At 57.1% G+C, this 114078-nt stretch carries 109 protein-coding genes (2 of these 109 only partly in view); 76 read left to right on the plus strand and 33 right to left on the minus strand.

From position 1 onward, the window contains the following. From JYG33_RS13360 to JYG33_RS13415, 12 genes are all read left to right on the plus strand, one after another. Window positions 1–187, plus strand: partial view of a tripartite tricarboxylate transporter substrate-binding protein gene (locus tag JYG33_RS13360; RefSeq protein WP_207872666.1) — the final stretch only. The gene continues 785 nt to the left of window position 1, outside the view; the window shows 187 of its 972 coding nt (coding positions 786–972); its start codon lies beyond the left edge, outside the window; its stop codon occupies window positions 185–187. Between the two features lie 658 nt (window positions 188–845). Beyond that, a complete protein-coding gene (locus JYG33_RS13365; protein WP_243430180.1) occupies window positions 846–1943 on the plus strand; it encodes an ABC transporter substrate-binding protein in 1098 nt (365 codons plus the stop codon). Window positions 1944–1987: 44 nt separating this feature from the next. After that, window positions 1988–2863, plus strand: a complete 876-nt coding sequence (locus tag JYG33_RS13370; RefSeq protein ID WP_207872667.1) for a branched-chain amino acid ABC transporter permease — start codon at window positions 1988–1990, stop codon at window positions 2861–2863. Further along, window positions 2864–3823 carry a branched-chain amino acid ABC transporter permease gene (locus JYG33_RS13375; RefSeq protein WP_207872668.1) on the plus strand — a complete coding sequence of 320 codons (960 nt, stop codon included), beginning with the start codon at window positions 2864–2866 and terminating at the stop codon, window positions 3821–3823. After that, window positions 3816–4574 (plus strand): ABC transporter ATP-binding protein, encoded by a 759-nt coding sequence (locus JYG33_RS13380; protein WP_207872669.1) that lies wholly within the window; start codon window positions 3816–3818, stop codon window positions 4572–4574. The genes JYG33_RS13375 and JYG33_RS13380 overlap by 8 nt, the downstream gene beginning before the upstream one ends. Then, a complete protein-coding gene (locus JYG33_RS13385) occupies window positions 4571–5299 on the plus strand; it encodes an ABC transporter ATP-binding protein (RefSeq protein WP_207872670.1) in 729 nt (242 codons plus the stop codon). The genes JYG33_RS13380 and JYG33_RS13385 overlap by 4 nt, the downstream gene beginning before the upstream one ends. Continuing rightward, window positions 5299–6135 (plus strand): alpha/beta hydrolase, encoded by an 837-nt coding sequence (locus tag JYG33_RS13390; protein WP_279382241.1) that lies wholly within the window; start codon window positions 5299–5301, stop codon window positions 6133–6135. Before JYG33_RS13385 ends, JYG33_RS13390 begins: the two co-directional genes overlap by 1 nt. A 19-nt stretch (window positions 6136–6154) precedes the next feature. After that, complete coding sequence (locus JYG33_RS13395) at window positions 6155–7195, plus strand: 2,5-dihydroxypyridine 5,6-dioxygenase (RefSeq protein ID WP_207872671.1); 1041 nt, start codon at window positions 6155–6157, stop codon at window positions 7193–7195. Continuing rightward, the gene (locus tag JYG33_RS13400) at window positions 7192–7809 is read left to right on the plus strand and encodes an isochorismatase family protein (protein ID WP_207872672.1); all 618 of its coding nucleotides are present in this window, start codon (window positions 7192–7194) and stop codon (window positions 7807–7809) included. Before JYG33_RS13395 ends, JYG33_RS13400 begins: the two co-directional genes overlap by 4 nt. 93 nt (window positions 7810–7902) lie before the next feature. Next, window positions 7903–9111 carry an FAD-dependent monooxygenase gene (locus tag JYG33_RS13405; protein ID WP_207872673.1) on the plus strand — a complete coding sequence of 403 codons (1209 nt, stop codon included), beginning with the start codon at window positions 7903–7905 and terminating at the stop codon, window positions 9109–9111. Window positions 9112–9133: 22 nt separating this feature from the next. Further along, on the plus strand, window positions 9134–10009 hold the full coding sequence (locus tag JYG33_RS13410) for an oxygenase MpaB family protein (protein WP_207872674.1): 876 nt from the start codon (window positions 9134–9136) through the stop codon (window positions 10007–10009). A 36-nt stretch (window positions 10010–10045) separates the two neighbouring features. Beyond that, window positions 10046–10753, plus strand: coding sequence for a TetR/AcrR family transcriptional regulator (locus JYG33_RS13415; RefSeq protein ID WP_207872675.1), 708 nt, complete (start codon window positions 10046–10048; stop codon window positions 10751–10753). Window positions 10754–10882: 129 nt separating this feature from the next. Here the strand turns inward: JYG33_RS13415 and JYG33_RS13420 are convergent, their stop codons facing one another. Next, window positions 10883–11434 carry a TetR/AcrR family transcriptional regulator gene (locus JYG33_RS13420; protein ID WP_207872676.1) on the minus strand — a complete coding sequence of 184 codons (552 nt, stop codon included), beginning with the start codon at window positions 11432–11434 and terminating at the stop codon, window positions 10883–10885. Window positions 11435–11546: 112 nt separating this feature from the next. On the opposite strand from JYG33_RS13420, the gene JYG33_RS13425 reads away from it, so the two are divergent. Further along, the gene (locus tag JYG33_RS13425) at window positions 11547–12059 is read left to right on the plus strand and encodes an HPP family protein (protein ID WP_207872677.1); all 513 of its coding nucleotides are present in this window, start codon (window positions 11547–11549) and stop codon (window positions 12057–12059) included. Between the two features lie 121 nt (window positions 12060–12180). Here JYG33_RS13425 and JYG33_RS13430 read toward each other — a convergent pair whose 3' ends face one another. Together JYG33_RS13430 and JYG33_RS13435 are read right to left on the minus strand one after the other, a co-directional pair. After that, window positions 12181–12570, minus strand: a complete 390-nt coding sequence (locus JYG33_RS13430) for a VOC family protein (protein ID WP_207872678.1) — start codon at window positions 12568–12570, stop codon at window positions 12181–12183. Between the two features lie 104 nt (window positions 12571–12674). Next, on the minus strand, window positions 12675–14117 hold the full coding sequence (locus tag JYG33_RS13435) for a catalase (RefSeq protein ID WP_207872679.1): 1443 nt from the start codon (window positions 14115–14117) through the stop codon (window positions 12675–12677). 399 nt (window positions 14118–14516) lie between these two features. On the opposite strand from JYG33_RS13435, the gene JYG33_RS13440 reads away from it, so the two are divergent. The 10 genes from JYG33_RS13440 (at window position 14517) to JYG33_RS13485 (ending at window position 23079) form a co-directional block, all read left to right on the plus strand. Then, window positions 14517–15287, plus strand: a complete 771-nt coding sequence (locus JYG33_RS13440; RefSeq protein WP_207872680.1) for a response regulator — start codon at window positions 14517–14519, stop codon at window positions 15285–15287. After that, window positions 15272–16432, plus strand: a complete 1161-nt coding sequence (locus JYG33_RS13445; RefSeq protein WP_207872681.1) for an ATP-binding protein — start codon at window positions 15272–15274, stop codon at window positions 16430–16432. Before JYG33_RS13440 ends, JYG33_RS13445 begins: the two co-directional genes overlap by 16 nt. A gap of 108 nt (window positions 16433–16540) precedes the next feature. Beyond that, the gene (locus JYG33_RS13450; RefSeq protein WP_207872682.1) at window positions 16541–17914 is read left to right on the plus strand and encodes an efflux transporter outer membrane subunit; all 1374 of its coding nucleotides are present in this window, start codon (window positions 16541–16543) and stop codon (window positions 17912–17914) included. Further along, entirely contained in the window at window positions 17911–19044 is a 1134-nt protein-coding gene (locus tag JYG33_RS13455) for an ABC transporter permease (RefSeq protein WP_207872683.1), read from the plus strand. The genes JYG33_RS13450 and JYG33_RS13455 overlap by 4 nt, the downstream gene beginning before the upstream one ends. A gap of 15 nt (window positions 19045–19059) precedes the next feature. After that, a complete protein-coding gene (locus JYG33_RS13460) occupies window positions 19060–19788 on the plus strand; it encodes an ABC transporter ATP-binding protein (RefSeq protein ID WP_207872684.1) in 729 nt (242 codons plus the stop codon). A gap of 4 nt (window positions 19789–19792) precedes the next feature. Next, complete coding sequence (locus JYG33_RS13465) at window positions 19793–20698, plus strand: HlyD family efflux transporter periplasmic adaptor subunit (protein ID WP_207872685.1); 906 nt, start codon at window positions 19793–19795, stop codon at window positions 20696–20698. Further along, window positions 20691–21398 carry an MtnX-like HAD-IB family phosphatase gene (locus JYG33_RS13470; RefSeq protein ID WP_207872686.1) on the plus strand — a complete coding sequence of 236 codons (708 nt, stop codon included), beginning with the start codon at window positions 20691–20693 and terminating at the stop codon, window positions 21396–21398. Before JYG33_RS13465 ends, JYG33_RS13470 begins: the two co-directional genes overlap by 8 nt. Continuing rightward, entirely contained in the window at window positions 21395–22321 is a 927-nt protein-coding gene (locus tag JYG33_RS13475) for an alpha/beta fold hydrolase (protein ID WP_207872688.1), read from the plus strand. Before JYG33_RS13470 ends, JYG33_RS13475 begins: the two co-directional genes overlap by 4 nt. Further along, on the plus strand, window positions 22318–22677 hold the full coding sequence (locus tag JYG33_RS13480) for an EamA family transporter (RefSeq protein ID WP_207872689.1): 360 nt from the start codon (window positions 22318–22320) through the stop codon (window positions 22675–22677). Before JYG33_RS13475 ends, JYG33_RS13480 begins: the two co-directional genes overlap by 4 nt. A gap of 9 nt (window positions 22678–22686) precedes the next feature. Then, window positions 22687–23079 carry an EamA family transporter gene (locus JYG33_RS13485; protein WP_207872691.1) on the plus strand — a complete coding sequence of 131 codons (393 nt, stop codon included), beginning with the start codon at window positions 22687–22689 and terminating at the stop codon, window positions 23077–23079. An 82-nt stretch (window positions 23080–23161) separates the two neighbouring features. Here JYG33_RS13485 and JYG33_RS13490 read toward each other — a convergent pair whose 3' ends face one another. The 7 genes from JYG33_RS13490 to rpmH form a co-directional block, all read right to left on the minus strand. Then, entirely contained in the window at window positions 23162–24064 is a 903-nt protein-coding gene (locus tag JYG33_RS13490; protein WP_207872693.1) for an arginase family protein, read from the minus strand. After that, window positions 24046–25107, minus strand: a complete 1062-nt coding sequence (locus JYG33_RS13495; RefSeq protein WP_207872694.1) for a GNAT family N-acetyltransferase — start codon at window positions 25105–25107, stop codon at window positions 24046–24048. Before JYG33_RS13495 ends, JYG33_RS13490 begins: the two co-directional genes overlap by 19 nt. Then, window positions 25104–26483: an aminotransferase class III-fold pyridoxal phosphate-dependent enzyme gene (locus tag JYG33_RS13500; protein ID WP_207872695.1), complete on the minus strand. Its 1380-nt coding sequence runs from the start codon at window positions 26481–26483 to the stop codon at window positions 25104–25106. Before JYG33_RS13500 ends, JYG33_RS13495 begins: the two co-directional genes overlap by 4 nt. Before the next feature lie 214 nt (window positions 26484–26697). Beyond that, window positions 26698–28365 carry a membrane protein insertase YidC gene (gene yidC / locus JYG33_RS13505; protein ID WP_207872696.1) on the minus strand — a complete coding sequence of 556 codons (1668 nt, stop codon included), beginning with the start codon at window positions 28363–28365 and terminating at the stop codon, window positions 26698–26700. A gap of 107 nt (window positions 28366–28472) precedes the next feature. Next, a complete protein-coding gene (gene yidD / locus JYG33_RS13510) occupies window positions 28473–28715 on the minus strand; it encodes a membrane protein insertion efficiency factor YidD (RefSeq protein WP_035269485.1) in 243 nt (80 codons plus the stop codon). Next, on the minus strand, window positions 28712–29080 hold the full coding sequence (rnpA, locus tag JYG33_RS13515) for a ribonuclease P protein component (RefSeq protein ID WP_207875862.1): 369 nt from the start codon (window positions 29078–29080) through the stop codon (window positions 28712–28714). Before rnpA ends, yidD begins: the two co-directional genes overlap by 4 nt. A 64-nt stretch (window positions 29081–29144) precedes the next feature. Continuing rightward, window positions 29145–29279, minus strand: coding sequence for a 50S ribosomal protein L34 (gene rpmH, locus JYG33_RS13520; protein WP_003800771.1), 135 nt, complete (start codon window positions 29277–29279; stop codon window positions 29145–29147). 224 nt (window positions 29280–29503) lie between these two features. On the opposite strand from rpmH, the gene dnaA reads away from it, so the two are divergent. The 4 genes from dnaA (at window position 29504) to JYG33_RS13540 (ending at window position 35490) form a co-directional block, all read left to right on the plus strand. Beyond that, on the plus strand, window positions 29504–30901 hold the full coding sequence (gene dnaA / locus JYG33_RS13525; RefSeq protein ID WP_207872697.1) for a chromosomal replication initiator protein DnaA: 1398 nt from the start codon (window positions 29504–29506) through the stop codon (window positions 30899–30901). Window positions 30902–30903: 2 nt separating this feature from the next. Continuing rightward, window positions 30904–32013: a DNA polymerase III subunit beta gene (gene dnaN, locus JYG33_RS13530; RefSeq protein ID WP_207872698.1), complete on the plus strand. Its 1110-nt coding sequence runs from the start codon at window positions 30904–30906 to the stop codon at window positions 32011–32013. A 76-nt stretch (window positions 32014–32089) separates the two neighbouring features. Then, complete coding sequence (gene gyrB / locus JYG33_RS13535) at window positions 32090–34543, plus strand: DNA topoisomerase (ATP-hydrolyzing) subunit B (protein ID WP_207872699.1); 2454 nt, start codon at window positions 32090–32092, stop codon at window positions 34541–34543. 245 nt (window positions 34544–34788) lie between these two features. Then, window positions 34789–35490 (plus strand): pseudouridine synthase, encoded by a 702-nt coding sequence (locus JYG33_RS13540; RefSeq protein ID WP_207872700.1) that lies wholly within the window; start codon window positions 34789–34791, stop codon window positions 35488–35490. Between the two features lie 155 nt (window positions 35491–35645). Here JYG33_RS13540 and JYG33_RS13545 read toward each other — a convergent pair whose 3' ends face one another. Next, window positions 35646–36113 (minus strand): GNAT family N-acetyltransferase, encoded by a 468-nt coding sequence (locus tag JYG33_RS13545; protein ID WP_207872701.1) that lies wholly within the window; start codon window positions 36111–36113, stop codon window positions 35646–35648. 467 nt (window positions 36114–36580) lie between these two features. Here JYG33_RS13545 and JYG33_RS13550 point away from each other — a divergent pair, with 467 nt between their 5' ends. From JYG33_RS13550 to JYG33_RS13575, 6 genes are all read left to right on the plus strand, one after another. Then, window positions 36581–37063 carry a TRAP transporter small permease gene (locus tag JYG33_RS13550; RefSeq protein WP_207872702.1) on the plus strand — a complete coding sequence of 161 codons (483 nt, stop codon included), beginning with the start codon at window positions 36581–36583 and terminating at the stop codon, window positions 37061–37063. After that, window positions 37063–38352, plus strand: coding sequence for a TRAP transporter large permease (locus JYG33_RS13555; RefSeq protein WP_207872703.1), 1290 nt, complete (start codon window positions 37063–37065; stop codon window positions 38350–38352). Before JYG33_RS13550 ends, JYG33_RS13555 begins: the two co-directional genes overlap by 1 nt. Before the next feature lie 40 nt (window positions 38353–38392). Further along, the gene (locus JYG33_RS13560) at window positions 38393–39427 is read left to right on the plus strand and encodes a TRAP transporter substrate-binding protein (protein ID WP_207872704.1); all 1035 of its coding nucleotides are present in this window, start codon (window positions 38393–38395) and stop codon (window positions 39425–39427) included. Between the two features lie 7 nt (window positions 39428–39434). Continuing rightward, window positions 39435–40265: an alpha/beta hydrolase gene (locus JYG33_RS13565; protein ID WP_207872705.1), complete on the plus strand. Its 831-nt coding sequence runs from the start codon at window positions 39435–39437 to the stop codon at window positions 40263–40265. A 171-nt stretch (window positions 40266–40436) separates the two neighbouring features. Continuing rightward, window positions 40437–40727, plus strand: coding sequence for an addiction module antidote protein (locus tag JYG33_RS13570; RefSeq protein WP_207872706.1), 291 nt, complete (start codon window positions 40437–40439; stop codon window positions 40725–40727). Between the two features lie 67 nt (window positions 40728–40794). Next, entirely contained in the window at window positions 40795–41250 is a 456-nt protein-coding gene (locus tag JYG33_RS13575; RefSeq protein ID WP_207872707.1) for a GFA family protein, read from the plus strand. A 179-nt stretch (window positions 41251–41429) separates the two neighbouring features. Here the strand turns inward: JYG33_RS13575 and JYG33_RS13580 are convergent, their stop codons facing one another. From JYG33_RS13580 to JYG33_RS18680, 3 genes are all read right to left on the minus strand, one after another. Then, window positions 41430–42614: a porin gene (locus JYG33_RS13580; protein WP_207872708.1), complete on the minus strand. Its 1185-nt coding sequence runs from the start codon at window positions 42612–42614 to the stop codon at window positions 41430–41432. A gap of 169 nt (window positions 42615–42783) precedes the next feature. Continuing rightward, window positions 42784–43707 carry a dihydrodipicolinate synthase family protein gene (locus tag JYG33_RS13585; protein WP_207872709.1) on the minus strand — a complete coding sequence of 308 codons (924 nt, stop codon included), beginning with the start codon at window positions 43705–43707 and terminating at the stop codon, window positions 42784–42786. A gap of 39 nt (window positions 43708–43746) precedes the next feature. Further along, window positions 43747–44661 (minus strand): Rid family hydrolase, encoded by a 915-nt coding sequence (locus JYG33_RS18680; RefSeq protein WP_243430181.1) that lies wholly within the window; start codon window positions 44659–44661, stop codon window positions 43747–43749. A gap of 360 nt (window positions 44662–45021) precedes the next feature. Between JYG33_RS18680 and JYG33_RS13600 the strand changes: the two genes are divergently transcribed. From JYG33_RS13600 to JYG33_RS13615, 4 genes are read left to right on the plus strand one after another with little or no spacing between them, the layout of a single operon-like run. Then, complete coding sequence (locus JYG33_RS13600; RefSeq protein ID WP_207872710.1) at window positions 45022–45558, plus strand: XRE family transcriptional regulator; 537 nt, start codon at window positions 45022–45024, stop codon at window positions 45556–45558. 43 nt (window positions 45559–45601) lie between these two features. Then, window positions 45602–46831, plus strand: coding sequence for an FAD-binding oxidoreductase (locus JYG33_RS13605; RefSeq protein ID WP_207872711.1), 1230 nt, complete (start codon window positions 45602–45604; stop codon window positions 46829–46831). After that, complete coding sequence (locus tag JYG33_RS13610) at window positions 46824–47114, plus strand: (2Fe-2S)-binding protein (RefSeq protein WP_207872712.1); 291 nt, start codon at window positions 46824–46826, stop codon at window positions 47112–47114. Before JYG33_RS13605 ends, JYG33_RS13610 begins: the two co-directional genes overlap by 8 nt. Continuing rightward, a complete protein-coding gene (locus JYG33_RS13615; protein ID WP_207872713.1) occupies window positions 47107–48540 on the plus strand; it encodes an NAD(P)/FAD-dependent oxidoreductase in 1434 nt (477 codons plus the stop codon). Before JYG33_RS13610 ends, JYG33_RS13615 begins: the two co-directional genes overlap by 8 nt. Before the next feature lie 95 nt (window positions 48541–48635). Here JYG33_RS13615 and JYG33_RS13620 read toward each other — a convergent pair whose 3' ends face one another. From JYG33_RS13620 to JYG33_RS13650, 7 genes are all read right to left on the minus strand, one after another. Then, window positions 48636–49310: a GntR family transcriptional regulator gene (locus tag JYG33_RS13620; RefSeq protein ID WP_207872714.1), complete on the minus strand. Its 675-nt coding sequence runs from the start codon at window positions 49308–49310 to the stop codon at window positions 48636–48638. 68 nt (window positions 49311–49378) lie between these two features. Next, window positions 49379–51151: a TRAP transporter large permease subunit gene (locus JYG33_RS13625; protein ID WP_207872715.1), complete on the minus strand. Its 1773-nt coding sequence runs from the start codon at window positions 51149–51151 to the stop codon at window positions 49379–49381. Then, window positions 51148–51747 (minus strand): TRAP transporter small permease subunit, encoded by a 600-nt coding sequence (locus JYG33_RS13630; RefSeq protein WP_207872716.1) that lies wholly within the window; start codon window positions 51745–51747, stop codon window positions 51148–51150. The genes JYG33_RS13625 and JYG33_RS13630 overlap by 4 nt, the downstream gene beginning before the upstream one ends. Before the next feature lie 147 nt (window positions 51748–51894). Next, a complete protein-coding gene (locus tag JYG33_RS13635; RefSeq protein ID WP_207872717.1) occupies window positions 51895–52905 on the minus strand; it encodes a PDR/VanB family oxidoreductase in 1011 nt (336 codons plus the stop codon). A gap of 58 nt (window positions 52906–52963) precedes the next feature. Further along, complete coding sequence (locus JYG33_RS13640) at window positions 52964–54463, minus strand: Rieske 2Fe-2S domain-containing protein (RefSeq protein ID WP_207872718.1); 1500 nt, start codon at window positions 54461–54463, stop codon at window positions 52964–52966. A 35-nt stretch (window positions 54464–54498) separates the two neighbouring features. Then, window positions 54499–55515, minus strand: a complete 1017-nt coding sequence (gene ilvC, locus JYG33_RS13645; RefSeq protein ID WP_207872719.1) for a ketol-acid reductoisomerase — start codon at window positions 55513–55515, stop codon at window positions 54499–54501. A gap of 119 nt (window positions 55516–55634) precedes the next feature. After that, on the minus strand, window positions 55635–56540 hold the full coding sequence (locus JYG33_RS13650; protein WP_207872720.1) for a LysR substrate-binding domain-containing protein: 906 nt from the start codon (window positions 56538–56540) through the stop codon (window positions 55635–55637). A 170-nt stretch (window positions 56541–56710) separates the two neighbouring features. Here JYG33_RS13650 and JYG33_RS13655 point away from each other — a divergent pair, with 170 nt between their 5' ends. After that, a complete protein-coding gene (locus JYG33_RS13655; protein ID WP_207872721.1) occupies window positions 56711–57550 on the plus strand; it encodes a class II aldolase/adducin family protein in 840 nt (279 codons plus the stop codon). Between the two features lie 73 nt (window positions 57551–57623). Then, window positions 57624–58706, plus strand: coding sequence for a TRAP transporter substrate-binding protein DctP (dctP, locus tag JYG33_RS13660; RefSeq protein ID WP_207872722.1), 1083 nt, complete (start codon window positions 57624–57626; stop codon window positions 58704–58706). Here the strand turns inward: dctP and JYG33_RS13665 are convergent. The 3 genes from JYG33_RS13665 to JYG33_RS13675 form a co-directional block, all read right to left on the minus strand. Then, window positions 58701–59402, minus strand: a complete 702-nt coding sequence (locus JYG33_RS13665) for a GntR family transcriptional regulator (RefSeq protein WP_207872723.1) — start codon at window positions 59400–59402, stop codon at window positions 58701–58703. The two genes, dctP and JYG33_RS13665, sit on opposite strands and share 6 nt — an antisense overlap. Window positions 59403–59527: 125 nt before the next feature. After that, window positions 59528–60625 (minus strand): porin, encoded by a 1098-nt coding sequence (locus tag JYG33_RS13670; protein WP_207872724.1) that lies wholly within the window; start codon window positions 60623–60625, stop codon window positions 59528–59530. Continuing rightward, a complete protein-coding gene (locus tag JYG33_RS13675) occupies window positions 60622–61980 on the minus strand; it encodes an MFS transporter (protein WP_207872725.1) in 1359 nt (452 codons plus the stop codon). The genes JYG33_RS13670 and JYG33_RS13675 overlap by 4 nt, the downstream gene beginning before the upstream one ends. A 257-nt stretch (window positions 61981–62237) precedes the next feature. On the opposite strand from JYG33_RS13675, the gene argE reads away from it, so the two are divergent. The 11 genes from argE to JYG33_RS13730 all read left to right on the plus strand — a co-directional run bounded on the left by argE (window position 62238) and on the right by JYG33_RS13730 (window position 73972). Beyond that, complete coding sequence (argE, locus tag JYG33_RS13680; protein ID WP_207872726.1) at window positions 62238–63407, plus strand: acetylornithine deacetylase; 1170 nt, start codon at window positions 62238–62240, stop codon at window positions 63405–63407. Window positions 63408–63465: 58 nt separating this feature from the next. Continuing rightward, window positions 63466–64659: a pyridoxal phosphate-dependent aminotransferase gene (locus JYG33_RS13685; RefSeq protein ID WP_207872727.1), complete on the plus strand. Its 1194-nt coding sequence runs from the start codon at window positions 63466–63468 to the stop codon at window positions 64657–64659. A 327-nt stretch (window positions 64660–64986) separates the two neighbouring features. Continuing rightward, complete coding sequence (locus tag JYG33_RS13690; protein WP_207872728.1) at window positions 64987–66144, plus strand: ABC transporter substrate-binding protein; 1158 nt, start codon at window positions 64987–64989, stop codon at window positions 66142–66144. Between the two features lie 79 nt (window positions 66145–66223). Then, complete coding sequence (locus tag JYG33_RS13695) at window positions 66224–67069, plus strand: branched-chain amino acid ABC transporter permease (RefSeq protein ID WP_229841432.1); 846 nt, start codon at window positions 66224–66226, stop codon at window positions 67067–67069. After that, the gene (locus JYG33_RS13700) at window positions 67066–68046 is read left to right on the plus strand and encodes a branched-chain amino acid ABC transporter permease (RefSeq protein ID WP_207872729.1); all 981 of its coding nucleotides are present in this window, start codon (window positions 67066–67068) and stop codon (window positions 68044–68046) included. Before JYG33_RS13695 ends, JYG33_RS13700 begins: the two co-directional genes overlap by 4 nt. Beyond that, window positions 68043–69650 (plus strand): ATP-binding cassette domain-containing protein, encoded by a 1608-nt coding sequence (locus JYG33_RS13705; protein WP_207872730.1) that lies wholly within the window; start codon window positions 68043–68045, stop codon window positions 69648–69650. The genes JYG33_RS13700 and JYG33_RS13705 overlap by 4 nt, the downstream gene beginning before the upstream one ends. Further along, complete coding sequence (locus JYG33_RS13710) at window positions 69643–71160, plus strand: class I adenylate-forming enzyme family protein (RefSeq protein ID WP_207872731.1); 1518 nt, start codon at window positions 69643–69645, stop codon at window positions 71158–71160. The genes JYG33_RS13705 and JYG33_RS13710 overlap by 8 nt, the downstream gene beginning before the upstream one ends. Continuing rightward, on the plus strand, window positions 71160–71531 hold the full coding sequence (locus tag JYG33_RS13715) for a hypothetical protein (protein WP_207872732.1): 372 nt from the start codon (window positions 71160–71162) through the stop codon (window positions 71529–71531). Before JYG33_RS13710 ends, JYG33_RS13715 begins: the two co-directional genes overlap by 1 nt. 2 nt (window positions 71532–71533) lie before the next feature. Continuing rightward, on the plus strand, window positions 71534–72334 hold the full coding sequence (locus JYG33_RS13720) for an alpha/beta hydrolase (RefSeq protein WP_207872733.1): 801 nt from the start codon (window positions 71534–71536) through the stop codon (window positions 72332–72334). A gap of 12 nt (window positions 72335–72346) precedes the next feature. Next, a complete protein-coding gene (locus JYG33_RS13725) occupies window positions 72347–73114 on the plus strand; it encodes a GntR family transcriptional regulator (protein WP_207872734.1) in 768 nt (255 codons plus the stop codon). Window positions 73115–73141: 27 nt separating this feature from the next. Further along, entirely contained in the window at window positions 73142–73972 is an 831-nt protein-coding gene (locus JYG33_RS13730) for an enoyl-CoA hydratase/isomerase family protein (RefSeq protein ID WP_207872735.1), read from the plus strand. Between the two features lie 52 nt (window positions 73973–74024). Here JYG33_RS13730 and JYG33_RS13735 read toward each other — a convergent pair whose 3' ends face one another. From JYG33_RS13735 to JYG33_RS13745, 3 genes are read right to left on the minus strand one after another with little or no spacing between them, the layout of a single operon-like run. Further along, entirely contained in the window at window positions 74025–74780 is a 756-nt protein-coding gene (locus JYG33_RS13735) for an arylmalonate decarboxylase (protein WP_207872736.1), read from the minus strand. A gap of 17 nt (window positions 74781–74797) precedes the next feature. Beyond that, window positions 74798–75766 carry a tripartite tricarboxylate transporter substrate binding protein gene (locus JYG33_RS13740; protein ID WP_207872737.1) on the minus strand — a complete coding sequence of 323 codons (969 nt, stop codon included), beginning with the start codon at window positions 75764–75766 and terminating at the stop codon, window positions 74798–74800. A gap of 48 nt (window positions 75767–75814) precedes the next feature. Next, on the minus strand, window positions 75815–76543 hold the full coding sequence (locus JYG33_RS13745; protein WP_207872738.1) for a GntR family transcriptional regulator: 729 nt from the start codon (window positions 76541–76543) through the stop codon (window positions 75815–75817). A gap of 205 nt (window positions 76544–76748) precedes the next feature. Between JYG33_RS13745 and JYG33_RS13750 the strand changes: the two genes are divergently transcribed. Beyond that, window positions 76749–77675, plus strand: a complete 927-nt coding sequence (locus tag JYG33_RS13750; RefSeq protein WP_207872739.1) for a DMT family transporter — start codon at window positions 76749–76751, stop codon at window positions 77673–77675. Between the two features lie 28 nt (window positions 77676–77703). Here JYG33_RS13750 and JYG33_RS13755 read toward each other — a convergent pair whose 3' ends face one another. Beyond that, on the minus strand, window positions 77704–78585 hold the full coding sequence (locus JYG33_RS13755; RefSeq protein WP_207872740.1) for a LysR family transcriptional regulator: 882 nt from the start codon (window positions 78583–78585) through the stop codon (window positions 77704–77706). Between the two features lie 120 nt (window positions 78586–78705). Here JYG33_RS13755 and JYG33_RS13760 point away from each other — a divergent pair, with 120 nt between their 5' ends. The 6 genes from JYG33_RS13760 to JYG33_RS13785 are packed head-to-tail and all read left to right on the plus strand — an operon-like array spanning window position 78706 to window position 85921. After that, entirely contained in the window at window positions 78706–79689 is a 984-nt protein-coding gene (locus JYG33_RS13760) for an ABC transporter substrate-binding protein (protein ID WP_207872741.1), read from the plus strand. 11 nt (window positions 79690–79700) lie between these two features. After that, on the plus strand, window positions 79701–80765 hold the full coding sequence (locus tag JYG33_RS13765; protein ID WP_207872742.1) for an ABC transporter ATP-binding protein: 1065 nt from the start codon (window positions 79701–79703) through the stop codon (window positions 80763–80765). After that, window positions 80762–82420 carry an iron ABC transporter permease gene (locus JYG33_RS13770; protein WP_207872743.1) on the plus strand — a complete coding sequence of 553 codons (1659 nt, stop codon included), beginning with the start codon at window positions 80762–80764 and terminating at the stop codon, window positions 82418–82420. Before JYG33_RS13765 ends, JYG33_RS13770 begins: the two co-directional genes overlap by 4 nt. Further along, window positions 82417–83643, plus strand: coding sequence for a pyridoxal phosphate-dependent aminotransferase (locus JYG33_RS13775; RefSeq protein ID WP_207872744.1), 1227 nt, complete (start codon window positions 82417–82419; stop codon window positions 83641–83643). The genes JYG33_RS13770 and JYG33_RS13775 overlap by 4 nt, the downstream gene beginning before the upstream one ends. Before the next feature lie 20 nt (window positions 83644–83663). Continuing rightward, window positions 83664–84542: a phosphonopyruvate hydrolase gene (locus JYG33_RS13780; RefSeq protein WP_207872745.1), complete on the plus strand. Its 879-nt coding sequence runs from the start codon at window positions 83664–83666 to the stop codon at window positions 84540–84542. Between the two features lie 59 nt (window positions 84543–84601). Then, window positions 84602–85921 carry a CobW family GTP-binding protein gene (locus JYG33_RS13785; RefSeq protein WP_207872746.1) on the plus strand — a complete coding sequence of 440 codons (1320 nt, stop codon included), beginning with the start codon at window positions 84602–84604 and terminating at the stop codon, window positions 85919–85921. 212 nt (window positions 85922–86133) lie between these two features. On the opposite strand, the gene JYG33_RS13790 is transcribed toward JYG33_RS13785, so the two are convergent. The 3 genes from JYG33_RS13790 to JYG33_RS13800 all read right to left on the minus strand — a co-directional run bounded on the left by JYG33_RS13790 (window position 86134) and on the right by JYG33_RS13800 (window position 89642). Then, complete coding sequence (locus tag JYG33_RS13790) at window positions 86134–87111, minus strand: tripartite tricarboxylate transporter substrate binding protein BugD (protein WP_207872747.1); 978 nt, start codon at window positions 87109–87111, stop codon at window positions 86134–86136. A 221-nt stretch (window positions 87112–87332) separates the two neighbouring features. Continuing rightward, window positions 87333–88856, minus strand: coding sequence for an MFS transporter (locus JYG33_RS13795; RefSeq protein ID WP_207872748.1), 1524 nt, complete (start codon window positions 88854–88856; stop codon window positions 87333–87335). Between the two features lie 84 nt (window positions 88857–88940). After that, window positions 88941–89642, minus strand: a complete 702-nt coding sequence (locus JYG33_RS13800) for a glutathione S-transferase family protein (protein ID WP_207872749.1) — start codon at window positions 89640–89642, stop codon at window positions 88941–88943. Between the two features lie 123 nt (window positions 89643–89765). On the opposite strand from JYG33_RS13800, the gene JYG33_RS13805 reads away from it, so the two are divergent. Further along, window positions 89766–90761, plus strand: coding sequence for a 5'-nucleotidase (locus JYG33_RS13805; protein WP_207872750.1), 996 nt, complete (start codon window positions 89766–89768; stop codon window positions 90759–90761). Window positions 90762–90895: 134 nt separating this feature from the next. Here JYG33_RS13805 and JYG33_RS13810 read toward each other — a convergent pair whose 3' ends face one another. Further along, window positions 90896–91636, minus strand: coding sequence for an IclR family transcriptional regulator (locus JYG33_RS13810; RefSeq protein WP_207872751.1), 741 nt, complete (start codon window positions 91634–91636; stop codon window positions 90896–90898). 251 nt (window positions 91637–91887) lie between these two features. On the opposite strand from JYG33_RS13810, the gene JYG33_RS13815 reads away from it, so the two are divergent. Both JYG33_RS13815 and JYG33_RS13820 read left to right on the plus strand, forming a co-directional pair. Continuing rightward, window positions 91888–93486, plus strand: a complete 1599-nt coding sequence (locus JYG33_RS13815) for a sulfatase-like hydrolase/transferase (RefSeq protein ID WP_207875864.1) — start codon at window positions 91888–91890, stop codon at window positions 93484–93486. 63 nt (window positions 93487–93549) lie between these two features. After that, complete coding sequence (locus JYG33_RS13820) at window positions 93550–94533, plus strand: tripartite tricarboxylate transporter substrate binding protein (RefSeq protein ID WP_207872752.1); 984 nt, start codon at window positions 93550–93552, stop codon at window positions 94531–94533. A gap of 131 nt (window positions 94534–94664) precedes the next feature. On the opposite strand, the gene JYG33_RS13825 is transcribed toward JYG33_RS13820, so the two are convergent. Beyond that, window positions 94665–95123: a MarR family transcriptional regulator gene (locus JYG33_RS13825; RefSeq protein ID WP_189393678.1), complete on the minus strand. Its 459-nt coding sequence runs from the start codon at window positions 95121–95123 to the stop codon at window positions 94665–94667. A 199-nt stretch (window positions 95124–95322) separates the two neighbouring features. Here JYG33_RS13825 and JYG33_RS13830 point away from each other — a divergent pair, with 199 nt between their 5' ends. The 16 genes from JYG33_RS13830 to JYG33_RS13905 all read left to right on the plus strand — a co-directional run. Then, the gene (locus JYG33_RS13830) at window positions 95323–97533 is read left to right on the plus strand and encodes an indolepyruvate ferredoxin oxidoreductase subunit alpha (RefSeq protein ID WP_207872753.1); all 2211 of its coding nucleotides are present in this window, start codon (window positions 95323–95325) and stop codon (window positions 97531–97533) included. A gap of 23 nt (window positions 97534–97556) precedes the next feature. Further along, the gene (locus tag JYG33_RS13835; protein ID WP_207872754.1) at window positions 97557–99062 is read left to right on the plus strand and encodes an indolepyruvate oxidoreductase subunit beta family protein; all 1506 of its coding nucleotides are present in this window, start codon (window positions 97557–97559) and stop codon (window positions 99060–99062) included. A gap of 232 nt (window positions 99063–99294) precedes the next feature. Beyond that, entirely contained in the window at window positions 99295–99810 is a 516-nt protein-coding gene (locus tag JYG33_RS13840; protein WP_009463824.1) for a MarR family transcriptional regulator, read from the plus strand. Between the two features lie 95 nt (window positions 99811–99905). Next, a complete protein-coding gene (locus tag JYG33_RS13845) occupies window positions 99906–100349 on the plus strand; it encodes a thioesterase family protein (RefSeq protein ID WP_207872755.1) in 444 nt (147 codons plus the stop codon). Between the two features lie 130 nt (window positions 100350–100479). Continuing rightward, entirely contained in the window at window positions 100480–102816 is a 2337-nt protein-coding gene (locus tag JYG33_RS13850; RefSeq protein ID WP_207872756.1) for a bifunctional salicylyl-CoA 5-hydroxylase/oxidoreductase, read from the plus strand. 21 nt (window positions 102817–102837) lie between these two features. Beyond that, entirely contained in the window at window positions 102838–103962 is a 1125-nt protein-coding gene (locus JYG33_RS13855) for a cupin domain-containing protein (RefSeq protein ID WP_026483932.1), read from the plus strand. Between the two features lie 94 nt (window positions 103963–104056). Continuing rightward, window positions 104057–104980 (plus strand): fumarylacetoacetate hydrolase family protein, encoded by a 924-nt coding sequence (locus tag JYG33_RS13860; RefSeq protein WP_153228670.1) that lies wholly within the window; start codon window positions 104057–104059, stop codon window positions 104978–104980. Window positions 104981–104995: 15 nt separating this feature from the next. After that, complete coding sequence (locus JYG33_RS13865; protein WP_207875865.1) at window positions 104996–106024, plus strand: carbon-nitrogen hydrolase family protein; 1029 nt, start codon at window positions 104996–104998, stop codon at window positions 106022–106024. 251 nt (window positions 106025–106275) lie between these two features. After that, window positions 106276–107064 carry a cyclase family protein gene (locus JYG33_RS13870; RefSeq protein ID WP_207872757.1) on the plus strand — a complete coding sequence of 263 codons (789 nt, stop codon included), beginning with the start codon at window positions 106276–106278 and terminating at the stop codon, window positions 107062–107064. A 330-nt stretch (window positions 107065–107394) separates the two neighbouring features. Further along, window positions 107395–108363, plus strand: a complete 969-nt coding sequence (locus tag JYG33_RS13875; protein ID WP_207875866.1) for a PDR/VanB family oxidoreductase — start codon at window positions 107395–107397, stop codon at window positions 108361–108363. A gap of 24 nt (window positions 108364–108387) precedes the next feature. Next, on the plus strand, window positions 108388–109722 hold the full coding sequence (locus JYG33_RS13880; protein ID WP_045930501.1) for an aromatic ring-hydroxylating dioxygenase subunit alpha: 1335 nt from the start codon (window positions 108388–108390) through the stop codon (window positions 109720–109722). Window positions 109723–109724: 2 nt separating this feature from the next. Continuing rightward, the gene (locus JYG33_RS13885) at window positions 109725–110207 is read left to right on the plus strand and encodes an aromatic-ring-hydroxylating dioxygenase subunit beta (protein WP_094195171.1); all 483 of its coding nucleotides are present in this window, start codon (window positions 109725–109727) and stop codon (window positions 110205–110207) included. A 19-nt stretch (window positions 110208–110226) separates the two neighbouring features. Further along, window positions 110227–111858 carry an AMP-binding protein gene (locus JYG33_RS13890; protein WP_207872758.1) on the plus strand — a complete coding sequence of 544 codons (1632 nt, stop codon included), beginning with the start codon at window positions 110227–110229 and terminating at the stop codon, window positions 111856–111858. Between the two features lie 4 nt (window positions 111859–111862). After that, window positions 111863–113044, plus strand: coding sequence for a thiolase family protein (locus tag JYG33_RS13895; RefSeq protein ID WP_207872759.1), 1182 nt, complete (start codon window positions 111863–111865; stop codon window positions 113042–113044). Next, on the plus strand, window positions 113044–113445 hold the full coding sequence (locus JYG33_RS13900; protein ID WP_108727031.1) for a zinc ribbon domain-containing protein: 402 nt from the start codon (window positions 113044–113046) through the stop codon (window positions 113443–113445). The genes JYG33_RS13895 and JYG33_RS13900 overlap by 1 nt, the downstream gene beginning before the upstream one ends. A 21-nt stretch (window positions 113446–113466) precedes the next feature. After that, window positions 113467–114078, plus strand: the 5' portion of a protein-coding gene (locus tag JYG33_RS13905; RefSeq protein ID WP_207872760.1) for an SDR family oxidoreductase. The gene runs 120 nt beyond the window's last position; only the first 612 of its 732 coding nucleotides appear in the window; its start codon is at window positions 113467–113469; its stop codon lies beyond the right edge, outside the window.

The raw sequence follows: 114078 nt of genomic DNA on the forward strand, positions 1-114078 counted from the left end.
GGAGATGGTCAAACAGTTCCAGGATGCCTTCAATGAAGTGGCCAAGCTGCCACGCATTGAAAGCGCGATTGTGCCAATTGGCTTCCGGCCTGAATCGGGTAGTGCTCAGGAGTTGTCCCGTATTGTTCAGGATGACCTGGATACCTGGGGGCCCATCATCAAGGAATCGGGGTATTTGCAGCAGTAAAACTCAGGGTGTTGATGTAGACGTCTGCTGGTGATGGGCGGTGTTCATCAAGCCCGATGCGTACTGGCTAGCGTTTCAGCTCAGTTCTTATGGAACAGGGGGAGAAATTGCTAGTAGTAGCTAACTGCGCAAAACTTGTTAGCGCAGAAAAGCTGGAATGCGGGCCTGATGCCAAATCAGGTCCGTTTTTTTATGGCGATTTCAAAAAGGGAACCGGCTCCTTCCCAGCCTGTTGGCTGTGCCTCGTGTGAGGCCAGCTTTTGGGCTGCATTTCATCATCAGAAAGTGGCTTCGTGGCCCGAAAAGGGAGCTGATTATCTATGTGCTGAAGCATCGGGTTTTCGCTTCGTAGGCAGCCTAGGAGTAGCCGAAATACCTCTGGCTCACCCCTTCAATGAGCACTTGAAAGTTGTCCCAAAGATTGGGCCTGCAAGCAGGCTTCGACTGGCCTCAATGATCTGTTGAAGCTGCTTTAAGTCCATTAAGTATCTGATAGATAACAACAAAAAACTATTTTAAGTTTGTAGGGAATTCCCTATATTTTATTTATTGGCTAGTCAGTTAATAATATTTCAAAATAGAAATAATCAATCAGTTAATTAAAAACCAAGGAAAGGAGATACAGGTGCGCAAGACGATATTGACGATGGGGTTGCTCATGACGCTTGGTGCTGTGGGGGCCGTGCAAGCGCAAACCATCAAGATTGGTGTGATTCAGCCTTTGACCGGGTCGGTGGCCTACAACGGGGAGGCCGATGTGAATGGCTCCAAGTTGGCTGTCAAAGAGCGAAATGCTCGTGGTGGGGTCCTGGGCAAACAGGTGGAACTGGCTATTGAGGATGGAGAATGCCAGCCCTCCAAAACCGTGAACGCGGCTGAAAAACTGATTCAGAAAGACAAGGTGCCGATTATTTCTGGCGCCTTTTGCAGCTCCGCCACCATAGCGGCCATGAGCGTGGCGCAAAAGTACAAAGTGCCCCTGCTCTCGGGCGTGTCGTCAAAAAGTGATTTGACCGAGCGTGGCAACGAGTGGTTCTTCCGGACTGCAGAAACCGATGGTTTGCTGGCCCATGCCTTCGCAACGATCTTGGTCGAGCAGCTCAAGCTGAAAAAGATCGCCTATATCGGGGTGAATGATGACTGGGGCCGGGGCGGCATGGAGGAGTTCTCCAGCCAGATCGAAGCCTTGGGCGGTGAAACCGTGCAAAAGCTGTATTTCGACCATGGCACCACAGACTTCTACACGCTGTTGACGCGGGTACGGGCCGCCAAACCGGATGGTGTTTTTGTGGCAGCCGAAACTCAGGACGGCTCGATCCTTGTCAAACAGATGAAGGAAGTGGGACTGGAGAGTCTGATTTTTGGCGTGGGTAGCTGGGCGACGGCTGACTTCGTGAATCTGGCAGGCTCTGCATCAGAAGGCATTCATGCGGCGGTTCCTTACGCGCACACTTTGCAGCGTCCCGAAAATATGGAGTTCGTGCAGTCCTATCAGAAAGAGTATGGCGAGTTGCCCGGCAAGTACTCGGTAGCTGGCTATAACGCGATGAACATCATCATGGATGCGATTGAACGCGCTGGGGAAGCTGACCCGGACAAGATCCGCCTGGCGCTGCCAGCGACGGATTACAACGGCCCCAATGGCAACTTTAAATTCAATGAAAAACGCCAGGGCTATGGCTTTGATGCCGTGTTGGTGAAGCTTCAAGGCGGGCAGCCGGAAATTGTTGCTCAGGCAAAAGTAACGGCGGACTAAGAGCACGGTGATCTGCGGATTTTATCGTTTGATGAGGGGGCATTGTGTTTGATTTATTGCTGCAGTTCATTGCCAATGGACTGGTTAACGGGACGTTCTACGCGCTATCGGCCTTGGGTCTGACCTTGATTTTTGGCCTGATGCGATTGGTGAACTTTGCCCATGGCGAGTTCTACATGATCGGCGGTTTGCTGGGCTGGCTGGTGACCCAGCAACTGGAGCTGAACTTCTTTGTGGGCTTGGCGCTGGTTGTGGTGATCGTCGCTTTGTTTGGATGGTTGCTGGATCGCTTCCTGATTGCCCGTATCCGTGACAAGGGACCGGAGCCCGGCATTTTGCTGACTATCGGTTTGTCGATTTTCCTGACGAATACTGCCTTGATGATCGTGGGCACGGCGCCTCTGAAAGTGGTCGCGCCGGTGCCCAATACGCCGATGTTTCTTGGGCCGATATTCATCACCGAGGTGCGGATTTTTGCGATCGGGATGTCTATTGCGGCCATCGTTGGTGCGCGTTTGCTGATCCAGAAAACCCGCCTGGGTAAAGCCATGCGGGCCACCTTTCAGGACTCCACGGCAGCCAGTCTGGTCGGTATCAACACCGCCACTATTTATGCCTCCACCTTCGCATTGGGTGTGGTTCTGGCGGCAACCTCGGGCATGTTGCTCAGCTCCATCTATGTCGCGCAGGCTTCGATCGGTGGCCTGATCAGTTTGAAGGCCTTTGTGGTGGTCATTCTGGGCGGGATGGGCAATTTCGGTGGTGCCATTCTGGGCGGCTTGATCCTGGGCGTGGCAGAAGCGCTTTGGGGAGGTTATGTGCAAACGGGGACAGCGGACATGGTGGGCTTTGCCCTGGTTATCTTGATTCTGTTCTTCCGCCCCTATGGTTTGTTTTCGGTTCGAGCGGAGCGCGCGTAAATGAAAATAGAACGTCACTTTATGGTGGGCTTCCTGGCCTTGTCGGCGTTGCTCGCTTGTTTCGTGCAGAACGATTATTTGCTGCACATCTTGGTACTGGTGCTGATGTATAGCGTACTGGCCAGCAGCCTGAACTTGATCATTGGTTATGTGGGGGAGTTCCCGCTGGGTCACGTGGCATTTTTTGGCCTGGGCGCGTATTCGGTCGCCATTCTGAGCTCGCCCGCAGTGGGCTGGCCCGTCACCTTGACGATTGCAGCGGCAGCCGTGATTGCGGCTGCGGCGGGTTATGTGATTGGGCGCGTGACTTTGCGTCTGAATGGCCCCTTCTTTGTCATTGTGACTTTGGCCTTTGCAGAGGTCCTGCGCCTGCTGGCCAATAACTGGGTGGACCTGACCAATGGGCCGATGGGCATCTCGGGTGTGGCTCATCCCGCCCTGCTGGACATGTCTCCTTGGCTGGCTGGAAAGCGGGGTTTTGTGGTGATGGGCATTGTGTTGGCCGCCATCACTTTCTACATCTGCTACCGCCTGGTGCATTCCAGTGCAGGCCGTGCTGCCGTCACCTTGCGAGAGAACAACTATGTTGCTCAATCGGTCGGTATTGATCCCTTTCGCTACTCGCAGTTTGTCTTTGTTGTGGCCGCCTTTCTGGCGGGGATTGCCGGGGCGTACTACGCCAGCTACATCAGTTTTGTAGGGCCTGAAGTCTTCGGTTTCCCGTTTACAGCGACCATGATCATCATCGTTTTGCTGGGTGGTAAAGGCACTTTGCTGGGTCCGATTGCCGGGGCCATTGTGGTGGCCTTGCTGGAAGAGTACTTACGCGAATTCAAGGAACTGCGCCTGTCCCTGTTTGGATTGATCGTCATGGCCTCGGTGCTGTTTGCACCGGATGGAATCATGGGATTTGTGCAGCAGCGTTTTCATCATCTATTTGGGAGGACGCGTCATGCTTGAAGTAAGCGGTCTCAGCAAATCCTTTGGCGGTATTCATGCGGTCCAGGATATTGATTTCACAGTTCCTGCCGGACAAATCGTCAGCTTGATCGGGCCTAATGGCGCTGGCAAAACAACGTGCTTCAACCTTATCACCGGCTTCTATCAGCCTACTCGTGGGCGGGTGTTGTGGGATGGCAAAGAGGTTACGGCCAGCAAGCCTTATCGCATGGCACAGCAGGGCGTCATTCGTACTTTTCAAAAGACTAATGTGCTGCGGGCTTTGAGTGTTTTCGACAATCTGGTTCATGCCCATTATTTGGTCGATCGGGCACCCTTGTGGCGCACTTTCTGGCCCAGCAAGGAGCAGGCAAAAACCGAGCAGGAAATCATCGTCTCGGCCCGCCGTATTCTCGATCAGATTGGCTTGGCCAAGCGTGCTGATGTATTGGCCAGCTCCTTGTCGTGCGGCGAGCTTCGGCTGCTGGAAGTGGGTGTCGCCCTTAGCGCCAAACCCAGATTGCTGATGCTGGATGAACCAGCGGCAGGACTCAACACCCACGAGGCAGAAGGCTTGGCCGACTTGCTCAAACAACTACCAGGGCAGTGGGTGGAGTCCATTTTGCTGGTAGAGCACAACATGGGCTTGATCATGCGTGTGTCTGACCAGATCGTCGTCATGAACTTTGGCAAAAAACTGGCGACGGGTACACCTGCGCAGATTCAGGCTAATGAACAAGTGTTGGAAGCCTATATGGGGAAAGCGGCATGAGTAAACAGGACATTGAACCTTTATTGGCTTTGCAGGATGTGGTGGCGGGTTATGGCAATTTGACGGCCCTGCATGGCGTCAGCTTGCATGTGCAGCCTGGTGAAGTCGTGGCCATTCTGGGGGCGAATGGTGCGGGGAAATCCACTACGCTGCGCGCAATCTCCGGCCTGATCCGCCCTACTTCTGGCCAGATCACCTGGAAGGGACAGGTGATCAGTGGTCGTAGCCCTGAACATATTCTGAAGCTGGGTTTGGCGCACTGCCCTGAAGAGCGGCATGTGTGGCCTGAAATGACCGTTGAGGACAACCTGGATCTGGGCGCTTATCTGATCAAGTCCAAGACTGAAGTGGAGCGGCGTAAAGGCATCGCGTTTCATCGCTTCCCGCGTCTTAAAGAGCGATACAAGCAACTGGCAGGCACGCTTAGCGGCGGTGAGCAGCAAATGCTGGCGATTGCCCGGGCATTGATGTCAGAACCGGAACTGTTGATTCTGGATGAACCCTCCTTGGGACTCAGTCCCAAGATGGCTCTGGAGGTCTTTCAAGTAGTGCGGGACATCAGTGAGCATGGAGTGTCCATTCTGGTGGTGGAACAGAACGTGCATAACGCGCTGAACGTAGCCAGTCGAGCCTATGTGCTGGAAACAGGGCGCGTTATTGCAGAGAAAGACAGCGTCAGCATGTTGAAAGATCCTGAGCTCTTGAGCGCTTACCTGGGAGGCTGATGATGAGCATGAACAAGACGGTAGAACTCCCATCGCGCCTCAGCTACGGCGCCCATGTTCACGCCAACGGCATACGGCAGCACTACTTGCGCTATGCCGGTCCCGGACCTGCCTTGGTACTGGTGCCGGGGATCACCAGCCCTGCCCCTACTTGGGGATTTGTGGCAGAGCGTCTGGCCCTGCATTTTGATGTGTATGTGCTTGATGTACGTGGTCGTGGCCTGTCCCAATCGGGCGCAGATCTGGATTATGGCGTGAATGCGTGCGCGGATGATCTGTGCGAGTTCGTCCGGGAGCTGGCGCTTGAATCCCCCATTTATGTGGGGCACTCCATGGGGGCGCGCATTCTGTTGCGTGCCGCCAGTCGAGGGCTGACCAAGGGAGCGGCCATGGTGCTCGTGGACCCACCGGTATCCGGCCCTGGGCGACGCCCCTACCCGTCGAATATCGCTTGGTACACCGATTCGATTGCACAAGCTCAAAAGGGCATGAACGCCGAACAGATGCGGCAGTTTTGCCCGACCTGGACTCCCGAGCAGCTTGCCTTGCGCGCCCAGTGGCTGCACACCTGCGATGTGCGTGCGGTGACGGACAGCTACGAGTGGTTCCACACCGACGATGCGTTCCCGGACTTCAGTCAGCTCAATGACTGGAAGGTGGCCCTGATGGTGGCGGGCAAGGGGGATGTCATTCGCGATGAGGATAGTAAAGAGGCGCAGTCCTTGAAGCCCGACTTGCAGGTCTTACGTGTGCCAGGCGCTGGACACATGATTCCCTGGGATGACGAGGAAGGCTTTTATCGCGCATTGGGCACCTTTCTGGGCCTTACCTTTTAACAAGAAACAGGAGTGGAAGATGGCTGTATCTGATCATCAAATGGTTCAGGCCTGGAACGAGGTGCTGAGTCTTTCTGGAGTGAAGGCGGGACAGATGGTCACCATTCTGACGAGCCTGAATACGCATCCCCAAACCTTGGCTACGGCCAAGCTGGCCGTGGCGGCTTTGGGCGCGACCCAGATGCAGGTGGATTTGTTGCCGGTGAATGCCGAAAAGGCCTTGAGCCGTGATCTTTTGGCTTATCTGGGTACGACTCCGCTGACGGATAACCCGGCAGCGATTGCCGCCCTTAAAGCCAGCGACTTGGTGCTGGATTTGATGACCCTGCTGTTCTCTCCTGAACAGCACGAGATTCTTAAATCCGGTACCAAAATTCTCCTGGCAGCCGAGCCGCCCGAGGTGCTGGTGCGTATGGTGCCGTCCCTAAAGGACAAGGAGCGTGTGGAGCGTTCGGCGCAGGTGTTGCAGGGGGCTCGTGAAATGCGAGCGACATCCAAGGCTGGAACTGATCTGGTGATGCCGTTGGGTGAGTATCCGATCATGAAGGAATATGGCTTTGTGGATGAGCCTGGGCGCTGGGATCACTGGCCCAGCGGCTTCATCCTGACCTGGCCAAACGAGGGGCAGGTACAGGGTCGCATCGTGATTGATCGGGGCGACATTTTATTGCCCATGAAGTCCTATGTGGCCGACCCCATCACCATGATGGTCGAGAACGGCGTGGTGACCTCGATTGAGGGCGGGCTGGATGCCGAGCTGCTGCGTGAATATATGGCCTCGTTCAACGATCCTGAAGCCTACGCCATGTCCCACATAGGCTGGGGTCTGCAGCCCCGTGCTCACTGGTCCACGCTGGGCCTTTACGACAAGGAGCAAACCCTGGGCATGGATGCCCGTGCCTACGCAGGCAATTTCTTGTTCTCCTTTGGTCCCAATAATGAAGTCGGGGGCGATCGCACAACGGCTTGCCACATCGATATTCCGCTGCGTGCCTGCACCGTGACCGTCGATGGTCGCGAGACTGTGCGGGAGGGCAAAGTGGTGGAGGCGTTGGCATGAGCAGCCAGAGTGTTTACGAGCGACAGGGGTTTGGGCAAGGGCTGGAGCTTGAAGGCCATGTAGGGCTGTTAATTGTGGATTTCGTTAACGGTTTTGCAGATCCCCAGGCATTTGGTGGTGGAAATATTCTGGAAGCCATTGAGCAAACGCGCACGGTTCTGGCGGATGCACGGGCACAGAACTGGCCGGTGGCGCACAGCCGTATCGTCTTTGCAGATGACAGTGCGGACCGCAATGTATTCGGTCTTAAAGTCCCCGGTTTGGTGCAGCTTCGAGAGCACAACCCAGCCAGTGCCATTGTCGATGCCTTGAAGCCTGCACCGGGTGAGCTGGTCGTGCGTAAAACGGTTCCGTCAGCTTTTTTTGGGACGGCTCTGGCTGCCTGGTTGGCGGAGCGGGCTGTGCAGACCTTGCTGATTGCTGGCGCAACCACCAGCGGGTGTGTCCGTGCCTCCGTTGTTGATGCCATGTCCTGCGGTTTGCGCCCTTTTGTATTGGCAGATTGCGTTGGTGATCGAGCCAAGGAGCCTCACGACGCGAGCCTGTTTGATATTCAACAGAAGTACGGCGAGGTTCGCCCGTATGCGGACTTGCGTCCTTTGCTGTTGGTTTAGGGCTATCGGTTTTTTGGCTTATTTATTATTTATTTGTTTAATTAATTTGGGGGATTTGGGCTGCCTAAGGCCCAAACACCGAGGATGTACAGCATGAAAAAAACATTGAAAGTGGGTGTGATAGGCGGTGGTATTGGTGGCGTAACCTTGGCAGCAGCCCTGGAGCAGCGCGGCATGGAAGTGCATTTGTTTGAACGAGCCGCCGCCTTTGGCGAGGTCGGTGCCGGGATCCAGATGACTCCGAATGCCGTCAAGGTGCTCAAGGCATTAGGTGCACACGATGCGCTGGCCAAGGTCGGGTTTTTGCCGGAGGCTCTGGTGGGGCGGGATTGGTCCAGTGGAGAGGAAAGCTTCCGTATTCCTTTAAAGAGCGATTGCCCACAGTTGTATGGTGCGGAATTTTTCCACGTGCATCGCGCGGATCTGCATCATTTGCTGACCGAGCTTCTGGACACGACGACGGTCACCTTTAATGCCCAGTGCACGGGTGTGTCGCAACAAGAAGGCAAGGCTGTGGCGCATTTTGCTGACGGCTCCAGTTTCGAGGCCGATCTGATCGTGGGTGCTGATGGCGTGCGTTCGGAAGTACGTCGCTCCATTTTCGGGGAGGAAGAGCCTAAATTCACCGGCAATATGTGCTATCGGGCAGTGGTGCCTTTTGATGAAATGCCCGATTTCGTGGCACCCGAATCCTCCTTCTGGCTGGGCCCTAAAAGTCATGTGGTGACCTACTACGTGAATGGCGGCAAGGCTGTGAATATTGTGGCGGTTAATGAAACGGCCAGTTGGGTGGAAGAGTCCTGGAATGCACGCAGTACTCAGCAGGAAATGATGCAGGACTTCAAGGATTGGCACCCCAATATCGTCAAGCTTTTCGAGCGTGTAACGGATGTTTATCGCTGGGGGCTGTTTGATCGCGACCCTATGAGCAAATGGTCGGCAGGCCGTGTGACCTTGCTGGGTGATGCGGCACATCCGATGCTGCCCTTCCTGTCTCAGGGTGCGGCAATGGCCATCGAGGACGCCTATGTATTGGCTGTTGCGCTAGCTGCTTTGCCGGATGATCTGGATACGGCCTTGTCGCTTTACGAAGCGGAGCGTTTGCCACGTACCAGCCGGGTGCAACTGGAAGCGCGTGAGCGCGGCCGTACCTATCACTTGTCTGATAGCGAAGCCAAGGCCAAGCGTGATGCGGAATACCGTGAGCAGCAGAAGAAGAATCCGCACGCGGGCGGCATCAAGACGGACTGGGTTTATTCATATAATGCTACTGATTTTCAGCCGAAAGCATTACAGGTTTAACGAGTAGGCCGGGGGAAGCGTTTTGCTGTCGATACGTCAGTATGTTGAGAACCAGATTCACATCATTACCGGCCTGCAAGGCAGCCCGGTAGACTTTACGACGCCTGCGGGTGACCCCGGTTTGTTTGGTCCACAGTCCGCTGTGTGGGAAGTGCATGCAGATTTCACCTCCATGATGTTGGGGGGGATTTCTGCATTGTGCTTGCAGATGCTGGACCCGAAGGTATTGGCCGGGGTCTGGGATCACTCCCGCTTTCGCCAGGATATGCAGGGGCGCCTGAGCCGAACGGCACAGTTCATCTCGGCAGTCAGTTATGCAGGCACAGAGCAGGCCGAGCGTTGCATTGATCAGGTGCGGCGGGTGCACGAGCACATACATGGGCAATTGCCGGATGGCACGCCTTACGATGCTAATGATCCCGAATTGCTGCGCTGGGTACATCACACGCAGGTGTACTGTTTTCTGCAATCTCATCTGCGTTGGCGTAATGCCAAACTGGCGCCGGAGCAGCAGGATCGCTACGTCGCGCAATACTCGAAAGTGGCAGTGTTATTGGGTGCAGATGGACTGGTGATGGATGCAGAGAGCCTGAGGGCTTTGTTTGCAGAACCGAGCAAGACATTACGCGTTGATGCGCGAACCCAGGAAGTGGCTACAATTTTAATGTCTTCACATACCCTGTTTAAGGGGCCTAAGGCTTGGGTTGCCAGGGTATTTCTGTTAGCGGCGCTGGATATGCTGCCAGAGTGGGCTCAACGCTGTTTTGAGCATCGCCCCAGCACGGCATCCATGTGGTGGCGGCGCAAGGTGGTGAACAGCGTTGCTGGCGTCTTGCGTTGGGCCACACGTAATGGCTCTGTGCATCGGGCACGGCGTCGCGTCGCAAATCTGGCTTAGCTTGTAGATAAGAATGAATCAAATTTTGAGGCAAATATGGGCCGTGTAACTTTGTCGTCGGATAGCTCCTGGGTCAAGCGGGATAAGCCCGGACGCCCGGAAGGGGTGGGTGACAACACGTCAGAGCGGATCTTGGACGCCGCCGAGGAAGAGTTTTCCGAGACTGGCTATGCCGGAACCACCTTGCGCGTTATCGCTCAGAAAGCGGCGGTGACTCAAGCCCTGATCAACTACTACTTTGGTTCCAAATACGGCCTGTTTGAGGCCGTGTTCATCCGCCGAGGCAAAACCATTTCCGATGAGCGTCTGCGGCGCTTGCATGCCTTGCGCGACCAAGATGGAAAGGTCCTGGTCGATGATGTGGTGCGTGCTTTCCTGGCACCCACCATTGCCTTGCGAGAGACGCCCGGAGGCAGGCGGTTTTTACGGTTGCAAGCACGTTTGCACACAGAGCCAGCCGAGATTTCCTACAAGCTGCGTAACGAAGCCTATGACGGCTCAACACGTGCGTATGTACAGATTCTGGAAGAAATACTGCCAGAGCTGCAGGCTAAGGACGTGTACTGGCGTGTGGTCCTGATGATCGGGGCCTATATGTATGCCTTCTCCGATACACACCGACTGGAAGAGCTGGCGCCAGGAATTTGTGACCCCAACAATACCGACGAGATTCTTGAGCAGATCATTGCCTTTGTCTCCGCCGGTTTGTTGGCTGCGCCGGTTGTCTTGCAGGGCAAGGCTTGATTTAAGCAGCTGTACTTTCTCGGTGTGCGGGTCTTCAGGAACTCCATCGAGTTCTCTGCTTTGCGATGATTTTTGCCCCATTCTGCAATCAGGGTCGACGCCAGCAGTTTTTGCTGTGTGGTGCCCTGCTCAGCGCGCCAGCAAAGGCTGTAAAGCCTTGAAAATCTCTTGAGTCAGATCCTTGCCAGGGAACATATTGGCGTGGACGATCAGGCCTTCCAGGCAGATGAAAACCAGCAAAGCTTGCTGGTGGGCTTGGTCACCAAAAGGCTCCTGCAAAATCGCTTCTATCAGCGCCAGGATAGCTAGCTTGTGCTCTTGTGCAATCACGCAAGGCTGAGGGTTCACCGCCCCGAATTCTTCCGATGCCTTGATGAACATGCAGCCATGAAAATCCGGTGACTGGAACCAGTTTTGATGCCACTGGAACAGCGCCTGAATCTTGTCCTGAGAGCGTTCATGCGGCTCCAGATACTGGAGTAAATCTTCCATGAAGTTCCGATGTCGCAGGTGCAAGGTTTCCTTGATCAGGCCATCTTTGGTGCCAAATTGCTTGTAAACCGTCATGCGGGCTACATCGGACTCGGAGATGATGCGCTCAATCCCGACATTGCCGTAGCCATACTGGCTGAAAAGGCGCAACGCCGTTTCCAAAATCGTATCGCGTTTGGTGTTTTTCATCGTTTTTGACTCAACAGTTTGACCCTGGGAAAGTTTGACAGCGTCAGGCAGAGTAATTATTGTACACGCCAGTAGATAGACCGATCGGTCTATTTTGTTTTTGGAGCCCAGGATGCGCTTTATTTTTTCTCGAATTCAAGGGGGCGGTGTACTGCCGCCACGGCCGCAAAGCAGGCAGGTTTTGCTCAGTTTTCTGGGGGGAACTATAGGCATCATGGTGATTGCCTATTTAACGCAGCAGTTTGGCTTGCCCTTGATGATGGCACCCTTCGGAGCGACATGTGCCTTGTTGTTCGCCGCAGCGGATTCGCCCTTGGCGCAGCCACGCAGCGTGATCGGCGGGCATTTTATTGCCAGTCTGGTGGGAGTAGTGATTGCGAAATATGTAGGTGCAGGGCCCTTGGAAATGGGCCTGGCGGTGGGCTTGGCCATCGCCTTGATGCACGCCAGTCGTACTTTGCATGCGCCTGCCGGAGCGGATCCTTTGGTGATCCTGCTGGCAGGCGAGGCTTCCTGGTCTTACTTGTTTGTACCCTCTTTGCTGGGCTCTATTGTGCTGGTGGTGATCGCTCTGGTGATCAACAACTTGGGGCATAAGCAAGCCTGGCCCAAGTACTGGTACTAAGGGAACTGTTTCGTGAAGGCGATGACGGGTTTTGAGGCTGGTAGGGATGTTCTCATCGGGAAGCTGCCTGTTTGATGTCGGCTACGGTGCATATAGGCATTGGCCGTCAAACCCGTCGATCTTATTTAACCGGCGTACACAACTCCACCACAACACGCTCTGGCGTCTGCACATAAGACACCACCTGCCCCCAAGGCTTATCCTGCGGCGGCGCCAGTTCTGTACCCCCTTCTGCCAGCGCTTTGGCATGAGCTGCAGGCACATCATCGCAGACCAGGGCAACTTCGATACCCAGCGGCACTTCTGACGCGTGCGGTGACAAATGACCTTTTGGGTAATTCATGTAGGCCAGCATTTCCGCTGCAAAGGCCAAGGTGGTTTGGCCGGTTTCCAGTTCGCCATACAGCCCGGTTTCATGCAGCATTTTGGTGGACAAACCAAAAGCGCGGTTGAAGTAGTCCAGTGCCTGGCTGACATCGGGAACGTAGATAATCGTGTAGCCAAATTTCATAGTGGGGCTCGGTAGGAAAACGCAGGGCCAGTGCAAAAAAAATCGGCTCCCCGATTGTAGATGGGGAGCCGATTCTTTGATGGCTTAAACAGCCCGGTCAGGGTTTAAAGCTGACCGCGTTTTGTCAGTTCTGCTTTCACACCGGCACCGTAAGCAGGGTCGGCTTTCGTGAAGTGGCCCAATTGACGTTCGATGGTTTCCTTGGGAACACCGGCCATGGCGTCGGCAATATTGCTGAACAGACGCTGTTTTTCCTCATCGTTGAACAGGCGGAACAGATTGCCGGGTTGCGAGTAGTAATCATCGTCCACGCGGTGATCCCAGTGATCCGCAGGCTGGCCGTCCAGCGCCAGAGGTGGTTCGCTGCGGGGTGCCTGTTGCCATTCACCCTGGCTGTTTGGCTCGTAGTTCAGCGTGCCGCCGTTATTGTCGCCAGTACGCATGGCGCCATCGCGGTGGTAGCTGTGGAACGGGCAACGCGGTGCGTTTACCGGCAGCAGGCCGTGGTTCACGCCCAGACGGTAGCGCTGGGTGTCGCCGTAGGAAAAGATACGGCCTTGCAGCATGCGGTCGGGCGAGTGGCCAATACCGGGCACCAGGTTGGCAGGCGTAAAGGCGGCTTGCTCCACTTGGGCGAAGTAGTTGGTGGGGTTCTCGTTCAGTTCCAGCATGCCCACGTCGATCAGTGGGAAATCGCCATGTGGCCAGACCTTGGTCACATCAAAGGGGTTGATGTGGTAGGTGCGAGCCTGCTCTTCGGTCATGATCTGAATGCGCAGCGCCCAGCGTGGGAAGTTGCCCTTTTCAATGTTCTCGTACAGATCGCGCTGCGAGCTCTCGCGGTCTTGTCCGACGACTTTGGCGGCTTCTTCGTTGGTGTAGTTGGCAATGCCTTGCTGGGATTTGAAGTGGAACTTCACCCAGTGACGCTGGCCCTTGTCGTTGATCAGGCTGTAGGTGTGCGAACCAAAGCCGTGTTGCTGACGCAGGTTACAGGGCAAACCGCGGTCGCTCATCAGGATGGTGACCTGGTGCAGGGATTCGGGCGACAGAGACCAGAAATCCCAGGCGGCGCTCATGTTGCGCAGGTGGCTGCGAGGGTCGCGTTTCTGTGTGTGGATGAAGTCGGGGAACTTCAGTGGATCCCGTATAAAGAAGACAGGAGTGTTATTGCCCACGAGGTCCCAGTTTCCGTCTTCTGTATAGAATTTGAGGGCAAATCCTCGAACGTCGCGTTCTGCATCGGCGGCTCCTGCTTCACCAGCTACGGTGGAAAAACGTAAGAAAACGGGGGTTTTGCTGCCTGGCTTGAAGACCTTGGCCATGCTGTACTGGCTGATGTCGTGCGTCACGGTAAAGGTACCGAAAGCGCCCGAGCCCTTGGCGTGCACGACGCGCTCCGGGATACGTTCACGGTCAAAGTGAGCCAGCTTCTCCAGTAACCAATAATCCTGCATCAGGACGGGACCACGAGGTCCGGCTGTCATGGAGTTCTGATTCTCCTCAACAGGGCGGCCGGCGGCGGTCGTCAGGGTTTTGTTGCTCATTGTGATTCTCCGTTGAAGCTGACCCGAACCGAGGGGGGCGGGTCGTTTTAAGAAGTTAGGATCAGTCTACTTGCCTTGGTCGAAATAGTTAAATCAAATGATTTTAGTGAATGAATAGCTTTTTACTATTGATGGGGCATTCCTCCTGATCATAGCGGTAAGTAGAAACGCTGCGGATGAAAATTCTGCGATCGGGCCGCAGAAAAAAGTTAATAAATGTTTTTAAATACGGGCCTTTAGCGCTGTTGGACAGAGTATTTCGGGCAGGTGTATCATCCACCCAGCCGTCTGCGGCGTACTGCGGTGTACTAAATGGGCTGTGTTGGGATCGGCCTTTTCACGCACCTTTTGCCCCTGTTCCGGGGCACCGCCTAGCAGGGATTAGGACACAGAGACTTTATGAGTTTGCCCCCCAAAGCCAGTGGCCATTCTTTTGGCGACTCCCCCTTACACGCAGCTTCCACACGCGATAACACCCTGCAAAAACTGGTGCTGGTGGTTGAAGATGAACCCGATATTGCCAGCGTGCTGGATGCTTATTTGCGCCGCGATGGCTTGCGTACCGCCATTGCGGGTGACGGGTTTCAGGCTCTGCAATTGTTTCGGGATCTGCGCCCGGATATGGTCCTGCTGGATATTCATTTGCCCGGTGTGGATGGGCTGGACGTACTGCGCGCTATTCGTAATGCCGGTCAAACCCCAGTCATTTTGGTGACGGCTCTGGCGGACGATGTGGACAAGCTTCTGGGCCTGCGTCTGGGGGCGGATGATTACGTCATCAAACCCTTTAACCCAGCAGAAGTGGTGGCCCGCGTCCGCGCCGTGCTGCGTCGCACAGGGGCTGTTGCGCCCAGCACCCGGATTCGTGTTGGCAGTCTGGAAATTGATGAGCAGGACCATGTGGCCCTGGTGCATGTGGAGGGCGACCGTGTCGTGCCTTTGCCGCTGACGGTAACGGAATTCCGCTTGCTGGCTTGCCTGGCCGCCCAACCACGCCGCTGCTTTTCCCGTAATTATCTGATTGAACAATGCCTGCCCGAGAGCAATGCCATGGAGCGCGTCATTGACTCCCACATCTCCAAACTGAGACGCAAATTGCAGGTTGTGGGCCAGGGTGAACTGGTTGAGGCGGTACGTGGAGTGGGCTATCGCTTATGGCGCGAGTACTAGACCGAATTTGGGTGCGTTTTGGCCTGGCAGTCGCCATTGCCATTGTCGTGACCCTGGCTGTGCTGGCCATCACCCAACTGCTTTTCTGGCGGTATGAGGAAGACCGCTTTTACCGCTCTCTGCCTACGGATATCCGCCTGGAGTACGACCAGCTTGTGGTGCAGGGTTTGGAAGAAGGCCCGCGCGCCATGCAGATTTATGGCGAGTACTGGCAGGGAGACCCGTGGACCCGCGAATACCTGACGCTGCTCTTTACCTTGTTGGTGGGCCTGCCCTTTGGTTTGGGGTCGGGATTCTGGGTATCGCGCCGGGTGATGCAGCCCTTGGAGTCCATGGCAGAAGCGGCCAACCGGGTGGCGGTAGGTGACTTTACTGTGCGTGCGCATGAAGGTCAGGCTCGCGGTGAAATGGCCGAAATGGTGCGCGACTTCAATCACATGATTGATTCGCTGGAGGCCTTGGACCGCGAACGACGCATGACGGTAGCCTCCTTGTCGCATGAGCTGCGCACTCCCCTGGCCGTGTTAAGCGCCCGTCTGCATGCGATTGTGGACGGCGTTATTCCCAGCAGCGATCAGGAGATGCACGGTTTGTTGCAGCAGTCTTTGCACCTGGGCCGTCTGGTCAGTGACCTGCATACGATTTCGCTGGCATCTGCCGGGCGCTTGTCCCTGTATTGCGAGCAGTTGGATCTGGTGCCCTTGGTAGCCGAAGAGCTGGCTCGTTTCGATGCCCGTCTGGAAGAAAAAGGCTTCGAGCTGGAGGCCGATTTACCTGATGGACCTGCTTGCGTGCTGGTGGACCCGGATCGCCTGCGGCAGATTATTGGCAATTTGCTGGAAAACTGCCTGCGTTACGCAGCGCAAGGGCGTTGGGTAGGTATCTCGCTGGAAATCAGCGAGGGGCATGCCACTCTGGCTATTAGCGATGCAGGCCCGGGCTTGCCTGAATCCATGCGTGACCGCCCTTTCGAGCGCTTTGCGCAGGAACCCGGCACCAAGCGCCATGCCTCGGGTTTGGGGCTGTCGATAGTGCAGGCACTGGTTGAACAGCAAGGTGGCAGTGTCCTTGTAGGCACCTCTACCCGAGGCGGTGCCAGCGTTCAAATGCGCTTTCCGCTGGTCAATCGCAACGCGACGAACTAAGCCGCTTCTTCATCTCCATCATTCCTCCATCATTTATGCACGGCTACGCAATGTGGCCCGTGCATGCTGTAGCCATCTCTTATTTCGTGCTTGGGAGTGGCTACTCTGTTGTCCATTCTTCGTCTTGTTTCGGCGCTATTGTGTGCCGCCTTACTGTCGGCTTGCTTCGCGCCGCTTGTCCCTGAACTGCCGCGTACCAGCGAGATGGAGTGGGATAGCCAGATTGCCAATAAAGGGCCGGTGGTCGAGCTGCGTGCCTGGTGGCATGTGCTGGGCGACCCTCAGCTCGATGCCCTGGTGCAGGAAGCCTTGGCCCAAAATCTGGATTTGGCTCAAATGGTCAGCCGCGTCCAGGGTGAGCGCCAGATTACCGAACGCTGGAGCAGCAAGTTTCTGCCCGCCCTGAATGCCGATGCCCATCCTGTGCAGGACGTATCGGCGCAGGATGCGTATTTTCATGCCAGCCTGGATATGGTGTGGGAGCTGGGCTTGTTCGGTGCCATGGAAAATGCCCGGCTGAAAGCCATGGCGGATTTGGGCTATGCCCAGGCTGATCTGCAAAGCATGCGTGTGGCGGTGGTGGCTGCCGTCGTACGCAACTATATGGATTTGGCCCAGGCTCGCCGCCAACAGGCTTTGCTGGAAGAAACAACCAGGCTGGATGAGCAGGCCTTGTCCTTGGCGCAAGTGCGTTTGCAGACACATTTGGGATCTTACGAGGCGGTAGAGCAAGCCCAACTGATCCGGACTCAGACCCAAGACCAGTACTTGAACATGCAAGAGCGTGCGGATCGGGCTGCCCGTGCCTTGGCTCTGCTGCTGGGACGCTCTCAACCCGATTTCTTGTGGGGCATGAGTGCCCAGGCGCGTTTGCCGCAAACCTTTACCTTGAGCCAAGTACCCGCTGATCTGGTGCGTATACGCCCGGATATCAGCATGGCGCAGGCGGAAGTGCTGCAGGCTGCTGCGCAGGTAGGGGTAGCGCGTTCGGCCTTGTATCCACGCCTGCGTTTGGGTGGCTCCATCCTGTATTCCTACAACATCACCCAAAACATGCGTACCAGCACGGACTCGGTGCCCTCGATTGGCCCCATGCTGGATATTCCGCTGTGGGATTGGGGCGCCCGCCGTGCCCGTGTGCGGGCCAGTGAACGGGAGCTGGATGCGGCCTTGCTGGGTTATCGCAAAGCGGTGGTGACTGCGGTGTCGGAAGTGGAGCAATCCTTGGCGGCGCTGGTGAATCAGCAAAGTCGTATTCAGGCCCTGCAACAGGCCAATGGAGTTCTGGAACAGAGCCAGACACGTCAAAAAACCTTGCTGGGTTTGGGCCTGTCCAGCGAGGCGGATTTATTGCAGGCACGCCGTGCCCGTTTGAAGGCGCAGGCTGACCTGGAACTGGCGCAAGACAGCCGTGTGTTGGCCTTTGTGGCTTTGTACAAAGCACTGGGCGGTGCGCCTTTGCCTGACGAGCAAGAACCATGATTGCACTGGCACGTAAAACGCTGATTTATGAATGGCGGCGCTTTGTTCCCGTCGTATTGGCCGTGGGGTTTTCCGGGCTGATGCTGGTCGCCCAGGCCGCCTTGGTGTTGGGGATTTTTGGGACGGCGGCCATCTACGTCAAAGCCTCTTCAGCGGATTTGTGGGTGGGCTATCCAGGCACGCAAAGCGTGAATTTCGGGCAGTCCATTGATCCCGATGTGGCGATGCGCTTGCTGATGGACCCGGCTGTGGTCGAGGTCGAACCTTATGAATGGGTGGATGGTGATTGGCGTGCCCAGGCCAGTGATAGCGGCAGTGTCTCGGTGTACTTGTCCGGCGTGTCGGTCAGCGAGGGGGCCATGATGTTTGACCAGTTGCTGAGTCCAGCCATGCGTGCCCGTTTGCGTGAGCCGGGTGCGGTCATTGTGGACGAGGCCGATCTGCAAACCCTGGGTTTGAATCGTGATGTCAGCCGCGCCTGGATCAATGGCAAGCCGGTTCGTGTCGTTGGTTTGCTGCGTGGTTTGCGGGGGCTGGGAGGGGTGAATGTACTGGCCTCTGTGGATACGGCTCGAGAGGTCAAGGGTGACTCCGAGCTGCGTGGTAGCACGTATTACGTCGCTCACACCCGCATCGCCCCCGAGCTGGTGAAGGCTCGCCTGAACGATGGCACCACTGCCTTTGGCCCTTATGAAGTCTGGACGGCCGATCAGTTTGCCTCGCGCTCACAACGCTACTGGTTGCTGGATACCGGCGCAGGGATGGCCGTGTTGTTCATGGCCTTGATTGTGTGCCTGGTCGGTGCCGTGATTACCAATCAGTCCTTTGCCGCGGTGGTGGGCGGTTCGGCGCGGGAGTACGCCACCTTGAATGCCTTGGGAGCCAGTCGTGCCGCCCTGGCCCGAGTGGTAATCGAGCAGTCTTGCATGGTGGGTGGAATGGGCATGGTGCTGGCCGCGGTGATCAGTTCCGCGCTATTGGCTCTGGCGGCTTTCTATCACGTCCCGGTGGCCATGACGCCGCTGGTGGCTTTGGCCTGCGCGGTGCTGGTGGGCCTGATGTCTCTGCTCTCCAGTGTGATGGCGGTACGCGCTTTATGGCGCACCGATCCGTCCCTGCTCTTGCGTTGATTCAGGAGAAAAGTCATGAGTGTGTCCTTAGCTTCGGCAAGACAACCCAGCCTGAATGCCGTTGCTTTAGGCAAATCCTTTTTGACCGGCGTGGTGCAGTTGCGTGTGCTTAATCGCCTGTCTTTGGCGGTGCATGCGGGTGAGCTGACCTTGGTGTCCGGCCCGTCTGGCTGTGGCAAAAGCACCCTGCTGGCCTTGTTGTCGGGGTTGCAGCAGCCCGATGAAGGCCAGGCTTTTGCCTTGGGCCAGAACCTGGCTGAAATGAGCCGTAGCGAGCGTGACGAGTTCCGTTTGCAGCACACCGGTTTCGTCTTTCAGGGCTTTAACTTGTTCCCTGCCTTGACGGCACAGGAGCAGGTTCAACTGCCTTTGGGTTATCTGGGCATGAACGCCCGTACCAGCGCAGAACTGGCGCATCAGGCCTTGGAAGAGGTGGGTTTGCTGCACCGTGCTCATATGCGGCCCGCACAGTTGTCAGGCGGAGAAAAGCAGCGAGTGGCGATTGCCCGTGCCATCGCCAAAGCGCCGCAGTTGTTGTTTGCCGATGAGCCCACCAGCGCTCTGGATGCTGAAAACGGCCAGCGTGTCGTGGATATTTTGCATCGCTTCGCACGGAAAAACCGCGCCACGGTGCTGTGTGTCAGCCATGACCCGCGTGTGGTTCGCCATGCGGACCGGGTGGTGGGCATGGAAGATGGAGCTATCCGCAGTGATCGGCGTAGCCCGGAAAATAGACAGGAGTGAAACGATGATGAATGCGTCACCAGGACGCTGGAGCTGGGCCATGATAGCTGCCGTTGTGCTGTTGGCCGCCTGCTCCAAACGCCCCCCGGAGCCGCCTGTGCAACAGGCCTCGGGCCTGCGTGATATTGCAGTCGCACGCGGCAAGGTCGAGGTGGAGGGTGGCTTGCTGAAACTTGCCATGCCAGTAGCCGGGGTGGTGTCCGAACAGTCCGTGCGCGAGGGCGATACGGTGCAAGTCGGTCAACCCTTGTTTGGTCTGCGTAATGGAGTGGAGTTGGCCCAGGCAGAGACCGCCCAGGCTCGTCTGGCGGTGGCACAGGCACGTTTGCGTGCCGCCCAGGCCGCTTTGCCTGCCGTGCAGCAAGCGGCGCAGCGTTATGCCACAGCAGCGCGGGCTGGTGCGGCCCAGCCCCAGCAGGCAGATGACGCCCAGCAACGCTTGCGGCAGGCCCGTACCGAAGTCGAGATTGCCCAAGCAGACCTTGAGCTTGCTCGCGCCCAGGGCAAGCAACAAAAAGCCCAATTGGCGCAGTTTGCGCTAACCGCGCCTGAGGCCGGTGAAATCGTCAGCTTAAGCGCTCGTCCGGGCAGTTTTGTGCAGGCGGGCGAGGCGATGGCAACACTTTTACCCGCCCGTCCGCTGCAATTACGGGTCGAGCTCAATGCTGCCTATGTGGAGAAGGTCAAAGTGGGGATGAAAGCCCGCGTGGTTTTTGATACCGAAGGCAGTGGCCAAGCCACCACCTTGCCCTCTGCCCATGTATTGCATATCAGCCCGGTTTACGGCGAAGGCCGTTTGCAAGATGACTCCCAACGCGGCCCGGTGCGCGTGGTGGAGTGCGTCTTGGCCTTTGATGAGCCTGCCCAGGCTCGGGTAGGACAAAACGTCAGGGTGATTTTTCATGAATGAAACGCTTATGAACTACAAACCGGCTGTGCAGGCGGGGCAGTGGCGGATTCAGTGTGACTTCGATGGCACGATCAGCCTGCAGGACGTGGCCGATACTTTGTTGACCCGGCATGGCATGCCCGGATGGCAGGAATTGGAAGAGGCCTGGGAGCGTGGCGAGATTGGTTCACACGATTGCATGTGTGGTCAGGTGGCTTTGCTGGATATGAGCGTGGCCCAACTGCATGACTGTCTGGATGAGGTCGGGATCGATCCTTTTTTTGCACAGTTTGTGGCTGTGACCAAACGCCTGGGCGTGCCTTTGCAAATTGTCAGTGATGGCCTGGATTACGCCATTCATTACCTGCTGGGCCGTGAAGGCCTGCGTGGCTTGCCGGTGCTGGCAAATTGCCTGGAAGTGCAGGGACCACGTCGCTGGCGTCTGGATACGCCGTGGCATCGTTTGGACTGTGCCAGTGCCAACTGCAAGTGTGGTCACCTGTCCCAGGCACACGCCCAGACGCAGCGCGTGCTTTATATAGGCGATGGCAGTTCGGACTTTTGTGTGGCGGGCAAAGCCGATTTTGTACTGGCAAAAGGTCGCTTGCGGGACTACTGCCAGGAACAAGGCATTGCCCACGCCGCCTTTGAGGATTTCAGCCAGGCGATCGCCCTGCTACCTAGTTTGCTGCACATGCCGGACTTAAGGTCAGTGGTATGAGTGACGCCGCTTTACACACCTCTTTCTTCAGCTTGCCGGACTTGGCCGAGCATGGCTTGACGACGCAGCCGGAGGAGTTGCTATCACACGAATATTTGCTGCATGGCCACGGTGCTCACGCCCGTACCGGGGTGCTCCTGATTCATGGTTTGACGGGTACACCCAATGAAATGCGTGTGCTGGCCCGAGGGCTGAGTCGCCAGGGATTTACGGTCTATGCCGTGCAACTGGCAGGGCATTGCGGGGCGATGGATCAGCTAGTGGCGACCCGCTGGCAGAGTTGGCTGGGCAGTGTCTGCCGTGGGGCGGATATGTTGGCGCGTTATGTCGATCGGGTAGTGGTGGGTGGCTTATCCATGGGGGCGGTCCTGGCCTTGGGGCTGGCGCAATTACGCCCCGAGCAGATTGCTGGAGTGGTGGCCTTGTCTCCCACCTTCCGTTACGACGGCTGGAGCATGCCCGCCTACACCAAGCTGTCCTTCATCCTGCCTGTGCTGCGTGCTTTGGGCATTGGCCGACGTAGTGTGTTCATGGAGCAGCCGCCTTACGGCATCAAGGATGAAGCCCTTAGGGCGCGTATTGTCAGCCAGATGAATAGTGGTGATAGCGCAGCGGCGGGCTTGCCCGGTAACCCCTGGTGGGCGGTGATCGAGATGCAGGCGTTGTCCGCACGGGTGCGCAAGAATCTGGACAAGGTACGTGCGCCCTGCCTGGTCATGCATGCCCAGCACGATGATATTGCCGCTGTGGGAAATGCCTATGAAATCGTCCATGGCGTGCGCCATGCGCCGGTGGACTTGTGCCTGCTGCAAGACAGCTATCACATGATCACGATAGACCGCGAACGCAGGCAGGTCATTGCGCGTGTTGTGGATTTTGTGACGGCAATTGATGTTGCTGGGCGTGGGGCTGTCGTCTCATGAGCCCGTTGGTGATTGCTTTGTGGATCTGCAATGTGCTGGTCGATAGCGGTGGGCAACTTGCCTTCAAAGCCGCCGCCGCAGATCCGGGAGACAGGCAAGGGCTGGATCGTTGGCAGCGCATGTTCAGCCGACCCTGGTTATGGGTGGGGATCGCCTGCTACATCGTCGAGTTTGTGGTGTGGCTGGCCTTCTTGTCCCTGGTGCCCTTGTCCGATGGCGTTCTGATGGGCTCCATCAGCATTGTGATTGTGATGCTGTTTGGCCGAATCCTGTTTGGAGAAAGTCTGACGCCTTTGCGGGTACTGGGGATTTTGCTGGTCTCGGTGGGGGTCGGTATTGTGGGTTTGAAAGGCTAGGAGGCCCGTATGCGGCGTTTTTATATCATCGGCTTTCTGGTCCTGCTGGCTTTTGACACTCTGGCGCAGATCAGTTTCAAGCTGGCCGGAGAGCATGCCCTGCCCTTGCAGGCCTCATGGGAATGGCTGGGGCGTGTCTTTAGCCAGCCCTGGATTTATGGGGCTTTCATTGGCTATATAGGTACGTTTTTCTGCTGGCTGTCCTTGCTTAAAAAAGCACCGATAGGCCCGGCGTTTGCTGCTTCACATCTGGAGATTGTGGCGGTGCTGGCGGTGTCCGCATTCTTGTTCAATGAGCAAGTGGGCTGGCCGCAGATTTTAGGAACCGTATTTATCTTGAGCGGGATTGTGTGTCTGGCATTGAGCGAGTCCAGGCAGGCACAGCAGCACGAGGCGGCTTAAAGCATTTCGGATAGAAAACCGCCCTGCTTCGTCGGAGCGTATCGGGCGGTTTGTGGGGCCTTGGAGTGGTGTTGGATGGGCTTTAGCGTAGCTCGTGCAGCCAGCGGTTCAGTTGCAGATTGAACTGATGCTGACGAGCCTGCCATTGCGTTAAATCGGCTTGCTCGCCTGCGGTGTTCTGGCCATCTGCTGAACTTAACCAGCGCTTCCAGGCACTGCGGTACTGCCAGGTCGAAACGTCGCCAGTCACATCACTCCCAAGAATGCGTCCGCGCACCGCTTTAAGCAGACTGCGCAGATGTGGCTCCTGCATGTTCCCCTGATCCCAATTGGTGCGCAGGACTTCGGGGGCGAATACATCTTTATCAATACTCAGATATACCGGCCGTGGCGAGTGAGCCAGATGCTCGCTGGCCGCCAGCGTGAGTGTGTCCAGATCCGGGAAGCGACGAAAGCAGGAAGCCAGACCCAGGCGGCTGGCCCACTTCACATTCACCCCACTGCTCCAGTACGTTACCTTGCGGGCATAGAGTGCGCCCAGGTGATGCTCCCACACATGGCCAAAGCCGATATCCCCGGAGGTAATCCCGATGACATGCACCTGCGCTACCTGGGGCAGCTTGGCTACTTCATGCACCCAGGAGCCGCAATGGATACCCCAGGGAAAGCGCATATTGTCGGGGTGGTTATCCAGCACGACCACATCAACACGTTGTTCTTGCTTGCTCAGGCAGCGCAGAATCAGCGGCCAGCTCAAGTGATGAAAATCCCCGCTGCCTATAAAGACAGGCCCATGTGCCCAAGGCTCGGGCATGGCTGGTGTTAGCTGGGCCATGCCCTCAAAAAGCGTCTGCCGCCTGCACCCAAAGCGCAGCGCCTCGCGCCAATCTTTGTTGAGCGCGAGGCGGATTTCACCGGGCAAGGGGCCAACCGAGCTGTCCGTGTCCAGTACGACCGGGGGCCGGATCAGGTCTGTTTCAACCATGATTTATCCATTTCAAAATGCCCCAGGAAGCGGCGGGCCACGGCACGCAACAAGGGGTTGCGCACATAGATCAGATGCCGCGTGGGGGTAAAGTCAGCGCCCAGCAGCGCTTTTACGGTGGGGTCCGTCCAGCCTGCGATGTAGTAGCTCAGACCCTGTGCCAAGGCGTATTCCAGATTCACCATCCAACTGACGAAATACAGACTGAGCTCCCGTGAATCCGGGTAGGACAGACCAATGTATTTGTCGACCAGGCGGCCTTCATGTTCAAAGCACAGGTTCCAGCCGATCAGTTCCTTGGAGTCGGCGCGGTAGTACTCGAATATCAAGCCAGGCGAAGACTCATCACGCAGGACGGAGGCCAGGAAATCCCGGCTTAGCAGATCAAAGTGAATCTCGCTTTGTGCATACACGCTGCGATACAGCGCGTAGTACTGATCCACCTTGGCCTCACTGGCAAAGGCCTTCCCGGTTTTGACTTGGCTAATGCTTAACTGATCGCGCTTGCGCAATTTGCGAGTCAGGTAACGACGCGCATCTTTGGGCAGGCGGGACAGGTAGGTTTCGGTATCAGGGAAATCAATTGGCACGTAGGCCAGCGCCTGACCTTGCAGCGGAATAAACCCTTGTTCCACGCAGGCGCTGACCAGTGCATTGGTCTGGGCATTGGCGTGTGCACTTAATAAGGGGGAATCCTCTGGCAAGTCCTTGATGATGGTCAGTGCATAGCGCCGACCCAGCTTTGTGCGCACAGTCCTGGCCAAGCCCTGCACATCCGGTTCGGAGGGAAGCCAGGCGTATTCGCTGACGGTGGTGCCCACAAAAGCGGTACGTACCGTCAGGAAACGCTGCCACCACGACTGCCCCGGCAGGCGGCGCAGTCGTTCCTTAAGCTCGTCATCGGCCGTGGTTAGCAGATCGAACGGTGCCTGGAAGGCGGGCATGGGCAGATCGTCCAATGCCGCAAACCCCTGTGGGGGATGCGACAGGAAACGCTGCACCAGTCCCGCTGGTTCCAGTGCATTCAACAAGCGTGTTTTCATTGAGACTGCTTGGCGCGGTTAAGCAATTGTTCAAGCAGAACCATGGCTTCGTCGATCTCGCTGCGCGTGATGTTCAGCGATGGGGCGAAGGTGATCACGTTCTTGTAGTAACCGCCCACGTCCAGCACCAGGCCACGCTTCTCGCCCTGATAATCCAGATCGCCTGCCAGACCAATATCCACCATTCGATCCAGTAATGCCTTGTTGGGTGTAAAGCCATCCGTCGTGCAGATTTCAGCGCGCAGGGCCAGACCCAGGCCGTCTACATCACCAATTTCGGGGTGACGTTTTTGCAGGTCGCGCAGGCCGTCCAGGAAATAGGCGCCGGACTCACGGACCTGACGACCAAAATCTACTTCGTGTGTCATCTTCATTACTTCCAGACCAACGGCCGTACCCAGCGGGTTGGAGGCAAAGGTGGAGTGCGTCGAGCCGGGCGGGAACACGGTGGGGTTGATCAGTTCGTCGCGGGCCCAGATGCCGGACAGTGGGTTCAGGCCGTTAGTCAGCGCTTTGCCAAAGACCAGGACGTCGGGCGTGATGCCAAAGTTTTCAATCGACCACAGCTTGCCGGTACGCCAGAAACCCATCTGGATTTCATCGACCACCATCAGGATGCCGTGCTGGTCCAGAACCTGTTTCAGACCTTTGAAGAAATTGGCCGGGGGGACCACGTAACCGCCTGTGCCCTGAATGGGTTCCACGTAAAACGCGGCGTATTCGCACTGGTTGGTTTTAGGATCCCAGATGGCGTGGTATTCGTTCTCGAACTTGCGGGCAAAGTCGCGCACGATGGAGTCTGCATACTCTTCCGAGGTCATGCCCTTGGGGCGGCGGAAAGGGTATGGGAACGGAATGAATTGGGCACGATCACCAAAGTGGCCGTAACGGCGACGGTAACGGTAGCTGGAGGTAATGCCCGAAGCGCCCAGGGTACGACCGTGGTAACCGCCTTCAAAGGCGAACATCAGGCTTTTGCCCTGGGAGGCATTACGCACCAGTTTCAGCGAGTCTTCCACGGCTTGGGCTCCGCCCACGTTGAAGTGCACACGGCCAGCCTGGCCCCATTTCTGCTCGGCGTCCTGGGCAATAAAGCGGGCCAGCTCGATCTTGGTGGGGTGCAGGTATTGGCTGGCAACTTGCGGCAAGGTGTTCAGTTGGTGGCGCAAGGCATCGTCCAGACGCTGGTTGCGGTAGCCAAAGTTCACGGCCGAATACCACATCTGCAAGTCCAGATAGGATTTGCCGTCATCGTCAAACAGGTAGCTGCCTTCGCAACCCGTAAAGATTTTGGGTGGGTCTACGTAGTGAACGGTGTCGCCAAATGAGCAGTAACGGGCTTCGTCGGCCAGCAGGTTTTTGATGTCGAGGGACATTGAGAGAGTGCTCCTGAAAAGAGTGCCACCTCAATGTACGAAGGCAAGTTGGACTGACCGTTGATGGATGATGGACGTAGTGTGGAGACGGACAAAGAAAGTGGATTTTTCTCTGTGCGTGGGCGCTGCGTTTATTAGCTGTGCCGCGTATGCTGGGGTAACAGGCATAAAAAAACCCCGCTAAACGTAGCGGGGTTTTTCGTGTCAGAGCGAATTAGCTGTTGGCTGCTTTCGCGCTGTTCTTTTCGATCTGCACCATGATGTAGCGCTGCTGGGCAATGGACAGGATGTTGTTCACGCACCAGTACAGAACCAGACCGGCGGGGAAGAAGAACATCATGCCACCAAAGACCAGAGGCATCAGCATCATGACCTTGGCTTGCATTGGATCAGGTGGCGTTGGGTTCAGCTTGATCTGCAGGAACATGGTACCCATCATGATGGCGGGCAGAATCATCCATGGGTCGCGTGCGGCCAAGTCGTGAATCCACAGAATCCAGGGCGCACCGCGCATCTCGACGCTGCCCAGCAGCACCCAGTACAGCGCAATGAACACAGGAATCTGAACCAGCATGGGCAAACAACCACCCAGCGGGTTGATCTTCTCGGTGCGGTACATCTCCATCATGGCGGCGTTCAGCTTGGCCTTGTCGTCACCGAACTTCTCGCGCAGGGCTTGCATGCGTGGCGCAAATTGCTTCATCTTGGCCATGGAGCGGTAGCTGGCAGCCGACAGCGGGAAGAACACCAGCTTGATCAGCACGGTCAGGGCCACAATGGACCAACCCCAGTTACCCAGCAGGGAATGCAGCCAGGTCAGCAGCTTGAACAGTGGCTTGGAGATGATGGTCAACCAGCCGTAGTCCACAACCAGATCCAGGCCGGTAGCCAGTTGCGACATGGCTTTCTGGTCTTGCGGGCCTACCCACAGGGAGGCGTCCACAGCCTTGTTCTGGCCAGCGGCGATCGAACCGACCGATTCCAGCGTGCGCACGGCGTACAGATTGTTGCCCAACTTCAGGATTTCGTTGGTGCGTTGCAGCTCCTGGGCAGGAACCCAGGCGGTTGCAAAGTAGTGCTGCACCATGCCGATCCAGCCGTTATCCACATTGCGGGCGTAGGTGGCCTTGTTCTTGTCGATGTCCGAGAAGGTGATCTTCTGGAACTTGTCGCCACTGGAATAGACCACAGGACCGGTAAAGGTGCTGTACAGACGCGAGGAATCAGCAGGGTTGTTGCCGTCACGGGTCAGTTGCAGATACAGGCGGGGATCGATAGTTGCGCCGGTATTGTTCTGGATGTCGTGACGAACCTGGATGTCGTAGCGGCCTTTGTGCAGCGTGTAGGTCTTGGTGACTTTCACGTCGTCCGAGGTGGCTTCAAACACCACGTCCAGCGTATCGCCCGTCATGGCGCGCTGGCTCGATACCAGGGCAAACGGGGTCAGGTGGTTGGGCAGGTTCTGGCCAGCGGCACCCACAATACCGGACTGAGCCAGGTAGGTAGAGGCAGGCGAGTTGTCCAGCAGCACCATCGGTTGTTCCGGATTTTCGGGCGAACCGTACTTCAACAGCTCGGACTTGATCAGTTGGGCACCCTCGGTGCTGAAGCTGAGCTTGTAGACGTCTGTTGTAATGTCGATGGTTTGCGCTGTGGCAGACACCGCGCTGTTGCTCGAAGGCAAGGCAGCAGACGCAGTTGGCTCTTGAGCAGCGGGAACACCACCATTTGCGGCAGGTTCGTCGGAGGCTGCTGGAGCTTGCGTGGTGGCTGGGGTGGAAGCGAACAGCGATGGCTTGCCGTTATATTCCTGCCAGTTGTTCCACAGCAGCAGCAGTGCAAAGGAGAAGATCATCCATAGGATGGTGCGTCGGATATCCATAGCGCCTGTATCACATTTATAAAGCTGAGCAAAAGCTTAGCAGTTTAACGTAGCTGGTCAGCAAACAGGGGGTTGCCTTGAAAAACAAGGCGCAGACCAGGACGGTTTTAGAAAGTGTTGCGGTCTTCGGGCGTGCGAGCGGGCACAGGATCATGCCCCCCCTTGCACCAGGGATTGCAGCGGCAGATGCGTACACCACCCAGCCATAGCCCTTTGAGCGGGCCATGAATATCAATGGCCTGCAAGGCATAGTTGGAACAACTGGGGGTAAAGCGACAGTTTCTACCGATCCAGGGACTCAGAAAAAACTGGTAAAAGCGGATCGGTGCCGAAGCCAGTTTGCGCATCATGGCCGTACCTTGGAGAACAAGGTTTCGGCCTCGGTGCGAACCAGTTGCTTTAAGGCGGTCAGCGACACCAGGGGTACTTTGCTGTGCAGCCTAAAGACATAGGCAGCATTGGGCAAGCCTTCGCGTTTGTGGCGGAAGGTTTCGCGCAAAATACGTTTGATGGTGTTGCGGGTGACGGCGCGGTTGGCAAAGCGCTTGGGGACGATCAGTCCCAAACGGGCGCCTTCGGTCTGTTGCGGGTCCTCGCCTCGGGAACGAGTGACCACGAACAAAGCCCCGCGACCTACGCGTTGTCCTTTTAATGACTGCGCGTATTCGGTGGGGCTATGTAAGCGAGCCGTAGCTGGAAAGGAGGCACGCATGATGCGTAACGTGGGAATCGGGCTTTGGACTGGATCCATCACCCTAGGCCACGCATCCCGACATGGCTTATACAGCCAGACGTTTGCGACCTTTGGCGCGACGTGCGTTCAAAACAGCGCGGCCACCGCGAGTTTTCATGCGAACGCGAAAACCGTGGGTGCGCTTGCGACGGGTAACGGAGGGTTGGTAGGTGCGTTTCATGGTGTATCCAAAAAAATGAGCCGCCAGAAATCGCAGAAAAGCTCCACCCCGACAGCGCAAAGGCTTGGGATCTGGCAACAGAAAATCGTGTTAAGCCCGTCATTTCAGCAAATTCTTTCTGTTGTGTCAATTATTTAGCCCGATATTGCGCAACTAAATTTGTTAGCCTGTGGATAACTTGGCACAGCTCAGGGTAGAATCGAGGTTTACAGAAGTGATGACCGATGAATGAATTCTGGCAGTCCTGCGTTCAGAAATTGGAGCAGGAGCTTCCCCCCCAACAAATAAGTGCGTGGATACGTCCACTGGTTCCCCTGGACTTCGATAGCGAAGCCGGGGTGTTGCGCGTTTCTGCTCCTAATCGTTTCAAACTGGATTGGGTCCGCAAGAATTTCGCCACTCGTATCGAGGAACTGGCTTCGGATTTCTACGAATGTCCCGTCACGGTTCAGTTCGAGCTGCCTTCGGCCAGCGCGGCGCCTCGTCGCGCCCTGGCCGATCGTGCGGCTCCGGCGCCTGCAGGTAGCCCGGCCGGTGAAAACCTGGCCCCGCCTGCCTCCAGCCCGGCGGCAAGCGCCGTCGTGGATGCGGTGCAGGATCGCTCTCGCCTGAATGCTGAACTGACCTTCGATAATTTCGTAACGGGTAAAGCCAACCAACTGGCACGTGCAGCGGCCTTGCAGGTGGCTGAAAACCCCGGTGTCTCCTATAACCCACTCTTTCTGTATGGCGGTGTGGGTTTGGGCAAGACCCACCTGATTCACGCGATTGGCAATGCGCTGGTCGCTAATGGCAATGGTGTGCGGGTTCGCTACGTCCATGCCGACCAGTACGTGTCGGACGTGGTCAAGGCTTACCAGCGCAAGGCGTTTGACGAGTTCAAGCGCTACTACCATTCGCTGGACTTGCTGCTGATTGACGATATTCAGTTTTTCGCTGGCAAGAACCGTACGCAGGAAGAGTTTTTCTACGCCTTTGAAGCGATGGTGGCCCAGCGCAAGCAGATCATCATCACCTCGGATACCTATCCTAAAGAGCTGGCTAATATTGATAGCCGACTGATCTCGCGCTTTGACTCCGGCCTGACCGTGGCGATTGAACCGCCCGAGCTGGAAATGCGTGTGGCGATCTTGTTGCGTAAAGCCCAGGCCGAAGGCATTGCGATGCCTGAAGAAGTGGCCTTCTTTATTGCCAAGCATTTGCGCAGCAACGTGCGCGAGCTGGAAGGGGCACTGCGCAAGGTTTCGGCCTACGCGCGTTTCCATGGCCGCGACGTTCTGACGGTGGAAGTGTGCAAGGATGCACTGAAGGATTTGCTGTCGGTCTCCAATGGGCAGATCACAGTGGAAAATATTCAGAAAACCGTGGCCGATTTTTATAAAATCAAGGTCGCGGATATGTACTCCAAGCGCCGCCCCGCCAATATTGCCATGCCGCGCCAGGTGGCTATGTATCTGGCCAAGGAACTGACCCAAAAGAGTTTGCCGGAAATTGGCGATCTTTTCGGTGGCAGGGACCACACTACGGTGCTGCACGCGGTGCGCAAAATCTCGGATGCACGCACCAAGCAAGCCGAACTGAATCACGCATTACACGTACTGGAACAAACTCTCAAAGGATGACCATGCAACTCGTTCAAGCGACCCGCGACGCATTGCTAAAGCCCTTATCCACAGTAGTTGGCATTGTGGAGCGCCGCCATACTTTGCCGATTCTGGCCAACATCCTGCTGCGTAAAAACGGCTCTGATGTCTCTTTCCTGGCAACCGACCTGGAAGTGCAGATCACCACCAACGCCGATTTTGGCGTCAGTGACGATAATGCGGCCACGACAGTCGCGGCCCGCAAGCTGCTCGACATTCTGAAAGCCCTGCCTGACTTTGGCGATGTGCGTCTGGGTCTGGACAGCGGCAAGCTGACGATTCAGTCCGGCAAGAGCCGTTTTCAGTTGCAGACTCTGGAAGCCGCTGACTTCCCCGTGCTGAACATGCCCGAACAGTGGGACGTGTCCTTGAGCCTGCCTCAGCGCACTCTCAAGCACCTGTTCAACACGGTGCACTTTGCCATGGCCCAGCAAGACATTCGCTACTACCTGAACGGTATGTTGCTGGTGTTTGAGCCCGGCCTGGTACGTACGGTTACCACCGACGGTCACCGCCTGGCGCATAATGCCACCGCGATTGAAGGTGTGCAGGAACGTCACGACATCATCGTGCCCCGCAAGACCGTGCTGGAAATGCAGCGCCTGCTGGGTGATACCGACGATCTGGTCAATATTGATGTGTCCAGCCGTCAAATCCGTTTCCGCTTTGGCGATGTGGAGCTGGTCTCCAAACTGGTGGAAGGCAAGTTCCCGGACTTTGCCCGTGTGATTCCTTCCAACTACACGCGCCACTTTGATGTCAGCCGCGAAGTGCTGCAAGGCAGCTTGCAACGTGCTGCCATTCTGACCACCGACAAACTGCGTGGCGTGCGACTGCAACTGTCGCAAAACCAGCTCAAGATTTCAGCCTCCAATGCGGAGCAGGAAGAAGCCGTTGAAGAGCTGGATATTGATTATGAACACGAAAGTCTGGACGTTGGTTTTAACGTCAGCTACTTGCTGGATGTGTTGGCCAGTATCAAGGACGAAACCGTCCGCTGGTCTGTGCAGCCCGACGCCAACGCCTCTGTGTTGATGACGCTGCCCGAGCAAGAAGAGTTCAAGTACGTGGTCATGCCGATGCGCATTTAATGCGGCATGTTCGACAGGTATGGCCCGCCGGGCCATGCCCGCTTGAAGCAGACAGGCTATTACAAGGTTTTATGCTATGACCGATCAAACCACGACCACCCAGCCAGCCGATTACGGCGCTGATTCCATCAAAATGCTCAAAGGCCTGGAGGCCGTGCGCAAGCGTCCAGGCATGTACATCGGGGACACCTCCGATGGCACCGGCCTGCACCACATGGTTTTCGAGGTGGTGGATAACGCGATTGATGAGGCGCTGGCCGGTCATTGCGACGATATCGTCGTCACCATCCACTCCGATAACAGTATCTCGGTGTGCGATAACGGCCGCGGTATTCCAACCGATATTCACAAAGATGACGAACACCAGCGCAGCGCTGCTGAAATCGTCATGACCGAACTGCATGCGGGCGGTAAGTTCGACCAGAACTCCTACAAGGTGTCTGGCGGCCTGCACGGTGTGGGTGTGTCTTGTGTGAATGCCCTGTCCGAATGGCTGTTGCTGACCATCTGGCGCAATGGCAACGAACACCAGGTCGAGTTCCGCCGTGGCGAGCGCACAGCGCCCCTGGCCGTGACTGGCAAGGCAGAAGGTCGCACCGGCACCTGCGTGCGTTACCTGGCTGACCTGGAGATTTTCAATAATATTGAATATCACCACGAAATCCTGGCCAAGCGCCTGCGCGAGCTGTCCTTCCTGAACAACGGCGTGAAGATCCGCCTGGTTGACGAAATTCAGGGCAAGGAAGAAGACTTTGCTTTCCTGGGTGGCGTCAAAGGCTTTGTGGATTTCATCAACCGCAACAAGACTCCGCTGCACCCTAACGTGTTTAGTGTGGCGACCGAGTCCAGTGCCGGTGGCACCTCCGTGTCGGTTGAAGTGGCCATGCAGTGGAACGACAGCTACGCCGAAACCGTGCTGTGTTTCACCAACAATATTCCCCAGCGTGACGGTGGCTCCCACCTGACTGGTCTGCGTGCGGCCATGACCCGCGTGCTGAACAAGTACATCGCCGACAACGAACTAGCCAAAAAAGCCAAAGTCGATACGTCCGGTGATGACATGCGCGAAGGTTTGGTCTGCGTCTTGTCGGTCAAGGTGCCTGAGCCCAAGTTCAGCAGCCAGACTAAAGACAAGCTGGTTTCCAGCGAAGTGCGTCCTGCGGTTGAAGACGCCGTCGCCCGTACGCTGGAAAGCTGGTTGCTGGAGAACCCGAACGACGCCAAAGCGCTGTGCGGCAAGATCGTGGAAGCAGCCCGTGCCCGTGAAGCGGCTCGTAAAGCCCGCGAAATGACGCGTCGCAAGAGCGTGCTGGAAGGCGCTGGCTTGCCCGGCAAGCTGGCCGACTGCCAGGAAAAAGATCCCGCCCTGTGCGAACTGTACATTGTGGAGGGTGACTCCGCAGGCGGCTCGGCCAAGCAAGGCCGAGACCGTAAGTTCCAGGCCATCTTGCCGCTGCGCGGCAAGGTGCTGAACGTAGAAAAAGCCCGTTTCGACCGTCTGATTTCCAGCGAGCAGATCACTACCCTGATCACTGCCTTGGGCACCAGCATCGGCCCGGACTTCGATATCGACAAACTGCGCTACCACCGCATCATCATCATGACTGACGCGGACGTGGACGGTGCTCACATTCGTACCCTGCTGCTGACACTGCTGTACCGTCAGATGCCCGAGCTGATCGAGCGTGGCTATGTGTACATCGCGCAGCCGCCTTTGTTCAAGGTAAAGGTTGGGCGTGAAGAGATGTACCTGAAGGACGAGGCCGAGGAAGCGGAATTCATGTTGAAGCTGGCATTGCGCGATGCAGTGCTGACGCCATCCGAAGGCGCCGCTCCTATCACAGGCGAAGCTTTGTCCGACTACGCTCATCGCTACGTGAAAGCCAAGGGTGTGATTGAGCGCCTGTCGCGTCACATGGATGGTGACGCCTTGTCGGCTTTGGCCGAAGGCGTGAAGCTGAACCTGGATACCCAGGAAGCTGCTGAACAAAGTGCACAGGAGCTGGAGAAAGTCCTGTTCGACGAAGCGACCCCTAACGTGGTTAAAGTCTTTGCCGCCTTTGACGAAGCCAGCGAATCCTGGCGCGTGGTGGTGCAACGTCTGCATCACGGCAATATCCGCGTAACCGTGTTCGATCGCAACTTCATGCGTGGTGGCGATCACCAAACCCTGGCCCGCGCTGGCGAGACCTTTGCCGGTCTGATCGGTGATGGCGCCATGGTGGCCCGCGGTGAAGGTGAGAAGCGTCGTGAAACCGCTGTGGATGACTTCCGTGAAGTCATGCAATGGCTGTTAACCGAAGCCGAACGCGGGCTTAGCAAGCAGCGCTACAAAGGTCTGGGTGAGATGAACCCCAGCCAGTTGTGGGAAACCACCATGGATCCCACTGTCCGTCGCCTGCTGCGCGTTCAGATCGCTGATGCTATCGATGCGGATCAGATCTTCACCACGCTGATGGGTGATCACGTTGAGCCTCGTCGTGCCTTTATCGAATCCCATGCCTTGCAGGCTGGGAACCTGGATATTTAAGGCTGGCGGTGCTCATAATTCCTGAAAGCTGTTCGGCTTGATGAAAACCGATTTCAGGAATTCGTGAAAAACCCTGCAGTGATGCGGATGAATAAAATGGGCTCCGGCGTTCCTGCTGGGGCTCATTTTTTTGGTGATGACTGATGAGCCTTGAGGCCAGAGGATCAGGCGTCGGCCTTGCAAGGCCCCTTGATCGCTCGTAAAGACGCTGTCAATTATTCAATAACTCTTTGTTTGGAAATGAAATGCGACTGGACAAGTTTCTTGGTGAGAGTACGGATCTGAGTCGCTCAGACGCACGTAAAGTCCTTAAAAGTGGGGAAATCACGGTTAACGGCGAGGTGGTGACCAAGGGCACCCACGTTATACAAGAGGGCGACGTAGTGCTCTGGGACGACGAGCCGCTTGCCCTGATTGGTCTGCGTTACATCATGCTCAATAAGCCCGCTGGTTACGAGTGCAGCCTTAAAAATAGCGCTTACCCGTCCGTGATGATGCTGATTGATGTGGACAAGCGTGAGCGTTTGCACACCGTTGGTCGATTGGATGTGGATACCACCGGCCTGATTTTGATTACGGATGACGGCCAGTGGACGCATCGTATTATCTCGCCCCGCCATCAGTGCGATAAGGTCTACGTGGCTACCTTGGCAGAGCCTTTGCCTGACAATGCAGAAGAACTGTTCAAGGCCGGTATCTTGTTGAATGGCGAGGACAAGCCGACGCTGCCAGCCGTGCTGGAACGCATTGATGAACGCACCGCAAGGCTGACCATTCAGGAAGGGAAATACCATCAGGTGAAGCGTATGTTTGCTTCTTTGGGGAACTTGGTTCAGACCCTGCATCGGGAGCGCATTGGCTCTCTGTCTTTGGACGCAAGTCTGGAGCCAGGAGAGTCGCGTTATTTGACCCCTGCCGAGGTGCAGCAGTTTGTCGAAGAAGGTTAAACCGTTTACCTGGCCTTGGATTCTTGCTGTGGCAAGCTAAAGGCGCATCAAACCCAGGGCTTGGGTGTCCGAGTTCTGGGGGACATCCAGTCATAAAAAAAGCGCTCAAACATATCTTGTTTGAGCGCTTTTTTATATCAGAGTCAGGCCACGCCTTATTTAAGCGCCTTGCGCATGATGCTGGTGTTGTGTTGATAGCCTAGCTGCTCATACAGAGCGATAGGGCCCAGATTATTGCTCAAGACCCCTAGCTCGATATAGTCCAACCCTCGCACTTGCGCCCACTCCTGGGCGGCCTGCATAAGCAGCTTGCCCATCCCCATTCCCCGCGCAGCCTCCGTCACGACAAGATCAATCACGTAAGCAAAGTCATGTGGTGCGATGCAGTTGTACGGCGGGGTTTTCTGCTGCTGAACAATGATAAAACCCAGTACTTGATTATCCTTCTCGGCCACAAACAAGACTGCCTGATCCGATTCAATCATGGATTTGATAAAGCTCTCGTCCTGCCGTGCTTGCAGGTAGTAGTGCGGCTGCAAATGATGCATATGGGCGAATAGCTCGGCGTACATATCTCCAATTGTGCCAATGTCAGCAAGTTGGGCGGGACGTATGGTGGGCATGGTTCGGGCTCTTGGTAAGTAATAAAAACAGAAGCGTCTTGATGGTAGGCCGGGCAGGGAGAGGTAGCAAATCTTCTGTGCAAAATACCCCTTTCAGGACAATGGGTAATTCCGTTCTATGCCAGTCCAACGCCCTTCCCAGGTCCCCTCCTCTGTGCACCTATTCCCCCTGAAAACTGCTTTTGTACATTTACCTCTATTTTTGTAAAGTATTTGTGCACGTAGTTTACGACCGTCCTTATCCTGCAAGCTTCCCTGTCATCACTCCATGTGATGTCGTCAAACCCTTGTGTTTTCTAGTGTTAAATGGATATTTAGTGGAAAACCCCAAGCTAAATTTTTTCAAAAAACTAGAGGTTTAAAGTAATATCACACTGTTTTTGAGCAAATTTTGTGTACATTTAATGCACGAAGTTTACACGGAGCACTTGAATTTACATGCAGTGCCTATAGAGGGGAGGAGTTTGATGCAGACCCGTTTCTTGCGTCATGTTTGCAGTTTTATGTTCGGGCTGGCCGCACTGGCCATCCTGGCGCTGATGATGGTGGCTTTTGCCGACGTCATGATGCGCAGCTTTGTTCGACCATTGTCTGGCGCATTTGAATTAACCGAGGTGCTGGTCGGGGTCATGGTCTTTGCCGCCCTGCCCTTTGTCACCTTGAGCGGCAAGCACGTCAAGGTGTCCTTGTTGCGTTCTTTGGTGGGGCAAAAGCCACTGGTGCAAGGCTTGTTGCGCTGGTGTAGCCGCGTGGCGACAGGTGTGTTGATGGCCTTTCTGGCGTACCACCTGTGGGCTCTGGGTGTTCAGTTTGCGCAGACCAATTCCCGCGCTGTATTTGCAGATCTGCCATTGGCGCCGTTTGCGTACTTTGCGGCGGTGATGTGCGCCTTATCCACGCTGGCCGCACTGTTCAGTGCAGACGGTGACGAGCTCGCTGAGGAAAAATAATGACTGTCGTTGTCACTGGCATGATCATCCTGATCGTGCTCATGGTCCTGGAAGTACCCATCGCGGTGGCGATGGCTTTGGTAGGTATTGGCGGCTTTGCCTATGTGGTCGATTGGGGCCCGGCAGCCTATATGGCAGCGGAAACTTCGTATCGCCTGGTTCATAACTACAACCTGTCTGTTATCCCCTTGTTCATTCTGATGGGCAATCTGGTGACGCGGGCGGATGTCTCTAAAGATCTGTTTGATCTGGCCTATCGCTTTGTGGGCCATCGTCGCGGTGGTCTGGCGATTGCAACGGTGCTGTCGGGCGGGATGTTCTCGGCCGTGTGTGGTTCCAGTTTCGCCACAACGGCGACGATGGCCCGGGTCGCTTACCCCTCCATGAAGCGTTACGGCTACGCCGATTCGCTGGCGGGTGGTGCGATTGCCTCGGCAGGGACCTTGGGCGCCATGATTCCGCCCAGCGTGCCCTTGATTGTCTATGGTGTGCTGACCAGCAATGACATCGGCAAGCTGTTTATCGCCGCGGTGTTGCCCGGTATTTTGGGCATGGTGCTGTACATAGGCGCGGTCATGGTGGCCACTCGCATGACACCCGGTCTGGCCGGTGCGGGCGAGCGCAGCTCCTGGATGGAACGACTCCGTGGCCTGAAGAGTGTCGGCTCGGTCTTGCTGCTGTTTCTGCTGGTAATTGGCGGGATTTACGGCAACTTGTTCACGCCTACCGAAGCGGCCGGTATCGGTGCAGTGGGTGCCCTGCTCATCATGATCTGGCGTCGCAAGTTCTCCTGGCAGAGCTTGATGGCTGCCTTGCGTGAAACCGCCATGACCAGTGCCGCCATCTTCGTGATTATGGTGGGCGCACAAATCTTCACCACCTTTGTGAACGTGGCTGGTTTTACCGCCCTGTTGTCTGATGCGGTGCAGCAATGGGACTTGCCGGGTTGGGGCATTTTGCTGGGCATCGTGGTGCTGTATCTGGTCTTGGGTTGCATGCTGGAAGGCATGTCCATGCTCCTGCTGACTCTGCCCATTGTTTACCCGTTGATTATCAACCTGGGCCTGGACCCGATCTGGTTCGGCATTCTGGTGGTGACCCTGATCGAAGTGGGCCTGATTACACCGCCCTTGGGGATGAACGTGTTTGTGCTCAATTCCGTGGTGCCATCCATGTCGCTCAGCACGATTTACCGGGGCGTTATCTATTTTGTATTGGCTGATCTGCTGCGCCTGGCGCTCCTGATTGGCATACCTGGCATTGCTTTGTTTCTGCCCTCATTGATGTAAGCCATTTTTTATTGAATCTGATTTTCTCGAAGGAATATGCATGATTAAGCAAGTTAGCAAATGGGTGGGGGTAGCTGCAGTCGCCCTGGCAGCCAGCACCAGCGTACAGGCACAGAACATTACGCTGCGTTTTTCCAACTGGTTGCCTCCTACCCACCCTATGGTTACCGAGATGCTCAACCCTTGGGCCAAGGATGTGGAGAAGGCAACAGAAGGCCGAGTGAAAATTCAGGTGTTGCCGCCCTTGGGCACCCCTGCCTCGCACTACGATCTGGTACGTAATGGTGTGGCGGACATGACGATTGGCGTGCACTCCTACACACCCGAGCGCTTCAAGCTGACGGAAATGGTGGAACTGCCCATGACTGCCGAGAACGCTCAGGTGAATTCGCTGGCGTACTGGCGCACGTACCAGAAGTACTTCATGGGCAAGAACGAGCACGCAGGCACCAAGCTTCTGGGCGCGTGGGTGCCCGGTTCGTATCAGTTGTGGACGGCCGCCAAGGTAGACAGTCTGGACAAGCTGGACGGCACCAAGATCCGTATTCCCGGTGTGCTGGTGGAACGTATTGCCAAGCTGCTGGGGCTGGTGTCGATCTCTTCGACCCTGACCGAAGCCTACGACCAGATCTCGCGCGGCATTATTGATGGCATGTTCCAGAACTACACCACGGTCATCGACTTCAATTTGTCCCGCTTCATGCCGAATCTGTTCCTCTTGCCCGGTGGTTTCTCGGCCTCCAGCCAATTCATGGTGGTGAACGAGCGTAGCTGGCAGCGTATCAGCGAGGCTGACCGTGCCGCGATTGATGCCTTGTCGGGCGAAGCGATGGTCAAGCGTTTTTCCGGCATCTGGCAAAAGAACAATGTGGCTGCGTTTGATCGCCTGACTGCCGAGGGCATTAAAGTCCATCGCATTGAAGGCGAACAGTTGGAAGCCATGAAGACCAAGCTGGCGGTGATTGAGCAGCAATGGTTAAGCGAAGCCAAGGGTGTCGAGGCCCAGGAAGCGCTGAATTTCTACCGCGCCGAGCTGGATCGCGTGGCGGCTGAGCTGGGTGTTTCCAAGGACTAAGCCCCTCATGTCACAGCATCTGGAAAGTGAATACAACGCCAGTTGGCATGTGCCCGACCATAAGGAGATTGTTGCCTCGTGGTCGGGGCTGGCCGAGCAGTTTCGGGCCGGTTCGTGCCATGAAGCCAATCAGCCCTATGGCCCGGAAACGCGCAATGTCATGGACATTCACTTTCCGGCTGTGGAGCGCCCGGATGCGGCGGTGCTGATGTTCATTCACGGCGGTTACTGGCAGTCCATGGATCAGCGTCGTTTCAGCCATCTGGCACAAGGCAGTGTGGATAACGGTCTGATTACGGTGTTGCCAACGTATACCCTGTGCCCACAGGCCAGTGTGGCGCAGATTATTGACGAGCTGCGCATGGCTTGCGCGGTGATCTGGCGAAGGTTCCAGCGACCTATTGTGGTGGCTGGGCATTCAGCCGGGGGCCACCTGGCTGCGTGTTTGCTGGCAACAGATTGGCCTGCTTTTGCCCCTGATTTGCCCCACGATATATTGCGTGCAGGTCTGGGCTTGTCGGGGCTCTACGATCTGGAGCCGCTGACACATATCGGTATCAATGATGCCTTGCAGTTGAATGCCGAAACCGCACGTGCTTGCAGCCCCTTGTTCTGGCCCGCGCCCATTGCTGGGCAGTCTTTTGAGGCTTGGGTGGGTGGGGATGAAACGTCGGAGTTTCATCGTCAAAGTCAGGAGCTGGCCCAGTCCTGGTCTGGCCAGGGTTTGGAGGTGGTTTACCGGGCCTTGCCGGGGACCAATCATTACAACGTGATCGCGGCTTTGGCCGATAAGGAGTCTGTCGTGTCAGAGCGTTTGCTAGCACTGGCGACAAACTGAGTTATCTCTGTCTTTGAGTAGACAAACCACTTTTTCCGGGCCTTTGGCCCGGTTTTTTTGTGCTCGCTTGATTCCCTTTAACTTTGTTCATTGTTAAGTATTCGTCTTTAAACGAAAATGAAAGAGCAAGACCGTAGCAGGTTGTATTTGACTGGCAAGAGAGAAAAGATCATGAAAAGCAGATCACATGATGAGGCGATGGCCGAGTTGTATCGCGGTGATCCGGCCTTGGCATTAGAGACCATTAATCAGATTCTGGAGGACGGGGATCAAGCGGAGCTGCTGATCGTACTACGCCAATTAGCACAGGCTTTTGGCGGGGTGCAGGCGGTTGCCGAGCAGGCGCAGTTAAATCCGACGCAGCTCTACAGGACGCTATCTCCCAAGGGGAATCCGGCGTTGAGCAGTTTGACGGCCATTTTGAAGGCAATGGGTCTGCGTCTGGCGGTACAGCCTTTGTAGTCATCCAGATGACCGTGGTTTAGCATGGCACTTCTAGCCTACGGGCTTACTTTATTTGAACGCATCCATGACTGAAAATACCCCCGATACATGCCCTGTTTACAAGGCAGCCTGTCATTGTGGAACCGTGCGTTTTACGGTAAAGCTGACTGATGGCCTGCGTTCGGCGCGCCGTTGCAATTGCTCGTATTGCCGTATGCGTGGCGCTGTGGCGGTCTCGGCTGATCTGGCTGATATTCAGGTTGAGCATGGCCAGGATGCGTTGGCGCTTTATCAATTCAACACCGGGCAGGCCAAGCATTATTTCTGTTCGCGCTGCGGTATCTACACTTTCCATCAACGTCGCTCCAAGCCGGAGCAGTATGGCGTGAATGTGGCCTGCATTGAGGGCATGAGCCCCTTCGACTTCGCGGAGGTGCCGGTTAATGAAGGTGGCAGTCATCCCAAGGATCGTCCCGGTGGTGCCAGCCTGATCGCCGGTTGGTTGCGTTATCAGGCCAATCCTGAGATGCAGGACGACTGATCGTTCTTGTGTCCCCGTGTGGATGCCACCCGTAAAAAAACGCCCCTTACGACAAGTGTAGAGGGGCGTATAAAAAGAGATAACGCGGAACAGAATCGCGCATCTACGGAAAAACAATGCAGGCTGTCACGGGGATTCCCCGTGACTTCAAGCGACGCCCCCGCAGGGGCAGACTTTGCTTAGAACTTGTGGTTAAAGGCTACGTACAACTGTGTGGCGCGCGCGTCTGGCAGGAAGGTCAGGTTCTGTGCATAACCGCCGTACACGTACACCATGGTGCGCTTGGACAGGTCGTATTGATAACCCACCGAGTACACGTGCTGACGCTTGGTTTGCGCATTGGGACCGGTAATGCTTTCGGGCAGGGAGCGTGGATCAGCCATGTTCCAGCCCAGCGAGAAGCGGCCTCCGGCCAATGGGGTGGTTACCCCAAAGGAGTAGGAGTTGATGCGCAGACCCGGTACGGCGGCAAAGGACGGCAGTGGGTTGGTGACGTTGCTCAGGCCAAAGACCTGGGTGGCAAACAGACCATCACGAGTCTGACCGATACCGGCAAACACTTTGACGACTTCAAAGTCATAGCTGGCGGCACCCGCCCAGGCGCTGACGCGAGTGGAGTCGGCGGCAGGACGTGCACCGCTGGCAGACTGCTTGCTGATGTGCAATTGGTCGTAAACCAGGGCTGCACTCAAGGGGCCGTTGTTGTAGCGCAAGCCCGTGGTGACGGCGCGGATATTGCTGTCCTTGGTGTTGGTGCCGTCAGGGCGTTCGCTATCCCACTGCTGTTTGCCGTTGATATTGAAGGAATAGCCAATACCAAACTGGAAACCGTTCAGTGTGGGGGACTGGTACTGGATCTGGTTGTCGTAGCGCACTGTGTTGGCCACGCTAAAGGTCGAACCAAAGCCTACAATCCCGCCGCCGCCGCCCAAGGGGTGCGCCATGCTGAAGTATTCGGTAGGCATATTGTTCTTCAGACCGAAGTCGATCTGGCCCCAATCATCGCCTGCCAAGCCCAGTGTGGCCTGACGTCCAAACAGACGGCCGCCTTGAATGGATTGACCAGTGGGTACGTCAAAGCCACTTTCCAGCACAAACTTGGCATGCAGGCCGTTGCCCAGATCTTCGGAGCCACGGATACCCCAGCGGCTACCAAAGTGCACACCGCTATTGGGTCCCAGACGCGAGGTCTTGAACTCGGTGGCATCGGTTCGGTCACGGCTGTAGCTGCTATTGCCTTTGTTCATGTCGTAGCCAACGCCGGTGTCCAGAATCCCGTACAGGGTGACGGATGCGTGGGCGGCCGAGCTGGCCATCAGCAAAAACAGGGCCGTGCTGACAGCGGTTTTATTTCTTGTTTTCAATTCCTCTTCTCCTTCGTGGTAGATAAAAAAAGCGTGCAGCAATCCCCCTACCGCCGGTGATGCAGTAAGAAACGGGCGCAACAAAGCAGGCAGGGCGATAAAGCCTGCGTGGTGTGTGCCAGCGAAGGGGGTAAGGGGGCGAGTGCCAGGGGCACCCGCAATAGGGGTCTTAGATCAGTTCAAGATCGACCAGGGTTTGGCGTATCAGTTCTATCTCGCTGTCCTCGACCTCCAGAATGGGGCGGCGTACGTAGGGCTGCACGGGTACGCCGCGCATCTTGAATGCAACTTTCAGCACCGAGGGTGAAGAGCCGTAGCGGCCGATCAGCTCGGGGGTGTACCAACGCTGCAAAATTTGTATGTCTTTCTGGCCGCAGGCGCGGGCAGCGTCTATATCGCCGCGCCAGATGTGGTTGTAGAAGTCCGGCTGATAGCGGCCCAGCACGCCACCGGCACCAATCGTGCCGTCGCCATCCACACTTTGCAGCAGGGACAGGCCGTGCTCATCCATACGGAAGCCGTACACACGTACTTTGTCTTTCAGGCGGAACAGTGTCTTGATGAACTGTTCAATGCTTGGGCTGGATTGCTTGATGCCGACGACACCATCGATATCCGTCAACTGTTCCAGCAAATCTACAGACAGGTCGATCCCGGTCCCGGCAGGCCAGTTGTAAATGACGATAGGCAGGGTGATTTCTTTGGCGATCTGCTGGTAAAAGGCCAGAATTTCCTTGTCGTTGGGGCGTACATACGGGGGCGGTGCAATCACGACCCCTTCATAACCCAGTGCCTGGGCCTGCTGAGCAAGGGCGACAACTTCAGCGGGCGTGTAGCCGGTACAACCTGCCAACAACGGTAGCTTGCCGCGCATGGCATCGGCACTGGCGCGGAACAGGTCGACCCGCTCCTGGTTGGACAGGCTGGTCCATTCGCTAGTGGTGCCGCCTACAAACAAACCGTGCATGCCCTCGGCATGTAGCCATTCCAGCATGCTGTGCAATGCCGGTACATCCAACTGTCGTGCTTGATCAAAAGGAGTGATGGTGGTCGGGATATAGCCCTTCCAGTTCACCCTGTGTTTCTTACTCATGTGTGTCACTTGTATGGATTAAAGAAAGGGGGCTGTGGTTCAAGGCAGACGCGCTGTGGCTTCGATCTCGACCAGCATGTCTGGCAAGGCCAGATTGGCGACCCCCAGCAAGGTGTTGGCAGCCGGTTCGGCGCCTTCATAGAACTCGTTGATCAGTGCGCAGATCGGACCCAATTCTTCAGGCGTGTGGCCGACCAGATAGGTGCGCAAACGCACGACATCGCGTGGGCTGGCACCGGCCTCTTTCAGAACGGTTTTCAGGTTCTGCAAAGCCTGACGGGTTTGTGCGATGCGATCGCCTGCGCCCACTAACTGCCCTTCACCATTCCAGGCGACTTGCCCGGCCAGATGCACGGTGTGGCTGTTGTCCTGCACGACAGCGTGCGAGAAGCCAAAGTTGGTGCTGTTGTAGAGCGACGCCGGATTTACGCATTCACGGCCCTGGGGGGCGTTCAAGGCTTGGCTGCGTTGAACCAGCTCGAAAATATTGCCCCAGGGGTCAGTGAAGTACTGGAATTGGGCGCCAGCGGTCGGGCCGGAATCAAAAGCGATACGGTCCAATACTGTGCAGCCATGCTGTTCAAGCTGTGCAACAGCCTGATCCAGATCGGCCACCAGGAAACCCAGGTGGTGTGCACCCACATGGTTGGATTTCAAGGCGCGTTGGGTGTCGCTGGCAGGCTGGTCGTAGGCAAACAGTTCAATGTGAAAGCCGTTGGGCAGCACCATGAAGGCCAGTTCCAGCTTGGCATCAGGCACATCCAGGTGCGCATGGGTCCAGTCTTTGCCTTGGGCGGAGCGGGGCAGATCCGCGCTATTGATAGGCCCTAGACGGTAGAGCTGGCGCGCTCCGAACAGGCGCTCATAAAAGGCGATGGCGGCATCCAGGTCCGGTACTGTCCAGGCGGCGTGATCAATTTGTTCAATAGCCAATGGCAAAACAGGCGATGTCATGGAGTCTCCGTTTATGCCCTTGCAGGGGCTGTATACAAGATTGTGCAATAATACTGCACATAATTTACGGATCAATAATACTTTAGGCCTGTAGTTTTTTGTTGAAAAACCAGACTACGTATTTTCCCTAGGTAAATTATTGTTTATAAACAATAGCTTGTGATTTGTATTTACGGAGTGGATATCGATGCGGCGTGTAAAGTGCTTGTGCACACGTGTAAAGTCTGGAAAAATTCAGCACTGAAACTGCACGGTTTGTGCAGTTTCAGAACATGCATTTGCACACCATTAGGCTGCCTCTCTTACCCTATAATTCGTGAAGTTCGGCTACACATAACTACACGAACATAGGACTTCAGAATGATAGGCAAACGACTTCATGAGCTGCGCGTAGCTAAGGGCCTGTCCCTGCGTGAATTGGGGCAAATGGTCAAGCTCTCGCCCACGCTGCTCAGCCAGGTAGAACGCGGTGTCACCACACCCAGTTTGACGACCCTGCGCAAGCTCAGCGGGATCTTTGGGGAATCCATGTCTTCCTTGTTCATGGACTCCAGCAAAGGTCCCTCTGTGTGGATCAGCCGCCCGGGCGAGCGCATGTTGTTGCGCGGCCCACGTGGCGGTGTCGTCTATGAGAGGCTGACGCGTGGCAATGGCGAGATGGAAGTGTTCCGGGCTGTTTACGAAGTGGGTCAACAGTCCATGGACGATATGTCGCACCCGTCCCTGGAGAGCGTGTACGTAGTCCGGGGTGTCATTACTGCAGAGATTGATAAGGTAAGTTTTGACGTCAAAGCTGGCGAAAACATCAGCTTTGATGCACGCCAAAGCCACCGTTACCTGAACCGGGGGACGGAGGAGGCTGAAATCATCATGTCGATTACCCCGCCTGTCCCCTAAATTGTCTTGATCCGGGGTGAAGGGTGTACCGCATTCCTACACTATGAGCCCCAACCCAGATCCTCTTCTTCCCCCTTTCGCTTGCCCCTCTGGCACCCTGCCCGCCCGGACCGATGTCCTGATTGTTGGCGGTGGGCTGCTGGGCTGTGCCGCCGCGTATTACTTGAGCCTGGCGGGCGTGTCCGTCACCCTGGTCGAACAAGGCGAGTTAAGCCTGCAAGCCTCCAGCCAGAACGCGGGCAGCCTGCATTTCCAGATGGAATACCGCATGATCGAGGCGGGACTGGAAGCCAGCACACGTGCCTTGCAAGCCATGCCCTTGCATGTGGATGCCATTGCCCGCTGGCGCGCTCTGGAAGATCAACTGGGAATGTCGGTAGGGGTACGCCAGAAAGGCGGCTTCATGCTGGCGGAAACGGCACAGCAAGCCCAGGTTCTGGAACAGAAAAGCCGCCTGGAGAATCAGGCTGGCCTGACGGTCGAGCTACTGGACCGCTCCGCCTTGCAAGCGAAAGCGCCCTATTTGTCAGATTCCGTATTGATGGCGGCATTTTGTGCTGATGAAGGTAAGGCCGACCCGCGTCGCGCCAGCCTGGCCTTGGCTGCTGCCGCCCGTGCGCGGGGTGCCCGCATTGTCAGTCAATGCCCCGTGGTGGATTTGAAGCGTGTGGGCTCGGACTGGCAGGCGGAGGTCGCAGGTGGTGCTCAATGTCGTAGCGCACAAGTGCTGATTGCTGCTGGTGTCTGGTCTGGACGCATCGCCCAAATGACAGGTGCACAACTGCCTGTCAGCCCTATTGCCTTGACCATGACCGCCACGGCGCGCACAGCGCCCTTCATGGACTATCTGTTCCAGCATGTCGGTCGGCGGCTGTCCTTGAAACAAACGGCTGAAGGGACGGTCTTGATTGGTGGCGGCTGGCCCTCGAAATTGCATCATCACAAGGGCATTGCGGATCTGGAACGCAAGCCCAGCATCTGCCTGGAATCACTTCAGCGCAGCGTCCAAACCGCTTATAGCGTGGTGCCCAAACTGGCTACCCTTCCCGTGCTGCGCACCTGGACGGGGGTGACGGCCCTGGTTGCGGACCAATTGCCTTTGCTGGGCCAGGTGCCGCATCGGCCCGGCTTGTTCATTGCCACTGGCGGCGCCGCTTTTACCTTGGGTTTGACCTACGCCCATCTGTTGGTGGCCCAGATGCTGGGCCAAGCGACCAGCCTGGATATTTCGGCTTACGACCCTGACCGTTTTAGGAGTTTGACCTTTGCCTGATGCACAACGCTTGCTGCAAAAACGGCAGCGCTTCGAGCCTGCTGTGGTGATTATCAATGGTCAGGAGACCCCCTGCTATGCGGGTGAAACCGTGGCGACCGTCTTGCTGGCGGCCGGGGTGGGCGCCTTTCGTCGCACCGCCGGTGGCGCACCGCGCCGCCCGGTCTGCAATATGGGTGTGTGCTTTGACTGCATTGTGACGATTGATGGCATGCAGGGATTGCGTAGCTGCATGACGACGGTGCGTAGTGGCATGCAGATCGAGGTGGCTGACCATGTCTGATGTTCTGGATTTGCTGATTGTCGGGGCAGGCCCGGCCGGATTGTCGGCGGCCCGTATCGCCAGTGAGCAGGGCTTGACCGTGGCCGTGGTGGACGAGCAGCCCCGTTTTGGCGGACAGGTGTTCCGGCAGGCTCCCGAGGAGTTTGCGGCAGCGGACCCGGATTCCATGCACACCTATCCCTTCTCGCAGGGGCTGTTTCAGTGGGCGCGTCGCACTAGCGCCGTGCAGTGGCACTTCAGCACCCTGGTCTGGGGGATTTTTGACGATACGCAGGACGAGCACCAGCGTCAGGTTGGGATAGCCGGTCCGAATGGTGCCAGCTTGTTGAAGGCTCGCCGGGTCCTGATTGCGGCAGGCGCCTATGATTTACCCGTGGCCTTTCCGGGCTGGACCTTGCCGGGCGTGCTGAGCGCCGGTGGGGTGCAAACCATGATCAAGAGCCAAAGCCTGATGCCGGGCCAGCGTTTCCTGCTGGTGGGCGGCCATCCCTTGCTGCTTTTGGTCGCTGAATTATTGCTTGATGCGGGTGCACAGATTGCTGAAGTGGCCATCGCCCGCAGCTTGCCCTCCATGAAGGAAATGCTGCGGGCAACCCAGGCATTGCCAGGGCAATCCAGGCTTGTTAAACAACTGCTCGCCATTTTGCTGAAACTGCGCCGTCACGGTGTGCCTTTGCGCTTTGGGGCAGGCCTTGAGTGCGTGCACGGCGAGGAGTCCGTGCAGGCAGCAACCTTGTGCAAGCTGGATCAGAACTGGAAGGCCATTCCCGAGACGCAACGGCGTGTGGAAGTGGATACGGTGGTGGTGGGGTATGGCTTGCTGGCCAGCACCGAGCTGGCGCGTCAGGCAGGCTGTGCCGTGCAGTGGGACAGCGCCGCCGGGGGCTGGTTGGTCAAGCACGATGACAGACTGCACAGTTCTCAGCCCGGTGTGATGGTGGCTGGGGAGCAGACCGGGATTGCGGGCGCATTCAATGCCCATCTACAAGGCGAGCTGGCCGCTTGGCAGTGCGTGCTGGAGCTGACTGAACAGGCTTGTGAACCTATCGAGCAAACCCTGTCGGGTTTGATGGCACGTTTGAAGCGCAACCGCCGGTTTACGGATACGGTCATCGCGCTGTCTGCTCCCAAGCTGGACGCGCTGGCCCAACGCATTACGCCGGAGACGGTGGTGTGTCGCTGCGAAGAAGTGACGGCTCAGGAAGTGAACCAGTTTCTGGATGCGCATCCTTACGTGACGGATATCAACAGCATCAAACTGGCGTGCCGTACAGGCATGGGAATGTGCCAGGGACGCTATTGTCAGCACACGGTGGCGCAAATGCTGGCTAGCCGCTTGGGCTGTGGGGTGGATCAGGTGGGTATTTATAAAGCCCAGGCACCGGTCAAGCCTGTGCCGGTGATTGCCTTGGCGAATATGGAGTGAAACCGTCGCTTGAGGGGGTATAGATTAGCTGCAAAGCTTGCACTAGCTAAAACGCCCCTTGTGAGGGGCGTTTTATTTCTGTTTTTTGATTGGCTCTATAAGGGCTGTTCCAGGATCTCCTGCAATCGGCTTAGCAATTTGTCGCTGGCATTGTTCATGTGCCGCTCACATATGGCAACGGCCCCGGCTTGGTCACCAGAGGCAATGGCGGCGGCCAGTTCTTCATGCTCGTCCCAGATGGACATGCGCTGTTCGGCCGATTGCAATACTGCGCCCATCACGCGTCGCAGGTGAACCCAGTGTACCTGGGCGCTTTCGGCAATCATGGGATTGCCGGATGCTTCATAGATGGCTTTGTGAAAAGCTTCATCAGCCTCGATCATGGCGCGGACATCGTGTCCACGCGCCACTTTTCTACCCATTCGGATCAGATCCGGGTCCAGCGTGGCGCTTTGCTGGGCAGCCAACTTGGTCGCCAGGGCTTCCAGTGCACCGCGTACTTGGTACAGATGGCCGATGTGTTCCAGATCCAAGGGGGCTACCATGACGCCCCGCCCTTCAGCGTCTTGTAATAGACCGTCTTTCTTCAATAACTGAATGGCCTGTAGCACGGGTGAGCGTGACACCTTGAGTTGTTCCGCGATGTCTTCTTGAGTAATCCGTGAACCGGGGGCCAGGGAACCGTCGCTGATGGCATCGAGCAGGATGCGGTAGACCTCGTCCACATAATGGGGACGGGCCTGCAACTTACCGGAAAGCTTGGCATGCATGAGGGCTGGAACTCCGATACAAACTAAAAACAGGTTGGGGCCGCGGCATCGCCGCGGCGATGTTCACATTACGGGCTGGATCGCATGGTTTGCAGTAAAGCGGCCATAGGGTCCTGGTCCGACGTTGCTTGTGTTTCAAAGGGATTGCTCAAGGGGTCGTTTGCCAGCGTCGCGTCCGGGTTGTCCAGGCTGGCTGCCGGACGGTTCAACTGGAGCAGGATTTCTTCGTCACTCAGACTGACGGTCTTGTGCAAGCCTCCCGTGACCAGTTGCGGATACGCAATGACAATACCCACCACCAGCAATTGTAGTACGACGAAGTAGGCTGAACCCTTCCAGATCTGCTGGGTACGAACCCTTGGAATAGTTTGCTGGCTAACTGGATCGGTGTAGTCCGAGCGCGGGGCGACGCTGCGCAAGTAGAGTAAGGCAAAACCGAATGGTGGAGTCAAAAAGGAGGTTTGCAGTACCAAGGCAATCACAATGCCAAACCAGACCAGATCAATCCCCAGACTGTTGGCCACGGGGGCGAGCAAGGGCACCACAATAAAGGCGATCTCGAAAAAATCCAGGAACATGCCCAGTACAAAAATGATGGCACTGACGGCAATGACAAAGCCCAACTCCCCGCCAGGAATGGCATCAAACAGATGCTCAACCCATAAGTGGCCATCCGCCGCACTGAAGGTAAAACTAAAGACGGTGGAGCCAATCAGGATAAACATCACGAAAATAGCCAGTTTGGCGGTGTTCTCCAAGGCCTGATTCAGCAGCTTCCAGCTCAGGCGTTTACGTATCATGGCCAGCACCAGTGCCCCAATGGCGCCCATGGCTCCGCCTTCGGTGGGGGTGGCAATACCTAAAAAGATAGTGCCCAGGACTAGAAAAATAAGAATGACAGGTGGGATCAGAGCAAAGACAAAGCGCTCGGCCAAGTGAGATAGCAAGCCCCAGCCCGTGACACGGTTGGCCGAGGCAAAGAGCAGCGCGCTCATGGAGGCCACAATCAGGGCGGTAATGGCGACCTGGTCGCTGGGGGCCTGGGCAGGTTTGGAAAATACTTGCGCCATGACTTCGTTGTGCAGGCCAGCCCAGGTAAAGCCGATGAACGTACAGGCCAGCAAGAGCATGCCCAACGAACGTCGCCCGCTGGCTCCCGTTGCGGTGACTTGGCTACGAGCCTGTTCGGGCAAGGCTGGCATCCACGAGGGGCGCAGCAGGGCCAGAACGATAATGAAGGTGATGTAGATCACGAGCAACAAAAGGCCGGGGCCCAGTGCTGCTGCATACATATCTCCGACCGAGCGTCCTAATTGGTCGGCCATCACAATCAGTACGAGCGATGGTGGCAGTGCCTGAACCAGCGCACCAGAGGCGGTGATGACGCCTGTGGCGATTTCCCGTTTATAGCCGTACCGCAGCATGACAGGCAGAGAAATCAGCCCCATGGAGATCACTACTGCCGAGGTTACCCCGGTGGAGGCAGCCAGCAGTGCGCCTACCAGGACAACAGAGACTGCCAGGCCACCGCGCACAGCACCAAAGAGCTGGCCCATGGTCTCAAGCAGATCCTCGGCCATTCCGGAGCGCTCCAGAATAATGCCCATCAAGGTGAAAAAGGGAATGGCCAACATGGTTTCGTTTTGCATGATGCCAAAGATGCGCAGTGGCAAAACCTGAAACAAATTGGTCGGAAACAGTTCGAGGGCGATACCCAGCACACCGAATACCAAACCTGTTGCCGCCAGGCCAAAGGCGACAGGGAAGCCGGTCAGCAAGAGCACAATCAGGCTGAGGAACATGATGGGGACGAAGTAGTCCGTAATGAAAGTGGCAATCATCGCGATACCTCTTTGGTGCTAGTGTCGGATAGAGCCTCAGTCGGTACTTCGATGGGCGTGTCCTGTGCATCGTCCTCTGCAATGCAATCGGCGCCCTTGCCTGTCAGGAACAGAACTCGCTTAACCAGCTCGGCCAGGGCTTGTAGCAGCAGCAAGCTAAAGCCGGCAGGAATCAGCAGATACGCTGGCCAGCGCACCAGGCCTCCGGCATTGCCCGACATCTCGCCTGAATGCCAGGCAGAGGTAAAAAAGCCCCAGCTCAAATGGATGACGAACAGACAGAAGGGAATCAGCACCAGCAGGATGCCCCCCACATCGACCAGATTGCGGCCGCGTGCCCCCAGACGTGTGGATATAAAGTCAATTCGTACGTGGCTATTGCTCAGGAAACAGTAGCCGCCCCCGAGCAGAAATACAGCAGCGTACAGATACCATTGAGCCTCCAGCATGCCGTTGGAGCTGAGGTCAAAGGCTTTGCGAGTGATGGCGTTGCTGGCGCTCAGGATGGTAGTGGCCAGCAGCAACCATTTGATGATGAAACCGATTCCTCGGTTCAGGTGGTCTATTCCCCCCACCATAGTGTTCAATGCTGTCATGTTGTCTCCGCGAATATTGTTTTGATCGTCGTCGTGTTGCAGCGTGAATGGCGGCACTGTGGCCGCAGGCAGATAGCGTGTTGCTCCTTGGGTAAACGGATGGCGTGCGAGGCGTATGTCCTGGCTGAGCCAGGACTGGCAAGATGCCTAGAGGTCCAGGACCAGGACACCCGAACGTGCCCGAGAGACGCAGGCGGTCAGGCAGCGGGTCTGTTCGTCAGGGCTGAGGATGTAATCCTGGTGGTCGACATCCCCTTGCAAATAATTGACTCGGCAAGTGCCGCACAGCCCTGATACGCAGGAGGTGGCAATGGGGACGCCTGCCTGGTTCAAGGCATCGCTCAAGGTTTGCTCCGGAGCGACATCAATTCGTTGTCCGGTGCTGGCGATCTGGGCGATAAAGGCACCTGCAGGCAGGCTGGGCGTGTCGCCAGCCGGTTCGGGGGCTTTGAAGTGTTCGCAATGCACTGATCCGCTGGGCCAGTGGGCGCTTGCCTTTGCACAGGCCTGCATGAAACCGGCGGGACCACAGTAATAGACATGGGTGCCTTCCGGAGCCTGTGCCAGCAGCTCGTCGAGATTGAGCCCTTGTTCGGGATTGCCGTTGTCCAGATGCAGGTGCAGGCGGCCCTGCTCATGCCAGGTAGCCATCTCTATGCCGAAGGCAGCCGTGTTTGCGTTGCGGGTGCAGTAGTGCAGTTCAAAGGGCTGACCCTGGGACTCCAGCCAGTGAGCCATCGCCTTGATAGGCGTGATTCCTATGCCCCCGGCCAGCAGTATGGAGCGCTGGGCGTGGGGTGCCAGTTGAAAATGATTGCGCGGGGGGCTGATAGTAATTTGCTGCTGCACATGGAGCGAGTCGTGCAGGGTGCGCGAGCCGCCACGTCCATTAGCATCACGTAGTACCGCGATGACATAGCGATGACGTTCATGTGGGGGGTTGCATAGCGAATATTGGCGTATCAGCCCAGGCTGAATGTGTACATCTATATGGGCTCCAGCCTCAAAGGCTGGCAAGTCGCCACCATGGGGACAACTCAGTTCATACGAATTAATGCCTTGTGCTTCGTAGCGAATCTGCCTGATTCGCAGCGATAGCAATCCGTCCTGATTAATAGCCGCCTGGACGGGAGTAGCGGGTTCTGCAATGGCGTTCATGGCGCTCTCCGTGGGGCACACCCGCCTGCTGGCAGGCAGGTGCGACTGGCGATCAGGACTAGGCAGCGATGCTGCTTAGCGACTGTTGCAGCTCCTGCATGCTTTGTTTGACGAAGGCCTCGCGCTCGGCTCCTTTCAGACTGTCGGCGGAGGTCAGGATGCGTACGATTTCGCGTGTGGCGTGTCGACGGCGTGCCACCTCCTGGGCCAGGTCTTCAGATTCAGGGATTTCCAGCACGTTGCCCGAGCAGTAGCTATTAGGTGCACCTGCGCAGTCTCGCAGCCATTGGGCAAAGCCTTCCGGTGTTGCTGCCGGATTGGTGCCACGCAGACCATCGCGCAGCATTTTGCGGAACATATACAGCCCGGCATCGAATTTGGTGGGGTTCTCCAGCGCATGGACGGCAATGGGGCGCTGGCTGATGATGGCCTCGTAGTCTCCGGGTGCCTGCTGGCATTCCTTGTAGTTGTGGCGGGCGCGGTGATCGTCCGGGATGGGGGGGAAATCTTCCAGTTTGTAGTCACCAAAGCGCTCGGGACGACGCATGGCAACTTGCCCTTCCAAAAAGTCGATGGTCTCGTAGCCCACCATGTCCTTGTTGCCGACGCCACGCGTATCAATGCCCGGACCCATGACGCGCCAGCCAATCATCTTGCTGTTCTGGTCATCAACCGGCACGGTCCAGCGCACGATATGAAAGCGACTGAAGAATTTTTGTTGCGAGCCATCTTCCGAGGTGTAGGCGTGCAGGCTCAGATTGGGCAGAACCTGATGTTGAACCCGGATGAACAGATTGTCCTTGCTGGCCCGTCGTGCCCCGGCGCAGGCCAGACTACGACCATTGTGAACGGGGATGAACTGCATGTCCGGGGCGACTTCCATGGAGGCAGCGCCTACTTCGTCAAAGGTGGTCCCTTGATAGTTGCCGCCTACTACGTTCTTGGCGGCGTGCAGTGCCGTAGGGTGAAAGTTGTCGGCTGCATTGTCCTGCACCTGGAGCCAGTTGCAGTGCTGGAAGTTGCTAAAGGCCACCAGCTCATCACCGGGCATGACGGTGAAGTTCTCTTCCCATTCAGGGAAAGGGGGTTCGGCATCGGGTGGGCCCATATAGGCGAAGATCAGGCCATGACGTTCAAACGCTTTATAGGCACCCTGACGAATGGAGCAGGCGTATTTTTCGCCTTCAGCTTCTTCACCTTTGGGATACGGAACGTGCAGACAGGTGCCATCCACATCGAACACCATGCCGTGATAGCAGCACATGATGCCTTTTTCTTGAATGGCACCGTATTCCAGAGAAGCGCCGCGATGGGCGCAGTGAGCATGCAGCAGGCCAATCTGACCACTTTTATCGCGAAAAGCGACCAGTTCTTCACCCAGGATTTTCAGAAAGCGGGGGGTGTCGGTCAGCTCGGCAGCCATGCAAACAGGGTGCCAGAAACGACGCATGTATTCACCCATGGGAGTGCCTGGGCCGACCTCAGTCAGTTCGGGGTCGTGCTCGGGAATGCGGTTGGTGTAGTAGCCGCCAAAGGGAATCAGTTTTTTCTCAATCATGTCGTCCTCGTGTGCAGATCAATGGTGAAAAGGAGTCAGGCAACTTTGCGGTCAACCAGGGCTTGGGCGCTGATCCAGGGCATCATGGCGCGCAGTTGCTCGCCAACTATTTCAAGGCGATGGCGCTGGTTCAGGCGGCGATGGGCATTCAGGCTGGGTTGGCCTGCCCGGCTTTCCAGAATGAAGTTCTTGGCATAGGTGCCGTCCTGGATGTCGCGCAGCAGTGCTTTCATGGCCTGACGAGTGTCGTCGGTGACAATGCGCGGGCCTGCCTGGTATTCGCCAAATTCGGCATTGTTGGAAATGCTGTAGTTCAGGTTGGCAATACCGCCTTCGTAGAGCAGGTCTACGATCAGCTTGAGTTCGTGCAGGCATTCAAAGTAGGCCATCTCCTCGGCATAGCCTGCTTCGACCAGGGTTTCAAAGCCGCACTTGACCAGATCAACCATGCCGCCGCATAGCACCGCCTGTTCGCCAAACAGATCAGTTTCTGTTTCTTCACGAAAATCGGTCTCGATGACTCCTGAACGCCCGCCTCCGTTGGCGATGGCGTAGGACAGAGCCAGATCACGGGCATGGCCGGAACGGTCTGCATGAATGGCAATCAGGTGGGGAACACCGCCACCTTCCACATAGGTGGAGCGCACGGTATGGCCGGGCGCCTTGGGGGCAACCATGATCACATCCAGGTCTTCGCGAGGCTGTACCTGGCCGTAATGAATATTGAAGCCGTGAGCGAAACCCAGAGTGGCACCCTGCCGCAGATGAGGGGCAACTTCTTGCTCGTAGACACGGGCAATGTCCTCGTCGGGCAGGAGCAACATCACGATGTCGGCCTGTTGTACCGCGGCAGGAATATCAGCCACCGCCAGTCTAGCCATCGCGGCTTTGGGGCGAGAGGGGCTGTTAGGACGCAGGCCCACAACCACCTCGACGCCCGAGTCACGCAGATTCAGAGCATGGGCGTGGCCTTGGGAGCCGTAGCCGATGATGGCAACCCGGCGTTGCTGCACCAGGGCCAGATCGCCGTCCTTGTCATAAAACACCTTCATACTGCCTCCTTTTTGAGTTCTGTGTTCTGTATACAGAGTTCAGTATTGTGGGGTGTTATTCGAGGTGTCAAGTAAAAATCCGGAGAGCGGGGGAAATCCCTAGGAGTGGGTGCAGCCGCTTAACGCAGTGATGTCAGGCTGGCTTCGCGCAGCAGCCAATCGCGCAGATGTTCAACGCGTTTCAAGGTATCGCGCTGGTTGCGATAGTAGAAGAAATGCATCTCGCGCTGCAGGGTTCGGCTATTGGGGGCTGGCAGGACAAGCAACTCGCGGCTGGCTAATTCACGCTCGGCAAAGCGTACGGTTTCCAGTGTGACACCTAGCTGATCAACGGCTGCGGCCACGGCCATGGCGCCGCGGTCAAAGGACAAGCGTGGCCCCAGTGGGGGCGCCATGCCATTGCTGCCGAACCAGTCGGCCCAACTGACCGGACTGATGGTTGAATCGATCAGGGGTAAATGCAGATACCAGGGCTGGTGCAAAGCCAGGCTGGCAAAAAGTTTGGGGGAGCACAAAGGCAGTAGTGGTTCTGGGTGCAGGGACTCCACAACGAGACGTGGGTCATGGCGCGGGGCATGACCATAGCTGATCACGCAGTCTATGTCTGTGGCCTGATGCAAGTCGGGCGGGGTGGCATCGGTGCGCAGATGAATGGATAGATCTGGGTATTCGCGCATGAAGGCGTGTAGCCGTGGGCCCAACCATTTCACTGCCAGGCTGGGGGCACAGTGCACCGTCAAGGCTGGCGTTGCGCTGGACTGCCCTTGGGTTTCTTCGCATAGATGAGCCAATTGGTTCAGTAAAGGCACCAATTCGCGATAGAACTCTTGACCGTGCTTGTTCAGGCTGACACGCCGGTTATGGCGCACAAACAGACTGCGGCCCAAATGGGTTTCCAGGCTTTTGACCTGATGGCTGATTGCAGAAGGAGTCAGGTGTAGCTCGTCGGCGGCCAGACTGAAATTCTCCAGCCTTGCGGCGGATTCAAAGGCGCGTAACCAGGCGAAATTAGGAATGGAGCGCATGAGAGAAAATCCAATCAGATGAATATTTTTAACCAATAGCTGAAAAACCTTCGTTTGTCATTCATGGTTTTCGACCTCTACCATGAATTCACGTTTCACCCGTACGCTGCGCTGGATGGGCTGGCGTGCGGGCAACGCAATACATTGCCGAACCCGAAGGAGAGCTTCCCATGAACGCAAAACCCAGCATCAACGAAGTACTGGCCATGACGGGCCGAAAATCGATTTATCAGCCTGAACAACAAGGTCTGATCTACCCTGACGAGCCTCAATTCGATTCTTTTGAAGAGGCTCGCACTCACCTGAAACAACGCCTGGTTGCCGCTTGCCGCGCCTTTGCTCTGCACGGTTTGGATTACGGCTTTGCGGGCCACCTGACTGTGCGCGATCCCGAACATCCTGGTCTGTACTGGACCAATCCCATGGCCGTCCACTTTGCCGATGTGAAGGTGTCCAACCTGATTTTGGCGGACCACGAAGGGAAGGTCATCGAGGGGGACTACGCCATTAACCGTGCTGGTTTTGTGCTGCATGCCGCCGTGCATGAAGAGCACCCAGATATTGTGGCCATGTGCCATGCACATACGGTTTATGGCACGGCGTTCGCCTCCCTGGGCCAGGAAATTTTGCCTATCACCCAAGATGCCGCCGCCTTTTTTGAAGACCATGTCGTGATTCGTGAAGAGGCAGGTCAAGTCGCGGTGGAAACCAAGGCAGGTCATAAAGTGGCCAATGCTTTTGCGGGGGTGAAAGCGGCCATTCACCAGAACCATGGTCTGCTGACAGCCAGTCGCCACAGTATTGAAGCAGCGGCTTTCTGGTTTATTGCTCTGGAACGCTGTTGCCAGCAGCAATTGATGGTGGCTGCTACCGGCATCACACCTACCCTGGTAACGCCTGAGCGCGCCCGTTACAGCCGAGAACATGTGGGTAGTGAGTACATAGGTTGGCTCCATTTCCAGCCTATCTGGGAGAACTTGCTGCGCACCCAGCCCGATATGTTTGATTAATACGTCGCACTAGCAGCCTGATCCGTTGGGGGGCGGGCTGCTGATACCCATAATCAGAACGAGGAGACATAAGGTGGAACGACGAGCACTATTAAAACTGACCGGCCTGGCCGGGATTGTGGCCAGTGGTATGGCCCCTGCCGTGGTCAAGGCACAAGAAAACCTGCGTTGGCGTCTGGCATCCAGCTTTCCCAAGCACTTGGACACGATCTATGGCGGTGGAGAGGTTTTCGCCCAGAAAGTGCGTGAATTGAGCGACGGAAAGTTCAATATCTCTGTGCATGCGGGTGGTGAGCTGATGCCTGCCATGGGGGTGGTGGATGCACTTGAACAAAATTCGGTGGAAGCGGCGCATACCGCACCCTATTACTTCTTTGGCAAAAATGAAGCCTTTGCATTGAGCTGTGCCATTCCTTTCGGGATGAACTCTCGTCAACTGACTGCCTGGATGTACCACGGTAATGGTCTGAAGCTGACACGAGATTTTTATGCCAACTACAACATCGTCAACTTCCCCTGTGGGAACAGTGGCGTACAGATGGGGGGCTGGTTTCGCAAGCAGATCAATACGCCTGAAGATATACGTGGGTTGAAAATTCGTATCGGTGGCTTGCCTGGCAAGGTGATTGAGAAGCTGGGTGGCATTCCTCAGAATATCGCTGGTGGCGAGGTCTATCAGGCGCTGGAAAAAGGTGTGATTGATGCGGCCGAGTGGGTGGGACCGTATGACGACCTGCGTCTGGGCTTTCATAAAGTGGCGCCCTACTACTATTACCCTGGCTGGTGGGAAGGCTCGGTAGGCCTGGATCTGCTGCTTAACAAGAAAGCGTATGACGGCTTGTCGCAGCACTACAAAGATATCGTCTCAGCGGCCAGCACCTACGCGCATCTGGACATGCAGGCTAAATACGATGCCCGCAACCCGGGTGCCTTGAAGGAGCTGGTGGGTCAGGGAGCCAAAGTGCTGCCTTTTTCCAAGGAAGTGCTGGATGCCTCATTCAAAGCCAGTCAGGAGCTGTATGCGGAGCTGAATGAAAGCAATCCGCAGTGGCGCACTATTTATGCTGATTACCGTGCTTTCCAAAAAGATGAACTACTCTGGTTCCGCTTTGCAGAAGCTCGTTTCGACCAATATATGCAGACTGTTTCTTTATGATCCGAAGGCGGGGGCCGTATCGATTTGCTGCCTACGCAAAAAATACGAAGCCTCCGCCAACTTCAGGAAATCCACCATTTCACTACGTGCACGCTCTGGATCACCACTGGTCAGGGCCTTGCCCAGTTTCTCCAGCGCTTCCACCGTGATGTGATAGCTGTTGGTATCCGTCGTATTGGCAAAGCGCACCTGATTGGCGTGGTCTGCGGACATGGCGATGGCGTCCAGCAGGCGCTCGTTGTGTACGCATTGCAGCCAGGCCTGGCGAAAGCTGGCGTTGGCGCTGAACATCAGGGCGGCGTCTTTGTGCACCATGGCGACTGTAGCCAGATCAATGGCTTTGCTCAGGCCTGCGTGTAACTGGTCGCGGTCGGCGATGTTGACGGCCAGTGCAGCAGCAGCCGGTTCCAGAATGCGGCGCAGTTCAAAGATGTCGCGCACCATGGCATCGGTCAGCACGGGGACCTGAAATCCCCGTGTGGTGCTGTTCAGGAGACCTTCGTTAACCAGTCGCAGCAAGGCCTGGCGCACGGGCATGCGGGTGCAGCCAAAGCGCTCGGCCAGCTCGTAATCCAGCAGGCGGTCGCCGGGGTGCCAGTCGCCCGCGTTCAAACGCTTGCGGGTGTCCCGGTAAATGGTGTCTACCAGCGTTTCTGCCTTGCTTGCCTGTGTGGATTTACCAGTCGAAGTCGCCATACGAAACCGATCAGAAAAGAATGGATGATTGTATCGTACAGACCTCGCTGCGCTGACCGGGTTTGTGCGTAGAGCATGAGCCCGGCCTGTGCTCTGCAGGTGTCCTGCTTGCGCCTGGTTTATATCTAGAACTTGGTCCGTATCCCCACCCTTAACAAGGTCTGATTGCGGCCTGTGGAGCTGGGCATGCTGATTACGTTGGCGGTTGCGCCCTCGCCTTGTGCGTGCTGGATAATCGCCTGGGTATAGATATCCGTGCGCTTGGACAGGAAATAGTCTGCCGTCAGGTTTAGCTGATGGTATTTGTTCGAGCCCAGCGTGGTCAGCCCATAGCCCGGTCCCAATACCAGATTGGGCGCTGCGCGCCAGGCGAAGCCCAGTTGGTAGTTGCGGAAGGTATGGTTCTTTTGCTGGCCATCGGGGGCGACATACAGAGCCTGTGAAAACACGCCGTAGACGGTGACTTTATCGAAGGCATAGTTCGCCCCTATGCCCCAGTCGCGCAGGTAACGGCCACCGACCCGATTGGGTGCGCCACCGCCTGTCAAAGGGCTGATATCCAGACTGGCTTCTTTCACTTCGGTGTAGGCCGCGCCTGTCGAAAAGTTGCCGTTTTTATAGTTGGCCGTAAAGCTGATGGTGCGTCCGGTTTGGGCCTGGCCCTCACGACGTTCGGGGAAGCCATACATGGCACCCAGCTCTACACCACCAAAGGAAGGCGTCACGTATTTAACGGATTGATTGACCCGTTGGCCGCTCATCCGGTCGTTATCCAAGGGGCTGTTGGAGTAGCCGCCTGCGGACCAGGTGGGGGTGTAAAAGGCCTGCAGGGTATCGGTGAAGAAGTCGTACTGACGGCCCAGTTTCAGGCTGCCCGCGTAGTCGGACTTCAGGCCCAGCCAGGCTTGTCGACCCCATAGCGCCCCGCCCTGGCCCATTTCGCCTGTTGCCATGGAAAAACCGTTTTCCAATTGGAAGATGGCGGTCAAGCCATTGCCCAGGGACTCGGAGCCACGCAGGCCCAGGCGGTTGCCCTGCATCACACCGGTATCCAGCGTGGTTTTGGAGGGGCCGTTGGCATTGCTGATCCAGGTCAGGCCTGCGTCCAGAATCCCGTACAGGGTGACATTGTTGCTGGTTTGCGCGGTGGCGCTAGCGCTGGCGATCAGGGTAGTCAGCCCAAGGTAGCCAGCTAAAGCCAGTTTCAGGTGGGGACGCATCATTGGGCACCGCCTTTGCTGGGCACGGCGTTCAATTTAGCGGCTTGATCCAGCGCGTTTTGTTGGCGGGGCGATGGCAGTGCAAAGACGCACAAACCACCCAGCACGGCCAGACCGGCAATCGTCAGCACGGCGCTGCTGGTGTTGCCGCTCATCTCTTGAGCCAGTCCCATGGCGTAGGGGCCAAACAAGCCGCCTAATGCAGCAACCGCATTGATCAGCGCATAGCCGGTTGCGGCAGCGCGGCCACTCATGAAGTTACCACCCAAGGCCCAGACCAATGGCGTGCCGCCAATAAACATGGCGGTGGCGATGATGACGCCAATAATGCGCACGGTGGGATGGGGTGCCAAGGCCGTCATCAGCAGGCCGATGGCGCCGCCTGCGCAGGCAATGGCCAGATGCCAGCGTCGCTCGCCAAAGTAGTCGGAGGAGCGGCCCAGAATCAGCATGGCCAGGGCCGAGGCGGCATACGGCAAGGCGGCGATATAGCCAATGTGGGTCAGGTTCTTGATACCCGCTTCCTGGATGATGGTGGGTGTCCAGAAGATCACTGCGTAAATGCCCAGATTCAGGGACAGCAGCACACAAGCCAGCCACCACACATTGGGTTTGCCCAGCACTTCAGCGATTTTGTCCTTGCGGGGCAGTTCACGTTGCGCGTCCTGATTCAGGGTGTGCAGCAAGGTTTTTTCTTCCTGGCTGAGCCATTTGGCGTCTTCAGGACGGTTGGGCAAGGTGGCCCACAGCAAGGCGGCAACAAAGACGGCGGGCAGGCCCTGCAAGAGGAACAGCCACTGCCAGTTATGCAGGTGTGCCGAGTCGGAGAATACATCCATGATCCAGCCCGACAGTGGGCCTACGATCATGCCGCCTGCGGCTGCTGCGGTAACCAATGTCGCCATGACACGGCCTTGGCGCTGCGGTGGAAACCATTGCGCCAGGTAATACACCACGCCAGGCAGAAAGCCGGCTTCTGCCACGCCCAGCAAGAAGCGGACGATGTAGAACTGGGTGGGAGTGGTGACGAACATGGTCAGCACGGACAGGATGCCCCAGGTGACCATGATGCGTGTCAGCCAGGCGCGGGCACCAAAGCGGTACAGCAAGAGGTTGCTGGGGATCTCGAACAACAAAAAGCCCACAAAGAAGATGCCCGAACCCAGGCCATAGACCTCGGCTGAAAAATTCAGATCTTCCAGCATTTGCAGCTTGGCAAAGCCCACATTGACACGGTCGATGTAGGCAACGATGTAGCTGATGAACAAGATGGGCATCAGCCGCCAGAGAATTTTGCCGAACAGCAGATCCTCGGCCTTGGAGGGGGCCGGGTCTGCGGGGCGCGATTGTTGTCTCATAGTAGTCCTTATTGGTAATCGCAGTAAGTGAATTCAGTTGAACTCATTTTTTGAGAATATATTCATTTTCGTACTTGATGGTCAATAAGTGCTATAGGTATAAAACAACTTTATGAATTACTAGTTAATTGAATTTAAATGATTTTATAAAATTGAAAAGCTCAATTTCTAGTACAAACACCTAGACTCGTTGACAGCAATATACCTGCTCTATAAACTGAATTCAGTTTTAAATAATAGCAATAAGGAGCAGGCATATGAGCAGTCAGGTGGCCCCCTCGGCCCAGGTGATTGAGCACGTTTCGTCCCTGATTGGCTTTGATACGGTCAGCAGGAACTCCAATCTGGCATTGATTGAGTGGGCCGCCAACCGGCTTGAATCGGCCGGAGCCCACGTGCGTTTTGATTACAACGAATCGCGGTCCAAAGCCAATCTTCTGGCGACTTTTGGGCAGGGACCCGGAGGGGTGGTGTTGTCTGGCCATACGGACGTAGTGCCGGTGGATGGACAGGCATGGTCCAGCGATCCTTTCCAGGCCCAGATTCGGGATGGACGGCTTTTTGGCCGTGGCGCTTGTGACATGAAGGGTTTTATTGGTGTGGCCATGGCGCAGGCGCAAGCCCTGGGCGCCATGACCTTGCGCGAGCCCGTGCATCTGGCCTTGAGCTACGACGAAGAAGTGGGCTGTCTGGGCATTCCCGGCTTGATTGAAGAGATGCGTAAAGCAGGCATTCAGCCCAGTGGTTGCATTGTGGGCGAGCCCACCAGCATGCGGGTAGTCGCAGCCCATAAGGGTGGCCGCATTTACCGTTGCCGCGTCAAAGGCTGCGCCGCCCATTCCTCTTTGACACCGCATGGTTTGAATGCCATTGAGTACGCCGCCAATCTGGTGTCGCACATTCAGCATCTGGCTGATCAGGAAGCCGATAGTGGCAAGCGCATCGAAGGTTTTGATGTGCCCTTTTCCACCATTTCCACCAACACGATTTCGGGTGGCAATGGCATGAATATCATCCCGGCCCATTGCGAGTTCTCCTTTGAGTATCGCTACCTGCCGGGGGTGGACCCGGACGGCTTCATCAGCAATTTGCGCCGCTTTGCCTTCGAGCAAGTCTTGCCGCGCATGAAGGCACGCCATGGCGATGCCGCGATTGAGTTCGAGTGTCTGGGCAGCATTCCTGCCCTGGATGATGAGGACAGCCAGGAACTGAAAAAGATGGCGTTGGCCCTGTTGGGCGAATCGGCCGCACAGCGCGTGGCGTATGGCACGGAAGCGTCCTTTTTCCAGGAAGCAGGTGTGCCCAGCATTGTGTGTGGGCCAGGCTCCATCACCGTGGCGCACAAGGCGGATGAGTACGTCAGCCTGGAGCAGTTGGCCGCCTGCGAGTCCTTTTTGGGCAAAGTGATCCAGTCCTTGGCTGCTTAGGGCGGGATGTTTTCCGGCAGGCGAACGGGCCTGCCTTATTCTGAAGGAACAATTTTTCATGAAGCTAGCAAAACGCATTACCGGCACCTCCCTGAAATCTTTTGGCATGTACGAGCAGGCTGCGCGCTTGCAGGGTGACACCTCGGATCTGATTCATCTGGAAGTGGGCCGCCCGCACGCGGATACGCCCGTGGCGATCAAGCAGGCGGCTGCCGATGCCTTGATGAGCGGCGATGTGCATTACAGCGATCTGCGCGGCGTGCCTGCCTTGCGCGAAGCCTTGGCGGCCAAGCTGCGCACGCAAAACAAACTGGATGTAGGCCCGGATGATGTGCTGGTCACCAACGGGCTGACGCATGCCTCCTTTGCCGCCTTTTTTGCCATTCTGGACGAGGGTGACGAGGTGATTCTGCTCTCGCCGCACTACCCGCAGCATATTGGCAAAATCGAGTTGGCCGGGGCAAAGCCTGTCCTGGTGCCCTTGAACCGCGAGCAGGACTTTGCCATTGATCCGGCCGCCATCGAAGCCGCTATTACTCCCCAAACCCGTATGGTGGTGCTGGTGAATCCGGCCAATCCTACGGGCCGTGTGTATCGCCGCAGCGAGCTGGAAGCGCTGGCGCAATTGGCCATCAAGCATGACCTGATCGTGGTGTCGGACGAGGTTTACGAGGACATTACCTACGACGGTGCCGAGCACATCAGCATTGCCTCCCTGCCCGGCATGCAAGAGCGCAGCGTGTCCATGTTTGCCTTCACCAAGTCTTACGCCATGGACGGCTGGCGTATTGGTTATCTGGCCGCGCCCGCCTGGTTGATGCCCGGTTTGTTGAAGATCACTGCTAACGATGTCACCCATGTGAATACCTTTATTCAGGCGGGCGCGCTGGAGGCTGTGGTGGGCCAGCAAGCCGCCCTGCGAGAGATGATTGCCGAAGATGACAGCAAGCGCCGCATGATGCTGCAACGCTTGAATGCCATGCCCAATGTCAGTTGCGCCAATGTGGAAGGCACGATTTATGCCTTTGCCGATGTACGTGCTACGGGCGTGCCTTCACAGGAACTGGCCGAGCGGCTGCTGAACAAAGCCCGTGTGGTGGTCGAGGCGGGCAGCTTCTATGGTCCGCAGGGTGAAGGCTTCTTGCGCCTGTGTTTTGGTTCCGCCTCTTATGAGCAGATCGAGCAGGCTATGGACCGCTTGCAGGTCTTTTTTGCTCAACTGGAAACACAGGTCAGCCAAACCGCCGCCTGATTGCCTGAATCGTCATGATCACAAGGCCGCTTTCTGTCATGGAAAGCGGCCTTTCTTTATGTCCGGTGTTTACGGGAAGCCGCAGTCCACGGCAATCTAAATGCAGGCTCCGGCCATGACTTTTTTATATAAACATATAGGCTAAGGTCCGTACAAATAAACCGACAGCGGTTCTCGGTGTTTTCCCTTAAATTTCGATAAATCTCCCTGTAGATCAGAGTTATAAGGTCATTATTAATCCATATTTCCGTAGACAAGTATTGCCTCCTTATTATATTGTTCGTATCAAACAACAATTATGTCCGGTCAATTAATAGGAGCAGGTCCATGAAAAACGGGATTCGGGGTGTACTGGCAGCAGCAGGGATGGTGGCCGCGCTGGGCGCGCAGGCTGAAACGCTCAAGCTGGGTGTAGTGGGAGGCATGACAGGTCCAGGTGCGCCCTGGGGTCTGGCTATTGATGGTGGCGTGAAAATCGCCGTGGATGAAATCAATCAGGCCGGTGGCCTGCCCGTGGGCGACAAAAAGTACAAGGTCGAAGTGCTGACCTACGACGACCACTACAAGGCAGCGGATGCAGTTACCGCCACCAATCGCCTGATCGACCAGGACGAAGTGAAATACATCATCGGGCCGATTGGCTCGGCCTCGGTCATGGCTATGAAGCCGATTACCGAGCGCAACCAGGTCATCATGCTGTCCAACAGCTATTCGACCGAAGTGCTGGATGCGAATACAAAATATATGTTCCGCGTGCTGCCGACTCAGTACGAATACAACCGCCAGTTGATCGGCTGGTTGAAGCAGGAACGCCCCGAGCTGAAACGTCTGGCGATTCTGTCGCCTAACGACGCCACCGGCTGGAGCACGCAAAAGATCCAGACCGCCGCTTACAAGGACGCCGGTTACGACGTGGCTGAAACCAAGTTCTTCGAGCGCTCGCAAAATGACTTCCGCACCTTGCTGACCAGCATTCTGGCCAAGAACGTGGACTTCATTGAACTGGATACGGTGCCACCCGGCCCGGCCGGTATTGTGATTCGTCAGGCACGTGAGATGGGCTTCAAAGGCCAGTTCACCAAGTTTGGCGGCAATAACGTGGCGGAAACGGTGAAGTCTGCCGGTGCAGAAAATGCCCAGGGCACCCTGGTGTATCTGTCGGCCGATCCGTCCAGCGAGCCTTACCAGAAGTTGAGCCAGGCCTACGCCAAGATCCACAGCAACAGCATGGATGACTTCGTTTTCTACTTCTACGACGCCACGCATCTGTTGTTCAAGGCGATCCAGGAAGCTGGCACGGTGGACGATACCGACGCTGTTCGTGCTCGTATCGAAGCCAACAGCAGCTTTGACGGTGTTCAGGGCGCCATTGTCTGGGGTGGCAAGGACGTGTACGGCGTCAACCACCAGATCGCGACACCGGCCTATCTGGGCGTGATCGAGGACGGCAAGGCCAAGGTCATCAACAAGTTCGACGCCCGCTAATTACCGGTTTTGTTTCAGTACGCACTCCGCCACGGCGGTGGAGTGCACCTTAATACGGTTAGCAATTATGCAGATCGCAATGCAAATCGCCATCATCGCCCTGATGTCCACTTTCGTGTACGCCCTGGTAGCCCTGGGTTTTACGCTGGTGTTCGGCATCTTGCGGGTGGTGAACTTCGCTCACGGCGAGTTCTACATGCTGGGCGCTTACGCCATGTATGTGTTTTATGGTCAGTTTGGCTGGCCCTACCTGCCCTCTATCGCGGCCGCTGCCGTGCTGGTGGGATTCCTGGGTTTACTGGCTGAACGTGGCTTGTTTCGTCGCTTTGTGGGCGACGAGATGGGCGGCATGATCATGTCCCTGGCATTGGCCATTACCTTGCAGGCTGGGATTTCGCTGCTGTTCTCAGTGGATGAGCAATCGGTGCGGCGTCCGGTGGAAGGTGCCTGGCAGATCGGCCAAGCCTTTTTCGCCAAGGATCAATTGCTGATCGTGGGCATGAGTGTGCTGGCCTTGGCAGGTTTTTATTTCCTGATCGAACGTACTCGTGTCGGCATGACGATTCGTGCTGTGGCACAGGACCGGGAAGTGGCACGTCTGCAAGGCGTCAGCTCCTGGAAGATCATGGCCCTGACCTTTGCGCTGAGCTGCGGTCTGGCCGGTTTGTCCGGCGCCTTGATGGCTCCGGTCTACACCGTGCACCCCTATATGGGCGAAGCCGTTGTGGTTAAAGCTTTCATTATTGTGGTTCTGGGTGGTCTGGGCAGCTTGCCCGGTGCGGTCATTGCCGCCCTGATTCTGAGTGTCACCGAGGCTGTGGCGTCCACCTTCTATAACGCGACCGTGGCCACCATGTTGTCCTTCCTGATCGTGATGGCCGTGTTGCTGGTCAAGCCTAGTGGCCTGATGGGGAAATCGTCATGAGCGCGATCAAAACTGCTGCTTTCTATCCACGCGACGGTGCCTTGCAATGGGCCTGGCACCTTGTCCTGATCGTGGTCTTGTTGGGCTGGCCTGTCTGGGCTGGGCAACCCCGTTTCTTTCTGCATCTGGCCATCATGGTGTCCTTGTACGCCTGCCTGGCCATGAGCATGAATCTGGTTTTGCGCATTGGACAGCTTTCGCTGGCCCATGGCGCCTTGTTTGGGCTGGGCGCGTATGCCTCCGCCATTCTTAGTCGAGATTATGGCTGGTCCTTTCCAGCCGCGTTTTTGGGCGCCGGGGTACTGACGGCAGCATTAGCTGTGATCACCGGTCCTATTTTTATGCGTATCAAGGGTGTGCATTTCGCACTCTTGACCTTCGCCCTGGGCGAAGCCGTGGTGCTGTGCTTTATCGAGTTCCACGAACTGTTTGGCGGCAATAACGGTTTTGGTCAGATTCCGCCTTTGCAAGCCAGTTTGCCGATTCCTGAGGGGCGTTACGGCGTTTATCTGGTGACGGTCAGCTTTGCCTTGCTGGTGTATTTCGTGCTGCGGGCTTTGTATCGCCGCGAATGGGGCATGGTGGCGGACTCTTTGCATCAGAACGAACAACTGGTGCGCTCGGGCGGGCTGAATGTGCTGCGTTTTCGGGTCAGCGTATTTGTGCTCAGCGCCCTGATTGCCGGTTGGACAGGCAGCTTGTACGCCCATTACCAGGGCTATATCTCGCCCGATTCCTTTGGTTTCTGGACTGCCGTGAATGCCGTCATCATGAATGTGCTGGGTGGTGTGGGTGCCTTGGCCGGTGCCGTGGTGGGAGCCGCTATTTTGATCCCTCTGCCTGAGTTGCTGCGCGATCTGCAGCAGTACCAGCGCCTGATCTACGGCCTGACTTTGATTCTGTTGCTCTTGTTCATGCCGCAAGGTTTGGCTGGGCTGTGGCGTAAGTGGCGCGGCGCGCGCAAGGAGGCAGCATGAGCGTGCAATTGAATGTCCAAGGCTTGAGCCGACATTTCGGTGGTATCCGTGCGGTGGACGAGGTGTCCTTCAGCACGGCACCGGGTCAGATTACGGGTGTGATTGGCCCCAACGGTGCCGGTAAAACTACGCTGTTCAATCTGATTGCCGGTACGACCAAGCCCAGCGCGGGTGCTGTCACCATGGATGGCACTGCCATTACAGGTCGGCCCTCTGCCCAGTTGGCTCGCCAGGGTTTGGTGCGTACCTTTCAGATGACGCATGTATTTGCGGGCCACACGGTATTTGAAAACCTGTACCGTGCCGCCCTGTTCCGCCAGTTTCCCTCGCCCTGGTCGCTGTTCAACCCCTGGGGTGTACGCCGTGGTCGCGAGGAAGCGGCGCGACAGGCAGAACAAGCTTTGGCCTTGATTGGCCTGGAGTCTGTAGCCGATGAGCAGGCCGATTCGCTGGCCTACGGTTTACAGAAGATTTTGGGTGTGGGAATGGCCTTAACCGCCATGCCCCGCCTGCTTTTAATGGATGAGCCCGCTGCCGGTTTGAATCCGGTGGAAACCGTGGCGATGGCTGACCTGATTGAACGCATTCATGCCAGTGGCATTGATGTGGTGGTGGTCGAGCACGATATGGGCCTGGTGATGCGCTTGTGCCAGAAGCTGGTGGTGCTGGTTAATGGTCGTTTGCTGGCCGAGGGCCCGACGGCCCAAGTGCGCCAGGACCCGCGGGTGATTGAAGCTTATCTGGGTGCAGATCTGGACAAGGAGCCGGGGCTGGAACCGCCTGTGGATGCTCGCGCATCGCAAAATGGCATGGGACGCCCGGCCTCGGTCTCTACCGCTGGTCAGGGAGCATCCAAGGCCAGCAAGCCTGCTCCCATGCTGGAAATCAAGGATTTGAGCGTGTCCTATGGCGCGGTACGGGCTTTGGACAAGGTCAGCTTTGCGGTGGAAGAAGCCAGCGTGTGCGCCGTGATCGGTGCCAACGGCGCAGGCAAATCCACCTTGATGAAAGCCATCAGTGGGCTGGTGCCGGTTGTTGGTGGCGAAATCCTGATGGAAGGCCAGCCTATCCAGAATTTGAGTGCTGAACGACGGGTGAATCTGGGCATTGCTTTATCGCCAGAAGGACGCCGTCTGTTCCCGGAACTGACCGTGCGCGAGAACCTCTTGATGGGCGCGTATCTGCGCCGCGATCAGGCCGATATCACGGTGGATCTGGAACGTATTTACGCCTATTTCCCGCGCCTGCTGGAACGTGAGCAAAGCCAGGGTCGTCACCTCTCGGGTGGCGAACAGCAAATGTGCGCGATTGGCCGTGCCTTGATGTCTCGCCCTCGTCTGCTTTTGCTGGATGAACCCTCTTTGGGTCTGGCCCCGGCGGTCACGTTGGAAGTGGCCCGCGCAATTCGCCAGATCAGCCAGGATGGCACCACGATTGTGCTGGTGGAGCAAAACGCTCGTCTGGCCTTGAAGCTGTCCAACCATGCCGTTGTGCTGGAAACCGGGCGCTTGAGCCTGGCGGGCGACAGCAAAGACATCATGAATAACCCACAGATTGCGGCGGCCTATCTGGGCCACGCCGCAGAGGCTTCGCATCATGCCTAATATTTACCAGGTCGCCATGTTTAATGCCGAGCGCTACCCCGACAAGGTCGCGGTCTCGGACGAGCGGCAGGCGCTGTCCTTTGGCCAGTTTTGTGCGCGTACGCGTGCCTTGTCGGCCTATTTGAAGGGCTTGGGCGTGAAGCCAGGGGATCGGGTAGCCATCATGACGCCCAACTCCATCGACTATCTGGCCTTGCTGCATGCAACGGCCGTGGGCGGTTTTTCTCTGGTGCCGGTCAATACCCGTTACGGTGCGGCCGAGCTGCGCTACTTGCTGAACGATGCCCAGCCCACGGTGTGTATTGTTGACCCGGCCTACCGCCCGTTGCGCGAGCAGATTGAGTCTGAAGGCGGCTTGAACAGCGCTGTGCAGTGGCTGGAACACTTGCCCGAATCCTTGCCAGACCATAGGGCGGATGATCCGGTGCAGCATCGCTTTGGCCGTGTGGGCGATGAGGACGTGGCCATCATCATGTACACCTCGGGCACGACCTCGGCCCCAAAGGGTGCCATGCTGACGCACGGCAATTTGTCGGCCAATGCCGTGAACTACATCATGGAGCTGGGTATTGATGCCAATAGCCGCTCCTTGCTGGCGACGCCGCTGTTCCATATTGGTGGTTTTGGGGTGGTGAATGGCCCCATCCTGTATGCCGGTGGCAGCTTGCATGTAGTGCCGCGTTTCGAGGCCGATGCGGTAATGGACGCGTTGCGTCTGTATCAGCCCACGCACGTATTTTTGTTGTCGGCCATGTGGGTGGGTTTGACGGATCATCCTGAGTTTAAAGAGCTGTCCCTGCCCGGTGCCCAGTTTGTGCAAACGGCGGCTGCGCCCTTGGGCCAGTGGCGTCAGGATTTGATTCGCACGGTGTTCCCCAATGCTGAATTTAGCTGGGGCTTTGGCATGACAGAAAGCTGTGTCACCACCATCAAGAATCGCTATACCCAAGAGATCCTGGAGCATCCCGGCTCTATCGGTTATCTGTGGCGCCATGTGCAGTACCGCTTGGTGGATGCGGATGGCAAGGTGATGCCCGATCAGCGCGGGCCGGGCGAAATGCAGGTGCGTGGCCCGACCGTATTCAAAGGCTATTGGCGTCAGCCTGAGCTGACCGCCCAGGTGCTGGATGTAGAGGGGTGGCTGCACACGGGCGATTTGATTCGTGTGGACGATGAAGGCTTTGCCTATTTCATGGGCCGCAGCAAAGACATGATCAAGACCGGCGGGGAAAACGTGGCCGCGCTGGAGGTGGAAAACTGTCTGGCCAGCCATACCGATGTGCGCGAGGCCGCTGCCTTTGGCCTGCCCCACGAATATTGGGGCGAAGAGTTGGTCGCCGCGATTGTGCCCGCCAATGGCCGCGAGCCGGATGTGGAATCGTTGCGCGAGTTTTGCCGCCAAAAACTGTCTGGCTTTAAAGTACCTAAACGAATCTTTATTGTGGATTCCCTGCCCCAGTCCTCTTCGGGCAAAGTGCAGAAGTTCCTTCTTCGACAAAGGTATGTCTGATGCTGACTTCTTTATCTCTGTTTGATCCTGCTGTGCTGACTGCCTGGGCACGACGTGCCAGCGCGGACGATTTTGTACGGCAGCACAGTGTGCTGGCCGATGTGTGTGTGGCCCTGCGCAATACCGAAACAGGCGAGCATATCTGGCTGGCCGTGTCCGAGCAGGGTGTGCAGGCCGGTCCCGGCCCGCGCGAGGTGCCGTTCTGGCTGGAAGGCGATAGTGCCGCCTTTGCGGATCTGGCCCAGGGTTTTCCTTTTAATCGCCTGGTGCGTCAGCATCGCTTGGTGGTGGGAGGCGATCTGCGTGCTTGCGTGCAGAACTGGATGTTGTTGTACGCCCTGACCCGTCTGACGGGCGAGCTGGAGGTCTGATCATGCCTTATGTGACAACTGCGGACGGTATCCGCGCTTATTACGATCTGGCCGGTTCTGGTCCGGCCTTGGTGATGGTGCACGGCGCCAGTCAGGACAGCCTGTCCTGGCAATATGTGCTGGACCACTTTGCACCCTTTTACACGGTGTATGCACTGGATTTGCCCGGCCACGGCAAGAGCGGCATGCCGGTGGGCGGCCCTCATACCGTCACCTCGCAAAACGCCCAGTATCTGCTGCAATTTCTGGACGCAGCGAGTATTAAGGACCCGGTCCTGATGGGCCATTCCATGGGCGGAGGCGTTGTCGCCCAGGCCGCTGCCATGGCACCCGAGCGTATTCGTGGCCTGGTGCTGGTCGATGGTGCTTCGGTGAATGTGGTGAAGTCCTCCGGCTATAACCCGCGCATTCTGGAGATGGCGCGCATCAATCCGGGCGACTGGTTTGAAGTAACTTTCCGTACCTTGATGGGCACCTTGTCCGACCCGGCCCGTGCGCTGGAAGTGGTGACCGATGCCCGACGTTGCAATCCGGCGGTGGCTTTTGCGGATATCTGCGCGTTTGGCGGCTTTCGCATGGAACAGATTCTTGAGGACATCCGTTGCCCGGTGGTGATTGTGGAGGGTGGCGAGGACTGGTCTGTGCCGCCAGAGTCCGCCAGAGAGGTCGAACGCTTGCTGCGAGAGGGCAAAGTTCCGGTGGAATATATAGAATGGCCGGGCATCGGGCATTTTCCCCAAAGTGAATGTCCTGAGCAGTTCACCCGCGACACCCTGGCAGCAATGCGCCGCCTGTCTCTTTAAGCTGAAAACCGTATGGCAAACAACGAATCCCAGTCCAGCGCCAAGCCAACCCTGTATCAGAACATGAGCGATCGCTTGTTGGAGCTGATCCGTTCGGGCCATTACCCCGTCGGTTCCAAGCTGCCCACCGAGATGGAGCTGTGCGAGATGTACGGGGTCGGTCGGCATACGGCGCGTGAAGCCATACGCAAGCTGACCGATCTGGGCTTGATCGAGCGGCGTCGGCGTGCCGGTACGACCGTCATTCGCCAGCATCCCAAACCGCAGTTTGGTCTGGCGCTGGATACCACGGACCAGTTGCAACGCTATCTGGAGTTCACCGATCTGCACGTGCACAAGAAGGCGGCCCGTGTGGACAAGCAGCCGCCTGAAACGGCACTGGACGGTGAGCCTGATGATTGGGTGAAGGTGGAAACCTACCGCAGTGTGCCGGGCAGCAAGCGCGGCATTTCCTGGACAGATATTTATCTGCGCAAGGAATACCAGGCGGTGGCGGAGTTGATTTCGACTCAGCCCGGCGGTGTCTATCCGCTGCTGGAAGAGCATTGCGGCGAAGTGGTGGAGACCATCGAAATGGAAATTTCTGCCTCGCGTTTTCCGCCGCATGTCGCCCGCTTTCTGGGTTACGAGGACTCCGATCCTGCTTTGCTGATTATCCGTACCTTCCGCAATCTGGCGGGCAAGGTCATGGAAGTGGCGGTCAGCTTTTACCCACCTTATGAATTCCGCTACGTTACGCGCCTGTCGCGCAGTGATGGGAGCCACCGCTCGCAGAGCTGATTTTTCCGAACCTTTGGGGAGACATTCATGAAACGCAAATATGGCCGCAGTGTGACGGTCAAGGTGACGGGCGACCATGCGCTGGTGCGCTTTGATCGCGGCGTCAACCGTAATGCTATTGATCAGGACACCTTGCTGGCCCTGACGCAGGTGGCGCAGGATCTGGCCTTGTCGCTGGAGATTCACACCGTGGTGCTGACCGGTGCCAAGGATATTTTCTCGGCCGGGATTGATCTGAAAGACCCGCAAAAGTGGAACGACGAACAGGCCGGTTTGCTGGAGCGCCGCGACGTGGCCCAGCGCGGTGCGCGTCTGTGTCGCTTGTGGGAAGAGCTGCCGCAATTGACCATTGCCGCGATTGAAGGCGCGGCTGTTGGTGGCTCGGTGGCGTTGGCACTGGCTTGTGACTGGCGTGTGGCCTCGCAGACATCCTTCCTGTATCTGCCCGAAGCCAAAGTCGGCCTGAACATGGGCTGGGGGGCGATTCCGCGCATGGTGAACATGCTGGGTGCCGCTCGTACCAAACGTGCCATCTTGCTGGCCGAACGCTTTGGTGCTGAACAGGCACTGGATTGGGGCTTGCTGGATGAAGTCTGCGAACCCGGTCAGGCCGTGGCAGTCGCGCAGTCTTTGGCCGCCCGTGCTTCGGAGTCGCCTGCGGCGATTATTCGCATGACCAAGGAGTCGGTTAATCAGGTAGCCAATGCCATGAACCGTCTGGGCATTTATATGGACGCCGATCAGGCGCTGGTGTGTCGTGACAGCGTAGAGGGAGCCCAGGCGCGTGCAGGCTTTTTGTCGCCGGGCCGCCCCAAGGCAAAAAACTCCCCCTCGGGGGGCAGCAAGCCGAAGGCGTAGCGTGGGGGCTTTTTTTTGTCGCCGGGCAGCGCCTAGGTAAAACGGCTTTCGATCAGGCTGTTTGGCGCTCTTGTGCCAAACGCCCCATCTCCCGTGGAAATAAATCCAGCCCAGCGGTTGCCACCAGATCCCAGAAACCGGCGGGGGAACTGGACACGACGGTGACGCCCAATTTGTCCTCGACCTGACGCACAGCTTCCAGCGACACCAGGCCACCGCAAGACAGCAGCAAACCTTGTGCCTGACCGGGAGCCTGCTCTTGAGCGATGTCCCAGGTTTTCAGGCACAGATCGACCAGCTCTTGCGTGCTGATCTTGGACATGGCCGTGACGTCATTGACGCCCAAACCATATGCGCAGACGGCCTGAATCTGGTTCTGGCTCAGGAAGTGGACCAGTCGCTGGTTCACGTCATCAATATAGGAAGAGGCGACCGCCACACGTTCAATGCCACTGACACGCAGGCCGCGCAAAATGGCATGGCTCATGGTGGAGCACGGCAGGCCAGTGGATTCGCGCAGACGCGCCACCAGCTCTTCGTTAAAGTCCGAGCCCCGGTAAAAGCTCAGCGATGTGCCCATCAGGGACACGGCCTGCGCACCACGGGCAGCCAGTTTTTGGGCGGCTTCCACCACCTGGTCGATGACCTGGTCATAGCCTTCCTTGTCCACTGAACTCAAGGCGAGTCCTTGGGCGATGAAGTCAATTTCCGGGTACATTTCCGGGCCTTCAGGAGGCACCAGACCGGCGGCGGGTGGGACGATCAGGCCCAGTACGGGGCGCTGAGCGCCAGAGTTGTCAGTCGTCATAAAAGTCGCTGCTTATTTCATTGTTTAAAGTCGAGTTGGGCGGTCTTGATGACGTTGGCCCAGCGTTCTGTTTCTTCACCCAGCCATTTTTCAGTGGCCTGGGCATCCTGATAGCCTGCTACCGAGCCTTGAGCCAGGAAGGCGTCCTGTACTTGCTTTTGCTGCATGCTGTTTTCCAGCGCCTTGCTGACGGTGGCAATCAAGGCCGGGTCCACGTTTTGTGGGGCCAGCATGAACAGCGACGGTGTCACGCTATAGCCGGGCAGTGTTTCCGATACGCTGGGCAGGTCGGGCATGCCGGGGAAGCGGCGTTCGGACAAGGTAGCCAGCAAGCGGATGCGACCGGAGTTGGCCAAACCAATCGAGGAGGCCAGGCTGGCGAAAGACATGGAGACTTCACCGGCAGCCAAGGCCTGGCTGGCTGGCGCACCACCGCGATAGGGAACGTGAACCAGTTCGGTTTTGGTCTGCAAGGCAAACAGCTCGCCACCCAGATGGTGCACCGAGCCTACGCCCACCGAGGCAAAGGTTTCGGTTTGAGGGGGAGCCTTGCGAATGGCTTCGATCAGTTCAGCCACGGTTTTAATCGGGCTGTCGCCAGGAACGGCCAAGGCCAGATCGGACTGGCCCACCATGCCGATGGGAGCGAAGTCGCGCTGCAAGTCATAGCGCAGGGCTGGGTAGATATAAGGGGCGACCAGCAGGGAGGTATCGGCAAACAGCAGTGTGTTGCCGTCGGCCTGGGACTTGGAGACATAGTCTGCCGAAATGGTGCCGCCTGCGCCGGACTTGTTTTCCACAATCACGGTGCGGTCCAGCTCTTTGCTCAGGGCCTGGGCGGTGACGCGGGCCAGGGTATCGACCCCGCCGCCGGGGGCAAAACCCACGACCAGACGAATAGGTTCAGCTGCGTGTACGGCAGCCAGAGGGGTTAATGTCAGGGCGAGCGCAGCCAGCGCACGCCGTGTGAAACGGCTTGCAAACATGAGAAAGTCTCCTCGGTATGAGTGGTAGTTTTTTAGCTTTTTATTGATTCAGTGCCGCATATAAAACCCGGCTAAAGGGTTGAGCTGGGCGTTCAGCCAGCTATAGCGCTCGCGCTTGTCGAACTCCCATTTCTCGGGATGGGCTTGGGCGACACGGCGCAGGGATTCTGCACCGGACAGCACATGGCTGGCAGCGGCCTGCATGGCGCTGGGGCCGTCGCGTTGGGCCAGTGCCTGGGTCAGTGCCTGATGTTCATGCCAGGACTGCTCCATGCGGTTTTCCTGATCCAGATGGCGATGGCGGTAAGGGTTGGTCAAACGGCGCAGGTGTTCAATTTGCTGCACCATGAAGGTATTGCCTGCAATGCTGTGAATCAGGGCGTGTAATTCGGCGTTGTAGGTGGCGTAGTCAGTCAGGCTTTGGCTTTGCAAGGCTTTGGCCCCACGCTTTTGCAAACGCTCCAGCTCGCGAATCTGGGCATTGCTGATGCGGTAGGCGGCCAGTTGGGTGCAGGCTCCTTCCAGCAAGGCCAGGGTTTCCAGCATTTCTTCCAGTTCTTCAATCGTGTGCTGGGTGACAAAAATCCCGGCACGCGGGGCAATGCGCACTTGCCCGGTGGCCGCCAGTTGCAGCAAGGCTTCGCGGACCGGAGTGCGCGATACCCGGAAAAAAGTACACAGCAAGGCTTCGTCAATGGCGCTGCCAGGCGGCAGATCACCGCTGGCAATGCGGTGCTCCAGTTCGATTCGTACCCGGTCGGTATTGCTTAGCGTCATGTCTGTCTCCGAAGCCTGTTGCTATTTTTTAGGCTTAAATGATTCTAGGTAGGGCTTTTTGATATATCAATTAAGGCTTATCCGAGGGTAAAGAAAGTTTTGCCCCGTTTTGATTCGGGTCGATTTCACGGATAATCAATTTTTCGACCCCCTCCACCGGTTCGGCCCCAGGGGCGAAGCACGCTATTTTTCGGATAAAAAAACCATGAGCGAAGAACGTAAACCCCTGGACGGCCTGGCCAGCAGTGCCATGCTGGTTCTGTGCCTGATCTGGAGCTTTCAGCAAATTTTGCTGAAGGCCACGGCACAGGATATGGCACCGATCTTTCAGATTGGTTTGCGTTCCGGCGTGGCCTGTGTGCTGGTGGCGCTGCTGGTTCTGGTACGTACGCGTACGCTGGCTTTTTCACCGGGGGCCTGGAAGCCGGGGCTGATGGCAGGTTTGCTGTTTGCGCTGGAGTATCTGCTGCTGGGCGAGAGCCTGCGCTTTACCTCCGCCGCCCACGTAGTGGTATTTCTGTACACCGCGCCGGTCTTTGCGGCCTTGGGCCTGCATATCTTGCTGCCGTCCGAACGGCTGGCTCGTTTGCAATGGGTGGGGATTGGTCTGGCGGTGATTGGTATCGCCATTACCTTTTTAGGCCCGGCCAGTCTGGAAGGGGCAGATTTGGGCCGCATGTTGTTGGGCGATCTGATGGCGTTGGCCGCCGGGGCCTTGTGGGGTTTCACGACGGTGCTGATTCGTAGCACGCGTCTGTCTGCCGTACCGCCTTCCGAGGCTTTGCTGTACCAACTGTTCAGCGCTTTTGTGATCTTGATGGTGGCAGCAATGGCGAGTGGGCAAACCGAGGTGCATTGGTCGGGGTTGCTGGGGGCCAGTCTGGTGTTCCAGTCCGTGGTGGTGGCCTTCTTGAGCTTTCTGGTCTGGTTCTGGTTGCTGCGTAACTATCAGGCCTCGCGTCTGGGCGTGTTCTCCTTTGCAACGCCCTTGTTTGGTGTTCTGTTCGGTGCGTTTCTGCTGGGTGAAGCCATCGAACCGCGCTTTGTGGCCGGAGCCTTGCTGGTGCTGATGGGTATTACGCTGGTCAGCGCGTATAGCTGGTTAAGTCAGCTACGACGTCGTAGAGTTTGACCGAATTAGTGATCCGACATGGATAGGCTTAAGGGGCATTGCGTTGCCGCAAGCTGCTTTTCAACCAGCGGCAAAATTGGCGCGCCTGGTTTTGCTGTGGTGACTGCGTGTTGACGTAGGCCATGTAGGTCGCGCCAGTAGTCACTTGGCCTGAGCCAACTTCTCGCAGGACGCCATCGCGCAGATGGTCCATGACGAGTAAACGTGGCACAACAAGAAATCCTGATCCGGCAATCGCGCCGGCAATCGCGAAAAACAGGTGATCGTAGGTAGCGCTCATCAGCAGGCGCGAAGGCTCGATATTCTGATCAAGTGCCCATAAGCCCAAGACGTCTGGCCTTGAACGTGCGGTCACCATAGGCCAATGCTCCCAAGCCTGCCCGCTGTGCTGTTGGATCAAGGTCGGTGCTGCCACGCAGACCAGCTCTTCATGTGTGAGCTCCCAGCTTTCGCTATCAGGCAGGCTTAGGTCACGGCTGATCAGCACATCAAATTCTTCATTGGGGCGTGGTGGGGACAGGTTGGTGATCAGATCAATCTGCCTATTGTGCTGGGCGGTGAACTGACCAAGCATGGGCACCAGCACTGTCATTGAAAAGCTGGGCATGGAGGTGCGTACTCGCAGCCGTTCGTGCTGATCCTGATGGTGGGTGATTTGCTGAATGGCCATCTCCAGGGTGGCCATTGCATCTTTGACCGTGTCATACAACTGCAGGCCTGCTGCCGTCAGTTCAATATAAGGGCCGCGTCGAATGAACAAGGCTTGCTTGGTTGTTTTTTCCAAGGTGGCGATGTGGCGGCTGACCGCGCTTTGGGTGATTCCCAGGCTTTGGGCAGCGCGAGTGAAATTGCCTTGTCGGCCCACCGCGACAAACACGCGCAGGGGAACAAGAGGGACAGTCTCAAGCATGATTAAAACTCATGATAGGGTCACAGTGGGCGAAGGGTTGAGGTAGGGTGTAACAGAACGGTCATCTAAGATAAATACCATGATTTTCATGCAATTTTATTTAAATTTCAGGAAATAATCATGCAAAACCGTTTTCCTTATCTATCCGCTTTACTCATGCTTTCATGCTTGGGTTCGGGTGCTGCAAAGGCGGATGAGGTGGTGTTGTACTCCTCCAATAACATCGATGTGGTGAACACGGTGATTGAGCAGTTCCGTCAGGTTCACCCCGAGATATCGGTGTCGGTGGTGCGGGCCGGTTCCGGTGCATTGATGCAACGTATCAAGGCCGAAGCAGAGCAGCCTTTGGGGGATTTATTCTGGTCGGGCGGGTTTTCGACTTTGTCGCAGTATGCCCAGTACCTGGCTCCCTACTCCTCGCCTGAAGCCAGTGCGGTGGGCGCGCAGTTCCAGGGAGCCGAGCAACGCTGGCTGGGTACCAATACCCATGTCACGGTGTTGATGGTGAATGAGCGTCAGTTGGGCAAACTCAAGGCTCCTGCCAGTTGGGCGGATCTGGCTGATCCGGCCTGGAAGGGCAAGATCGTGATTCCCGATCCGGAGCGCAGCAGCTCCTCTTACGTCGCTTTGTACGGTTTGCAGGACCTGATGGGCCAAGAGGTATTTGACAAGGTCGTGCGCAATGCCGTGGTAGTCGGGACGACTTCAGGTGCCTATGAAGGCGTTGCCAATGGTGAGTTTGCGATTGCGGTGACGATGGAGTATGCCGCCTATCAATATGTGGCTGGCGGGCTGGATACGATTGCTCTGGTCTATCCCAAAGAGGGCACTTTTTTATCGCCGGAAGGGATGGCCTTGATCAAAGGCGGCCGTAACCCCGAGTCCGCCCGCAAGCTGTATGACTTTCTGGCTTCCCAGACGGCACAGGAAGAAGTATTCAAAAGCGCGTTCCGCCGCCCTTTGCGCAACGATATTGCTGTCAATACGCTGACGACCTTGCCTGCCATGGACCAGATCAGCATTCATGCCCTGGATGATGCGCGTATGGGTGCCGAGCGCGATGCTTTCTTGTTGCGTTGGCGTGCTCTGGTTTCTCAGAGTTAAGCGGGACTCGTATGCAGATACATTTATCAGGCATTGGACAGAGCTACGGTCCCCAGACCTTGTTTCAGGGCTTGGATCTGGATATCCCCAGTGGCTCGTTGTTTACCCTGCTGGGACCATCGGGTTGTGGCAAGACGACTTTGCTGCGCATGTTGGCCGGATTCGTACGACCTGACCATGGCAAGGTGCTGTTCGGCCAGAAAGAAATGACGCAAGTGCCCGTGCACAAACGCAACGTAGGCATGGTGTTTCAAGATTACGCGCTGTTTCCGGACCGTAGCGTGCTTGATAACGTCAGCTACGGTTTGCTGGCGCGGGGCCTGTCGCGCACTCAAGCCCGCAGCCCCGCCCTGGAAATGCTGGAGCGCGTTGGCTTGAAGGATAAAGCGGATGCTGCGCCTTCCGCTCTGTCCGGGGGACAGCGACAGCGGGTGGCCATGGCGCGTGCCTTGGTCATCAAACCTGACCTGCTCTTGCTGGATGAGCCTTTGTCCGCTTTGGATGCGAAGTTGCGTACTGATCTGCGTGAGATGCTGCGGGATTTGCAGCAGGAATCAGGTATTACCACGGTATTTGTGACGCATGATCAGGAAGAAGCGCTGAGCGTGTCTGATTACATTGCCGTCATGGACCGGGGCTGTGTACGCCAGGTTGGGACGCCCGAGCAGATTTACCGCTGTCCTGATAACAGCTTTGTCGCTGATTTTGTGGGTGGGGCAAATTTGATCGAGGTTCAAGAGGAACTGAGTCAGGCGGCCGATGGCTGTCGCCGCTTTCAGACGACGGGCTGCGTTGTGCGCATCCAGTCTACCGGGCGTTTCTCTGAACAGACGATGTTGGCGGTGCGGCCAGAAACCTTGAGTGTGGATGCCCCGCGCCCGCTGGCAGAGGGTGACATTGCCGCGCGGATTGAGCATGTGGATTACCGGGGCCCCAGCACGGCTTATCAATTGCGCACTGGTTTTGGTTTCTTGAAGGCGGTGGTCTGGAATACCGGCTCAAGTCAGAGTTGGGAACGGGGTGATGCGGTAGTCCTGCGCGTTCCCGAGTCCGCTCTTTTAGTGGAGCGCACATGATGCTGGGCTCTTTGCGACGTGATCCAGCCTGGTTGTTGTTGGCCCTGGGGGCATTGGCCTTGTTAGGCTATTTTTTGTTGTGGCCGGTCTTATCCATGCTGGCCAGCTCCCTGTTTAACAAAGAAGGCCAGGTTGGTTTGCACGGCTATGTGCAGTTTTTCTCTGAACCGGCGTATCGGGAAAGCCTGTTCAACACCCTGTGGCTGGGTGGGGCGGTAACGCTGCTCAGTTTGGTGTTGGGTGCCGGTTTGGCTCTGGCAGCAGCTCGTTTTTCTTTTCCTCTGGCCGCTTGCCTGGGTGTCTTGCCCCTGCTGACTTTGGTCATTCCGGATGTGGTGGTGGCTGCAGCCTGGATTGTGGTGCTGGGTAAACAAGGTGTGCTCAATAGCGTGCTGGCTCCCTTTGGGTTTGAGCTGCCCTCCTTGTATTCCTGGTGGGGTCTGGTTTTTGTCATGACCTTGAACAATTACGTGTACGCCTATGTAGCCGTATTGGTGGGTCTGAAGTCCATGGATCGCAACCTGGAAGAGGCGGGGCTAAGTCTGGGCAGCTCTCTAGGGCGCACCTTACGCACGGTGACCTTTCCCCTGATGGTGCCTGCTTTGTGCGGTGCAGCAGTGCTGGTTTTCATGCATGTGATTGGGGATTTTGGCGTTCCAGCCATTCTGGGAGCTCGTACCCCGGTTCTGGCGGTCAAGACTTACAACGAGTTTGTCAGTGAGATGGGCGGTAATCCCCAGATGCAGACCACGATGGCCTCTTTGCTGGTGTTTTTGGGTTTGGCCTTGCTGCTGATTCAAAAATGGGTCGTGGCCCGACGTACGTATCAGATGGAGTCCGGTCGGCCTCCGGAGCGAGTCCCTTTGCAGGCTTGGCAGGCGGGCGTGTGTGCTGCTTTGGTGACGATCCTGATTGTCTTGTCGGTATTGCCTGTGATGGTGGTGATTGTCACTGCATTCACGCCCTCTATTGGGCCGGTGCTGAAGTATGGCGGGTTCACTTTAAGCCACATGCAGCAAGCGCTGGTGCAGGCCCCCGGTCCTCTGTACAACTCCTTGCTGCTGGGCGCGGCGGCCACCAGTGCAGGTGCCGTGTTTTCCATACTGGCCGCCTACCTGATCGTAAAACGCCCTTCTGGTCTTTCTGCCAGTCTGGATGTGCTGGTCATGCTGCCTTTAACGATTGCAGGCACGGTATTGGGCATTGCGCTGATCAATGTGTTCAACAGCGGTTGGCTTGTGCTGACTGGGAGCTGGAGCATTATGGCGCTGGCCTACTTTTTACGCCGGGTGCCCACTAGTGTGCGTGCTGCCATGGGGCCTTTGCACAATTTGCGTAACTCTATCGAGGAGGCCTCCATCAGTCTGGGTGTGGCCCCTATGCCGACTTTTGCGCGGGTCGTGTTGCCGGTGGTGTGGCCTGCGGTGATTGCGGCCACGGTGCTGATGTGGATTACGACGCTGTCGGAGCTATCCGCGACGGTGGTTCTGTATTTTGGCGGGATGAGCACCCTGCCGATCGAGGTTTTTCAATTGGTGGACAGTGGGCGGTTGGCGCAGGCCAGTGCCTATAGCCTGGTGTTGTTGATGGCGATATTTTTGCCGCTGCTGCTGACCCGTTTCATTTTCAAAGTAAAAGTAGGATGGACACAATGAGCTCTGTGCAATGTCAGGAAGAGATCGCGCTGGCCCAGCGCGTGTTGGGAGCGAAAGCATCAGCCACCAAGGAGATGACGCGTCTGGCAAATCAAATGAGGCAACAGGGGCAGTCAGTCATCACCCTTAGTCAGGGCGAGCCGGATTTTGCGACTCCCGAGCATGTGCGTCAGGCGGCCAAAGAAGCGATTGATCGCAATGAGTCCCGCTATACCGAAGTGGCAGGTACCTTGACCTTGCGTGAGGCGGTGGTGCGCAAGTTCGAGCGTGACAATGGCCTGCATTTCAGTCCGGATCAAATCCAGGTCGGTTGCGGGGCCAAGCAAGCTTTGTACAACGCATTGCAGGCCACGGTGCAGGAAGGCGATGAGGTCATCATTCCTACCCCCGCCTGGGTGTCTTACCCCGAAATGGTGTTACTGGCGGGTGGGCAGCCGGTTATTGTGCGTTGCAGTGCACAAGGCGGTTTCAAGTTACAAGCAGATCAGCTTGAACGCGCTATCACCCCCCGCACCAAATGGCTGATGCTCAATTCGCCATCGAACCCCAGCGGCGCGGTGTATTCGCGTCAGGAACTGGAGGCGCTGGAGCAGGTGTTGTTACGTCACCCGCAGGTATGGGTGATGGCTGATGATGTGTACGAGAAGATTCGTTATAGCGATGAGCCTTTTGCCACGCCTGCAGCCTTGTCCCCGCAGATGGCGGCCCGCACGTTGACTATCAATGGCGTCTCCAAGGCTTATGCGATGACAGGTTGGCGGGTTGGGTTTGCAGCAGGTCCGCTGCACTTGATCAAGGCCATGAATCTGGTGCAGTCGCAGGCAACCTCTCATACCAGCTCCATCAGCCAGGCCGCAGCAGTTGCAGCACTCGATGGCCCAATGGATTTTCTGCCCGAATTCGTGGAAGCGTTCCGACGCCGCCGAGACAGGGTTGTGGCAGCGCTCAATGCCATGCCGGGTATTGAATGTGATTTGCCCATGGGGGCGTTTTATGTATTCCCCAGTTGCCAAGGTGTATTGGGTTTGCGTGATCCAGCAGGTCAGTTGATCAGCACAGACAAGGACTTGTGCATGTATTTTCTGCGCAGCGTAGGGGTGGCGGTGGTGCCCGGTTCGGCATTCGAGCTACCCGGCCACTTCCGGGTGTCCTATGCCTCCAGCGATCAGGAGCTGGAAGAAGCGATGAGCCGTATTGCTCAAGCCATTGCTCGATTGAGCTAGTCCCCTTAAGGAGAATTAGTATGAGTAGTAAAAAAAATCAGGTATTGAGACAGGCCTTCTCCCAAGGGCGGTTGATGACGGCGATGGCCGCCCATAACCCGCTGTCTGCACGCTTGGCTCAGGATGCCGGTTTCGGGGCAATTTGGGGCAGCGGTTTCGAGTTGTCCGCCAGTTATGCGGTGCCTGATGCCAATATCTTGTCGATGGGAACGCATCTGGAGATGATGCGGGCGATTGCCTCGACCGTCGATATTCCTCTGATCGCTGATATTGATACCGGCTTTGGTAATGCGGTGAATGTCAGCTATGTCATACCTCTGTACGAGGCGGCAGGTGCCAGTGCAATTGTGATGGAGGATAAAACCTTCCCGAAAGATACCAGCCTGCGGACTGACGGGCGTCAGGAACTGGTACGCATTGAAGAGTTTCAGGGCAAGATTGAAGCGGCCTGTGCAGCACGTCGTGACCCTGATTTTCTGATCATTGCGCGGGTCGAAGCCTTGATCGCTGGCTTGGGTCAGCAGGAGGCCTTAAAGCGTGGGCTGGCGTACGAGCAAGCGGGCGCGGATGCTATTTTGATTCACTCCAAACAAGCCACGCCTGAACAGATTCTGTCTTTTGTGCAGGCCTGGACGGGTAAGGTGCCGTTGGTGCTGGTACCAACGGCATACCCCCAATTGACCGAGGCTGATATTGCACAACTGGGCAAAGTGGGCGTGGTGATCTACGGCAATCATGCAATTCGTGCGGCCGTTGGTGCGATGCAGGCGGTATTTGCCAAAATTCGCCAGGATGGCGGTATTCAGAACGTGGATGCCGATCTGCCCGCCGTCAAGACCATTATTGGTCTTCAAGGCGACGCCCATATGCGGCAGATCGAGGCTCGATTCCTGCGCTAGAGCCAGCAGCGCTCGGCTCCGTATAATAGCTGATGGCCCGATGGCGGGCCTTTAGCCGGATGAATGCGATGCTCCAGCCTGCACAATGCCCAATCCCGGTCACGCTATTGACCGGTTTTCTGGGCAGTGGCAAAACCACGCTGATCAATCGTGCTTTGCAAGAAGCCGCGATGGCCGACACCCTGGTCATCATTAATGAGTTTGGGCAGACGGCGCTGGATCATCATCTGGTGGCGCATAGCCAGGAAAACGTGATCGAGGCGATGGGCAGTGGCTGCCTGTGCTGCACCATACGACGCGACCTGGTGCAGACCTTGCGCGATATTACCTGGCGCTTTTCGCGGGGAGGCCAACGGCAGTTTCGGCGCGTGCTGATTGAGACTACCGGGCTGGCCAACCCTGCTCCTATCCTGCATACCTTGTTAAGTGAGCCTCAACTGGCCGGGAAGTACAGCCTGGCGGGTGTGGTGACGGTGGTGGATCTGGAGCATGGGCTGGAAACGCTGGCCCGCCATGCCGAGGCTCAGCGACAGGTGGCCGTGGCGGATCTGCTGTTGTTCAGCAAGCGCGATCGGGTAGATGCAGGGACGGAAAAGGCGCTGCGTGAATACGTGAGTGGCTTGAATCCTTTGGCGCAGCAGCAGATCTTGTCGGCCTCACAGCCCGTTGCGCCCAGTCTCTTGGGCTTGGGTGAGCAAGCCGGGCAAGGACGGGCCTGGAGTCTGGAAGCCTTCGAGGAGCTGGGGCAAGATACTGGCGATCACGATCACGATCACGATCACGATCACGATCATGTGCATAGCCATAGCCATAGCCATAGCCATAGCCATAGCCATAGCCATAGCCATAGCCATAGCCATAGCCATAGCCATAGCCATAGCCACGGTACGGGCACCATGGCTGGCAACAGCAACAGCAACAGCAACAGCAACAGCAACAGCAACAGCAACAGCAACAGCAACAGCAACAGCAACAGCAACAGCAACAGTCCTGAGTCTGCTCACCCGTATGGGAAGAGTCCCAAAACGTCTCCGGTCAGCATGCCGGATGTCTCCCGCCATGGAGACTCCATCTACTCCTTAAGCGCCCTGTTCCCCCAGCCTCTGCTTGCCGACAAGCTGCAATCCTGGTTATCGGATCTGTGCCAATGGGCAGGCCCGCGCCTCTTGCGCTTGAAGGCCGTTTTACCCGTACAAGGCATGGACCAGCCGCAGGTGATTCATGCCGTCCAGCATCAGTCCTACCCCTGGCAGGCCGTGCCGCAGTGGCCTTGGCCGGATCAGCAAGGGCGCATGGTATTGATCACGCAGGATATGGATGTTCAGGAGCTTTGGGCGCGATTGCAGGAACTGGATACTACGGTCCGAAAGACGGATTAAGACTCGATGGGTCCGGGCCTCTCTTGGCCGGATTTTCTTTAGTCCTTGAGTCCGAGCCTTTCTTGATCGGATTTTCTTGAGTCGCCGGGAGCTTGATGGAGCATTGTCCCTTCGTCATCCGAACAGGCTATCCACCGCTACGATAGACAGCTCCTCAAACCGAAAAAAAGGACGCCGAAGCGTCCTTTTCAAAGCCTTTGGGCTAACAGGGTTTATTGGGGCTCTACGCCCACTTTCTTGAATAGTGCGGCCCACTGGGGCACTTGTTGTTCCACCTTGGCCTGCAAGGCGGCCGGGTTGGCTTCTTTGTCCATGACCGTCGCTCCCAATGTAGCCATACGGCTTTGGAAGTCTTTGTCGGCCATGCCGGTTTGCAGCGCTTTCACCAAGGTATCGACGACAGGCTGAGGCGTATCTTTGGGTGCCCACATACCGTGCCAGATCCCGACTTCAAAGTCTTTGAAACCGGATTCCTGCATGGTGGGGACGTCCGGGAAGGTAGGCACACGTTCCGGGCTGGTGACGGCATACACCTTGACCTTGCCAGACTTGATCTGCTGGGTGGTATTGGTGGTTTGGTCGCACATGATGTCCACCTGCTTGCCCATCAAGTCCGCAATGGCGGGGGCGGTGCCTTTATACGGCACGGTCAGCAGCTCGATACCCAGGGCTTCGGTAAACATGGTCCCGCACAAGTGGCTGGCGGCGCCAATCCCGGCATTGGCCAGGGAGACTTTGTCCTGATTGTCTTTCAGATACTGCACCAGCTCCTGGATGTTGTTGGGCGGGAAGTCCTCGCGGGCAATGATGGTCATGGGGACGTCCACCACCAGCCCTATGGGCGACATGCCGTTGATGGCGTCGTAGCCCGGTTTTTTGTATAGCGACGGTGCAGTAGAAAAGCCGATATGCATCAGCAAAATGTTGTAGCCGTCCGGCTTGGCACGGGCGACCTGGGCGGTACCGATGGAGCCACCTGCCCCGCCTTTGTTCTCGACCACGATGGTTTCACCCAGAACTGGGCGCATGGCTTCGGCCAGAGCGCGTGCCACGTTGTCCGTGGGGCCGCCCGCCGCAAAAGGCACCACCATATTGATGGGGTGGTCCGGATAACCCGCTGCCTGTGCGGTGACCGAGCAGGCTAAAGCCGCGCCCAGACTGACAAACAGCTTGTTTAATGCAACAGCCATAATGCCTCCTTGATAAGGATTGCTTATTCTTGTGGGAGATACTTGGGTCCGGTCGCTCGGTGTTGCGAAGCGTTGCAGGAGTGGCTTTATTCTACTGAGGGTAGACGCGTTTCTTTTTCAGGTCTAACCCTAGTAAGGGGCCTAAATGGACTAGGGGAATATACGGGGGCGGAAGGGGTAGCAAACCGTAGCCAGAGGCCACGGTTTGCCGGAGTGCAGGTTCAGGCAGCGGTCGGTTTGTGTAGGACCGGCGTCAGGTAAGCGATGATGGAGACCGTCAGTGCTGCCGTGGCGATCAGGCCGCAGAAGATCATCAGGCCCTGATCCAGACCCAGATGGTCGGCCAGCCAGCCCAGCCCCAGAATGGGCAGAATCGCGCCCAGATAGCCGGTAATCAGGTAGGTAGACGTCAGGCCAGCACGCTGATGCGGGGGTGAGACGCGCTGCACAATGGACATGCCACCGTACATGCACAGGCCATGACCAAAGGCGGTCAGCAGTACGCATAAAATGAACAGCAACGAAGAGCTGGCCCACAGATTGACCAGCAAGGCGATGCAGGCCAGGGTGAAGGACAGCAGCCCCACAATGACGCTGCGCTTGGCAGGCCAGCGGCGAATCAGCAACTGAAAGCCCGAGGACATGAACAAGATGATCCCGATGGACAAGCCACTGGTGGCTGGGCCGTGCCAGGGCACCATTTGCGCCATGAAGCTGGGTGCCAGAGAGGCAAACAGGCTGAACATGGCAAAGGCGCAACAGGCGGACAAACAGCCAATCAAATAGGGGCGACGCAGATGGGTGGCAGGTAGCGTCAGGCGGGGCATCCAGGTACGCCAGCTACTCTTTTCCTGCGGAACGGGCTGCTTGCTGGCGATGGGTTTGATCTGAAACAGTGCGTAGATGGCCAGCACGCCCAGCGCCATGGACGGGATGTAGCTGGAGAACAGCGGGTTCGGTATCCACTGTGCAATCAGGCCGCCTACGACCGGGCCCAGACCAAAGCCAAAGGCCAGCATCAGCGAGGTGGTGGCGGCGGCTCGTTGTACATCCCCGCCCCGGTTGAATTGCCCCAGGCCGATGGAGGCCGAGGTCACAATCATGCTGGAGGCCATCCCGATCATGATGCGGCTGAACAGGAAGCTGCCCACGTCCCAGGCAAAGGCGGACAGGGTCACCCCGCTGGTGACCAGAATCAGGCCTGTGCGCAGTACGGGCATGAAGCCTTTCAGATCGCTCAGGCGGCCCAGGAACAGCAGGCCCGTCAAACCAGCGGCCATATAGGCGACGTAGAGCTGGGTGATATGGCTGGCGTTCAGATCCCAGCGGTCCTGGTACAGCGGGTACAAGGGGCTGGCCAAGGCCGTGCCCATCACCCCGATACACATGGCGATACTGATCCAGACGTAGGGGTCCCACTGGCTTTTCTTGCCTGCCGGGCGTGCTGCCGCAGGCTTGTCAGCCGCGGCCTGCTGGGCAGGATGGTTCAGGCATTGTTCGATCCGCGCCTTTTGCAAGGTCTGGGCGGGGGCGCTGGCATGGAAGTCCTTGCAGCTTTGCGAGTCCCGCCAGCTTTCATGCAGAACCCACTGCCCGGGGGGCTGGTCTTTGCGCAATACATCAAAACGCAGACAGGACGGCTTGGCTCGCGCTTGTTCAGTCAGCGAGTTGATGTAGGCGTCCTGCGCCTGAGAGTCCAAATCGGAGAATTGGTAGTGTGTAGTGCGAAAGTACGTATCGCCCATGCGGCGGAATCCTTGACAGCGAAATCATTCGGGACCATCAAGGATACTCTTTCGTGCCTGCACTGACATGGCAATTCGTTGACACTAGGCTGGCTGGCGTAAATCCAGATGTATATCAGCCACACGCAAAATTTCAGCCTCGTGATCCGGGTCGCGCCAGGCATCCTGGCAGGCCATCTGATGCCAGCGCTGCATGGCGGGCAGTTCCAGCAAGCGGTTCATGTAGTCCTGACAGGCTTCGTCCAGCTTCAGGCCATAGGTTTGCAGGCGAAATACGACGGGGGCGTAAAAGGCATCGACCGCACTGAATCGCTCTCCGGCCAGGAAGGGACCGCCAAAACGGCTCAGGCCTTCTTGCCAGATCGTTTGCAGACGTTCCAGTTCGCCTTGCAGACGCATATCGTGCTGATGGTGGTGGGCACGCAGGGCTACAGCAAAGGGACACAGGTTGCGCAGGTAGGAAAAGTTGGCGTGCATTTCCGCGCTGGCGCTGCGGGCCCAGGCGCGTGCCAGGGGATCGATGGGCCAGACACCAGGGTGCTGTTCGGCCAGATATTCGGCAATGGCCAGGCTGTCCCAGATAATTTGCCCATTGGTATGCAGAACAGGAACCTGCCCGGACGGGGCCATCTCGTGAAAGGCCAGGGTGCTGAACGGGGGGCCAAAGTTGAACCAGCGTACGTCAAAATCTATGCCCAAGTGACTCATCAGTAACCAGGGGCGCAAGGACCAGGATGAGTAATGAGGATTGCCCAGAATCAGGGTATAGCTCTTGGAAGGTTTCATGGTGGCAAGATTTCACGAAGGGGATGGTGCTTGCACTTTAGTAGGCTTTGTTCTGCTTGGGTAGTAGCAGAATCGGCTTGTCCTTTTGGTATGCTGTTTTTTTGCTGATTTGTGGAGCAGTCCATGGCGTATGACCTGGAAAAAAGACTGGTAATTGGGCTGGCTTCCAGCGCCCTGTTTGACCTGAGCCAGTCCCATCAGGTCTTTCTGGAGCAAGGCGAGGCCGCTTACCGCGATTATCAGTTGGCGCGTGAACACGAGCCTTTGAAGCCCGGCGTGGCGTTTTCCTTTATCCGGCGTTTGCTGGCCTTGAATGATCTGTCGCCTGACGATCCCTTGGTGGAGGTGGTGCTGCTCTCGCGGAACGATCCCAATACGGGACTGCGGGTGATGAATTCCATCCAGCATCACGATCTGGACATTACGCGGGCGGTATTTCTGCAAGGGGGCGACCCTAGTCCCTATATTCAGCCCCTGTCGATCAGCCTGTTTTTATCGGCCAATCAGGACGATGTGCACCGGGCGGTACAGCAAGGCTATCCCGCGGGCCAGGTTCTGAACTCCTCTTACGAGGACGCCTATGACGACCAGCCTATCCGCGTGGCCTTCGACTTTGACGGGGTGATTGCGGACGACGAGTCCGAGCGTGTGTACCAGCAGGAAGGCGGCTTGCCCGCATTTTTCGAGCATGAAGTGCGTTTGGTGCAAAAGCCGCACAATCCGGGCCTGTTGCAGGCGTTTTTGAAGAAATTGGCGCATATTCAGACCGTGGAGCAGCAGCACCGCACAAACAATGCTGATTACACCCCTCGCCTGCGGATTTCGATTGTGACAGCGCGCAATGCACCGGCCCACGAGCGCGTCATCAACACCATGCGCAGTTGGGGTATTGAAGTGAATGAGGCTTTTTTCCTGGGTGGAATTGAAAAGCGGCGGGTGCTGGAGGTCTTGCAGCCGCATATTTTCTTTGATGATCAGACCACGCACTTGATCCCGACCGCGCAGACCTTACCCTCTGTGCATATCCCGTTCGGGGTGGTCAACCATCCACAGGTGAAAGTGGTGGAGCCGGAGAAAAAGAAGAGTCGGAAACAGGAGCAGCGGAAATCCAAGCCGTAGATAGGGGGCTGTGATCGGCTAGTGCGGCTGCAGCGGGCATAGTGCCAAGTGCATTCGGTTGTAAAGCCGCCCAAGACGAAGCCGCGAGCTGATGCTGGATCAGGCGCGGCTTGGTTCTTGTGGGCATCCAGTCCTCAGACTTGAGTCAGGGCTCGGCTAACGGCGCGGGCAGCGGGCTGGATCAGGCTGGCTAGCGCCTCGGGGTTGATGGCTTCAAAACGCTCCAGGCTACCCAGCAAGGTCAGGCTGCCGAAGATACGCTTGGCATCGTCAAAAATGGGTGCGGAGATGCCGCCTATGCCCGGGTTGATCTGCTCTTTGGTGATGCAATAGCCCGCACGGCGCAGCTCCTGCATATGGGCGGAAAAAGTTGGCCAATCCTTGCCCAGGCGCTGCACATAGTCCACTTCCTGATTTTTCTCGTACAGGCGGCGCAGATGGCGAGTCGGCAGGTAGGCGGTGACGATACGTGCCGTGGAACTGCGGAACATGTCCATCGTCCGACCTCGGCCAAACAGCAGCTCGAAGCGCTCCGGCCCGGTTTCCTGATGCGTGGTCAGGATGCGTTCGCCATACTGCTGGCCGATCAATACATCCAGCCCGGTTTGCTCTACCAGCGAGCGCAACAGGGGGCGGCAGCGGCTGACCAACGGATCAAACTCGCGGATCAGTAAATCCATTTCTATAAACCGTGGCCCGGGTGCATAGCCTTCTGGGCTGCGTATCAACAGGCCGCTATTGCATAGCTCTTTCAGATAGCGATAGGTGGTGGCGGGAGGGTAGCTCAGGCGGGTGCAGATGGTCTCCACATCCAGAACCGGCGTGTGTGCACCGTACAAGTCCAGAATTTGCAGCATGCGTCTTAGACTATTCATGTGCCCTCGTAAAAACGGAGTTGTTGGTTCTCTATTCTAACCACGCTCTGGCTTGTCAGTGGGGCGCAACATCGGGCATTGGCCCGACCTACTGGTTTATACCTAAACCTTCGTATTATTCGGAAATTATTCTCAGACTGCGGTAATAATCTGAGACATAGACAGCTTCATCGTGCATTTTTTGCATATGAACGTTCCCTTTTTGCAGTCGGGCCATGCTCTTGCCTTGCCCGGCGTTTTTCGAGGCGGACATGAATCAGGCAGAACCCAGGCAGGTGTCTTCAGATATCAAGAATGTGCTGTTCATCATGTGTGACCAATTACGTGCGGACCACCTGTCCTGTTATGCCCCAGGCGGCGTATTGAAAACCCCCAATCTGGACCGTCTGGCGGCCATGGGCGTGCGCTTTGATCGCGCTTATGTGAATTCTGCCGTCTGTGGGCCGTCGCGTGCCTCGTACTACACCGGCCGTTATCCTTTATCGCACCGGGTGACCTGGAATCGTGTCCCGCACCCTATCGACGAGCTGTATCTGGGTGATTATCTGGCCCAGTCGGGCCGAGACTGCCATTTGCTGGGCAAGACTCACCATGTACCGGACCCGGCGGGGGCCAAGGCACGTCGCTTCCAGGTTCAGCCCGAGGGGGCCGAGCGTTTCTGGCAAGGCGGCTTCACCGCGATTGAGCGCTATGACGGCCACTTCGAGATGGGCCCGGATAGCGAATACCGCCAGTATTTGCAGGCCCAGGGTTACGACAGCGAGCGTCCCTGGGAAGACTATGTGATTGGCAGCCAGGACGCCCAGGGTCAGTTCGCCTCTGGCTGGTACATGCGTAATGCCAGCCTGCCAGCACGCGTGCAGGCGCAGGATTCGGAAACTGCCTATTTCACGCAGCGGGCCATGGATTTCATCACGGACAAAGGTGATGCGCCCTGGGCCTTGCACCTGTCCTTTATCAAACCGCATTGGCCGTACAAGGCACCTGCGCCCTACCACGATCGCTTTGGGGCGGAAGACGCCTGTACGCCCTTGCGTGCGGAGCATGAGCGCCAGGATGATGCACATCCTGTGCATGCGGCCTATCAGCAGCACGAAGAGTCGCTATCCTTTGCCCAGGACGAGGTCTGGCGCACGATCAAGCCCGTCTATATGGGTCTGGTCCAGCAGATCGACGATGAGGTTGGCCGTTTGCTGGACATGCTGGAGCAGCAGGACCGCCTGAAAGACACACTGATTATTTTCAGCTCCGATCACGGCGATTTGCTGGGTGACCATTGGTTGGGCGAGAAAGAGTACTTCTTTGAAAACGCCATTCGCGTTCCGCTGATCGTGGTCGACCCACGGGCCTCAGCGAATGCCACACGCGGCCAAAGCAGCGATGCTTTTGTGGAGTGTGTGGATGTCACCCCCACGATTCTGGATGCCTTGCACCTGCCCGCCCAGGAACACCGGGTCGAAGGCCGTTCCCTGATTCCGCTTTTGCACGGCCAGACCGACTGGGCACGTGAATACACCGTGGCCAGCCTGGATTATGCCTATCGGGAAGCGCGCCACCTTCTGGGTCGTGGTGTGGATGAATGCCATGGCCTGATGCTGCGCGATGCCGGGTATAAATACATACACTGGCAAGGCTACCGGCCACAATTATTCGATTTGAAGCAAGACCCTGACGAGCTGCATGACCTGGGCGCAGACCCGGCGCAAGCGGCGGTATGTCGGCGTATGAAAGAAGGCCTGCTGGATTGGCACGACACCCTGAAAGGGCGTGCCAGCGAGAGCTGGGCTGCGGTAGAGAATCGTACCAATGCGCACGAGCGCATGATGAATATCTTGATTGGACGATGGTAGATGCGCTGCGGGGGGCTACCAGTCGGTGGCGGGCCGCAATCAATAACGATAAGGAGTGGACAAATGAAGCAGCTTAAAAATACGACACTGGCCCTGTTGTTGGCAGGCGTGGGTGCGTTGGCCCCGATGATGGCTCAGGCCGCCTGGCCGACCACCGATCAGGTTCGTATTGTGGTCCCTTACCCACCCGGCACCGAGCCTGACATTCTGGCCCGTGACCTGGGTGTGCATCTGAACAAAGCCACCGGCAAGGTGTTTGTGATTGAAAACCGTCCAGGCGCCAATGCCATTATCGGCACCGACAATATCGCCAAAGCCAAGGGTGACGGTGCCGCCCTGCTGATGGTCGATAGCCTGGCCGTGTCCACCAACCCGCTGCTCTACAGCAACCTGCCCTACAAATGGGAAACGGATCTGAAGCCTGTGACGACCGTCGCGGGTGTGAACCTGTATCTGCTGGTGCGTAATGACTTCCCCGCCAAGGACTACAAAGAGTTCATTGCCCAGGCCAAGAAAGCTAATGGTGATACCAATGTGGGCACAGGCGGTCGTGGACACGTCACGCACCTGGGCATGGGCTTGCTGGCCCGTGAAGAAGGGGTGAACTTCACCTACATCCCATACAAGGGCATGGCTCCGGCCACCAACGCCATTCTGGGCGGCGAGACAGATGCCATGCTGGTCGGGGGGATTCTGGCCTCGCAGCACGTGAATGGCGGCAAGGTCCGGGTTCTGGCTGTCGGTGCTGACAAGCGTACCGAGCTGCTGCCTAATGTGCCGACGGTGCAGGAAGCGGGCGGCCATGCCAACAGTATTCCAACCACGACCTTTGCGCTGTTTGCCCCCGGCACCACGCCCGATGACACCGTGAAAGAAATTCAGGAACAGGTCGATGCCGCTCTGAAGACGCCCGAAATGCAGGCTGCCTTCAAGAGCCGGGGTCTGGCCCAGTTCTTTACCACGCCTTCCCAGACCTTGGAGCGTGTACAGAACGACTCCAAAGTCTATTCCGAGTTGATTCCTACCTTGGGTATCCAGCCTGAATAAGGCTTTGGTATCCCCCGGCGGGCACACCTGCTTGTAGCTGGATCGCAGGCGGGTGTGCTGCTTTTTTTAAGCCGGGTGTGGTTCAAACCAAGCAGGGTTTGAACCAATAGTGCGGTGGGCTCTGCTGCGTTTTACTGCTCGTTGTAGTCGTGCTGCTCGGAGATCAGACGCCGCAAGGTGGTCTTGAGGGCATTGACGTCCAGCGGTTGCAGGCGCTGCACCACTTCCTGCTCGTGCAGGCGAGCCTTGGCAATCAGACCCGAGATCAGGGTCTGGCCTTCCTCGGTAATGCGTACCAGCGTGATGCGGCGGTCCACATCGTGGGCCACGCGACGCAGCAAGCCCTGTTTTTCCAGCCGGTCCAGCAAACGGGTCACGGTGGGTTGTTTAGTGGTGGCAATACGAGCCAGGTGGCCGATGCTGACTTCGCCCGCGCCGGACAAAGTGGACAGGACACGCCATTCGGAAATGGACAAACCGTTGCTCAGCACCACTTCGTGGAACTCGGCAGAGATGAGCTGGCTGGCCTGGGCAAGCAGGGCGGGCAGGTAGTTTTCGACGAAGACTGAGTCGTGTTCGGTGGGGCTCATGTGCTTATTATCGTTACAGGCTAGTGGGTGCCGCGAGGCGGCAACAGGGCTCACTATAACCAAGCTGTCCGTTTGCGTGTCGCAAATAATTTGCTGACTTTACTAGGGAAAACCATGAGGATGGATATGTTGAGATATAAACATATTCAGATGAAAATAAATACCATGTTCACAATGAGCGGTAAGTAAGGAAAGAAAAATGGCTGAGCGATCGTTTGTCGAAGAAGTCAAAAAGCTGCGCCTGGGTGATGGAGACGTATTCAGTGGCGAAGGCATCCTGGCGGTGACCAAAGCCCTGCTGGAATCGGGCGTGTCCTACGTGGCCGGTTACCAGGGTGCGCCTATCTCGCACTTGATGGATGTACTGGCGGATGCCCAGGACATCTTGCAAGAAAACGGAATCCGTTTTGAAAACAGTGCCAGCGAGGCAACGGCGGCGGCAACGCTGGCTGCGTCGGTTAACTACCCGCTGCGTGGCGCCATTACCTTTAAAGCAACCGTGGGCACCAACGTGGCCTCGGACGCGCTGGCCAACCTGGCCTCCGGTGGGGTCAAGGGCGGTGCGCTGATCATTGTGGGCGAAGACTACGGTGAAGGCTCGTCCATCATGCAGGAGCGTAGCCACGCTTTTGCCATGAAATCCCAGATGTGGATGCTGGACCCCCGTCCTAACCTGCCCTGTATCGTGCAAGCGGTAAAAGACGGTTTTGATCTGTCCGAAGCGTCCAACACCCCCGTGATGCTGCAATTGCGTATCCGCGCCTGTCACGTGCATGGTCAGTTTGTGGCCTCGGACAACCGCCGCGCCAAGTTCACCATCAAAGAAGCGATGGAGCAGCCCACACGCGATATCAACCGTATCGTGTTACCGCCCGCCAGCTTCCTGCATGAAAAAGAAAAGATCGAACAGCGCTGGCCGAACGCCGTCAAGTTCATCGAAGAGCGTCAGTTGAATGAATTCTTTGCTGATGGCACCGATGACGTCGGCCTGATCGTTCAGGGCGGTGGCTACAACACCGTGATCCGTGCCCTGGAGCACCTGGACATGGCCGACGTGTTTGGCGAATCCAAAGTGCCCATGTACGTCATGAACGTGGCCTACCCGCTGATCGAGTCCGAAATCGTTCGCTTCTGTGAAGGCAAGCGTGCGGTGCTGGTGCTGGAAGAAGGTCAGCCCAACTTTGTTGAACAGAATATTTCCGACATTGTGCGTCGTCACAATGTGGACGTAACGCTGCACGGCAAGGACTTGTTGCCTCTGGCTGGTGAATACAACACCGCCACCATGTTGAAAGGCCTGCGCGCCTTCATGGAAAAATACGAGCGCATCGAGCCCCTGCCCGCTCGCAAACCACGCGTGATCCCGATGAAAGTCGAGACTGTGGAGCGTCCTAAAGCAGAACAAGCCAGCCTGGTGGAAGCCGAAGCCGCTGAAGTGAAACCCTTGGGCAGCCTGGACGAGAACGTCCACGCCCGTCCGCCCGGGTTTTGTACCGGCTGTCCAGAGCGTCCTATCTTTACCGCACTGAAGCTGGTGGAGCGCGAGCTGGGCGAACACCACGTGTCGGCCGACATTGGCTGTCACCTGTTCTCCATTTTGCCGCCCTTCAACCTGGGTAATACCACCATGGGTTACGGCCTGGGTGGCGCCGGTTCGGCTGCCTTGAACGTGGATTCGGACAAGCGTGCGATCTCGGTGATGGGTGACGGTGGTTTCTGGCACAACGGTTTGACCAGCGGTATTGCTAACGCCGTGTTCAACCGCAGTGACAACCTGACCATCGTGATCGACAACAGCTACACCGCGGCTACAGGTGGTCAGGACATTCTGTCCTCCAAGGCCAAGAACGAAACCCGCAGTACCGGTCACCTGATCGAGAAAGCGGCGCGTGGTGTGGGTGTGGAGTGGTTGCGCATGATTCGTCGCACCTACGACCTGAAGACCATGACCAACACCTTGCGTGAAGCGCTGACGACCAAAGAAAAAGGTCCGAAAGTGCTGGTGGCGCAAAGTGAATGTATGTTGAACCGTCAGCGTCGTGAAAAAGGCCAGGTGCGTAAAGCCGTGGCTGCTGGCGAACGTGTGGTGCGCGAGCGCTTTGGTGTGGATCCGGATACATGTACCGGCGATCACTCCTGCATTCGCTTGTCCGGTTGTCCTTCGCTGTCGATTCGCCCCAATCCGGACGCCCTGCGTCAGGACCCGGTGGCTAACGTGATGAACAGTTGTGTGGGTTGCGGTCTGTGTGGCGAGGTTTCCCACGCTGCGATTCTGTGCCCGTCTTTCTACCGAGCACAAGTGGTCAGCAACCCGACTGGCTGGGACAAGTTCCGCGAAAAAACCCGCCGTGGCTTTATCGGCTGGTTGCAGCGTCGTGACGCTGCTCGTCGTGACCGCCTGGCCTTCTAAGCACACCCGTAGAGATTTTTATCATGCAGATCAAACCAATCAAGATTGCTATTTTGGCCATGGGTGGCGAAGGCGGCGGCGTGTTGGCCGACTGGATCGTCAACCTGGGCGAACAAAACGGCTACTTTGCACAGACCACCTCGGTTCCCGGTGTGGCCCAGCGTACCGGTGCCACGATTTATTACGTGGAACTGTTCCCGCACTCGGCCGTGCCGGATGGCAAAAAACCAGTGCTGGCTCTGATGCCCATGCCTGGTGACGTGGACGTGGTGCTGGCTTCCGAACTGATGGAAGCCGGTCGCGCCGTACAACGTGGCCTGGTCTCCGAGGACCGCACCACGCTGGTCGCCTCGACTCACCGTGTCTACTCCATTGCCGAAAAATCGGCCATGGGCGATGGCCGTGTGGACGATAACGCGCTGATTGCTCACGCAACCCAGGCTGCCAAGCGTTTTGTGTACTTCAATATGGAAAAAGCGGCCGAGGATTCGGGCAGTGTGATTTCCGCCGTACTGTTTGGCGCTTTGGCCAGCACCGGCGTGCTGCCTTTCAGCCGCTCGCAGTTCGAGCAGACTATCGAGCGCGGTGGTGTGGGCGTCAAGCCCAGCCTGAAGGCTTTTGGTGCTGCCTATGCCCGCGTGGCTGAAGGCGATGCAGGCAAATCCGATTCGGAAACCAAGCCTGTTGATATGGCGACGTTGGCCCCTCGCGACCCTGCCGTGGCCAAGCTGATTGACCGTGTACGCGCCGAAGTCCCCGCGCAGGCTCAGCCTATCGTGGTGGAAGGTGTGCGTCGTGTTCTGGACTTCCAGGACGTGAACTACGCCAATCTGTACCTGGACCGCCTGAAAAAGATCAGCCAGTTTGCTCGTCCTGACGACGTGGCCCTGATCCGTGAAACCGGCCGTTATCTGGCGCTGTGGATGTCCTACGAGGATGCCATTCGCGTGGCCGAACTGAAGACCCGTTCCAGCCGTTTTGATCGTGTGCACAAAGAAGTGCGCGCTGCCGACGGTCAGATCGTGGCGATCAACGAATACATGCACCCCCGCGTGGAAGAAATCAGCGAAATCCTGCCGTTTGCCAGCGTAGGTCGTTGGTTGATGCGTCCTACCTGGGGCAACAAGCTGGTGAAATCCCAAACTAAGTCCGGTCGCGTGATTCAGACCAGCTCGGTGCGCGGTTTTATTCCTTTGTACTTGCTCTCGGGCTTCAAACGCTGGCGTCGTCGCACGCTGCGTTACCAGGCTGAACAGCAGCGTATTGAAGGCTGGTTGAAGCAGATCGAACAGGCTGCCGATGCTCACCCGGCCCTGGCTCTGGAAATTGCCCAGTGTCAGCGTCTGGTCAAAGGCTATGGCGATACCCATGCTCGTGGCTTGCGTAACTACCAGACTGTGATGTCGGCTCTGGAGCGCAACCCCAGCACCCTGTCGCCTGCCATCTTGGGCGCCCTGCGCGATGCGGCTTTGGCCGACGAGCATGGTGTGAAATTGGAAGCTGCACTGCGTCAGTACGCGCTGGTGTAAGGGCCACACCAGGCCGCTTTCGGGCGGCCTTGGTGAAAACCCTTGAGGAAGCGTTTTTATCCCGCCAAATACTTTATTTCTAAAATATTCATAGTAGAATATAAATTCGGATTGGCACTGCGAAGAAGGCCCTAAAAGCCAACGATCCTGTGTCTACTTGGCCACTTGTTCAAGCAAGAATATCCCGCTGTTGGTCAAACTGAAATTAGCCAAAGTTTGGGGGAAAAACAATATGAATCAAAGCGAAGCAGCACTTGAATTCCTGGTAGAACCGGCCGATGCCGGTTTTGAAGGCCGCGTCGGTCCCAAGGACCCCGCCAGCCTGAAATTGTGGTTGCGCATGCTGACCTGCACCAAGCAGATCGAGGACGAAATCCGTCGTCGCTTGCGCCAGAATTTTGATATTTCGCTGGCCCGTTTTGACTATATGGCCCAGTTGTACCGCTACCCGCAGGGCCTGAAGATGGGCGAGCTGTCGCGCTACCTGATGGTGACCGGCGGCAATATTACCGGACTGACGGACGAGCTGGCCCGCGAGGGCATGGTGTCTCGCCAGAGCAGTCCAACCGACCGACGTGCTTGGGTGTTGCGTCTCACCCCCAAGGGCAAAAGCAGTTTCGAGGCGATGGCCCAGGCCCATAGCGACTGGATTGCAGAGATGTTTGAAGGGCTGGGTACCGAAGAAGTCGTACACATCCATCAGCATCTGGGCCTGTTACGGGTTCATCTGCAAAGCGCGGCTGGCTAGCACAAGGTGCATCCTGCCAGGCCTGTGAACCAGGCAGGATGCGGATAGCGTCACGAACAGGCGCACAAAACACTGGCTAAAAAGGTGTCTACAACATGGTTTCCAAGCTGTACGAACAAGAACATCGCATCCGTTTTTCGGAATGCGATCCAGCGGGTATCGTTTTTTATCCGCAGTACTTTGTGATGTTTAACGACCTGATGGAAGCATGGATCGACTCCATGACCCCCGAGGGTTTTCACAACATGATCGCCAGCAAACGGGTGGGTATGCCCTCGGTGCACATTGAAGCCGAGTTCAAATCCATCAGCCGTATGGGTGATGATGTGGTGATGAGCCTGGGTGTGGAACGCATTGGCAATAGCTCCCTGAAGTTGCTGTTGCGCTGCATCGGTAAAGACGGTGTGTTGCGCATGCAAGTGCGCCAGACCGTGGTGACCACCTCGCTGGAGACGCACCTGGGTATTCCTATCCCTGATTTCCTGCGCGAGCCCATGCAAGCGTATGTGATTGCCGAGCAAGAAAGCAGCAAGGCTTGATCTAGTTTGAAGTAGTAGCAGGCAGTGTGCAGGTCAGCTATTTTTTTTGATTTAAATAGTTGACTTGTATAATATTTATTAATAAATATACTATGCTCAGAAGCATGTATTCAGACCATACGGACATATCATGAATATCGTATGTATTGGCGGAGGCCCAGCCGGCTTGTATTTCGGTTTGCTGATGAAGTTGCAAAACCCTCAGAACGAGGTTTTTGTTGTCGAGCGCAACCGACCGTACGACACCTTTGGCTGGGGTGTGGTGTTCTCGGACGCCACCATGGAAAACCTGCGTGAAGCTGACCCCGTGTCCGCGCAGACCATCGGTGACGCGTTCAACCACTGGGACGACATTGAGTGCCATTTCAAAGGCAGCGCCGTGCGCTCCAGCGGTCATGGCTTTATCGGGATTGGTCGCAAGAAATTGCTGAACATCCTGCAGGCTCGTTGCGAAGAAGTCGGTGTCAAACTGGTCTTTGAAACGATCGTGACCGACGAAGCCGAACTGGCCCGCAAGTACAACGCCGATATCCTGATCGCTTCTGACGGTATCAACAGCGCCGTTCGTACCCGCTACGAAGACGTGTTCCAGCCTGATATCGATACCCGTAACTGCCGCTTTGTCTGGCTGGGTACCGAAAAGGTCTTTGACGCCTTCAACTTCATTTTTGTTGAAACCGAGCACGGCTGGTTCCAGGCTCACGCCTACCGCTTCCAGGACGGCCTGTCCACGTTCATCGTGGAAACGCCTGAAGAGACCTGGCAGAAAGCCGGTATTGGCGAAATGTCGCAAGAAGAGGCCATTGCCTACTGTGAAAACCTGTTCGCCGACCACCTGGATGGCAACAAGCTGATCAGCAATGCCACCCACTTGCGCGGTTCGGCCATCTGGATCCGCTTCCCGCGTGTTATCTGCAACAAGTGGGTGCACTGGCAAGATTACGGCACCGGCAAGCAAGTGCCTGTGGTGCTGATGGGCGACGCCGCTCACACCGCCCACTTCTCCATCGGTTCCGGCACCAAGCTGGCCCTGGAAGATGCCATCACGCTGGCCAAGCACATGGACCACGAGTCCATGGAAGAGGCCCTGAAAGATTACGAAGCTGCCCGTAGCATCGACGTATTGCGTATTCAAAACGCCGCCCGCAACTCGACCGAGTGGTTCGAGAACGTGGCCCGTTACGCCAATATGAAGCCCGAGCAGTTCACCTACTCCATGCTGACCCGTTCGCAGCGCATCTCGCACGAGAACATGCGTATGCGTGACGCCGCCTGGCTGGAAAAATATGAGCGCTGGATGGCGACCGAAGCCGGTCTGCAACTGGCCGACGGTGAAAAAGCCCCTTCGCCCATGTTCACCCCCTTCAAACTGCGCGATATGCAGTTGAAGAACCGTGTCGTGTTCTCGCCTACCCTGATTTACAGCGCCAAAGACGGTGTGCCCGGTGCTACGCATCAGGTGCATTACGGTAGCCGCGCCATGGGTGGTGCTGGCCTGGTGATGGCTGAAATGACGGCTGTGACGCCTGAAGGTCGTGTCACCCCCGGTTGTACCGGCCTGTGGAATGACGAGCAGGCCAATGCCTGGAAACCGGTTGTGGCATTTGCCCACGAACAAGGTGCCAAGATCGGTGTGCAGTTGGGGCATGCTGGCCGTCGCGGTTCGACGCAACTGGGCTGGGAAAAAGCCAACAAGCCGCTGGCTGAAGGCAACTGGCCTTTGGTGTCGGCCTCGGCTCTGCCTTACCAGGCTGGCGTCACTGCCGTTCCTGCCGAGATCACCCGTGTCCAGATGGACGAGATTCGGGACGCCTTTGTGGCCGCTGCCAAGCGCGCTGACCAGGCCGGTTTTGACTGCATCGAATTGCAAGCCGCCCACGGTTACCTGCTGTCCAGCTTCATCTCGCCGCTGACTAATCAGCGTAGTGACGAATTTGGTGGTAGTCTGGAAAATCGCATGGCTTACCCGCTGGAAGTGTTTGCAGCTATCCGCGCCGTCTGGCCAGAGAACAAGCCCATCATGGTGCGTATCTCGGCAACAGACTGGGCCGAAGGCGGCAACACGGCGGACGACGGTGTGGAAATTGCACGCCTGTTCAAGCAAGCCGGTGCCGATCTGATCGACGTGTCCTCGGGTGAAGTGGTGCTGGAGCAGCAGCCAATTTACGGCCGCATGTACCAGACGCCATTCTCCGACCGTATCCGTAACGAAGCCGGTATCGCCACCATGGCGGTGGGTTCGATCATGGAAGCGGATCACGCCAACAGCATTATTGCCGCAGGCCGTGCTGACCTGTGCGCCCTGTCGCGTGGCTTTCTGGCCGAGGCGAACTGGCCGCAACGTCAGGCTGCGGAGTTGGGCTACACGGACCTGGCCTGGCCTGTTCAGTACGAATGGGGCAAGGACTGGTTGCAGCGCCAGACTAAACGTGCGCCAGTGGCCCAGGACGGCCCTGCCAAGTCATAAAACACGAAAGGAGACAGCATCATGTCGGAAGAACGTTTTGACACCCACCGCGAAAGCGTGCTCGGTCGTGCAGATGTTGAGGACACGCCCGAATTGGTGAAGTACTACCAGGATTTGACTCAGTTTGAAGCCGGTGCCCTGTGGACCGTGGCGAACAAGATTGAGCCCTGGGAGCCCAAGTCCGAGTCCGTGCCTGTGGTGTGGCGCTACCGCGACCTGCGCGACTACGTGTTGCGTTCGGTGGATCTGGTCAGCCCTGAAAAGGCCGGTCGTCGTGTGATTTACCTGAACAACCCCGGTCGCCAGGAAGTCTCGGCGGCGGTGGGCTGGCTGTACTCCGGTTTGCAGGTCATGAAACCGGGCGAAGCGGCTTCCGCACATGCACACTCCTCCTCGGCCCTGCGTTTCATCATGGAAGGCCGTGGTGCCTATACCATCGTGGACGGCCACAAGATGACCTTGGGCGCCAACGACTTCGTGCTGACGCCTAACGGCTGCTGGCACGAGCATGGCGTGGAAGCCGACGGCCTGCCCTGCATATGGCAAGACGGTCTGGACATTCCACTGGTCAACGCCCTGGAAGCCGGTTTCTACGCCGTTCACCCGGATCTGGCCCAGGCCATTACGCACCCCGTCAATGACGCGGTGGGTATCTGGGGTGGCCGTGGTCTGAAGCCAACCCTGCACGACTGGCAAAAACCGTACTCGCCCCTGCTCAAGTACGAGTGGGAGCCTACTTACGAAGCCTTGTCGGCCTACGCCAAGGTTACGGACGGCAGCCCCTTTGATGGCGTCATCATGGACTACATCAACCCGCTGACCGGCGGCCCTGTCATGGCCACCATCGGCGCCAGCATGCAAATGCTGCGTCCTGGCGAGCACACCAAGGCCCACCGTCACACGGGCAGCATTATTTACCAATGCGCCAAGGGTGAAGGCTATTCGATCATCAATGGCAAACGCTTTGACTGGCGCGAACGCGACATTTTCTGCGTACCATCCTGGATGTTCCACGAGCACGTGAACGGCTCTTCGTCTGATGACGCTTGCCTGTTCTCGTTCCACGACCTGCCCGTGATGCGCGCCCTGAATCTGTACCGCGAAGAAGCGCTGGCAGAGAACGGCGGCCACCAGGTCCTGCTGTAAGACTACTTGTTTAACCTATTTGGACGGCCTGCCACGGCAGGCCGACCCGATTCATTCAAGCCATCTGTAGAGATGGCCCAATCTGGAGATAGAAATGCGTCTTGTAACGTACCGTAGTGAAGTTGCTGCCGCTGGCCGCCTGGGTGCCATTGTGGGTGATCTGGTCGTTGACCTGGGTTACTTGGGTGACGCCACTGGCCACATGCTGCCTGACAACATGCTCGATTTCATCGACCTGGGCCCAGCCGCTGTGACCTCCACGGCTCGCTTGCTGGAAACCTACGCCGACGATATGCCTTTTGGTGTGGCCCTGCCTTTGGCCAACGTCAAACTGCTGGCTCCTATCCCACGCCCACGCAAGAACATCTTTGGTATCGGCCTGAACTACGTGGAACACGTGGCCGAATCCAGCCGCACTCTGGACACCTCCAAAGAGCTGCCCAAACAGCCTGTGATTTTCTCCAAGCCACCAACCACCGTGGTTGGCCCTGGCGATGCCATCGAGCACAACAAGAACATCACTCAGCAAATGGACTGGGAAGTGGAACTGGCCGTGATCATGGGCACCCGTGCTCAGCGCGTGGCTAAAGAAGACGCCCTGAAGTACGTGTTCGGTTACTCCGTCATGATCGACGTGAGCGCCCGCGACTGCCGTCGTGCCGGTCAGTGGATCTACTCCAAAGGCCAGGACACCTACGCTCCTTTCGGTCCTGTGATCGTGACGGCTGATGAGCTGACCGATCCACACAACCTGAACCTGAGCCTGACGCTGAACGGCGTGACCAAGCAAAGCTCCAACACCAAGCACATGCTGTTCAACGTGAACGACCTGATCGCTGACATCAGCGCCGGTATCACGCTGGAACCCGGTGACATCATCGCTACTGGCACCCCAGAAGGCGTGGGCGCTGGCCGTACTCCTCAAGAGTGGATGTGGCCTGGTGACGTGGTGCACGCTGTGGTTGAAGGCATTGGTGAATTGCGTCACCCCATCGTGGACGTGACCCCACAAAACTAAGTAAAGGAGAGCATGATGCTGGAATTGCGTCAGTTCAAGGCCGCCGCCGTACAGGCAGCGCCTGTGTTCCTGGACACGAATGCGACCATCGAAAAAGTATGTCGTCTGATCAATGAAGCAGCCGACAACGGTGCCGAGCTGATCGCCTTCCCCGAGGTGTTCGTCTCTGGCTACCCTTACTGGAGCTGGGTGATGAACCCGATCGAGGGCAGCCCGTGGTTCGAGCGCCTGTGCAAATCGGCCATCGAAGTTCCCGGTCCCGAGATCCAGAAGGTTGCGCAAGTTTGTCGTCAGCGCAAGGTCAACGTGGTGTTGGGTGTGAACGAGCGCAGTCCCGTTGGCATCGGCACCATTTACAACACGCTGGTCACCATCGGCGCGGACGGCCGCATTCTGGGCCGTCACCGCAAACTGGTTCCAACCTGGGCTGAAAAGCTGACCTGGGCCAACGGCGACGCCTCCTCGATGCGTGTTCATGACACCACGATTGGCCCGCTGGGTGCCTTGGCTTGCGGTGAAAACACCAACACGCTGGCTCGTTTCAGCCTGTTGTCGCAAGGTGAACTGGTACACGTTGCCAGCTACATCGCCTTGCCCGTGGCACCGAAAGACTACGACATGGCCGAAGCGATTCGCCTGCGTGCTGCTGCTCATTGCTTTGAAGGCAAGGTGTTTACGGTTGTGGCTTGCTCGACGGTTTCCGAGGAAATCATCGAAGCCATGGCGGCCAGCCATCCTGAAGCACGTGAACTGCTGGCTCGCCCCAACAGCGCGTTCTCGGGCATTATTGGCCCCGACGGCCGCGTTCAGGGCGAACCACTGATCGACAAGGAAGGCATTGCCTACGCCGACATCGATCTGTCGCGCTGCATTCAGCCGCGTCAAATGCACGACATCACCGGTCACTACAACCGTTTTGACGTGTTTGACCTGCGTGTGAACCGCAAGGCACTGACGCCTGCCCGCTTTTACGAAGGCGACGCAGCGTCCCAGCCAGACCTGAATCCTGCCGAGTTCTCCGTTCTGGACGACAAGGAAGTGTAAGAAGGTTCAAGACGGTCTCTTTCCCAGTGTGGATCGGGACCGTTTTTTGACAGGCCCGGCAGTCTCGGGTCTGCCAAAATCACCATTGCAGCCTGGCTGCCGTGGTTAAAGATGCAAGCTGTCCGTCTCGGGATGGGCGGTGCCGGCTAGAGGGACCGGGCTGTGTACACAGCGTATCCCTATCCTGCAGGGCGCGATGCGCACCGGGCAGGCAACGATAACGATGACATAAGATCCATGTAGGAGATGAAATGAGCGACAAGCACCCATTGGCAGGCCTGATCCAGGCGATTGACAGCAAGCAGGTCCGTTTCGTAGACCTGACCCAGACTCTGTCCCCCAGCTTCCCTGCTTTGCAGTTGCCCCCCCAATTTGGCCAGACTGCCGGTTTCTCGATTGAGCGCATCAGCCAATACGATGAAAACGGCCCAGGCTGGTACTGGAACAACTTTACCTGTGGCGAACACACAGGTACCCACTTTGACGCGCCTGCGCACTGGATCTCCGGCAAGGACCATCCAGACAACACCGTCGACACCATTCCGGTGGACAATTTCCTGCGCCCAGCCGTGGTGGTTGATGCTTCTGCTGAAGTGGCCCAGAACGAAGATTTCATCCTGACCTCCGAGTTCCTGTTGAACTGGGAAGCCAAGCATGGCCGTATCCCTGAAGGCGCCTGGGTGCTGTTCCGCACCGACTGGTCCAAGCGCGTGAACGACGCCGAGGCGTTCCTGAACATGCGTGAAGACGGTGCCCACACGCCTGGCCCAGCTCAGGAAGCGGTGGAGTGGATGATTCACGAGCGCAAGGTTCACGGTTTTGGCGTTGAAACCATCAACACCGATGCTGGCCAATCCTACGCCTGGCCCATTGGCTACCCTTGCCACACCCTGATGCACGGTGCCAACCGCTACGGTTTGCAGTGTCTGTGCAACCTGGATCAGTTGCCCCCTCAAGGTGCACTGATCATGTCGGCCCCTCTGAAGATTGAAGGCGGTTCCGGCAGCCCACTGCGCGTGGTCGCACTGGTTGCTCAGTAAGTAGAAAACGGTGGGGAAGTGGCAGAACTGTGTACCATGCGGTTCTGCTGTTTTCTCACCTAGTGGTTTTCCATTATATTCGGCAGTATATATTTATCCGTAAACTATTCATCAATAAAATAAATTCACAAAAGAATGAATAGAGATCCAGCCGTACAGCCAGTCTTGGTGTCAGGCAGCCGGTTTTAGCGGAGACAGTAGACGAGCCTTACGCAGCCTTTTTCAGGTTACGCGATACCGTCCCATTGCCCCCTGCGGCGCTACATCATGCCATGGCTTGGCCTTTTCGGCTGGGTAATTGATGTAGTCATGCTCAATGGTAGGCACATGATGGATACTTTTGAACTCGTCATCCGGGACATCCAGAACGCATCCCCGCTGATTCGCAGTTTTACGCTAGAGCCTGCCCAGGCCGGTTCCCTGCCCGCGTTTGCGCCGGGTTCGCACCTGCAGGTACAGATTCCTGATCTGAACGATCACCGCTGTTATTCCCTGATTTCGCTGGATGCCGACACGGCACAGGGTCCAAGCTGTTACCGTCTGGGCGTGCGCCTGGAAGACAATAGCTCGGGTGGTTCGCGCTTTATGCACAGCCTGAAAGTAGGCGATACGCTGCGTGTGGCAGGTCCCAAGAACGATTTCCCCCTGCATGCCGCTGCCAATGGCGAAACCGAAACCGTGCTGATTGCCGGTGGTATCGGTATCACCCCGATTGCCAGCATGGCCGCTGCCCTGCATCACCAAGGCCGCCCTTACCAACTGCACTACGCAGGTCGCAGTGTGGAGCAACTGGCCTTTCTGGACGAGCTGAGCGCCCTGTCCGGCCCGGCCCTGCGCCACTACGCCGACGATAGCGAAGGCCGTTTCTGCCTGAATACCTTGCTCGACGGCCTGTCCAAGGACCAGCACATTTACGTCTGTGGCCCCAAAGGCATGATTGATGCCGTGATCGAAGCCTGCAAGCAACGCGGCTGGCCTACCGACCATGTTCACTTCGAGCTGTTCATTACTGCCGCTCCCCAGGAAGGCGACCAGCCTTTTGAAGTGGAACTGCGCCAAAGCGGTGTCACCCTGCAAATTCCCGCCGACAAGACCATTGTGGACGTGATGGAAGAGCAGGGTCTGGACCCCATGATCGACTGCAAGCGCGGCGAGTGTGGCGTCTGTACCTGTGATGTGATCGAAGGCGAGGTTGACCACCGCGACTATTTCCTGAGCGACTCGGAAAAAGCCAGCAACAAGGTCATCCAGATCTGTATTTCCCGTGCCAAGACCCCGCGTCTGGTGCTGGATCTATAAAGCCCTAGGGCGACGGAGAACATGATGGAAAAGTATCGTGATAATCCCCAGGCCATCCGCGAATTGGTACGCGAGGCCGAGGTCCACAAGGATTTGTACATCAACCAGGAGCTGTTTGAACTGGAGATGGAGCAGTTGTTCGTCAATACCTGGGTCTACGTTGGTCATGCCAGCCAAGTCCCTAATAAAGGCGACTTCTACACCACGACAGTCGGTACTGAGTCCGTCATCATGGTGCGCCATACCGATGACAGCATCCGTGTGCTCTACAACCGCTGCCCGCACAAAGGTGTGCAAGTGGCGGGCGAGACCTGTGGCAACACGGGCAAATTCTTCCGTTGCCCCTACCACGCCTGGACCTTCAAGACCGACGGCTCCCTGCTGTCTATCCCCTTGAAGAAAGGCTACGAGAACACCGGCTTTGAATGCACCGAAGGCAGCAAGGGCATGGCGGCGGTACAGAACGTCAAGGTGTACCGCGATTTCGTGTTCTGTCGCCTGGCCGACGAAGGTGTGAGCTTTGAGGACTTCTTTGGCGAGTCCCTGAGCACCATCGACAATATGGTGGATCGCTCCCCCGAAGGCCGCCTGGAAGTGGCCGGTGGCGTGATGCGCTACATGCACCAGTGCAACTGGAAAATGCTGGTCGATAACCAGACCGATACCTGTCACCCCATGGTGGCGCACGAGTCTTCGGCCGGTACGGCAGTAAAAGCCTGGGAAGCGGCCCCTCCGGGTACACCCAAGCCCATGGCGGTTGAGCTGTTTGCTCCTTTCATGTCGCCTTACGAGTTTTACGAAGGCATGGGTATTCGCGTGTGGGAAAACGGTCACGGCCATACCGGCGTGAGCAATTCCATCCACGCTGATTACTCCGAAATCCCCGGCTACTGGGACCAGATGGTCGAAGCCTACGGTGAAGAACGTGCCAAAGCCATTTTGGGCGACACGCGTCACAACACCTGTTACTTCCCCAACATCATGGTCAAGGGCCCTATCCAGACCCTGCGTTTGTTCAAGCCGCTGGCCGCAGACAAGACCCTGGTGGAGTCCTGGACCTTCCGCCTGGTGGGTGCCCCTGACACCTTCCTGGAACGCACCCTGATGTACAACCGCCTGATCAACGCACCGACCTCCATGGTCGGTCACGATGACCTGGAAATGTACGAGCGTGCCCAGCACGGTTTGCAGTCGCGTGGTCGCGACTGGATGAACCTGGCCCGTCTGGTGGAAAAAGATGAAGACCAGCAAAAGAACGTGGTGATTAACGGCACCAGCGAAATGCAGATGCGCGCCCAGTTCCGCGCCTGGTTGAAGTTCATGCTGCCCGAGCAGCAGGCCAAGAAAGAAGAGGAATAACCATGAGCGAAATCAGCCGTCAGGCCCTTATCGATTTTGTGTATGCGGAAGCCCGCCTGCTGGATGAACAGCGCTACGAGCAATGGCTCGACCTGTTCACCGAGGATGGCTACTACTGGATGCCCTTGGCGCACGATCAGCAGGACGCCCGTTTGCACGCGTCCCTGATGCACGAGGACAAGCTCTTGCTGCGTATCCGTGTGGAACGTCTGGCAGGCCGCCGTACCTTTTCCCAGCAGCCCAAGAGCCGCAGCCACCACTTGCTCCAGCAACCCACTGTGGAAAGCATGGACGAGGAAAAAGGCGAATACACCGTGCGTTGCGCCTTCCACTACACGGAAACGCGTGGCGACAACCAAGATATCTATGTGGGTTGGAATACCTACACCCTGGTGCGCCAGGACGACGCTTTGAAGATCCGTCTGAAACGGGTGGATCTGCTTAATTGCGACGCGCCTTTCGGCAATATCCAGTTGTTTATGTGACAGGACAGGAGAATTTTTGATGGCCAACACCACGGTCTACCAGGCTTTTCGAGACACCGCCCAACAATGGGGCGACAAGCCATTTGTATGTACCCTGCCTGAGACCGCCGAGATCTACGGTATTGAAGCGGGCGAGCTGACTTACGGTCAGGCTCTGGAGCGTATCGACGCCTTGCGCGCTGGCTACGCGGCTGCTGGCTATGGCCACGGTCACCGCGTCGGCATCTTGCTGGAGAACCGCCCTGTGTTCTTCCTGCACTGGTTTGCACTGAACAGCCTGGGCGTGTCCATTGTGCCGATCAACCCGGACCTGCGCGCTGCCGAGCTGGAATACCTGATTGGCCATTCGGAAATGATCATGGCAATTGCCCTGCCCAGCCGTCACCAGGATCTGGTGGAAGCGGCTCAGCGTGCCGGTCAGCCTTTTGCCATCATGGCCGATGGTGATGTGCCTCCGATGGTGGAGCGCGCCGCCTCCCGTTCCTGTGACATTCCTGATGAAAACAGCGAATGTGCCCTGCTGTACACCTCCGGCACCACAGGCCGCCCCAAGGGCTGCATGTTGGCTAACCAGTACTTCCATTACGCCGGTGAGTGGTATCGCGACATTGGCGGTCTGGTCTCGCTGGAGCATGGCAAAGAGCGCATGCTGACTCCGCTGCCCCTGTTCCACATGAACGCGATGGCCTGCTCGACCATGGCCATGATCAAGACCGGCGGCTGCCTGATCTCCCTGGACCGTTTCCACCCACGTAGCTGGTGGGATTCGGTGCGTGAGTCTGGCGCAACCGTGGTGCATTACCTGGGCGTGATGCCAGCCATTCTGATGAAGGCCGAGGCCAGCGAAAAAGACCGTCAACATAGCGTGCGCTTTGGTTTTGGCGCCGGTGTGGACCGTGGCCTGCATCCTATCTTTGAAGAGCGCTTTGGTTTCCCTTTGCTGGAAGCCTGGGCCATGACCGAAACCGGCGCGGGTGCCAGCATCATCGCCAACCACGAGCCACGTCACATCGGTACTTCCTGCTTCGGCAAGGAAATGCCCGTGGTGGAAGTGCTGCTGCGTAAAGACGATGGCGAACCTGCTCAGGCCGGTGAAAACGGCGAGCTGCTGGTGCGCTCGGCCGGTGACAACCCACGCTACGGCTTTTTCTCCGGCTACTGGAAAGACCCGGCGGCAACTGACGAAGCCTGGGAAGGCGGCTGGTTCCACACAGGCGACATTGTTTGCCGTGATGAAGAAGGCTACCTGCACTTTGTGGACCGTAAAAAGAACGTGATCCGTCGCAGTGGCGAGAACATCGCTGCCGTGGAAGTGGAAAACATCATGCAGCAGCACCCGCTGGTGCGCTCCATTGCCGTGGCCGCTGTGCCCGACGCCATCCGTGGCGACGAAGTGATGGCGCTGGTGGTGCCACACAACCCAATCGAAACCCAGGAACAGCGCGAACAGGCTGCCCAGGAAATGGTGCAGTGGGGTCTGACCCAACTGGCCTACTTCAAGGTGCCCGGCTACGTTCTGTTTGTGGATGCCCTGCCTCTGACCTCGACCAACAAGATTCAGCGCGGTGAGTTGAAAACAGTGGCCCTGGCCGCTTTGGAAAACCCGGCCTGCGTGAACACGAATCACCTGAAAAAACGTCAGGAGGCCTAAGCCCATGGCCTTGCCGCAAGCAGCCCGCCAGGGCTATGACGATGTGGTGCTGGTCGCTCCGGTGACCATTCCCTACGAGCGCCATTCCGAGCAGACCGCACATTGGTGGCTGGGTGCGGCATTGGGCCAGTTGCTGGCCCAGTCCGGCCTGAAAAAAGCTGAGGTTGATGGTGTGTGCGTATCCAGCTTCACGCTGGGTTCGGACAGTGCCGTCGGTGTGATGCAGCATTTTCAAATGAGCCCGCGCTGGCTGGACCACATTCCTATGGGTGGGGCCAGTGGCGTAGTTGCCATGCGCCGTGCTGCTCGTGCCGTGCAGTGTGGCGATGCGTCCATCGTGGCGTGTATCGCGGGCGATACCAATCACCGTGAGTCCTTCAAGAACACGGTGTCGGGCTTCTCGCGTTTCTCGCAGGATGCCGTCTACCCTTACGGTGCCGGTGGCCCCAACGCCAGCTTTGCGCTGCTGACGGACTACTACATGCGTCACTACGGTGCCACGCGTGAAGATTTCGGCAAGCTCTGTGTCGCCCAGCGCGACAATGCGCTGCGCAACCCGCATGCCCTGATGAAAAAGCCGCTGACGCTGGAGCAGTACATGGAGGCGCGCGTCATTGCCGACCCCATCCATCTGTTCGATTGCGTGATGCCTTGCGCCGGAGCCGAAGGTTATCTGGTGATGCGTCGTGAACAGGCCGAAGCACTGGGCCTGCCTTATGTGCGTATTCGTTCCACCATCGAGCGTCACAACGCCTTCCCTGAAGATGCTGTACAGCATCGCGGTGGTTGGGCCATGGACAAGGATGCGTTCTACGAGCACGCGGGCCTGAGTCCGGCAGACGTGGATTTCATGGAAACCTACGATGACTACCCTGTCATCAACGTCCTGCAGTTTGAAGACCTGGGATTCTGCGCCAAGGGCGAAGGCCCGGAATTCATTCGCAAGAATACCTTTACCGTAGATGGCAGCTTTCCCTTCAATACCAGTGGCGGTCAGTTGTCGGTAGGCCAGGCTGGCGCTGCCGGAGGCTATTTGGGTCTGGTTCAGGCTCTGCGCCAATTGACCGATACCGCAGGCGATACGCAAGTGGCCAATGCCCGTATCGGTCTGGTGTCCGGCTTTGGCATGATTAATTACGACCGTGGCATTTGTACTGCTGCGGCCTTGCTGGAACGGGGGCAGTAATGAGCGACACCCAAATTTTGCCACCCGGCGCACGCAGCGCTACGGCAGCCGGTCTGACCGAAGCCGCCCAGCGCGGCGAATTCGCCCTGCAAGTGTGTCCTTCCTGCGGCACGGTGCAGTATCCCGCCCGGGACGTGTGCGGCCATTGCCTGCACACCACGCTGAACTGGAAGGCCGTGGCGGACACAGGCGTATTGCGTGCCACCACGACCCTGCATCACAGCAACGAACCCTATTTTCAGGCACGACTGCCCTGGCGTATCGGCACCGTTCAACTGGATTGCGGCCCTTTTGCGATCGCCCACTTGCCCGAAGGCGGGCAGGCCGATGAAAAAGTGCGCCTGAGTCTGGAACTGGATGCCGGTGGCGTAGCCGTGCTGGTGGCGCGCCCTGCGCCTTGAATTTGCCTGGAGACAATCAAGATGACACAAGCTCAATACACCGCCATTGTGACGGGCGGCAGCACCGGTATTGGTGAAGACATTTGCCGCAAGATGCTGGATCAGGGTTACACCGTGATCAGCATGGCACGCAATGTACTGCCCTGGACGCACGAGCGTCTGCACTGCGTGCAGGTGGACTTGCTGGATGCCGTGGCAACCGAGAAAGCCGCCAAAGACATTGCCGAGCGTTTTGAAGTAACCCACTTCATCCACAATGCAGGCGTGATCTGGCCCGCCTTGCTGGACGAGGTCAAGCTGGAAGACTTGCAGGGCCTGACCCAGATTCACCTGGGTGCGGCCTTGCAGATTACCCAGGCGGTGGTTCCTGGCATGCGCGAGCGCCATTTTGGCCGCATCGTGCTGATGTCCTCACGTGGCGCACTGGGTCTGCAAACCCGTACCGCCTATGCCGCTACCAAAGCTGGCATGCTGGGCATGGCTCGCACCTGGGCGCTGGAACTGGCTGACCAGGGCATTACCGTCAACGTGATTGCCCCCGGCCCCATCACCACCAATATGTTCTACGACGTGGTCGAAGCCGGTAGCGAGCGTGAAGCCAAGCTGGCTGCTGCGATTCCCGTGAAGCGCCTG

This window comes from Alcaligenes sp. SORT26 (genome assembly GCF_017377875.1).
GTDB classification, from domain to species: domain Bacteria; phylum Pseudomonadota; class Gammaproteobacteria; order Burkholderiales; family Burkholderiaceae_B; genus Alcaligenes; species Alcaligenes parafaecalis.

Bases quoted from the DNA above. Each gene is read 5' to 3' on its own strand.
- JYG33_RS13365 (WP_243430180.1), top strand. From the start codon at position 846: ATGACGCTTGGTGCTGTGGGGGCCGTGCAAGCGCAAACCATCAAGATT.
- JYG33_RS13375 (WP_207872668.1), top strand. From the start codon at position 2,864: ATGAAAATAGAACGTCACTTTATGGTGGGCTTCCTGGCCTTGTCGGCG.
- JYG33_RS13380 (WP_207872669.1), top strand. From the start codon at position 3,816: ATGCTTGAAGTAAGCGGTCTCAGCAAATCCTTTGGCGGTATTCATGCG.
- JYG33_RS13385 (WP_207872670.1), top strand. From the start codon at position 4,571: ATGAGTAAACAGGACATTGAACCTTTATTGGCTTTGCAGGATGTGGTG.
- JYG33_RS13390 (WP_279382241.1), top strand. From the start codon at position 5,299: ATGATGAGCATGAACAAGACGGTAGAACTCCCATCGCGCCTCAGCTAC.
- JYG33_RS13395 (WP_207872671.1), top strand. From the start codon at position 6,155: ATGGCTGTATCTGATCATCAAATGGTTCAGGCCTGGAACGAGGTGCTG.
- JYG33_RS13400 (WP_207872672.1), top strand. From the start codon at position 7,192: ATGAGCAGCCAGAGTGTTTACGAGCGACAGGGGTTTGGGCAAGGGCTG.
- JYG33_RS13405 (WP_207872673.1), top strand. From the start codon at position 7,903: ATGAAAAAAACATTGAAAGTGGGTGTGATAGGCGGTGGTATTGGTGGC.
- JYG33_RS13415 (WP_207872675.1), top strand. From the start codon at position 10,046: ATGGGCCGTGTAACTTTGTCGTCGGATAGCTCCTGGGTCAAGCGGGAT.
- JYG33_RS13420 (WP_207872676.1), bottom strand. From the start codon at position 11,434: ATGAAAAACACCAAACGCGATACGATTTTGGAAACGGCGTTGCGCCTT.
- JYG33_RS13425 (WP_207872677.1), top strand. From the start codon at position 11,547: ATGCGCTTTATTTTTTCTCGAATTCAAGGGGGCGGTGTACTGCCGCCA.
- JYG33_RS13430 (WP_207872678.1), bottom strand. From the start codon at position 12,570: ATGAAATTTGGCTACACGATTATCTACGTTCCCGATGTCAGCCAGGCA.
- JYG33_RS13435 (WP_207872679.1), bottom strand. From the start codon at position 14,117: ATGAGCAACAAAACCCTGACGACCGCCGCCGGCCGCCCTGTTGAGGAG.
- JYG33_RS13440 (WP_207872680.1), top strand. From the start codon at position 14,517: ATGAGTTTGCCCCCCAAAGCCAGTGGCCATTCTTTTGGCGACTCCCCC.
- JYG33_RS13445 (WP_207872681.1), top strand. From the start codon at position 15,272: ATGGCGCGAGTACTAGACCGAATTTGGGTGCGTTTTGGCCTGGCAGTC.
- JYG33_RS13455 (WP_207872683.1), top strand. From the start codon at position 17,911: ATGATTGCACTGGCACGTAAAACGCTGATTTATGAATGGCGGCGCTTT.
- JYG33_RS13460 (WP_207872684.1), top strand. From the start codon at position 19,060: ATGAGTGTGTCCTTAGCTTCGGCAAGACAACCCAGCCTGAATGCCGTT.
- JYG33_RS13465 (WP_207872685.1), top strand. From the start codon at position 19,793: ATGATGAATGCGTCACCAGGACGCTGGAGCTGGGCCATGATAGCTGCC.
- JYG33_RS13470 (WP_207872686.1), top strand. From the start codon at position 20,691: ATGAATGAAACGCTTATGAACTACAAACCGGCTGTGCAGGCGGGGCAG.
- JYG33_RS13475 (WP_207872688.1), top strand. From the start codon at position 21,395: ATGAGTGACGCCGCTTTACACACCTCTTTCTTCAGCTTGCCGGACTTG.
- JYG33_RS13480 (WP_207872689.1), top strand. From the start codon at position 22,318: ATGAGCCCGTTGGTGATTGCTTTGTGGATCTGCAATGTGCTGGTCGAT.
- JYG33_RS13485 (WP_207872691.1), top strand. From the start codon at position 22,687: ATGCGGCGTTTTTATATCATCGGCTTTCTGGTCCTGCTGGCTTTTGAC.
- JYG33_RS13490 (WP_207872693.1), bottom strand. From the start codon at position 24,064: ATGGTTGAAACAGACCTGATCCGGCCCCCGGTCGTACTGGACACGGAC.
- JYG33_RS13495 (WP_207872694.1), bottom strand. From the start codon at position 25,107: ATGAAAACACGCTTGTTGAATGCACTGGAACCAGCGGGACTGGTGCAG.
- JYG33_RS13500 (WP_207872695.1), bottom strand. From the start codon at position 26,483: ATGTCCCTCGACATCAAAAACCTGCTGGCCGACGAAGCCCGTTACTGC.
- yidC (WP_207872696.1), bottom strand. From the start codon at position 28,365: ATGGATATCCGACGCACCATCCTATGGATGATCTTCTCCTTTGCACTG.
- yidD (WP_035269485.1), bottom strand. From the start codon at position 28,715: ATGATGCGCAAACTGGCTTCGGCACCGATCCGCTTTTACCAGTTTTTT.
- rpmH (WP_003800771.1), bottom strand. From the start codon at position 29,279: ATGAAACGCACCTACCAACCCTCCGTTACCCGTCGCAAGCGCACCCAC.
- dnaA (WP_207872697.1), top strand. From the start codon at position 29,504: ATGAATGAATTCTGGCAGTCCTGCGTTCAGAAATTGGAGCAGGAGCTT.
- dnaN (WP_207872698.1), top strand. From the start codon at position 30,904: ATGCAACTCGTTCAAGCGACCCGCGACGCATTGCTAAAGCCCTTATCC.
- gyrB (WP_207872699.1), top strand. From the start codon at position 32,090: ATGACCGATCAAACCACGACCACCCAGCCAGCCGATTACGGCGCTGAT.
- JYG33_RS13540 (WP_207872700.1), top strand. From the start codon at position 34,789: ATGCGACTGGACAAGTTTCTTGGTGAGAGTACGGATCTGAGTCGCTCA.
- JYG33_RS13545 (WP_207872701.1), bottom strand. From the start codon at position 36,113: ATGCCCACCATACGTCCCGCCCAACTTGCTGACATTGGCACAATTGGA.
- JYG33_RS13550 (WP_207872702.1), top strand. From the start codon at position 36,581: ATGCAGACCCGTTTCTTGCGTCATGTTTGCAGTTTTATGTTCGGGCTG.
- JYG33_RS13555 (WP_207872703.1), top strand. From the start codon at position 37,063: ATGACTGTCGTTGTCACTGGCATGATCATCCTGATCGTGCTCATGGTC.
- JYG33_RS13560 (WP_207872704.1), top strand. From the start codon at position 38,393: ATGATTAAGCAAGTTAGCAAATGGGTGGGGGTAGCTGCAGTCGCCCTG.
- JYG33_RS13565 (WP_207872705.1), top strand. From the start codon at position 39,435: ATGTCACAGCATCTGGAAAGTGAATACAACGCCAGTTGGCATGTGCCC.
- JYG33_RS13570 (WP_207872706.1), top strand. From the start codon at position 40,437: ATGAAAAGCAGATCACATGATGAGGCGATGGCCGAGTTGTATCGCGGT.
- JYG33_RS13575 (WP_207872707.1), top strand. From the start codon at position 40,795: ATGACTGAAAATACCCCCGATACATGCCCTGTTTACAAGGCAGCCTGT.
- JYG33_RS13585 (WP_207872709.1), bottom strand. From the start codon at position 43,707: ATGAGTAAGAAACACAGGGTGAACTGGAAGGGCTATATCCCGACCACC.
- JYG33_RS18680 (WP_243430181.1), bottom strand. From the start codon at position 44,661: ATGACATCGCCTGTTTTGCCATTGGCTATTGAACAAATTGATCACGCC.
- JYG33_RS13600 (WP_207872710.1), top strand. From the start codon at position 45,022: ATGATAGGCAAACGACTTCATGAGCTGCGCGTAGCTAAGGGCCTGTCC.
- JYG33_RS13605 (WP_207872711.1), top strand. From the start codon at position 45,602: ATGAGCCCCAACCCAGATCCTCTTCTTCCCCCTTTCGCTTGCCCCTCT.
- JYG33_RS13615 (WP_207872713.1), top strand. From the start codon at position 47,107: ATGTCTGATGTTCTGGATTTGCTGATTGTCGGGGCAGGCCCGGCCGGA.
- JYG33_RS13620 (WP_207872714.1), bottom strand. From the start codon at position 49,310: ATGCATGCCAAGCTTTCCGGTAAGTTGCAGGCCCGTCCCCATTATGTG.
- JYG33_RS13625 (WP_207872715.1), bottom strand. From the start codon at position 51,151: ATGATTGCCACTTTCATTACGGACTACTTCGTCCCCATCATGTTCCTC.
- JYG33_RS13630 (WP_207872716.1), bottom strand. From the start codon at position 51,747: ATGACAGCATTGAACACTATGGTGGGGGGAATAGACCACCTGAACCGA.
- JYG33_RS13635 (WP_207872717.1), bottom strand. From the start codon at position 52,905: ATGAACGCCATTGCAGAACCCGCTACTCCCGTCCAGGCGGCTATTAAT.
- JYG33_RS13640 (WP_207872718.1), bottom strand. From the start codon at position 54,463: ATGATTGAGAAAAAACTGATTCCCTTTGGCGGCTACTACACCAACCGC.
- ilvC (WP_207872719.1), bottom strand. From the start codon at position 55,515: ATGAAGGTGTTTTATGACAAGGACGGCGATCTGGCCCTGGTGCAGCAA.
- JYG33_RS13650 (WP_207872720.1), bottom strand. From the start codon at position 56,540: ATGCGCTCCATTCCTAATTTCGCCTGGTTACGCGCCTTTGAATCCGCC.
- JYG33_RS13655 (WP_207872721.1), top strand. From the start codon at position 56,711: ATGAACGCAAAACCCAGCATCAACGAAGTACTGGCCATGACGGGCCGA.
- JYG33_RS13665 (WP_207872723.1), bottom strand. From the start codon at position 59,402: ATGGCGACTTCGACTGGTAAATCCACACAGGCAAGCAAGGCAGAAACG.
- JYG33_RS13670 (WP_207872724.1), bottom strand. From the start codon at position 60,625: ATGATGCGTCCCCACCTGAAACTGGCTTTAGCTGGCTACCTTGGGCTG.
- JYG33_RS13675 (WP_207872725.1), bottom strand. From the start codon at position 61,980: ATGAGACAACAATCGCGCCCCGCAGACCCGGCCCCCTCCAAGGCCGAG.
- argE (WP_207872726.1), top strand. From the start codon at position 62,238: ATGAGCAGTCAGGTGGCCCCCTCGGCCCAGGTGATTGAGCACGTTTCG.
- JYG33_RS13685 (WP_207872727.1), top strand. From the start codon at position 63,466: ATGAAGCTAGCAAAACGCATTACCGGCACCTCCCTGAAATCTTTTGGC.
- JYG33_RS13690 (WP_207872728.1), top strand. From the start codon at position 64,987: ATGAAAAACGGGATTCGGGGTGTACTGGCAGCAGCAGGGATGGTGGCC.
- JYG33_RS13695 (WP_229841432.1), top strand. From the start codon at position 66,224: ATGCAAATCGCCATCATCGCCCTGATGTCCACTTTCGTGTACGCCCTG.
- JYG33_RS13700 (WP_207872729.1), top strand. From the start codon at position 67,066: ATGAGCGCGATCAAAACTGCTGCTTTCTATCCACGCGACGGTGCCTTG.
- JYG33_RS13705 (WP_207872730.1), top strand. From the start codon at position 68,043: ATGAGCGTGCAATTGAATGTCCAAGGCTTGAGCCGACATTTCGGTGGT.
- JYG33_RS13710 (WP_207872731.1), top strand. From the start codon at position 69,643: ATGCCTAATATTTACCAGGTCGCCATGTTTAATGCCGAGCGCTACCCC.
- JYG33_RS13715 (WP_207872732.1), top strand. From the start codon at position 71,160: ATGCTGACTTCTTTATCTCTGTTTGATCCTGCTGTGCTGACTGCCTGG.
- JYG33_RS13720 (WP_207872733.1), top strand. From the start codon at position 71,534: ATGCCTTATGTGACAACTGCGGACGGTATCCGCGCTTATTACGATCTG.
- JYG33_RS13725 (WP_207872734.1), top strand. From the start codon at position 72,347: ATGGCAAACAACGAATCCCAGTCCAGCGCCAAGCCAACCCTGTATCAG.
- JYG33_RS13730 (WP_207872735.1), top strand. From the start codon at position 73,142: ATGAAACGCAAATATGGCCGCAGTGTGACGGTCAAGGTGACGGGCGAC.
- JYG33_RS13735 (WP_207872736.1), bottom strand. From the start codon at position 74,780: ATGACGACTGACAACTCTGGCGCTCAGCGCCCCGTACTGGGCCTGATC.
- JYG33_RS13740 (WP_207872737.1), bottom strand. From the start codon at position 75,766: ATGTTTGCAAGCCGTTTCACACGGCGTGCGCTGGCTGCGCTCGCCCTG.
- JYG33_RS13745 (WP_207872738.1), bottom strand. From the start codon at position 76,543: ATGACGCTAAGCAATACCGACCGGGTACGAATCGAACTGGAGCACCGC.
- JYG33_RS13750 (WP_207872739.1), top strand. From the start codon at position 76,749: ATGAGCGAAGAACGTAAACCCCTGGACGGCCTGGCCAGCAGTGCCATG.
- JYG33_RS13755 (WP_207872740.1), bottom strand. From the start codon at position 78,585: ATGCTTGAGACTGTCCCTCTTGTTCCCCTGCGCGTGTTTGTCGCGGTG.
- JYG33_RS13760 (WP_207872741.1), top strand. From the start codon at position 78,706: ATGCAAAACCGTTTTCCTTATCTATCCGCTTTACTCATGCTTTCATGC.
- JYG33_RS13765 (WP_207872742.1), top strand. From the start codon at position 79,701: ATGCAGATACATTTATCAGGCATTGGACAGAGCTACGGTCCCCAGACC.
- JYG33_RS13770 (WP_207872743.1), top strand. From the start codon at position 80,762: ATGATGCTGGGCTCTTTGCGACGTGATCCAGCCTGGTTGTTGTTGGCC.
- JYG33_RS13775 (WP_207872744.1), top strand. From the start codon at position 82,417: ATGAGCTCTGTGCAATGTCAGGAAGAGATCGCGCTGGCCCAGCGCGTG.
- JYG33_RS13780 (WP_207872745.1), top strand. From the start codon at position 83,664: ATGAGTAGTAAAAAAAATCAGGTATTGAGACAGGCCTTCTCCCAAGGG.
- JYG33_RS13785 (WP_207872746.1), top strand. From the start codon at position 84,602: ATGAATGCGATGCTCCAGCCTGCACAATGCCCAATCCCGGTCACGCTA.
- JYG33_RS13790 (WP_207872747.1), bottom strand. From the start codon at position 87,111: ATGGCTGTTGCATTAAACAAGCTGTTTGTCAGTCTGGGCGCGGCTTTA.
- JYG33_RS13795 (WP_207872748.1), bottom strand. From the start codon at position 88,856: ATGGGCGATACGTACTTTCGCACTACACACTACCAATTCTCCGATTTG.
- JYG33_RS13800 (WP_207872749.1), bottom strand. From the start codon at position 89,642: ATGAAACCTTCCAAGAGCTATACCCTGATTCTGGGCAATCCTCATTAC.
- JYG33_RS13805 (WP_207872750.1), top strand. From the start codon at position 89,766: ATGGCGTATGACCTGGAAAAAAGACTGGTAATTGGGCTGGCTTCCAGC.
- JYG33_RS13810 (WP_207872751.1), bottom strand. From the start codon at position 91,636: ATGAATAGTCTAAGACGCATGCTGCAAATTCTGGACTTGTACGGTGCA.
- JYG33_RS13815 (WP_207875864.1), top strand. From the start codon at position 91,888: ATGAATCAGGCAGAACCCAGGCAGGTGTCTTCAGATATCAAGAATGTG.
- JYG33_RS13820 (WP_207872752.1), top strand. From the start codon at position 93,550: ATGAAGCAGCTTAAAAATACGACACTGGCCCTGTTGTTGGCAGGCGTG.
- JYG33_RS13825 (WP_189393678.1), bottom strand. From the start codon at position 95,123: ATGAGCCCCACCGAACACGACTCAGTCTTCGTCGAAAACTACCTGCCC.
- JYG33_RS13830 (WP_207872753.1), top strand. From the start codon at position 95,323: ATGGCTGAGCGATCGTTTGTCGAAGAAGTCAAAAAGCTGCGCCTGGGT.
- JYG33_RS13835 (WP_207872754.1), top strand. From the start codon at position 97,557: ATGCAGATCAAACCAATCAAGATTGCTATTTTGGCCATGGGTGGCGAA.
- JYG33_RS13840 (WP_009463824.1), top strand. From the start codon at position 99,295: ATGAATCAAAGCGAAGCAGCACTTGAATTCCTGGTAGAACCGGCCGAT.
- JYG33_RS13845 (WP_207872755.1), top strand. From the start codon at position 99,906: ATGGTTTCCAAGCTGTACGAACAAGAACATCGCATCCGTTTTTCGGAA.
- JYG33_RS13850 (WP_207872756.1), top strand. From the start codon at position 100,480: ATGAATATCGTATGTATTGGCGGAGGCCCAGCCGGCTTGTATTTCGGT.
- JYG33_RS13855 (WP_026483932.1), top strand. From the start codon at position 102,838: ATGTCGGAAGAACGTTTTGACACCCACCGCGAAAGCGTGCTCGGTCGT.
- JYG33_RS13860 (WP_153228670.1), top strand. From the start codon at position 104,057: ATGCGTCTTGTAACGTACCGTAGTGAAGTTGCTGCCGCTGGCCGCCTG.
- JYG33_RS13865 (WP_207875865.1), top strand. From the start codon at position 104,996: ATGCTGGAATTGCGTCAGTTCAAGGCCGCCGCCGTACAGGCAGCGCCT.
- JYG33_RS13870 (WP_207872757.1), top strand. From the start codon at position 106,276: ATGAGCGACAAGCACCCATTGGCAGGCCTGATCCAGGCGATTGACAGC.
- JYG33_RS13875 (WP_207875866.1), top strand. From the start codon at position 107,395: ATGGATACTTTTGAACTCGTCATCCGGGACATCCAGAACGCATCCCCG.
- JYG33_RS13880 (WP_045930501.1), top strand. From the start codon at position 108,388: ATGGAAAAGTATCGTGATAATCCCCAGGCCATCCGCGAATTGGTACGC.
- JYG33_RS13885 (WP_094195171.1), top strand. From the start codon at position 109,725: ATGAGCGAAATCAGCCGTCAGGCCCTTATCGATTTTGTGTATGCGGAA.
- JYG33_RS13890 (WP_207872758.1), top strand. From the start codon at position 110,227: ATGGCCAACACCACGGTCTACCAGGCTTTTCGAGACACCGCCCAACAA.
- JYG33_RS13895 (WP_207872759.1), top strand. From the start codon at position 111,863: ATGGCCTTGCCGCAAGCAGCCCGCCAGGGCTATGACGATGTGGTGCTG.
- JYG33_RS13900 (WP_108727031.1), top strand. From the start codon at position 113,044: ATGAGCGACACCCAAATTTTGCCACCCGGCGCACGCAGCGCTACGGCA.